Below are 115343 nucleotides of genomic sequence, written 5' to 3' on the forward strand. Positions count from 1 at the left end.
GGCTAAATATAACTTAAATATAATGCAAGAAATGGCCCGTAATTAAAACCGATTGCTGTTCAGACAGGAAAAAACTTCCCGATAAAAATCGGGGTGCGACTGCCAGGTTTGTCCGGTTACTATATTTCCGTCACGAATTGCTTCTTGAGTTGAATACGTGCCACCTCCCATTTCAATTTCGGTCCGAATATGTTCATAAGCGGTGAGGTTCCGGTTGTTGGCTAATCCGGCTGTAACCAGAATCTGGATCCCGTGGCAAATTGCGAAGACCCACTTGCCCTGCCTGTCAAACTCCCGTACTACTTCCAGTAACCCGGCATGGTTGCGCAGGTATTCGGGGGCGCGGCCGCCCAGCAGCAGAATGGCGTCGTAATCACTCACTACTACCTCTTCAATTGTGAGGTCAGAAGCTAGACAATAGCCCGGCCGCTCCACATAAGTATCCCAGCCTAATTCAAAATCGTGCATGACGAGGTTAAGCCGGCGTTTGCTCGGGGCAGCTATCAATGCGATATCGCCTTCTTCCTGGAAACGGTGAACGGCATAAAGGGTTTCATAACTTTCGCCACCGTCTCCGGTAACGATCAAAATTTTGCGATCCATGGTATTAAAATTAAACTTTGGGTTAGCTTGTCCACTTAACATTCTTAAACACCAAAAGCCAAAACCAAGCGCATACTACCTTGATCAGGGATGGAAAAACCAATCCTGTCGCCCCAGCGTGAGACGATACCGGTTTAAATTATTTAGGCGGAGCTAGGGTGTTCCTGACAGAACTTGTCTTTACTATTGAAAGCATCAATCAATCAGGACATTGAATCAGAAACAAACTGAGCTAACAACCGCTTCGGGCAGCATACCAATTGAAGCTTCGGTGACGATCGGTGAGATTCCCGCATCCGATTGCACGCAGGATAAGGAGTACTTTATCCGGCAGGCTTTTCACGTCAACGCGCTTACTGGTTATGAACTGCTTTTCCGGCAATACTACGGCTCACTATGCAGCCACGCGGCCAGGTACGTTTATACCCGGGAGGTTGCCGAGGATCTGGTCTCAGAAGTGTTTTATACTTTTTGGAAAAATCAGGCGTATCTGCAGATCAATACATCCTTTCGGGCTTATCTGTTTGCTTCCGTCCGGTATAAGGCGCTTAATTATCTGAAATGGGAGTTTTTCAAAGAAGATCATTTTGAGTTACAGGAGGATGGAGAAACGGGCGGAACACCTGAGCCGGACCAGATCCTTGAATACGATGAACTCTATATGTACATAGAAAAGATCGCCGCCTCACTGCCGCCGCAATGTCGCAAGGTATTTCTGCTCAACCGGTTTGAAGGGAAATCCTACGCTGAAATTGCGAAAGCAATGGGCGTATCCGTGAAGGCGATAGAGGGTCACATGAGCAAGGCGCTGGCCGTATTCCGCAAGGCGCTTACCGCTTACCGAATGCCGGGGAAGTGAGGTTTGGAGCAGACAGAGTTAGCCATTTAACAAGAGAATCAACAGAAATTGAAATGGAATTTATAATTACAAAAGAGATCATGTTCAACTATTTTTCGGGACATGCTTCGGCGTTGCAAAAGAAATTGATTGCAGAGAGCCTGGCAGATCCAAAAAATCTCGAAATCTATTATGCATATCTCGAAGAATGGGAAAAATGTCAGCCGCAATTTCTGCCTGACCTTCCAGCCGCATTCACTAAAAATCTTGAACGTATACACAGTACCGAACAGCAGCCGCGCCGGCTTCGGAAGGGTGCCGCAATCCACCCGCTGCACGTTTTAACCAGTTTATTAGCGATTAGAGTAGCTGCCTGTATATTGGTACTCGGACTGACAGGCTACTTTTTCCGCGATCACATCATTTACGAAAACTATGAAACCGCATACGGCGAGTTGCGCTCATTTACACTTTCTGACAGCAGCAGCGTAGTTCTCAATTCCAACAGTACCCTGCGCGTGCCCAGGTTCACCTTCGCCGTTTGGTCAAGAGAAGTCCGTCTTTCAGGAGAGGCAGAGTTTCATGTAAGAAGGCGCGGTGATAAGCTCCGTTTCGTAGTGCATACACCTGGCAATAATACAGTTACGGTATTGGGAACCGAGTTTTCAGTATACAGCAGGAATAACAAGACGGACGTAACATTAAATAAAGGAAAAGTAGAACTGGCATCGGTAAACTCACCCGAACCAACTGTCATGAAGCCTGGTGAAAAGGGCAGTTTCGCACCCGACGGAAGTATTCATATCCACGCACTTTCTCCCGGAGAACTTTCCAGTCAGACAGCCTGGAAGGAGCAGCGTTTTGCATTCAACCACACTACACTTACAGAAATCGCAGTGCAGATCCGTGATGTTTTCGGAACAGATATCCGGATTAACGACCCTTCGCTGGCGAGCAGGCAGCTCACAGGAACTTTCAAAGCTCAGACGGCCGATGACCTTCTGGAAGTCCTTAAAGAAATGCTTGGTATTGAAGTGATTAAAGTTAAAAAGCAAGTGCATCTTATTCCTAAACCCACAAACACCAATTAAACCCATGTCCATTACTAAACCTTTCTTGCTACATGAGACAAAAATTTAGGTTTATCAGCATTTGGTCCGCGGCTGTATTTCTTTCCCTTTCCATTGAGGTCTCAGCGCAGATCCTGGCATTGTCTCCACAGCACAAAGTGAGCCAGGAAAGAACCGAAACACAGGTAAAACAGGTACGCGAGGTAATTCTGCAATTGAAGGAGCTTTACAAAGCAGATATTCTTTTTGAGGAAAAACTCCTGGAAGGACTGGAAGCGAGGGGAATGACGGTGAAACCAAAAAGTACGCTTGAAGAGAACCTCAGGCAGTTGCTCACACCCGTCGGGCTCAGACACAGAAAAGTAAAAGGAAATTCATTTGTAATCCTGCCGGCGAGCACAAATGCGGCAGGTACGCCGGAAGTAACACCCAATCAAAGAAAAGGACCCGATCACAGCAATCTGAAAACACTTGGCAGTGAAGTGCCGCGCGTGATGATAGCGCCGCAACAGGCTGAAATTGTGGTGAAAGGCAGAGTGACGGACTCCGAAAAGAACGAAGCGTTACCCGGCGTGAGTGTGCTGCTCAAAGGTTCCACAGCCGGCGTGATTACGGATGAAAAAGGTGAATTTGAGATTAAGGTAGCAGATACTTCGGCGGTACTTGTTTTCAGCTTTATCGGATTTACCTCCCGGGAAACGTCGGTTGGTACCAAAAGTTTTGTGTCGATGGTATTGCAGCCGGCACTCAATTCACTGGAAGAGCTGGTGGTAGTGGGTTATGGAACGCAGAAAAAAGTAAACCTTACCGGCTCCGTAGCCACGATGGACGCGAAGCAGCTGTCTGTCGTTCCGTCAGGCAACGTAGGTAACCTGCTTGCCGGGAACCTGCCGGGGCTGATATCCGTACAGCGCAGCGGCGAACCCGGAAAAGATGATCCTACTTTGTCGATCCGTGGATTCGGGAATGCACTTGTGGTGGTTGACGGTATCGTCGGCAGGGATTTTTACCGGCTCGATCCGAATGAAATCGAGAGTATCACCATATTAAAAGATGCTGCGTCTGCGTCTGTATACGGCGTGAGCGGCGGGAATGGTGTAATACTTGTAACAACCAAAAAGGGCGTTTCGGGTAAGCCTGAGCTGAGTTATTCGATGAATTATTCGGTGCAGCACGTGACCAAGTATCCAAGACTGGTCAACTCCGAAGAATTTGCAACACTGAAAAATGAGGCAGCCGTAAATATCGGAGGCACACCGGTTTATAGTCAGGCTGATGTGCAGAAATTCCGCGACGGCAGTGACCCGATCAATTTTCCAAACTATAACTATTACGATTTATATGTAAGGGACTATACGCCGGTTGTACAGCAAAACCTAAGTGTGAGAGGAGGAAGCGACAAGATCAAATATTTCTTTTTGCTGGGCGGGCACCAAGCTACTGCCATGTGGGGCGAGGGTGACCAGACTTACAAAAAATACAATTTCAGGTCGAATGTAGAGGCGCAGATCAACGACAACCTGAAAGTGTCCGTGGATATCGGCGCAAGGAGCGAAACGCGGAACGACCTCGTGCAGGACGCGTACTTAATGGCTTCCTGGCTGCAATACTCGTGGCCGATCGTGAACCCAAAAACGCCCGACGGGAAGATTTCCAACAACAATTACGGACTTTCGGGATACCTGGAACCTGAATTATCAGGATATGCCAGAAACCGGCGGAATGCATTGCAGGGTAACCTGGCTATCGATTACAAAATCCCTTTCATTGACGGTTTAAATGCCCGGTTCCTAGCGGCTTACGATTTGCTCTATGACGATTCCAAGCACTGGCAAAAGCAGATCAAGCACCACGTTTGGGACCCTGCCACAGGAACGTCTCGCGTAGTAGGCGGGCGTGACAGTAATTTTCTTGTACTGGGAAAAGGCGAGAATTCATCAAGCCGGATCCAGGCTTCGCTCAATTACAACAAGCTCATCGCTAATCACCATAATGTAGGTGCGCTGCTTCTTTACGAGGAAAATGAGATCAAAGGAACGAGCATTTCAGCCAGAAGGGATAATTACGTAGTGCCGATCGATCAACTGTTCGCCGGCCCGCTCCTTGGCCAAACCAACTCGGGAACTGCGATGGACGACGGGAGACAAAGCCTCGTGGGCAGATTCAGCTACGATTTCGATGGCAAATATCTCCTCGAATACAGCTTTCGGTACGACGGATCACCGCGCTTTCCGGTGGAGAGACGCTGGGGACTCTTCTCGGGAGTTTCGGCAGGATGGAGGTTGTCGGAAGAGAAATTCATTTCTGATCGCCTTCCTTTTCTCGGAAACCTGAAACTGCGCGGTTCGTACGGAGAATCAGGGAATGACAATACCGGCGCCTTCCAATACCTGGCGGGTTATAATTATCCTTCGCAAACCTACATTATGGGCGGCAATGAAGTGTCAAGCGGATTGGTTGATGCAGGTGTGCCCAATCCCAACATTACCTGGGAGCGTACGAGTATGTTTAATGCAGGAATTGATTTTGGCCTGAAAAATCACCTGCTGGACGTTGAATTCGATATTTTCAGACGTCAGCGTAAAGGTATGCTGGGCACCAGGGCATTGCAGCTGCCAAGTACTTTTGGCGCCGGACTGCCTGCCGAGAACCTGAATGCAGACCAGACTTCCGGGATGGAGCTTGTGGTAAGTCATTCCAACAAGATCAGTCAGGTGAAATTCAATATCTCGGGAAATGTGTCTTTCTCGAAATCGAAATGGACGGATTACGAACAGGGAGAATTTCCCTCGCAGGATGCCTACTGGCGGAACAGCGTGCAGGGCAGGTGGAAAAACAGGTTCTGGGGATTGAAAGCGGTCGGGCAGTTTCAGTCGGAAGAAGAAATTCTCAGCTCGCCCGTTCAGGATGCACTTGGTAACTCGACACTGCTTCCCGGAGATATTAAATACCAGGATTTCAACAACGACGGCGTGATCAACGACTACGATGGGCAGCCGCTGGGGCGTGGCGAGATTCCGGAGATCATGTACGGACTGAACCTCAATGCATCCTGGAAGAAATTCTCAGTGACCATGAACTGGCAGGGCGGAGCCAATTTTGTCATGCAAATGCAGCATTTCCTGATCCAGCCTTTTGCCAACGATATGAGTACCTACGCATACTTTATGGACCGGTGGCACCGGGCGGATATTACCAACCCGGATTCGGAGTGGATTCCCGGCCGCTACCCGGCGATCCGTAATAATGGTACGAACAACAACAACCGGTTTTCTTCTTTTTGGTTAAAAGATGCCTCTTACATTCGTTTGAAAGCATTGAATATCAACTATACTGTTGACCTGCCGCAATTGAAACGCATCGGAGTGAAATCGTTGACAGCTTTTCTCAGCGGACAAAACCTGGTCACTTTTTCAGGACTCGAATACATGGACCCGGAAACGCCTACCGGCAGAAATTCGGTTTACCCGCTGCAAAAAACGTACAACCTGGGTTTTAACATCACTTTTTAATTGACTAAGATGAAGAGCAAAATATTACTTTCATTTATGCTGCTGGCCTTTATGGGTTGCGTCGATGATGTGCTCGACCGCAAGCCGCTGAACCTGGTGTCAGACGCGGATGTGTGGCAGTCAACCCAGCTGGTCGATCTTTACCTGGTTGCGCTTTACGACAACATTCCAACGGGCATGGTAAGAGGCGGCGCTACCTTTGAATTCCATTATACCGACGAAGCTTCCCACCCTTACGCAGGTTCTATATTCGTATCCGATTACGGCATTCAGGCGCTGGCGCTGAACACGACGATGTACTCCTGGATCAGAAAGGCCAATTATTTTCTGGAAATGATCCCTACGAGCGCACTTACAGCTGAGGAAATCGCTACGCGGACTGCCGAGTGTCGGTTTATCCGCGCTTACTACTATTTTGATCTGGTCAAAAAATACGGCGGCATGCCGATTATTACCGAGGTGCAAAGCTTTGACAGCGATATAGAAGCACTGAAGGTTTCGCGCAACACCGAAAAGGAAGTGTATGATTACATACTCGCGGAACTGGACGCGGCAGCGGCGGGATTGCCAGAAGGCTGGGACGCGACCAACTCTAACAGAGCCACCAAATGGTCGGCACTGGCGCTCAAATCTCGCTCGATGCTTTACGCCGCGTCGATCGCTAAGTATGGTGCGGTTCAGCTCAACGGGTTGATAGGTATTCCGGCAGACCAGCCCCAGCAATATTACCAGCATTCATTGAGTGCTTCCAAAGCGATTATCGATGGAAAGAAATACTCGCTTTACGCAAAAAGCTACGATCCGGAAACTGGATCCGGCGACCCGGCGGCTAACTATGAAAGCATTTTTACGGATGAAAACAACGTGGAAGTAATCTTTCAAAAAGCATACAGTGATCCTAACAAAACGCATTTGTATGATACTTACGTGCTGCCGCATAGCTTCAAGCCGGCCTGCTGCGGAAGTGTGGGTTCGGTGACGCTGGAAATGGTGGAATCTTACGAGAATATCGATGGTACACCCGGAAAGCTTGACTATGAGAATAAGGTTTTTGAAACGCCAGATGCGCTTTTTGAGAAAAAAGACCCTAGGTTCAAAGCGACTGTTTCAAGGTCTGAATCTCCGTTCATCGGCAGGAATATCCAAATATACCGTGGGATTGTGGGACCGAACGGAACTGTGTACGATGCGCCGGGAGCTGATTTTCCATTAGATCCGAGCCGCAAGCAGGTCGGACTGGACGGACCTGCGCCACTTGGCGACGTTGGGAAAACAGGATTTTATCTGCGTAAATACATCAATACAAAAGGAGGGATCGTACCGGACGGACGCTCAGCTCAAAACTACGTTGATTTCAGATATGCGGAGATCCTGCTGAACCTGGCAGAGGCCAATTTTGAGGCAAATCTGGACAAAGCCGCTGCATTGAATGCAATCAACCAGATACGTTCCCGGGCAGGTATTGCCAAGCTGACCACCGCGCAGCTGACGCTCGAAAAAGTGCGTAACGAGAGAAAGATTGAGCTGGCATTTGAAGACAAACGGTTCTGGGATATGAGAAGATGGCGCATCGGAACCAGCCTTTTCCGCAATACCCAGATGCACGGATTGTGGCCCTACCTGCAATACAAGGATGGAAATTACAAGTACACATTCAGGAAGCAGTCGGGAGCGCCGATCGATAATGGCTACACGCGGCTGTTCCAGGAGCGCGACTATTACAGCGACTTATCCGCCTACATCCGCTCCAATGCCAACATTCGCAATAATCCCGGATGGTAAGACCCAGGATGGTAATCAAAAACGACAACCTTATGAAACGATCTGTAAGCATTTTCATGGTAGCCGCATTGCTTTCCGGCTGCTCCATTGATAATTACGAAAAACCTTCCCTGCAACTGACGGGGAAGATCATCGATTCGGAAAGCAAAGAACTGGTGGAATCAGGCGGTATCAATGCAGGTACCGTTGTGAAAACCTATGAAGGAAGTTCGGAGCAGCCGCTGATGCTGACCACTTTCCCGGACGGAAATTTTGTGAACAGCAAAATGTTCCCGGCGGAGTACCGGCTGGTGGCGGAGGGACCTTTTACACTCGTCCGCGCAGAGCAACCGGTTTCGCTTTCCAAAAATGAAAATGTGGATATTGAAGTGATGCCAAATATGCGGGTAAAAAGCACGCTGGTCAATTCGTCGGCGACCTCTGCGACAGTGAAGATCTCGTACCAGAAAGTGAACGCGCAGCAGAAAGCCGCGGCGCTGGGCATTACATGGAGTACTTCTCCAAATCCCAATATGCTCGTCTTCCCGCACGGAAAAACGATTCTGGATGATGTTTCAGCCGATAAAATTCCTGATTCGGGCGAGCGTACCTATCAGCTCACGGGCCTGAGCCCCAAAACGACCTATTACATCAGGGCGGCTGCGCGGACGGTTAACCCCGGTAACTACTACAATTACAGCCCGCAGCTGGTGCTGAAAACCGAGTAACAAAGACTTATTATTTTTTTCTTAATAAAACAGATATTAACAATGGACCAGAATATTGACAGAAGGGAATTTATACAAAGCGCGTCGCTCGCGACACTGGGCGCTGCGGTCAGTTTTCCAACGTTCTCGATCGGAAAAACGGCGGACGATTCCAAGCCTGCATTACTGGGTGGCAGTAAAGCGCATCCCGGCCCGTTCGCGGCCTGGCCGATCGCCGACAACACTGAGAAAACCGCTATTTTACAAACATTGGACAGCAAAAATTGGGGCCGGCTTGGCGGTAACAGCGTGGTCGATAAGTTTGAACAGGAATACAGCAAGCTATTCGGCGCAAAGCACGCACTCGGCGTTTCAAGCGGAACAAGCGCGCTGCAAACCATGCTGGGCGCATTGGATATCGGCCCCGGCGACGAGGTAATTATCCCGGTGTACACATTCATTGCCACTTACAATGTGGTGACACTCAACTACGCATTGCCGATCCTGGTCGATACTGATCCTGAAAGCTTTCAGATCGATCCCTCGAAAATTACACCTGCGATCACGAAGCAAACGAAGCTGATCATGCCGGTGCACATCGGTGGCTCTCCGGCCGACCTGGATACCATTATTCCAATGGCGGAAAAGGCGGGGATACCTGTGATCGAAGATGCATGCCAGGCGCATTTGGCAGAATGGAAGGGCAAAAAAGTGGGTAACCTGGGTCTCGGCGGTGCATTCAGTTTTCAGGCTACCAAAAACCTCAACTCCGGCGAAGGTGGCGCTATCATTACAAACAATGAAAAGTTTGCCCAGACCTGCTACGATTTTCACAACCAGGGACAAGGTGAAAAATCGACGGGTTTCCTGCCGGGTTCGTCTGGTACGCGTGGTACAAACCTGCGCCTGACTGAGTTTCAAGGAAATTTGTTGCGTGCGCAAATGTCGCGGGTGGTGGAACAGACTGAAACGCGCTGGAAGAATGCGGCTTACCTTACCAGCCTTTTGAACGAAATAAAGGGAATAACACCCGCGAAACTATATAAAGGAGTTACCAAGAGCGCATTCCACCTTTATATGTTCAGGTATAATAAAGAAGGTTTTGCCGGTTTAAGTCGTGAAAAATTCCTGAAAGCGCTTGATGCAGAAGGGGTTCCGTGCGCAGTAGGTTATGGTCAAATGAATAAGAACTCGTATGTGACAGGATTGGCGAGCAACCGGCATTACCTGAAAGTGTACGGAGAAAAAACCATGAAAGACTGGCTGGAAAGAAACCAGTGTCCGCAAAACGATTATCTGACCAACAACGAATCAGTCTGGTTTTTCCAGAATATGTTGCTGGGTACCAAAAAAGATATGGAGCAGATCGCCTATGCGATTAAAAGAATTCAAAAATACGCGCCGCAGCTGGCCAAAGCATGATAACGAATATGACTAGAATTACAGAAAGTGATTCCCGGCACGATCACCTCGAACAAAAGAGCATTGAAGAAATTACCGCGCTGATCAACCAGGAGGATAAAACGGTGGCCGAGGCGATTGAAGTAGCATTGCCCGCTATACAAAACCTGATCGCAGCCATTGTACAGAAGATTGAAACGGGCGGTCGCTTGTTTTACGTCGGTGCAGGCAGCGGCGGCCGACTTTCCGTATTGGACGTGATCGAGCTGCCCACCACTTACGGTATTGAAAAGGGCGTTTTTAATGCAATCCTGGCAGGCGGAATCCCCAGACTTGCGGATGCGCTCGAAGAAAAAGAAGACGATCCCGAAGCCGGCTGGAATGCACTTCTTGAAGCGGAAGTAAATGCAAATGACATCGTCGTGGGCATATCGGCCAGTGGCAGCACGCCCTTTGTGCTCGGCGCATTGCGGCAATGCATGGCGGCGGGCATCACAACTGGCTGCATTGTAAGCAACCCTGGTTCGGAAATAGCCAGCTACGCCGATTTTCCAGTGGAAGTAATTACCGGCCCTGAGTTCATCACGGGCAGCACGCGCATGAAATGCGGGACTGCGCAGAAAATGATCTTTGATATGATCAGCACAACCACCATGATCCGGCTGGGAAGGGTGAAGGGAAATAAGATGGTAAATGTGAAGCTGATCAACGACAAGATCGTGGACCGCGCTGTAAAAATGCTGATGCGGATGGGGAATATCTCAGACTATACCGAAGCGAAGGAATTGCTGGTGAGCCGGGGAAGCGTGAGCAGTGCAATGGATTTTTTGGAAACAAAATAGAAAATGATGCGGAGTCTGACAAGATTGTTTTTGATGGTATTGCTCGGAGGTTGTGAGTTGGTAAATGCCCAGCAGGTGTACCAGGTAGGTGTTGCCAGTGAAAGTATGGAACCGGGAGAAGAGTCTTTCTCCGTCGCACTTTCAGGCTACGCCGGCCCGTGGGCGGGGCGGTTTGCATTCACCTGGCTTCCAAAGGGATTAAAAAGCAGCAACCCTGCAATTGCCAGGTCAATCCCCAAAGCTGGTAAAGGCTCTGTGCAAACTGCGGTTGTCGGTAAAGTAACTTACAAGCTGGACAGCAAAGGGAATATAACCGCCGGAAAGTCCGGGGCCAGCCTTCCTGCATTACCCGGAATCACAGGTTTTGTCGTCAAAAACAACTACATGTACGCCGCTGCGGGAAGCGACACGCTATACCGGCTGCACCTAGCCAATCCGGAAAGGGGCTGGATGCGGGCAGCTTATTCCAACGGACAGATCCCGCGTGTAGTGCCGAAAGAGATTTTCGTGTCGCAGGATAAATTATATGCATTGACTGAAACCGATTCGCTTTTTGAAGCCGCTGTGATCCATGGTAAAAAGCCAGAACAGCTGTTTGCAAGGGCGCTTGCATTGAAAAGCGACCAAAGTCAGGTGCTGCTGATGTGCCTGGACCTTTGCGGGTTTGATGGTAGTTTTATCAATGAAATTAAAAAAGATATTGCCAAAAAGCACCGGTTACCCGAGGAAGCGATCCTGATCAATGCGTCGCACACGCACTTTGCGCCGGGCACGCAAAAATGGCTGACCTGGGCTCCGCATAACCGGTACCCCGACGAGGCTTACATGAACAAAGTAGTGCGTCCTGCGATGCTGAAAGCGGCTGACCGTGCATTGGCCTCTTCGGCGCCTTCATACGTAAAAGTGGGGCGGGGCACAACCGCCATCGGCCGCAACAGGAGTAACGGTGATATGGCCACACCTTATGATAACGCTGTGGACGTGCTAACCGCCGAACGGACGGACGGAAGCGAAAAAACGGTCATGGTATTGAGCGGCTGCCACCCGGTGGCTGGTACAGCCGGGATCAAACATTTCACGGTAAGCAGCAACTATCCGGGATTTATGAGAAATGCACTCGAAGAAGCTGGAAAGATCAAAACCACGGCGCTTTTTATGCAAGGTTGCGCGGGTGATATCAACCCGGTAGACGAACCTGAAATTACAGGCGCAAAGCTTGCTGCCGACGCATTAAAAGTGATGGACAGCAATATGAAGCCGCTTTCGGGGCCGGTTACCTTTCACATGGACAGTGTGCTGGCTGAAACTACGCCGTGGAGCAAGGAGAAGCTGGTCGAATTCCGGGAGACTAACCAGAAGCTGGGTGCGCAAATGGAACCGGAGCGGAATGTAGCCTGGGCCGATCTGATGCTCAGTCACCTCGAACAAAATACAATGCCCAAATCAATGCCGGTCTATATCCAGACGATCAACATAGGAGAGTGGAAACTGATCGGGCTTTCCCGCGAAGTGGTGACGGAATATGGTTTGGCGATTAAAAAGCTGTGGCCCGATAAGCTGGTTTCCGTAGCTGGGTATTGCAATGATGTATCCAGTTACCTGCCCGTGGAGCGGCATATTAAAACGCGGGTGTATGAGGGCGAAGGATCTTGTTTCTGGTACGGACTTCCGTCTGTATTTCCATTGGATATTCTGGATCGCGTGGTGAACCGGATCTCTACTAAAAATTATTAAGGTATGCGCCCACTGGTTATTATCGGCTTTTTATTCTTCGTATTCGGTTTTGTGACCTGGATGAATTCCGTGCTGGTACCATACCTGCAAATCGCCTGCGAGCTCAATCATTTTCAGTCGCAGCTGGTCGGCTTTGCTTTCTATATCAGCTATTTCGTGATGGCGGTACCGTCGGGAATGCTTTTGAAGAAAACTGGTTTTAAAAATGGAATGGCGCTGGGTTTGGCTGTTATGGCGGTTGGCTCGCTGGTTTTCATTCCGGCGGCTCTGGCAAGAACATTTGAGCTTTTCCTGATCGGATTGTTTATCCAGGGAACAGGTCTGGCTATTTTACAAACAGCTTCCAATCCTTACGTTACCGTTCTGGGGCCGATGGAAAGTGCGGCGCAGCGGATCAGTCTGATGGGGATCTGCAATGGCGTCGCGGGCATACTCGGGCCGCTCGCACTGGGCTTTGTGCTTCTTGACAATACACAGGAACAAATTGATGCGATCGCATTGCTGTCAGTTGTGGAACGCGCGCAGGAACTGGATGCGCTGGCACTTAAAGTGATCAATCCATACATTGTCATTACGATCGTTCTCGTTGCACTTGCTGTTTTTATGCAAAAATCAACACTACCCGAACTGGACGGAGAAGCCATTGACCCGGAAGTTTCGAAAGATAAAAAGCCTGCGGGGATCTGGTCTCACGCGCACCTGCTCCTGGGGGTTGTTACGTTATTTTTTTACACAGGCGTGGAGGTGATCGCGGGCAATACGATTATCGGTTATGCGTCTTTCAAAGGCGTGGATATGGCGAGCGCGCGGTTTTTTACCTCATTCACACTCACTTCCATGCTGGCGGGCTATCTGATCGGAATTTTCACTATTCCGCGGTTTATCAGCCAGCGCACCGCACTCACAAGCTCTGCGGTATTGGGAATTGCTTTTGCGCTGGCGGCGATTTTTACCGAAGGCAGTACGTCTGTTTTCTTCATTGCTTTTCTGGGTTTCGCCAATGCGCTCGTTTTCCCGTCGATCTGGCCGCTTGCCCTGGACGGACTTGGTGCATTGCTCAATCTGGGCTCGGCTTTGTTGGTGATGGCGATCGCGGGCGGGGCGGTAATCCCCCTGATTTACGGTTACTATGCCGATCACCACGATCCGCAGTCTGCCTATTGGCTGCTGGTGCCGTGCTATTTATTTATTCTTTATTACTCCCTGTCGGGTTACAAAGCCGGCAAGCGGGAGCAAACGTTTAATGCCTGATTGCTATGAAATTGATTGCGGATAGTGGCTCAACCAAAACAGATTGGTGCCTGATCAGTGCGGGTCAGGAAGTCTGTAAGTTTGTTACAGAGGGATATAATCCATTTTTTGTTGATTCAAAATACATCTTTGATTCTCTTGGAAATAGCATTCCTCAGTTTATAGATACGTCAAAAATCAGCGACGTGGTATTCTACGGTGCAGGTTGTCAGGACGAGAAAAAAGTACTGGTAACCAACGCGCTCGAACAATTTTTTCGGGGAGCAGCATTACAGGTGGAGGTGGACCTGCTTGCAGCAGCCCGCGGCTTGCTTCATAGAAACGCCGGCTTTGTAGCGATCCTCGGTACCGGCACCAATACCTGTACGTACGACGGTGTGCAGATAGATCAGCAAATTGAATCACTAGGTTTTTTAATGGGGGACGAAGGAAGCGGCTCTTACATGGGCAGAAAGATATTGTCGGACTATATTCGGGGCCGCATGCCCGAAGCCGCCCAAAAGCTTTTTTATCAGGAATACAAAAAAACACCGGCCGTAATCATGGACGAAGTATATAGTACTCCGTTACCGAACCGGTACTGTGCTAACTATGTGTTATTTCTGAATCACCCCGAGATGGACAAAGCCTACTCGGAAGGTGTGATCCGGGATAGTTTCCATGATTTTTTTGAAAATCTCGTCAGTGCATATCCTGACTTTCGCACTTTAATTTTCAATTGCGTGGGTTCGGTCGGGTACTATTATGCAGATACGCTCAGGGAAACGGCAGATGCATTTGGAATGCAAACCGGCGCAATTGTACCTAATTTAATTGATCACTTAGTCGCTTACCACCTTCACGACAACTAACTAAAACCAAAGACACCCATGAAACGCTTTCCGGAAATACTGGCGGTAATGCTGCCGGTAATCTATATATGCTATATCAATTTTATAGCCGTGGAACCCAGGCAGCGGCCTGCCGAGCTGGTTGCCGATCCCGATTCGTACTTTGCTTGTTTTGTCAGGGATAGGAAGGTGATGCGCACGCTACGAATTCTGGTCGACCAGCCTGTGGCAAATGTAAATTTCCCCTTTAACCCATTCAATCCCAGCGGATATCCTGCGGGCAGGGTGTACTTGCAGTTGAGTACGGAGGATCAGGAGGGCGCTATAATCACGAGGACTATCGCCTTTTATGCGGATTCAACCAACAATGCGGCCCATATTGTAAAGATGACCAAGCCGCTGCAAAGTATCGATCTGACTGTCGGCTTCCAACTGGACAGCGCGCAGTTTGATTTGCTGGTCAGCTACCTTTCTTCACTCGAAAACAGGGGAAGTATGCAGGCTGACCGAACAGGGGCGGGTATTTGTGTGGACATTCTGCATACCCTGAACGTCAAACTGCCGCCCGGCGATCTGCGTAGCTTCTGGTACGACAGCACGCCGCCGGGTTCCGGGCAAATTGTAGCTTCTTCCAAAATCAGTCCCTATTCGCTGGGAAAAGTATTCAAGAAATTTGACCAAACAGAAATGCCGGTCAATAGGAATGACGGCTTCATAAAAAGGCCGGAAGAAGGCGAATGCAGCATGGAAAAGGCAATTTGAATAAACACTAAACCAAATATATATTATATGAAACTTTCATCATTGCTGGCCGCTGCGACTGTGGCAGTCGTTTTATCGTGTACCTCCAAACCAGAGTCGGATTCTGAAGATGACCAGGATTCTGTATCAATTGAATCGTCGGGGGCGGGAGAGGAGTTAGTCTTGTTTGACGGGGCTTCGCTGTCGGGCTGGCACGTATTCAACCAGCCTGGTAAGGAGGTGAAAAACTGGATTGTGCAGGACAGCGCATTGGTTTGTCTGGGCGCTGCCAAAGATGCGCACGGGGGAGATCTGGTATATGATGGCACATTCAAGGACTTCGATCTCAGCTGGGAATGGAAGGTGGACAAGGGGAGTAACAGCGGCGTGATGTACCACGTTGTCGAGGATCCGAAATACAAAGCGCCCTACGAAACTGGCCCTGAATATCAGATCATCGACGATATTGGTTTTCCCGAAAAGCTGGAAGATTGGCAAAAAACGGGCGCTGATTATGCGATGAAAATTGCGGGGCCGGAAAAAAAGCTGAAACCCGTTGGCGAATGGAACAGCAGCCGGATTGTGTACGACAATGGAAAAGTCCAGCACTGGCTGAACGGGGCGCTTATTCTTTCTTTTGAGGTAGGCTCAGAGGAATGGAAGAAAGAGCGGAACAGCGGAAAGTGGAATGATTTCCCGGATTATGCGATTGCTGATGAAGGCAAGATCGCACTACAGGATCACGGGAACAAAGCCTATTTTAAGAATATCAGGATCAAGAAGTTGAATTAAACCAGCTTGGCTCGGGGTTCTGATCTCCGGATCAGAACCTCCGACGAATAAGCAGGGATCCATCACTTTTCTTGTTTGATTGCTGCTGGTTTCATGGGGCCAGTGAGCAAAAAATTGACAGCCATAGTTGCCATTGCACGTGTACCTACCACTAGTGCCTTTTCATCAACGAAAAATTTAGGATTGTGATTCGGAGCGGCCTGAGCGGGATCTTCACCCTCTGGCGTAATACCCAGAAAAATATAAAGGCCCGGTACTTCTTTGGCAAAATATGAGAAATCCTCAGATGCGCCCTGGAGTGTTCCCGGAACCACCCCCGCTTCGGCTACCCTTTTCAGTACCGACAACATTTGGCTCGCCAGCATAGGGTCGTTTGTTGTGACATCGTACATCGGCGTAATGGTAACACGGGCTTTGGCATATGTGCCTTCGGCAATATGCTCTGCAGCCTGCTTAATATCCGCGTGCAGCTGCTTGCGCACGTCAGCGTCGTAGGTGCGGATCGTCCCAACCATTTTCACGGTATCCGGTATAACATTCTGACTTGACCCTCCGTGGATCATGCCAACCGAAACGACTGCCGGAGAGGTTGTCAAATCGGTCCGGCGGCTAACTACGGTTTGTAAGCCCGTAATCACTAGGGCAGAAGCCACGACAGGATCAATCGTGTTCCAGGGCATCCCTCCATGACCCTGTTGGCCGCTTACAGAGATATTCAGGACGTCGCTGCTCGCGGCGGCTGGTCCTGGTTTGTAATCTATCTGTCCTGACTTGCCAGGATGAACGTGCAACCCAAAAACAGCTTCCGGTTTGTTTTTGGCGAACAAGCCATCTTCCAGCATCCGCTTGGCTCCCCAACTCTTACCGCTACCAGGCTCGACGAGGCTTGATCCTTCTTCGGCAGGTTGGAAAATGAACATGACTGAGCCAGGTAAATCGCTTTTCAAGCTGGTGAGTACTTCGGCGGCGGCCATCAACATGGCTGTGTGGGTATCGTGTCCGCAGGCATGCATCAGAGGCACAGTTACACCCTTCTGCTGCTGAGTGGCTTTTGAGGCAAATGGTAATCCGGATGGCTCTTGAATGGGCAAGGCGTCCATGTCCGCGCGCAGGGCAACCAAGCGGCCCGGCTTATCCCCTTTGAGAATGCCCACGACGCCCGTCCCACCTACTGCTGTCTGCACCTGAATGCCAAGAGTACGCAGGTGATCTGCTACCAGATTGGCTGTTCGTTGTTCCTGATCACCCAGTTCCGGGTTGCGATGGATGTCCTGCCGCCAAGCTATTAATTTGGCTTCTACGGCATTAGATTGTTGCTTTATCTTAGTTTCTAGCGCGGCCAGCATTGATGAAACGCCCTTGGTTGCCGGTGCTGGCGCCTGGCCATTTGCAGCAATTGATAAGGAAATAATTGCCAAGACGGCAATAAAGATTACGGGAAAATATTGACTGCGATTTTTCACTGTAAGTTTTCTGTGTTGAGAAAATCCGTGCACCGACCTATATTGCAATAAGTTAAGCATCAGCTTATTTGAATGCAAATTGTTCCGTAAAAGAATTAAAAGTGCCGGAAGCTGATCCAGTGCCTTTTCTGGGTCAGTAAACAGATGGATGCTGGCATCTCTATTCGGATTTGAGGACTTTCTGGACTTTATAAGAGAAACACCAGTGAGTTAAAATTGCTATTGCGTCAGTTCAGAGATGAATTTTGGAACTGCTGGTTCACCTTTGAAGAATGCCCCTTTCTTACCTTTGGTAATTGCCCAGCGGTGGATCCATGAGATACCGCTCTTCCCGATATATTGATCTTCCGTGAGGTAACAAGGATCTTCCAGCGCTTTTTGAATCGTGACAAACTGATAACCATCCGCTTCCAGTCTTGAAAGCAACTGGCCAAGTGCTTTGCTATTGAGCAGGTTGGCATGCATGAGCAGAATGTGCGGAATGGGCCTGTGAAACAGCGAGTCGGCCTGGGATTCGTAGTAATGGACATAATCCATCATATAGTTAACGTATGTCTTCGATATCGAATCGGCCAGGAGCTGATTTTTGCTGCCCATTGCCTTGTCAAAGGCAGCGGCAAAAATGTATTCTTCGTTATCGACCGTTACCGGAGCCTGGATGTATTTGTGTTTGGCCAGTATCATTTCCAGCGAATCCCGTTTCGAAACTGTATTTCCTCTGTGTAGATAAGGGTGCCGGAAATATTTGAGTTCAGCGCCTTCTTTTTGGAGAAAACTCCGAAGCAGTGTATCGCCACCAAGCACATCCGCTTCATAGGCGGCTGCCGAAATATCGTTGATGCCTAAATGTCCAAAAGTATGGTTACCGAGTGAATGGCCACCTTCCAGCCATTTCCTTAGCAACCCGTATTGAGCGGGAATAACTTTTCCGTCCTTGATAAGTTTCTCCCCGATGACATACCCCGTCGCCTGGACTTTGTGTTGTTTCAAATGACCCAAAAGCTGATCTGTCAGCTCCGCTCTCAATGCATCGGTATTCATGGTCCTGCTAATTGTTGGCAAGTCGTCAATGGTGATGGCGATTTGTTTTTGAGCGAAGACTTGTTCGGCCGAAGATTGAAGAATAATGACTAACAGCAGGATATGCAATTTCATGGGGAGGTCAGGTTTGTTATTCAAAAAGTCTCGCAAAATGGTTCTCCAAATGGCTTCGCATGGCATTCCTCAATTGCTCGGAGTTTCCGGTTTCTATAATGTCAACAAGGCCTTTATGTGAGACAAAGCTCGCGTTTGCCGGATATTTGCGCAGCAACCCACTTTTGTGCACATAATCAAACACGGGCAATAGCATCCGCTGGAATTTTTTCATAGTCTCATTGCGCGTAATTTCATAGAGCTTGCCATGAAATGCAATTTCATGTTCGATCTGAAAAAGCATCCGGTCCGCAGCTGACGGCTCGTTTTCGACCAGCACATTTAATGCCGCAATGTCCTCCGGTGTAACACGCTCCATAATAAAATCCGCCATCCCGATTTCAAGGGATAAACGCATCTCGAAAATCTCCTTCAACGTATTGTCATCCAGGATCTTTGGATTCATGCTTTTTTCAAGGATCGACACCAGGTCGGGGCTGGTAATCACGGCCCCGCGGTGTTTTTTGGATTCCACCAAACCCATCAGGCGCAGGCGTAACATTGCTTCCCGAACCACCGTCCGGCTCACCCCAAGCGACTGCGCGAGTTCCAGTTCTTTTGGAATGGAGTCGCCCACTTTGAAATTCTTTTCTATAAATAATGCGATCAGGTTACTCTCAACCTTGTCCACCAGGGAGCTCGTGTCAATCGTCTTAATACTCTGAAAAATGTCGTCCATTGAAGCGTATTGCGTATTATGTCAGACAAAAGTGGTGGTTTTCTTCCAATCTGCAAGTGATTTTTTTATTATCAATTTAACATCATAAAAAATAATTTTCACAAGATCCTTGGAATCACCACCGTAATCGATTTACCTTTATTATGTCATACATAATACATATTCTTAAACTTTAATCTTCATGAAATTCAACATTACGCGCTTAAAAGTGCTGCTATGCTTCGCCGGAATGCTTCTTGCGTTGGGCTTGCATGCGCAGTCGACCAGGTTGCTCACCGGGAAGGTGATTTCCGAGGATGACAAGCAGCCGCTTCCTCACGTCACTGTTTTGCTCAAAGGAAAAAGCATTGCCACGGAAACTTCGGTGGACGGGGACTATTCTATTCAGGTAAGCGGTGATGACGTGATACAATTCAGAATGGTGGGTTACGTGATCCAGGAAGTGCCGGTGGGTGCTTCCCAAACGCTGGATATTTTTCTAAAACCGGATGTTTCTTCATTGAATGAAGTCGTGGTAACCGGTTACGGTTCAGCCAGTCGAACCAAAATCACCTCGTCCATTGCCAAGCTGGATTCCAAAGTTCTGGAAACGGGAATGCGCTCGAATCCGGCACAGGCATTGGCAGGAACCATCGCAGGCGTAAGGGTTGCGACTTCAACGGGCCGCCCGGGTTCGGTTGCCAGCATTACATTGCGTGGCGGGACCAATTTCGATGGCAGCGGAAGTCCGCTCATCGTGGTCGATGGGCAGGTTCGCGGTTCATTAAGCGACATTAACCCGGACGATATCGAAAGTATGGAAGTGTTGAAAGATGCTTCTGCCACAGCCATTTACGGGGCACGTGCGAGCAACGGTGTGGTTTTGATCACTTCCAAAAGAGGAAAAGCCGGCTCCTCATCCATTACATTCAAATCCAAAACCGGGATCAATTTTCTGAATGTTCCTTATGATTATCTTAATGCAGAGGACTACATTAAATGGACGCGGATGGGCGTGGTAGAAGCCATTAAAAATGGCGTGACAACTTCCTCATTGCTAAGCGGCGTTGGTCCGCGCGGAACAGGAAACTTATATAAAGATGCCAACGGAGCCATTCTGGACGGAAACTACGATTCCCGCGCCATATGGAGCACCATGCGCCTCACCGACCAGAACCGCGAATTGCTCAGTGCAAATGATGGCTGGAAAACGATGAAAGATCCCATCAAAACCAATGAAGCAGGAGCCTACGATCCGAACGGCACGAATGCAGATCTGATTTATAAAGACTTCAACTACGGCGAATATGCATTCAAATCGCCCGCGATCTCACAGGATTATAACATTGGGATGAATGGCGGAAATGAAAAAGGCGGTTACTATGCGAATTTGGGCTATTATAATGAAGACGGGTTGTCGCTCGGCACATTTTACCGTCGGTTAACCTTTACATTAAATGGTGATTATAAGATCAAAAGCTGGCTGAAATCCGAAAGCAGCCTTGCTTTTGCAAGAGCCAACTGGCGCGACCAATCCCTGCAAAACGGGGAAGCGAATTACTGGGGAAGGATGCTTTCGGCGCCGCCAACTATGCGCGGGACGAATGCGAACGGCGAGTTGATCCTGGGCCGGGACGCCAGCGATGGTAATCCAAGCCTGAACATTGATAAGTATAAAAGAAGAAATCAGTCGGACAAATTCACGCTCGGGCAGGCATTCAAAGTCGATTTCAGCGATGATTTGTTTCTGCGGATCGGCGGGATTTTAATGTATGACGAAGCCGAAAGTGAATCTTTCAACCGCGATTACCGGATTGGGATTATGAACCCGGCGAATCCGAATACAGGCTGGAACCGCGACAGGGCATCATCGGCTGGTTTCGACCGTACTATTCGCCAGACTTACAATGCCATTTTAAACTACAAAAAATCTTTTGGCAAGAATTACATCGACGCCATGGCCGGATTTGAATATTACGATGAAGCCACCCGTGGTTTCAGTGCGGCAGGACGCCTGGCACCCACGGACAACTTCCAGGACCTGGGCTTAACGATCAATGACGCAAACACGCGCAGCGTTGATTCCTACCATACGCAGGAGCGCATTATCTCCGGTTTTGCAAGGTTGAACTACGATTACGACGGCAAATATCTGGCCTCGTTTACAGTAAGGCGTGACGGATATTCCCGACTCATCGGCAACAACCAATTTGGTACTTTTCCTGCATTCTCGGCTGGCTGGCTCGTGCATAAGGAGCAATTTATGGCTGCTACGCAGCAGTGGCTTTCTTTCCTGAAACTCCGCGCGAGTTATGGCAAGAACGGGAACATTGGCATTGGCACAAACAACGGGATAGGCGTTTACGAGCTGCAAGGCTCATATGGTTCGCAAATTCCTTACAACGGCAGCATTGGATTTTTGCAAACCGGCGTAGCCAATCCAAATCTGAAATGGGAAAAGAGCAACACGGTGGAAGCTGGCGTGGAAACGGGATTTTTCAATAACCGTATCACCACCAACATTGCCGTCTACAACCGCGTAACTACGGACAAGATCGCCAGCGTATTGTTGCCAACCTCAGCTGGTGTGGCCAGCGTTCGCACCAACAACGGAAGCATGCGGAATCGCGGGGTGGAATTGGAAGGTGTTTTCAAAGCAGTGCAAAAGCAGGATTTTACGGTGCAGATCGGGGCTAATGCAGCCTGGAACAAGAATATGGTTTTGAAACTGCCATTTAACGGCAATGAAAATAACCGGCAGGGCGGACAGCGCATTTATGATCCAAGATCAGGCAATGTCGTTTGGGCGGGCGGCTTGCAGGAAGGGCAGGAGCCAGGTGAAGTCTTTGGTTATGTGAGTGACGGCATCATCCGCACGGGAGAAGATCTGGACAAATACAATAAGATAGACATCGCTGCCGGCGAAGTGCAATATGGCGCATCCGCCGGAAAACGGGTTGCCAGCAACGCATTGATCAATTCCAAAAACCTGAACAGGGCCACTTACATTTCAACCCAGCTGGGCGATATGATGTGGAAAGACCTCGATCAAAACGACACCATCGACACGCGTGATATGGTTTCACTCGGAAGGACTATCCCGAGATGGACGGGCGGTTTCAATACCCAGATCCGCTGGAAAAATCTTTCGCTTTTCGCCCGGATGGATTTCGCCTTGGGACACAAACAAATGGACTTCCAGCAAATGTGGTCACTGGGCAGTTTTCAGGGAGAATTCAATGCAACCGAATTGGTAAAAGACACCTGGACGCCGGAAAACCCGAATGCGAAATATCCGCGCTACACCTGGGCAGATCAGCTGAATTCCAAGAATTTCGACCGGCCGAGCAGCATGTTCTGGGTGAATTCGTCATACCTCGCAATCCGTGAGATTTCACTGAGCTACACCGTTCCTTCTTCACTTTTGCAGCGTGCAAAAATTGCGGGATTAACATTTACGGCCACCGGCCAGAACCTGGGCTATATCACCAACAAAATGCTGAGCCTGCCAGAACGCACCGGCTCGCAAAACAGCGCTTATACTATTCCTACAACCCTTATTCTTGGAGCCAACTTCACTTTTTGACATGATGAAAAAGATCAGAACTTACATTTGTTGGGCACTGCTTTCGGTGCTGGGCAGCTCCTGCCAGGATGCGCTCGAACTTGCGCCGCAGGATTATTTTGGCGATAGCAACTTTTGGCAGAACGAATCGCAGGTTAGTAATTTCATGTTGGGTTTGCACAAGCAATTCCGGGATAACCAGTTCCAGTTTCTGCGCCTGGGTGAATTACGCGGCGGTACTTATAGCACTGTCGACCGTCAAGCGACTTCTCTGAACGAGCTTCCGGTGATCGAGCAGCGTTTGGAAGAAACATCTTCCGGAGTAAGCAACTGGGCAGGGTTTTACGGGCCGATTTTGCAGCTTAACCTATTTATCCAAAAAGTAGAAGCAATCTCTTTCCTGCCTGAAACGCGCAAAAGCTATCTTTTAGGACAAGCTTATGCGATGCGTGCTTACTATTATTTCCACTTACTGCGGACTTATGGTGGCGTGCCGCTGGTGCTCGAAGCGGATGTTTTGAACGGAACTACGGATGCAGTGCAATTACGAAAAGCGCGTGCAGCTGAGGCCGATGTGCTGGCGGCGATCAAGGCTGATGTGAACAAATCAATCTCACTTTTCGGCGCGCAAGCTGCGGCTACGGATAAAAGTCAATGGTCGCCGAATGCGGCTTTGATGCTCAAAGGAGAAGTTTTACTATGGTCGGCCAAGGTGTATCATGCAACAGCCGATCTCGCGGAAGCCAAAACTGCTTTGAATGCGGTGACGGGCAGTGCGTTACTCCCCAATTTTGCCAACGTTTTTGCCTATAATCAGAAAAACAACAGTGAGATCATTTTTGCGATCCGCTTCCGGGTAGGTGAGGCTGAAATGGGTAATGTGGCGGCTTACACTTATTCCACATTTAACTTCAACGGGCTGCATTACAAGGATTCAACGGTCAGCGCGGGAGTCGGCAATTTTCTGGTTGATCCTTTGACATTAGCCGCGCCTAATTCCATGCAGGTGATCCAGCGCTATGCGTACACTTTTGAGCTGTTCCAATCTTACGATGTGGCCGACACGCGACGGAATGCTACATTTTATGATTTTTATAAAGTCAACACGGACGTGAAGCCTTTTGTAACAACCATTAAAAACACTGCGCTGGTGAAATTCCTGGGAATCATTGATGCCAACAAACGCTACTTTTCGGACGACTGGCCGGTGTATCGGGAGGCTGACCGATTGCTGATGCTCGCTGAGATCACCAATGCAGAAGGCGGCGATCCAACTGCATTTATTCAGCCCGTGCGCGACCGCGCTTTTGCGCCTGCCAAGGATCCGAAACCATTTAAAAACGCCGGAAAAGATGCCAATGAACTGGCGATTTTTGAAGAGCGTACGAAGGAATTTGTACACGAAGGAAAACGCTGGTACGACCTCCGCAGGATGAAGTATGGCGCTGAACCACTTATATTTAAGACTACAAGCCATCCTTACGGCCTGCTCGACAAAACCACGCAAGCTTACCGGATTCTATGGCCGATTGAGGCTAACATCTGGACCAATGATCCGCTGGTGGCGCAAACGCCGGGCTACCAAACCGCAAAACCAAATTAAGCATCAGATTATCAACATTATATTATGAATTTACATTTGAAAGGCCTCATTGCCGCTCCGTTTACACCCATGCACGCCGACGGCAGCCTTAACCTGGATCTGATCCCGGCGTATTATCAATTTTTGAAACAAAATGGCGTAACCGGCGCATTCATTTGCGGCTCTACGGGTGAAGGCGTCTCGCTGACAGTTTCGGAGAAAAAGCAGGTGGCCGAGGCGTGGGCAGGTTGTGCAAAAGCGGATCAGGATTTTACCATTATGCCTTTGCTGGGCGGGACCTGCATTGCAGATTGCATTGAATTGGCAAAACATGCTGAGCAGATCGGTTTGGATGCGGTTTCATTCACGAGTCCGTTTTATTTCAAACCGGCTAATGTGGAAATGCTGGCCGAATGCATCATCGCCGTTGCCGAAACGGTGCCGCAAATGCCTTTCTATTATTACCACATTCCGGTGCTCACCGGCGTAGGTTTCCCAATGTTTGATCTGCTGAAAGCCATCGACGGGCGGCTTCCAAACTTTGCCGGGATCAAGTATACGCACGAGGATTTCATGGATTTTCAATCATGCCTGAATTTCCGGAATGGCAAATACGATATGCTTTGGGGCCGCGATGAAAACATGCTTTCTGCCCTGGCTGTCGGTGCGAAGGGTGCGGTCGGCAGCACATTCAACTATGCGGCGCCGCTTTATTATGAATTAATAGAAGCTTTTGAACAGAACGATATTGTTAAAGCAGGCACATTACAGCAGAAATCAATTGATATGATCCGTTTGCTGGGCAAATATGGTGGAATTTCGGTCGGTAAGGCTTATATGAAGGTGGTGGGGATGGATTGTGGTAAATTTCGCTTACCCGTAAAAAATATGAGCGACGCGCAGTTTGAAGCATTCCAATCGGATGTGGCTGCGCTGGATTTCGATTCGTTTAAATCAGGTCAGCTTATGACCAAAAACACTCATTAATGCAGCTCCGAACCGCTTTTTTCTGTCTTCTTTTTTGCTTACAAATTATGTGGTCACCTACGCTGCGCGCCCAGGATCAGAAGGCGAATGAAATCGTCTGGTCGGAACTTGCCAACCTGCCTGCTCCCGCAAAGGACGAAAAACAGCTGGGCGTTGCCGGAGCATTCACAGGCGTCCATAACGGCGTATTGATCGTCGCGGGCGGAGCCAATTTCCCCAATGGGATGCCGTGGGAAGGTGGCAAAAAAGTGTATCGGGATGAAGTTTATGTTTTGCAAAAAAAGCAGGACAGTTACGAATGGATTACACCAAAGAAGCCTCGCTTGCATGTAAAAATAGCATATGGGGCGAGTGTTTCCGTGGCGGATGGGATTGTTTTTCTGGGTGGAGAGCTGGAAAATGGTGTGACTAATAAGGCTTTTATGATGCAATGGAATGCTGCAAAAAATGAAATCATTTCTAAACCCTTACCGGATATGCCGGTTGCGCTGGCCAATGCCGGCGCGACCAGCATTGGTAACACGATATATGTGGCGGGAGGCGAAAACAATGGCAAGCCGTCCAACCATTTTTTTGCATTGAATCTTTCGGACGCCGCACCGAAATGGGAGATTTTACCTGCATTGCCGGTTGCTATGTCGCATTCGGTGGTGGTTTCACAGCATAATGGAAAGCATGCGCAGGTGTATGTGCTTGGCGGCAGAAGCGCGACGGCGAGCGGGGTCAGTGATCTGCACAGCAGCAATTTTAGTTATGATCCGGCTAAAAAATCCTGGCAAAAACTCGGCGATATCAGCGATGGAAAGCAGGTTACCACGTGGTCTGCCGGAACGGGCGTGGCCAGTGGCGCTTCCTACATTCTGCTGATCGGCGGCGATAAAGGCAATGTGTTTCACCAGATCGAAACATTCAATGCACAAATTGCGCAAGCCGGAACAGCGGAATTGAAACAAAAGCTGCAAGCGGAAAAAGTCGCATTGCTGACTTCCCACGAAGGTTTTAGCAAAGACATTTACTTATACAACACCATTACCAATGCCTGGACAACCGTGGGCGAGCTGCCGGGAGCCGCACAGGTGACGACCACGGCGGTAAAATGGAACAACGACATTATCATTCCCAGCGGAGAGATCCGCCCTGGAACCCGCACGCCCGTGATCACGAAAGGCAGCATTCAGCACAAGCCATTCTTTTCGTGGATCGACTCGGCTGTTTTGGGGATTTGCTTTTTATTAATGACGGCCGGACGGTTTTTATTCACCGGCAAAACCAGCAACACAGACGATTATTTCAAAGGCGGCGAGCGCATTCCCCAATGGGCTGCCGGCATCAGCATTTTTGGTGCAAAGCTCAGCGCCATCACATTCATGGGCATTCCGGCCAAGACTTACGGCACGGATTGGACTTACTTTTTCCTGCTCATGACGATCATTATGGTGATGCCGCTGGTCGCCAAATTCTTTATTCCGTTCTACCGGCGGCTGCACGTCACATCGGCCTACGAATATCTGGGCAAACGCTTCAATTATGGCTCGCGCGTCATGGCCTCGGCGCTTTACGTGTTGCTGCAAATCGGGCGGATGGGCATTGTGGTGCTGCTGCCAAGCATTGCGCTGACGCTGGTAACGGGCATAGACATCAACATTTGCATCATTATGATCGGTGCGATCAGTATTTTCTTCACGGTCAAAGGCGGCATTGAGGCGGTGATCTGGGTGGAAGTGATCCAGGTTCTGATCCTGGCCACGGGCGCATTGTTCTGCCTGTTTTATCTTCCATTTCACATTACCGACTGGGATGCAGGCATCAATGCCATTAATCATGCTGATAAATTAAAGGTTTTCGACTTCCGTTTCGATTTCACCGAACCGACGTTCTGGGTGGTGGTCATCGGCGGGTTAGCGATCAATTTGCTTACCTATGGCACCGATCAAACTACGGTGCAGCGCTATCTGACGACGAAATCCGAGAAGGAATCGATCAAAAGTTTGAAACTCGGCGCGTGGCTGACATTGCCTTCCACATTGGTCTTTTTCTCGATCGGCACGTTGCTCTTTTTGTTTTTCCGCGAGCATCCGCAGGAGGTTAATATGGCTTTGAATGATCAGGACAATATTTTTCCTTGGTATATCGTAAGCCAGCTTCCTGCCGGTTTGTCTGGGCTGCTCATCGCAGGCATTTTTGCTGCGGCTATGAGCAGCACCGAGGCCAGCATGAACTCCACCGCCACATTATTGACGACGGATTTTTACCAAAAATTCAAACCCGGCGTTACGCCAAAACAAACGCTGTTCTTTGCCCGAACCACCACATTACTGCTCGGCATTTTCGTCACCTGCATCGCGTTGTATATGGCGCATAAGGGTGTTTCTTCGCTCTGGGATAAGTTTAACACCATTCTCGGCCTGTTTACCGGCTGCATTGGTGGCGCATTTATCCTGGGGATTTTCACCAAAAAAGCCAGCGGAAACGGCGTGATGATCGGGATGGGCATCAGCTGTTTTACGCAGATCCTCATACAGCATTATACCAACATTCACTTGCTGATGTACGCATTTACCGGACTGGTTAGCTGCGTGGTTTTCGGTTACATTTTTAGTTTGATCATGCCCGCCGAGCGCGATTTGAAAGGCTTAACCATGTACGAATGATGATTCGGATAGTAAAATATATCATTGTTCTACTGCTCAGTATTGGTTATACCAGTGCGCAAAATTCGGCCGTCTCTGAATTAAAACTGGCTCCCGTTTTTTTAGATCATATGGTTTTGCAAAGGAACAAACCCATTAAAATTTTCGGAAAGGCAGCCAATGGTGTTCAGGTCCAGGTAAGTTTTCAGGATAAAACATTGGCTGCAAAATCGGATGAATCGGGTAAATGGCAGGTTATTTTTCCTGTTTCCCAAGCGGGCGGTCCTTATGCCGTTACTGTTTCGGCAAACAATCAGAAAATCAAATTAACCGACGTGATGATCGGCGATGTGTGGCTGTGTTCCGGTCAGTCCAACATGGATTTTCCCTTGCGGGCTTCGAAAACAGGTCCGGATGAGTTGAAGGCAGGCGCATGCGATGCCCGGATCCGTGTATTGCATCGGGCTGGAATAGTTTCTACCTATAATGTGGCTTGGGATTCTGTTACACTGACCAAGATCAACCGCAACGAATATTTTACAGGACAATGGGAAGCGCTGAGTGTCCAATCCGCAGCTTCCTTTTCAGCAGTGGGTTATTATTTTGGGAAAAAAATAGCTGCCGACCAAAACGTCCCCGTTGGCCTTATTCAGGTTGCAGTCGGTGGTTCCCCAACAGAATCCTGGGTAGATGCAAAACGACTGGAGCAAGAGCCAGATCTCACAGAAATCGTAAAGGATTATACGCATTCCAAATATGTGATGGAATGGTGCCGGGAGCGAATCGGGCAGAATCTCGTGAACGCAACAGATTCAAAACAGTTGCACCCGTTTCAGCCGGGATACAATTTCCAGGCTGGAATTTTACCCCTTACTGAGCTTCCCATTGCCGGCGTAATCTGGTATCAGGGAGAAAGCAATGCCCATAACGTGGATGGGCACGCGCGTATTTTTGAAACACTCGTAAGTGACTGGCGACGAAAATGGGGTTATCCGTTTCCTTTCTATTATGTGCAGTTATCCAGCATTGAAAGACCCAATTGGCCCGAATTCAGGGATTCGCAACGAAAGCTTTTGAACAAAATGCCCAATTCGGGTATGGCAGTAAGTCTCGATCTGGGCGATTCCCTGGATGTGCATCCCACACAAAAGAAGGAAGTTGGCGAGCGGCTCGCATTGCTTGCACTTCGGGATACATATAAAAAGAATGTCGTAGCCGAAGGGCCGGTTGCGGAAAAAGCAATATTCAAACACGGCGAGATCAGGATTCGGTTTTCAAATGGGAAAGGTGTTTTTCCAAAACAAAAAAGCCTTTTGACCAAAAACAACGCACGGCTGACGGGCTTCGAATTGCTGACGGAAAACGGGAAACGAATGTCTGTAAATGCGAGAATTTCAGGCAATGAAGTCGTGATCGGCGTTCTGGCTGGTGCGCGGATCAGCACCGTTTTGTACGCATATCAGCCCTTTACGCGGGCTAATCTTTATAATGAGGCGGGATTGCCTGCTTCGACTTTTTCAATAGCAGTAAAATAAAAAGCAATGCATTACACAAAAGCAGAACTGCAAAACCTGGGAGATTTTTACAAAAATCAGCTCTTGAACGACACGCTGCCGTTTTGGTTTCCGAGGTCGCTGGATGAGGAGTTTGGCGGATATCTTTTAATGCGCGATCACGACGGCACATTGCTCGATGATGACAAGGCCGTTTGGATACAAGGCCGCACGGCATGGTTGCTGGCGACATTGTACAACACCGTGGAGCCCAGACAAGCATGGCTGGAAGGAGCCAAATCAGGAATTAATTTTTTGAATAAACATTGTTTTGACACCGACGGGCGCATGTTTTTCCACATGACACGCGCCGGGGAGCCCATCCGCAAACGCCGTTATTTCTTTTCGGAAACATTCGCCGTGCTTGCCAATGCGGCTTATGCAAAAGCGAGCGGGGACCAGGAAGCCGCGGAAAAGGCGCGCTATTTATTCGGTAAATGCATGGAGTACGCAACCACGCCCGTACTGCTCGAACCCAAGTTCACTTCCACCAGACCTGCCAAGGGAATCGGTGTGCCGATGATCCTGATGAACACCGCCCAGCAACTGCGCGAAACCATCGGCGACCCGCGTTGCGATGCATTGATCGACGGGTTTATCAAGGAAATTGAAAGTGATTTTGTCAAAGACGACATTCAATGTGTGATGGAGCAAGTCGCCCCCGACGGCAGCATTATCGACCACATCGACGGCCGCACGCTCAATCCGGGCCATGCGATAGAGGGTGCATGGTTTATTTTACACGAGGCCAAATACCGGAACAATGACCCGCACCTGATCGCGCTCGGCTGCAAAATGCTCGATTATATGTGGGAACGCGGCTGGGACAAGGAATTTGGCGGGATATTCTATTTCCGGGATGTGTATGGCAAGCCGGTGCAGGAATACTGGCAGGATATGAAATTCTGGTGGCCGCATAATGAAGTAATTATTGCCACGCTGCTGGCTTATACGCTTACCCAGGACAAGAAATACGCGAAAATGCACACGATGGTGCACGATTGGGCCTACACCCACTTTCACGATCAGGAAAATGGGGAATGGTTTGGTTACCTGCACCGCGACGGAAGTGTGGCGCAAACAGCCAAAGGCAACTTGTTCAAAGGCCCGTTCCATTTGCCGAGGCAGGAGTGGTATTGCGCGCAGCTGATGCAGGAGCTGGTCGGTGACGGAGCGGAGAATAACATTTTTGAAATTGAAAAACAGAACGCTTGAACATGAAAATCATAAAACTAACCCTCATCGCATTACTGATTTGCCAGCTCGCCGTTCAGGCGCAGACGCCCGTTTTTGTTTCCGGCGCAGAAGGTTATAAATCTTTTCGTATTCCCGCCATTGTGCGCGCACCGAATGGTGATCTGCTCGCATTTGCAGAGGGTAGGGTGGCCGGAAGCGGGGATTTTGGCGATATTGATATTGTCATGAAACGCAGCAAAGACAAAGGCAAAACGTGGTCTGCATCACAAGTGGTGGCGGGCTACGACAAGCTGCAAGCCGGAAATCCGGCTCCGGTGTTCGACCTGAGCGATCCGGCATTTCCGAAGGGGCGGTTGTTTTTGTTTTTTAACACAGGAAATAACCACGAAGGCGAAGTGCGCAAAGGCAAAGGACTGCGTGAGGTTTGGTATAAAACATCAACCGATGCGGGCGCAACCTGGGCCGAACCTGTCACCATTACGACACAAGTTCACAAACCGAAAATGCCGGACGTGAATGCGGCTTACAATTTCAGCGAAGATTGGAGAAGTTACGCGAACACGCCGGGGCACGGCATGCAAATGACGGAAGGGCAATTTAAAGGCAGGATCTACATTGCAGCCAACCACTCTGCCGGCGACCCAAAACCAAAAGGTGCGGATTACCAGGCACACGGTTTTTACAGCGATGATCATGGCAAAACATTCAAACTAAGCGAAACGATATCGATCGAAGGTTCCAATGAATCCACGGCCGCCGAAATTTCGGGAGGCAGGGTCATGTTCAATGCGAGAAACCAGAAGGGCGATGTTCGCGCGCGGATCGTGGCGGTCAGCAGCGATGGCGGAGTGAAATGGGACACCACTTATTTTGACCATAACCTGCCCGATCCCGTTTGCGAAGGAAGCATTCTGACCATTGGTAAAAACAAAAAACACAACATTCTCGCATTCTCCAACGCAGCCGACACCAAAGAACGCGACAACCTCACATTAAGGATCAGCTTCGACGACGGTAAAACATGGAAGCAAAGTTACGTGGTCGACAAGCGCAAAAACGGCGAAAAGGATTATACAGCTTATTCCGATCTGGTGCAGACCGGCAAGAAAACAGTGGGTGTTTTGTATGAATTTGATGGTTATAAATCGATTGTGTTTAAGGAAATGAGTTGGAAGGATTAGCGTTATTGGCTGTTGCGACAATGGAGGTAATTGTTTGCTTGCATATGTCTCCTTGCTGATTGACATAATGATCAGATTGACTGAGCAAATCAAGGATTTATGATGGAGGCAGTCAATGCTTATGCCTGATCGCACAATTAAGGTAATCCCGTTGAACAATTTCAAATCGATGGCATAACTTTTTAGTCTTAGCCAACTATCTATATTTAATAAAACACTATATCGAAATGGGAATAAAGACAGGACCCAAAAAAGTTGCTAAGTCGACGGAAGAGCCAGACAAGCGTCAACGGGACAATAAGGAATCTCCAGGCAATACGCCTTCCTTGAAACCGCACAAGCATAAAAAAGGCGATTAGCTTTTTTTACAGCTTGAAAATTATCGCACGTAGCTATCGTTAGGCTAGGGTCATTCCTAGCCTTTTTTGTTCGCCCTGGCAGCAGTTCCAGATGCGAGTCGGTTTGTTTCAGCCTCAACTTAGAGTGAATTATGATGATCTCCTGCGTACCGGTGCAGTGTCGCGGAGAATATTCTGACTATTTATACTAAAAAGCCCTGCTCAGGTGGAAGCAATCATGCAGAAGCGGTTACAGGGGCTAACGGAGGAGCTCGATGTTTTATCAAATGACATGTATATCACATCGTCAAATGATCAGGCTCATACCATGGTACATGTGGAGATGGTTGATTTGCATTCAAAACCAAAAAAATCAGAATGGAACTTCAACCGAAAACACAGACATTGCTAGCTCTCTGGAAAGAAGCAAGGACACGTTTCTCAAACCAATTAATAAACCTTCAATCACAGGACCTGATCCGAAAATTACCTCTCACGCAAAATAGCGTGGGCTTCCTGATCCGGCATATTGGAGATGTGGAACTGTTATTTGCTAAAAACATCTTTGGCAGCAAACTCACAGTAAGCGCGAAAACATTGATCGCCCAGCACGATACAGGAGAATGGACCGATCTTCCCAGCCTGCTTGCCTATGTGTCTTATTCGGCAAAAGCGTTGGAGAATGCTATTAGTCTGCAAAGTGATCAGGATTGGGATACTGAGATTGTAACCAAGGAGTTTGGGGTGAAAACAAAAGCGGAATCGCTCGGCAGGATCATATCTCATACTGCACATCACGGTGGGCAACTGGCCATTATCCTCAAATATGCAGACGGCGTGAAATAGCGGCCCGGCATTTCAATTGATGTCAATTACCTGCTCGCTGCAAAATTGCGATTTACCTTGCGACCAGATCAGTTGTGCCAGCCACTGGCCTTTTTCTAAAATCTTGGTTGGAATGGAATGAACTGGTTTGCTGGTCGGATTGACTTTGAACGAGATATTCTCAAGGCTTGTAGAAGATTTTGAGAATACAATTCTAATGTTACCTGGACGCCTGGTGGAAGGTTCTTAATCAGGCATCGGCAATTTATACTTGATCGCATTGGAAAGAATGGCCCCTTCCTCTGGCCTTGGGTGTGTTTAGATACTCATTACGATAATGTACATGGTTTTTTGCAAAACGCTGTGGTATCAGTGTTTCGATTCGTTTGCCTATCAGATCCATATCGGCATAGCCAAAAAGCTCCTTGGCTTTCGGGTTTACCATGATTATCTCACCTGATTTTTTAACGACTACAATGCCTTCTGTTGCATGTTTGAATAGGGCATCTAGCATCTCAATATGTCGTGAAATTGCCTTGGTTTGTATTAAAATATCACTAAACATAGACAATATAGGTTAAGGAGGTGACTTAGACAAGCGATTAACAAAAGCATCACAATGCCATCGAGGGTGCAGCGAAACATTTTTTACCTTTTGTTGCGGCCCTCGTAAAGGGCTATCCATTCCAAGACGGAAATCTTTGACTTTAATTCAGATAGCAGCTTGTATTCTGTCGGCAGGAAGCGCATCAATAAATTGGTTTAGGGAAATAGCCATTTTAAGCGATAGCAGGTTAGATCTAAAAATAAATCAATATGACATTATTTGCTAGGTACAGGAAAATTTATGCCTCTGACGCCGAGTACGTCCAGACAGCTTCCGGGCAATGGTTGACAACGTTTTCCGCAATGCTGCCCAGCATGAGATGTGTCAAACCGGTATGTCCGTGCGTAGACATGGCTACGATTGAGAATTCGAGTTGCCGCGCAAATCTGATAATTCCTTCTTCCTCTGTTTTGGCTTGCTTGACCACTGCCAGGTAGTTCTCTAATTCGTAAAACCGCGCAAAGTTTGTCAATGCCATTTTCAGTTCCTGGTCCTTCTGCTTCGATTCCGGGGTTTTGACATGTAGCAAATAAAGCCTCGCATTAAAAAAACCTTGCAATGCTTTCACTTTTTCGATCAACCCGCTCTTATTCAATTCGATGGTAGTAGGGAAAATTATGTTTTTGATTTGATCAACTTTCTGATTCTTGTGAACGGCGAAAACCGGGACAGGGGAGCTTCGGACAATCTTCTCCGTATTTGAGCCTACCAAAATTTCGCTAAGCCCGCTGGTACCGTTTGTTGCCATCACCACAAGATCAGCATGCTGCTTGTGAATGGACTTTAAAATAGCATGATTGAACAGACCTTGTTCAATAGCCAGTTTCACAGGAATATTCCCGGTATCTACCTTTTGCCTAAGTTCATCAAAATCCGCAGCGGCCTGTCGTTTCAGTTCAGCGAGAATAGACATGGAATCAACATAATATGGATTTGTTTCAAGGGTCTCAATGTAGTTCGGAGTCAGGTTAATGACATGTAAAACGGTCACTTCTCCTTGGCTTAGAGTCGCAATTTCAATAGCAAATCGAAGCGCCTGCTCAGAGGCCTTCGAAAAGTCACAGGGAACCAGAATGTTTTTCATGGGACGAAGTTTTTGGTTAGTTACAGTGCTAGTTCATTTCCATTTAAAATAAAGGAATTGAGGACTTTAATACCTTGATAAGGCTTAACTCAGTTTATGATTTTGGTCACTCAGCGCGATAATTCCCTCCGTTTCCAAAACTTGTAAATCTCAAACCAGTTAACGGATATAAACCCAACCAGAATACTGAGTAAAGTCTGAACGATGTTGGGAGCGTCGAGCTTAAACAAGGCGCTCAATGTGGGTGTAAAAAAGATGAGCATGCAAAGCGAAACCGATATGGTTAAGACCCATCCAACCAGGTCATTTTTGTATTTCAACGTCGAAAAAATTGATTTTTGAAATGAGCGGTTGGCCAGTGTCAGAAAGAAATTAGCGGAAATGAGACAGATGAAAACCAGCGATCTGGTCATCGGCTCACCGGAGCCAGTCATTAACGCATACCAGTAAACGCCGAACAAACCCGCCGTAATGACCAGGCCCTGGATGATGCTGAGCAGCAATTCATTTGTACTAAACAAGCTGCTGGTGAAAGGGCGGGGCGGCTGCGATAAAGCATCTTTGTCGGCAGGCTCATTTTCGTAAACGATCGAGCATGTAGGTCCCATAATCAGTTCAAAAAAGATGACGTGTACGGGAGTGAAAATCTCTGCATACTTCCATCCTAGAAGCAATGGTACAAATACGGTCAGGATAATGGGTATGTGAATGGAAATGATGTACCGGATCGCTTTTTTCAGGTTGGTATAAATTCTTCTTCCGGCCGCAATGGCGTCCACCATTCCGGACAAATCATCATTTTGCAGAATGAGTGCAGACGCTTGTTTGGCAATTTCGCTTCCCTTCTTGCCCATGGCTATGCCAATGTGAGCCGCTTTGAGCGCGGGGCCATCGTTTACGCCATCGCCGATCATCGCTACAATTTCGCCATTGGCTTTCAGTGCATTGATGACCCGAAGTTTTGCCTCGGGAAACATACGCGCAAAAATCCGGGTATCTGTTACTGTTTTTCTCAGGTCCTGATCATCCTGTCCGAGAAGGTTCTGCCCAAGCAGGACATTCTCAGCGCCAGGAAACCCGACTTGCGATGCAATGTTCTGGGTTGTGGCGGCATTGTCGCCAGTAATGATCTTGATCTGTATGCTAGCGGAGCAGGCTACCAAGAGAATGACGAAGGTCATATCGTTTCAGAAGCATGGTCAGTCGGATGTTTTTCTGTTGGCCAATAGCTTTGCCGTATATCGGCTGCCGTAAAACTGACTAATGTCAGTCAGAAGAGTAGGCAAGGTCATCGGAAAGAGCTATATATCAGGATAATTTGGCAGGAAATTGACTCACCTTACTACTCCTGCGCATGAAAAAAATATTAGTACCCTGCGATTTTTCAACAGCTGGCAGACAGGCGGTTGGGTTTGCCAGAGAGATTGCACAAGGGAGTCACGGAGAAGTGAAAATTCTTCATGTTATTGAAGCCCGATATCTATACGGGAACGGTATGGCCGACCAGCCTTACTTGCTCACCGATCCCTCGCTTGCGGTCGCTGAGCTGATGGAGGATGCCGAGAAAGAATTTGAAAAAATGAAATTAGCGTTAGGTGAGACAAGTGTGCCGATCAGTTTATCTGTAGAAACAGGTCCTTTGATTGAAACAGTCATCAATGTAGCTGATCGTGAAAATGTCGACATGATCGCCATGTCCACTATGGGCGCACAAGGTTTCAAAGAATTCTTTGTCGGATCCAGTGCCGAGAAGACCGTGCGTCGCTCTCCAATTCCCGTATTTGTGACCCACCAAATGCAACATTTGAGGGATGTACAGGATATTATCGTACCTACATCAATGAACTTGACGGAAAATGAATTTTTGACACAGGTCAAGACCCTGCAAGCACGCTTCGATGCAATTCTGCACGTGCTTTACATCAATAATTATCCAATGAGCTTGGTCCATGATGAGGAGGCAACAGTCAGCCTGCGGAGCTACGCCAACTTCTAGCGTTTCGGCCGATGTAGCCAACCACGCGCATTTGCTTACCTGGACCTGCGTGCAGCAATCTCTGACATCCAGCTTGATAAAGGCAAAATGACCGGGCTAGATGCCCGGTCAGCCTTAGGTATGTGCTATAAAAAGTGGACTATCCAATTTTTCCATCAGCACATCTGCCATACTTTGACGAAACCACCGCGACACCAGATTACGCTGATAAGCGCCTAATACAACCAGCGGTGGTCGCTCACTTTCTTTTAAATATCTCACAATTTCCTGTTCGGCAGCACCATGCAGCACACGATAGCTGGCATTTTGAAAGTGCCTTCTGGAAAACTCCTTCATAAGGCGGTTGTCCGGCACGTGCAGGTTCTCATCCTGTGGTTTAACGGTTAGTATCTCGACCGGAAGCATTTTCATGAATGGTAGCAAATAACTGAACATCTTGATGGCAAACATGGATGAAGGCTGTCCATCGTATAAGAGTACAATCTTATCAACTAGCTCGAAATCTTCCGGTACCACCAGCACCGGGCACTGGATATCGCCCAATAGATCTCGAAGAAAGCCGGTGGGCGGTATTTGCGGAGAAGGCGATAGCGTTTCATTTTTGCCAATGATCAAAAGATCGGCATAAACCGTTTCGTGCAATAATTCCGGCAATGCAAAATTCCGGTCGTGGTGGATGTTAAATTCAATGTCGGCCTTTTGGCAAAGCGCGGTAAATTTCTCAACCGATTCTGCCCGTGAAACAAGGTCTTCCTCATTGAGCTTGCGGAGTTGCTGCTCCCAGGGTTCCAGGCGTGGTGCCAGTTCATAAACGGAATAGCTATGATAGCTAAAATCTTCTAAGAACACCCCGACCAGATGGGATTGGGTTTCACGTGCAATCTGAATGGCAAATTGTACCGTGCTTTCCGCGTATTTGAGTCCGTCGATGGCGGCAATGATCTTTTTCATAAGGTTTCTGGTTTAATGGTGAGCAAAAAAGAATGGTAAGTCCAGGTTTTCAAGCAATGAATCGGCTGTGCTCGGCGATAGCAGCGTACACCTCGGCAGAGTTGGTGATATCCTGGGGACGCTGGAAACAACAACCATTCCATCTTTGATCAATGAAGCGGCATGGTTTGCATTTGTAATCTTTGAGATCAAAGCCGTATTGGCGATCCGTGATAAGTCCTGTTTCATGATTCTACTTTAATGCGTGAGCTGCGATCCGCGCCCAAGGGGAGTCAATGGCGATGTAGGTATTCACAGCGGAAGCCCCGATAAAAATTATAAAAAAAGCTGCCCTGGTAAATCCAGGATGCTTTTTAGCAGTCCAGATTAGGGTTATGGCAACCAGATTGCTGGCAGCATATGCAGCCCAGAATGCGAGCGGTGATATTCCGTATGTTTCCATGGTTTATCAGATGAAAGTGATAGGTTTACCGGCAATAGACAAATATGGCATCTGCTTCCACTCAGTGCGTAGGTGATGACAACCGGGACGGTGTGAGGTAACAGATAAGGGAGCGCATAGTTAACTATTGATTCTGTATCAAAGTAACCGTATGCAAGCCTCGAATAGGCTGACGATGAATAGGTGACGATATGATTTACGTCAGCTTTCACTGGTTATGAAAAATGAATATCCCGGCTAAGCGGGTTGTAAAGACACTTTGAAACAAGATCCCTGACCTATTTCACTGTCGACCTGGATATATCCGCCCAAGGCTTCAATCTGAAACTTTGTAATAAATAACCCTACACCTCTGGCATCTGGATTTCCATTAAATGTTTTGTACATTCCAAATAGGTCCTTGCCGTGTTTTTGCAGGTCAATTCCAATACCGTTATCCTTAATGCGAAATTGTAGGTGGGTGTCGGTGCAAACCGTGTCAATATTGATTTTCGGAGCCCTGACCGGATGTCGGTATTTCAGAGCATTGCTAAGAAGATTTAAAATAATGCTTTCCAGATAGGCCGGATGTGCCAGGACGTGCAGCCCCGGGTCAACATTCGTCAATACCGAGGCATTCAATGATTTAATTTGCAGGCTTAAAGAATTTATCGTCGTTGAAAGGTGTGCGAGCAAATTGCAGGGCTGATATTTGTCTTTATCATAGTTTTGAATTTTGACCATATCCGATAAATGTTCGACCATGGATGAAAATCCTGTAGAGAGGTCTTTGAGCATCTCAATCAGTGCCGTTTCTTCTACTTTATCTTCGGCAAGATCGTATAACGTGACGAGGGACCGAAGATTACCTGCATATGAGCGGAGATCATGGGCGACGACATTTGAAAAATTTGCAAGACGTTTATTTTGCTGATTGATTACATCGTTGGACTTTGCCAGCTCTTGTTGCAGCAATTTAACATCATTGATGTCAGCTACATGCACAAAGAACCCAAGTGTTTGTCCATCTACTATGTCCGGATAATAATTGGCAAGTGTGTATCTGCTCTTGCCGTTCGGAAGCGTAATCTCCCGCTCAAAGGTTTGGGCATTTCCGCAGAGAACCCCCTGGATGTATGGTAGATTTTTTTCATAAAGTGGGCCTAGCAGCTGTGGAAGCGTAATTTTGTCGATCATATCTTCACTTTTCTTGCCAAACCATTCCAGGTAAGATGCGTTTGCATATCTGCAAACTAAATCCTTATCCCAGTAGGCGATCATAGCGGATATGTGATCCACCACAGACTGGACTAACAATGCTGTTTTCATAAAAAGTAATGTTGGTTCATGCTGCTAGATCTCTTCAACAAAATGCAGCACCAAAATAGTGAAAGGACATGTAATTTCTTATTTGAAAATGCTTGCCAAATTATGTCTTAATAATCTCTTTTCTATTTGAAGCGAAGTATATTACGATTGAACAAAGGAATTAATAACTAAAACGACCCAATCTGATGAAGATCCTGTTTTTTTCTGCTAAGCCTTATGATAAGCAGTTTTTTAACCTGTATAATGAAGATTATGGCTTAGAGATAGAGTATCTTGAAACCCATCTCGGCCCACACATTGTAAACGCAGTTCAGGACCAGGAAGCGGTTTGTGTCTTTGTGAATGATAAGGTGAATGCGGAAGTAATTTCGGTTTTAGCCGAAAAAGGCGTTAAAGTGATTGCGCTGCGCTGTGCCGGCTTTAATAATGTCGATCTTGATGCAGCACGGTCACACGGCATCCGAGTTTGCCGCGTTCCTGAATACTCGCCTCAGGCTGTCGCCGAACATACGGTAGCGATGCTTTTGACCCTGAACCGGAAAACACATAAAGCCTATAACCGGGTACGTGAGCAGGACTTTTCATTGAATGGGTTAATGGGCTTTAACCTGTATGGGAAAACGGTTGGCGTAATTGGGACCGGTAAAATTGGAAGCGCTTTCTGCCGTATTATGCTGGGCTTTGGCTGCAAAGTTATGGCCCACGATTTGTACCCAAATAAAGAGCTTGAAAACTCCGGCGTCGTGTATGCCACATTGCATGATGTGCTGACAAATAGTGATATCATCTCACTGCACTGCCCCCTTAATGAGGATACCCATTATATGATCAATGAAAAGACGATAGCCACCATGAGAACCGGCGTCGCTTTGATCAACACCAGCCGTGGCGGGCTGATTAATACTGCTGACATAATAGAAGCGCTGAAAAGCAAGCAGGTAGCTTATTTGGGCATTGATGTTTACGAACAGGAAGAAAAGCTGTTTTTCCGGAATCTTTCGGGAAGCATCATAGACGATGATGTGATCCAGCGCCTGATTAGTTTTCCCAATGTTTTGGTCACCGCGCATCAGGCATTTTTTACGCAAGAAGCACTTTCCGAAATAGCGCAGATTACCTTGAAAAGCATCAATGAACTTGCTTCCGGGCAGACGCCAGAGAATAATTCTGTTGTTTTGGTATAAACGGGCTGTCGATCATCTAACATAACATTTTCATGAATATTTACATTTTGCTGGCTCACCCTGATAAAAATAGTTTTAATGGGCGGCTTGCTGACGCTTATGAGCAGGAAATGTTACTGGCCGGGCATCAGGTGCGCAGGCAGAATATAGGTGAAATGCAGTTTGACCCGATTTTGTGGAAAGGCTACTCCGTCATTCAGCAACTTGAACCTGTAAAGGTTACTCGTATTGGCAGGGTCAAACATTTGTATGAAGAAAAGCGCAGTAAGATTATCAAGGATATAGCCACAAACTAGTCTCTGCGTTTGGGGCTTAATGCGAGCGGATCACGGTTATCGTTCCTACGGGTGAAGGAGAGGTTAATTACGGTGATTATTTAAGTAAAATGTCTTTAATAACGACATAATAACACCGCCGTCGGGGGGATTTACGTAGGGATTTCGGATAAATGGAAGCTGGTCAGATAAAGAAGTCATTTCATTTTGGGTCAAAGTCTTGTAACCCATCTGCCAGTCTGGAAACGACCTTTCACCAATTTTTCCACCGTATAATCTGGTTACCTGACTGTGTCGGGGATCGCTTGAAATGACACTATAAAGATTACTTACCGTCGACTCGTCTCCCTCAAGCACTTGTATGATGCTGCCGTTGCAATACAGCAATACACCTGTAATGCCCAGTTTGCGGTTCTTTTGCTGACTTTTATTTAACAATTCATCTAGTTCATCAGCAGAAAGCAAGTCGGAAGAACTAATGTAGACAACGCAGAATTCCATCGATAGTTTGGGTTGTTGTACCGTCAATAAAGTTGATGTCACTTGTGGTTTCATGACTAAAATCATGCCACTGGAAAGTTTGCGCGAGTGGCGATCGGGTGCATCCTGTCGCAACCACTTTTTATAGCCGTTTTCGCATTCTCCAACATGCTGGCATACAATTTACACGGGCGCTGCACCAATTTGCCTTGAACAATGCGATACAAAAAAAGACTGAATGCCTTTCTGATCACCCCGCTTTTGGGCGTCATATTGATAATCCTCGCACAGGCCCCTGTTATGGCGCAGCTGCCGCCGATGCCGGAGGATACTGCAAAGCCAGCTCGACCCGTGTATCCGCCCGATTCGCTCGGCCGACGTACACCACGCGGTACCATCGACGGTTTCCTGAAAGCCAGCTACGAAAACGATTACCGGAAAGCGGCCTTGTACGTCCGCCGCGACCCGGCGCTCAAAAAGCGCCAGAACACCCTGGCGCAGGCAAAAGCATTGCAGGCGCTGCTGGAAGTGAATGGCCGGATCTACCCGTATTCCTGGATCAGCAATGAGCCGGAAGGAAAAACCGACGATAACCTCGGCCCAAACCTGGACAGGATTGGTGCCGTCACAATTGAAAATGAATCCTTTGACCTGATCCTCGAAAGCTTCAAAGACAAGCAAGGCAATCCAATCTGGCTGTTTTCGACACAAACCATAGAGCGCATTCCACTCAATGTGAGTGATATCGAGACGAGTACGCTGATCAGTGACATTTCGCCTGCCTTCATGCAAAAAAACAAATGGGGAGGCGCGCCAGTATCACACTGGGTTGCTTCGATCATCCTGCTGATCTTTGCTTATCTGATGGCGTTTGGGCTGGCCAGGCTCGTTATTTTCTTATTGCCAAAATTTTACAAAAAAGCAGGTGAAGATCCGCATGCAGGCGTGATCCGGGCTTTTTCTCTGCCTGTCCAGTTATACCTTTCAACCTGGTTATTTATGTTCCTGAGCCGGGAGGCGGGTATTTCGCTCGTAGTTCGGCAACGGTTCGGAAACCTCAATCTCATCGTTGGGGTAGTGGCGGTAATGCTGCTCATCTGGCAGTTAATCGATGTAATTGGCGGGGTAACAGAACACCGCCTTAAAAAGCATCGCAATCAGGCAGCAGTGTCGGCGATCCTTTTTTTTAGAAGAGCTATAAAAACCGCATTAGTCGTTGTGGGTGTGATTATGATCCTGGATACGCTCGGTTTTGATGTAACAACCGGTATTGCCGCGCTCGGGATAGGTGGTATTGCGCTGGCGCTCGGCACCCAGAAAACCGTTGAAAACTTTGTCGGCAGCGTGACGATTATCGCGGATCAGCCTGTTCGGGTCGGTGATTTTTGCAAGATAGGCGACATTTCCGGAACCATTGAGCGCATCGGAATGCGCGCTACGCAGGTCCGTACAAATGACCGGACCGTTGTTACAATTCCCAATGGAGAACTTTCATCGTTGAAAATTGAAAACTATGCGCATCGCGAACGCCTGTGGTTTCACCCCATCTTCAATCTGCGGCTTGAAACCACACCGGACCAGATCCGTCAGCTGATCCAGGATCTGCGAAGGGTATTGCTTACCCACCCGCGGGTTAATCCCTCGCCTGCCCGTGTCAGGTTTGTAGAAATAGGGCCTGGCGGCCTTCAAATCGAGGTATATGCTTACGTTGACACAGCGGACTTCGATGTTTTTCTTGAAATACAGGAAGAGCTGCTCTTGAAAATGATGGAAGTGATCACCAGCAGCGGTACGAGCCTGATGCTTCCTTCTCAAACGGTTTATTATGCCAAAGATCACGGTCTACCCCAGCAGGAAAGCCCGATCATTCCCCCGCAATGAGGTGGCGGTCGTTAGTTATTTTTATACGTTCTCTTGTTAACCTGTTGCAGCCAGAAATACCCTAAAATTCCGGAGGTTACCGAGGCAGTTAATATTGAGAACTTGGCTTCCGATAAGATCAGCTCTTCGCCAGCGAAAGAAAGCAAGGCGATGAATATCGACATGGTAAAGCCGATACCTCCAAGCATGCCTACACCAATGATGTGCATCCAGGAAGCATGCTTTGGCATTTTACCGATCCCAAGTTTAACGGCAATCCATGAAAACAGGGTAATGCCAAAAGGCTTGCCAATTACAAGCCCCGCGATGATACCCAGGCCTAGCACCGTGGTCAGTCCTTGCAGCATTCCAGGCTCGAATTCAATATTTGTATTGGCAAGTGCAAAGATCGGCATAATGACAAAGTTGACCGGGTTGACCAATATATGTTCAAGCTTTTCGAGAGGTGACTCGGTTGCATCCGGAGTGGTAGGTAGCGCAAAGGCTGTCAGCACACCAGCGATGGTAGCATGGACTCCTGAGTGATGGATAAAATACCAGATGAAAAGACCCGGGATCAGATATGCTGCAAGACTTTTGACTTTAAGTTTGTTGAGAAGCAACAAGAAAATAAATATTCCAAACGCATATAAAAGGTAAGTGTAGTGAATGTCGGTTGAATAGAAGATAGCAATCACCAGGATTGCCATCAAATCATCAACAATTGCCAACGCTGAAAGGAATATTTTCAAGGAAGATGGTGCGCGCTTTCCGAGCATGGAAATGATGGCGATGGCAAAAGCAATATCTGTCGCCATAGGTATGCCCCAGCCGCTGGCGGTCGGGGTGCCTGAATTAAACCAGAAATAAATCGACGCAGGGGCCAGAACGCCCCCGATAGCGGCCAGGATCGGCAGTGATGCTTTCTTGAAAGATGAAAGTTCACCTTCCACCATTTCCCGCTTGATTTCAAGGCCCACCAGAAGAAAGAAAACGGCCATTAATCCGTCATTGATCCAGAGCAGGACGGGGTAGCGCAGGTGAACACCAGCCATATCAGCGCCAATTTCCGTAGCGAGTAGTGCCTCAAAGCCTGGTCCTGCGCTTGAATTTGCAATGATCAGCGAAATCATCACACAAATGATCAAGATGATCCCGCCCGTTGAACTGGACTGGAAGAATTTCTTAAACGAATTCAGGTTAATTAGATTTGCCATGGGGTAAAACTAATAACTAACATTTAAACTACTTCCAAAAGCCTGGTCTAAATGCGAGAACTAAAAAACACGTCTACTCCGAACTGATCGATTGTACCGGATTAACCATGGCGGCTTTTACACTCTGAAAACAAATGGTGATTAACGCAGTTGTCAATGCCAGCAGGCCGGCCAGCAGGAAAGTCCACCATTGAATCTCCACTTTGTAGGCGAAATCTTTCAGCCAGTGATCCATTACAACCCAGGCGATGGGCGAAGCGATGACGATCGCGATCACAAAAAGTTTCATGAAATCTTTGGAAAGCAATGTTGTAATGTTCAGAACCGTCGCTCCAAGTACTTTTCGAATGCCAATCTCTTTGGTTCGCTGTTCAGTAGTAAAGGAGGTTAATCCCAATAATCCCAGGCATGAGATCACAATTGCTATCCCTGCAAAAAAGTTAAATAGCTGACTGGTTTTCTCCTCGGTACGGTAGAGTGCATTGTAATCGGCATCCAGAAAAGCGTACTCAAATGGGTAACCCGGAATGTATTGCTTCCATAACCGTTCTGCTTTGGCCAAAGCAACTGGCGCAAGTTGTGCCGTCGTGTGCACATGAACGCGGTAATTTTGGTTAGGGTGACTATATATAACGAGCGGCATAATGGGTTCGCGGATGGAGGTGATATTGAAATCTTTCACAACACCGATGATCACCCCTTCTGTACCGTCCAGTTTGAATCTCTTGCCAATTGGGTCTCTGATACCAGTCTGTTTTACAGCTGTTTCATTTAAAATAATGGAGGTTGAATCTGTCTTGTCGCCTCTGAAGTTCCTGCCGGCAATTAGTCTTAATTTAAAATTCGGGATAAAATCCTGATCTACGCTTATCTGCGCCATGATGATCGTCCGGTCCCTGGCTTTCCCGTCCCAATCAGTCGACACAGTGCCAGTCAGCACATTGACGGGTGTATCTGTGGCAGTGCTTACGGCCAGAATACTTGACTCACCTTTGAGTGCTTGCTTGAACTGCGGTGTGAAATTTCGTCCAACAAATGTGAAGGTATGTTCTCGGTCAAACCCCGGATCACGGTCTCTGATAAAGCGCATTTGACTGCCAATGACAAATGTACCCACAATGAGCATGGTTGCCAGCGTAAACTGCGCTACCACCAATGATTTGCGAAGCAGCGCTCCACCGGCCTTGCTGGAACGTCCCTTTAAGGCCTGGATCGGATTATATCCGGAGATCAGAAACGCGGGGTAAAGCCCTGCCAGAACAAAACAGAATGCCAGTGCGCCTATCAGAATCTGCCACGTTTGCAGATCGAAAAGTGAAAAGTGACCCGATTCGCCGGTAATACTGACATAAAACGGAATGATCCCTTGCAGCAGCCCGACGGACAGGAACAGCGACAGGCTCAATGTCAGTAGTGATTCCACCAGTAGCTGCATGGCCAGTTGTCGCGAGCCCGCGCCTACTACTTTTCGAATGCCAATTTCCTTTGACCGTCTGGTGGCCCGTGCGGTGGTAAGGTTCACATAGTTAATACAGCCGATACTGAGCAAAAGTAAGGCAACAGCTCCCATCATGCCTACCTGCTTACTGGCTGATTCATTTCCTTCCACCGGATATAGGTGGATTTCAGAAAGCGGCTGTAAGAGAAAGTCCGAAGGGTTAGTTGCGTCTCGGTGTGCCCTGCCCTGTATGTCGGTCAGTTTTCCTTCAACTTTCGTCGGAACTGTATTCGCACCCAGCTTTACATATGTGGTAAAACTATAATCATCCCAGTTGTCATCAACTGAGCGGCGGCCTCCTTTCTGCGGATCAAGACTTTTCAAGACGGCGAGATTGACATACATATCGCGTCTGAATGATGAATTGTAGGGAGCATCTTTCAAAACCGCACTCACTGTGAAAGTGGCGTTGCTTTCAACATTGACAAACGATTTGCCAATCGCATTGGCAGTGCCAAAGAACTTGTGAGCCAGTTTTTCGGACAATACCACAGAATTAGGCGCAGAAAAAAGCGCATTCTTATTACCAAAGATCACCTTGAAGCCATCGAATATCTCTATAAAATTAGCGTCTGTATAAGCAAGATTTCCCTTTTCAGTAAACGTCTGGTTGTTAACCCTGAATGTTGCCGAAGGATAATCTCCGATGCGGACGGCATTCTTTATTTCGGGCACTTCCCTAAGAGCCGACACTGCGATCGGTCCCGGTGTCGATGTAGATGTATACTCATCTTCACCTTTGCCAAAATGAGTATTGATCTGGTAAATCCGGTCGGTATGTGTGTGGAAGCGATCGAAGCTGAGCTCATTCCGGACCCACCAGAACAAGAGCAAACTAACAGCCAGCACTACGGCAAGGCCTCCGATGTTCAGCGCCGTATACCAGCCGCCCGCACGCAAATTGCGAACCGCGACATTTAAATAATTTCGGATCATGAGTTATGGATACTAAGTGTTTATAAGTATTACCAACTCATTAGAAGTAGTGTTGCAGCATCACCAATTTTGAGGGCCGATTTTTTGTCTCAAATACCCCTTCTATATGTTCAAAATGGCCGCAGTAATGGGTTTGAAGTTCGCTATTTTTGCTGCTGTCCAAAATCGAATCAAAACATCTGGCAAGTATGAGAAAGATAATCGCCGCTATCAATATGACGCTCGACGGTTTTTGCGATCACACCGCAGTCTCGCCCGACGAAGCAGTGCACGCTCACTATGGTGAACTCCTTAAAAATGCCGATACTGCATTGTATGGCAGGAAAACGTATTTGCTTATGGAGTTTTGGAAAGGCTTGGCAGAACAGCCCAGTGGAGAAAAATCGATGGATGATTTTGCAATGAATATGGATGCTATTCCGAAAGTTGTATTTTCCCGCACCTTGCAAAGCGTAGATTGGAAAAGCGCAAGGGTTGCTACCCGCAGCCTCGAAGCGGAGACGCTGGCACTCCGGGAAGAAGATGGCGGTAACATTTTGGTATGCAGCCGCAGCCTGATCGTTGCGCTAATCAACCAGGGCCTTGTGGATGAATTTCAGCTGATGGTCCACCCGGTGGTGGCGCGAAAAGGTTTGCCTTTATTTGACGAACTCGCAGACGGAGTCGTTTTGAAATTAACAAAGACGCAAACCTTTGCCAGTGGTGCTATATTGCTTTACTATGCTCCATCGAAGCAGCAATAGCTTAACCGAACGCATGTGTTCAGCGGATAATAATCGCTCTTCCATCGCTCAGGTGTACGACCTGTTCTATATGGCGCCGAAGCATTTCTTACATTGTGCTAAGATAGAGATTCTGGTAATTTTTTGATCACCTGCGTTCTGTGAACCAATCCCCAATCAATCATGGAATCAATCACATTGGCAATGTCTTTTCCAGACTTTGTTAACCTGTACTCAATCAGCACCGGCGTCTGATTGTACACCTTGCGCTCGACAATGCTGTTCATTTCAAGCTCCTTCAATTCCTTTGATAACATGCGGGGAGTTATCTTTTCAGTGCTGTCCAGCAGGTCTTTAAACCGGCTTACACCACGGAGTAGCGCTGCGATGATAGGAAGTTTCCATTTGCCGCTGACGACGTTTAATGTATCTGTCAAAGCCAGAATGTAAGTCCGTGGACATTGCGGGCCTTTATCACTTCCAATGAAATCTTTAAAGTCACTCATATCAGCTATTTATGATGTTCAGTATACAAAAATATACTGATATTTTATGATAACAAACTATACTAAATATAGTGGTAGCGGTAATTTTGTCTATCAAAAAACAAAAAATAACATGATACTAGTTACGGGTGCAACAGGGCAGTTTGGCGGGAAAGCCATTGACCATTTATTGAAAAAAGGAATCGAACCATCCCGGATTTCGACGTTGGTGAGAGACGCAGCAAAGTCACAGGCAATTCAGGAAAAGGGTATTGAAATAAGAGTTGGAGACTATGCAGATTACGATTCACTGGTCCGGGCTTTTAACGGCGTAGATAAACTATTACTGGTGTCGAGTAATGACCGCCAGGCTTTCGAAAACAGGACAGCGCACCATTTGAACGTCATTAAAGCTGCAAAAGAGGCTGGCGTCAAGCACATTGTGTATACTTCATTTGTAAGAAAACCGGGTTTTGAAAATTCTGCCATTGCTGCTTTTCAAAATTCGCATGTCGAGTCGGAGGCTTATTTAATAAATAGCGGCATTGATTATACGATCCTGCAAAATGGTATTTATCTGGAAATGATTCCCGTCTTCGCGGAGGAAAAGGTTGCAGAGACAGGCACTATTGTGTTCCCGGCCCAGAATGGCAAAGCCAGTTATGTGCTTCTGAAGGAGTTAGCAGAAGCCGCAGCGCACATCCTGGCTACGGGTGGTCACCAAAACAAGCTGTACCAGTTGACAAATACCGATTCGGTCTCTTTCTTCGATATAGCGGGTGAGCTATCCAGGGCCATCGGAAAAGAAGTATCCTACCAATCCCCACCGGTGGAAGAGTTTGAATCAATGCTTAAAAGCTTCGGTGTGCCGGCTCAATATATCGGGATGTTCACCACGTGGGCTACGGCATTAGCACAAGATACAATGGATGTAGATGATCCTACCTTGGAAGGGTTTTTGGGTAGAAAACCAACCACATTGAAGCAGTTTATAGAACATATTTACGCGAAGATTGACATTTTGCCCTCAAAAGCTTTTACCAATTTATAGCTACCTTTGTTTTTTACAAACATCCAGTTATGCGTAAAACTTCTTTCGAAGATCTATGTTACCATCTTTCCAGCGGCTGTTCGACCGATCTTAGCGCGCTGTTGCCCGAAGGGATCCAACAGGAGGTAGGTCATTTCAATGTATTCGATTTGACAGATATTATGCAGGAAGCGCGGGAGAAAACAACAATTTCCTGCGCTTCCCGTGCATTTTATAAGATAAGTTTTCTCACGGGCCGCTCGCTGGCTGAATACCCGGACAGGGCGGTCGAGATCTCGCGGCCGACATTAATTTTTACGACACCTAAAAGTCCATACTACTGGTCTCCAATGGGTCGGCAAACCGGACAGTTCTGTGTGTTTACAGCTGAATTCTTCCATCCTGCTATGAGCGGCGTAATACTGGACGAATTGCCCATTTTCAAGTCGCCGGAACATCCCGTGTATGCACTTTCCGATTCTGACATCGAGCGTGTACAAGGCATTTTTGACAACATGAAGGCTGAAATCAGCTCTAACTATGCTTACAAATATGACTTGCTCCGTGCCTATACGCTCGAACTGATCCACCTTGGTCAGAAGCTGCAGTCTACCGTCATGCTCCATCCTAATCACAGCGCATCAGCACGAACTACATCCTTGTTTTTAGAGCTCCTCGAAAGACAATTTCCATTGGAAAGCCCGCAGCAAAAAGTGGCGCTGCGCACAGCGAAACAGTATGCTGACCACCTGGCCGTGCACATCAACCATTTAAACAAAGTACTAAAAGACACCACAGGCCTAACAACGACCGAACTTATTGCCGGCAGAATCCTTCAGGAAGCGCGGGCATTGTTAAGGCTCACTGATTGGAGTATAGCCGAAATAGCGGATAGTCTTGGCTTCTCAGATTTCGCGCACTTTGCCAAATTCTTTAAGAATGAAACTTCCTTGTCTCCGGGAGCCTTTCGTAGTCAGGCAAAAAGTTTGAATTATACATAAAATTGATTGGCTGGAACTAACCGGCACCTCGTCATTCGGCAGACTTTTGTAGTGTTTTTAATCTCTACAAAAAAAGTCTCATGACAACTCAAAAAATCGCATTAGTTACCGGCGGAAGCCGCGGAATTGGTAAAGAAATAGCAGTAAAACTGGCACAAAAGGGAATTGACGTCTTGCTTACATATAATAGCAATGTGGCTGAGGCAGAGAACACCGTGGACGCGATTACATCTCTTGGAAGAAAGTCCGTAGCCTTACAACTCAACGCTGCCGATACCAGCGGGTTTGATGATTTTTTTCTGAAAGCAAACTCGGCATTAGAAACGGTTTTTGGCACGGATCGTTTCGATTTCCTGATCAACAATGCGGGGACCAGTCTTACGGGATCTGTTTCAGAAACTACTGAGGCGCAGTTTGATGAGATGATGAACATTCATCTAAAAGGTGTTTATTTTCTGACTCAGAAGGCACTGGGCTATCTTCAAGATGGAGGACGCATCATCAACATTTCTTCCGCTGTGTCTCGCGTGAGCTTTCAGGGCGTTTCGGCTTACGGAATCATGAAGGGAGCAGTTGATGTGTATACCAGGTTTCTGGCGCTTGAATTAGGCGTGCGTGGCATTACAGCCAACGTAGTTGCCCCGGGGGCCATTTTTGGTGGCGGAGCAATGGAGGATACACCAGAAATTCGGGCTCATATAGCAGGCGCAACTGCATTGGGACGGGTCGGTTTGCCAGACGATGTCGGTGGGGTAGTAGCATTCCTTTGCAGCGAAGACGCCAAGTGGGTCAATGGCCAGCGGATTGAACTGACCGGCGGAATGAATCTGTAAATTCAATTTTAAAAGCAGCAATAGCGTATATTGTTTATCGTTAATTGCGATATACAATATACGCTATTGCTGCTGGTGGGACTTTGGGAAGTTATTGATCCTACGCAAACTTTATTAAAACCCCATTTTTAAGCCAACCGAAGCATAAGGGGAAACAGCGAAATAGTAATCATTATTACCAGCAAACATCCCTTTTAAAGTCCGGTCGCTATAAGAGGCAGGCCGGTAGAGATTCAGCCCGACCATTGCGGACATGGACAGGCCCGTTTTACCCAATTTGACTTCCGGACGAAAGCCGGTCACAATGTATTGGTGAGAGAATATCTTATCCTTGCCGTCCTTTTCGAGCAGCGCCATTTGCCCGTTCATTTCGAAAGCGAGCGCCAGCTTAACCTGTTTATTGAATCCATAAGTCGCCGAAATATCCAGCCCGTCGATCAGCTCGGCTTTGAGGTCGAAGTTACCCTCGCGTTTCCAGTTCAGGTAAACGGCCGGAAATAACATTGGATAGCCCAGGGAACTGTTTACGGCTAACCCCCCGCCAATCGCCAGGTTGGGTTTCAAGTGGCGGATAAAGACGACGCCTGCACTGCCAAGCACATTTTTGAACCTGATTTTGGACAGGTTTGCAGACGGGGTAAACACGCCAACACCCACACTTGCCCGCATAGACCATCTGTCATTCAACGGCCGCAAATGGAAAATACCTACTTGAAGGTTCATGATTTTTGAAACCATTTCGTCCTCGAAATTTTTGTTGTTTAACGACGCATATGCCCCGCTAAGGCCAACTCCCCAAACGGTCGGGCGGTTATTTTCATTCATTTTGGAGGACAGCGGCATATTAAATGCTCCCTGATAAATGATGGAGGAACCTGTGCCGTCACCGATTCTTTCCTTTGGTTTATCTCTATTGGGAAGAAACCAGTAGCCCGAATTCCCAATGAACTCTGTCTTAAAAGTTACTTGCTGTGCTTCTGCTTTTTTAAATAATAGTGCTACTAATAATGTAGCCACTAATAATGCTCGTTTCATGGTTTCGACCTCGTATTTGACGTTTACATTCGTTTTGATTCCTCAAAAGAACGGCGAATCGCCTAGCACAGAAACCGATAAACCATGGAGTTTAGAATCGGCAGGTTAAAATGCAGCCGCAGGGAAATGGAATTATTGAAGGACCCCATCCATCCATTTCAAAAAGTCCGGAACCCGCACGCGGCTGACCAGCACTTCGTGAGGGCAAGGGGGTGAAAAAGTAAGTTGCAAACGGGTATTGAAGTATTTTGCAACATTTGCGATGGCTTTTACATTGCCAATGCAATTGCGGGAAACCCGGAAAAACAATCCGTTGTCGAGTTGCTGCTCCAACTGGTCCAATGTGTAATTGATAATATGCCTTTTATTTTCGAATGTGTGCAGGAAAACCACGCCGTCTTCGCTGTAAAAGTGGGCGATATCGTGGGTTTCTATATAATGGTAATTTTCACCTTTTGATATCAGGAAGCGATTTTTAAGTTTAGTAAACAGGACTTGTTCAAAATCCTTCGAAACCGGTTTATACGAATTGCTGTGAAAGATATTTTCAAATTTAATAAGTGCCGATTCCAATTCTTTCTCGTCAAAAGGCTTTAAAAGATAATCGATGCTGTTAAACTTAAAGGCTTTAATCGCATGCTCGTCGTAAGCAGTGGTAAAAATAACGGGCGTGGTAACTTCAACATGATTGAATATTTCAAAGCAGTTTCCGTCAGCAAGCCGAATGTCCATCAGGATTAAATCGACGGTGTTGAATTTCAGGAATGCGATGGTATCAATAACTGTTTTGGTCCGCTTTTCAAATTGGTAATGAGGGCGTAACTGGGTCATCATGCGTTTTAATTCTTCATACGCAAACCGCTCATCTTCGACTATCAGGTAATTCATGGCTCGATGTAAGGGATTTTGACAATAAACAGACTGCCGGTGTGCTGGACGATCACTTTTTTGGCGTATAATTCATATTGCTTCGAAAGATATTTCAGTCCGATCCCGCCTTTGTCTGTATCACTTGTGGGTTGTATGCTGTTTTCGAGGGTAATATATTCACTGCCAATGGTCAGGCGGATATGCAAAGGCGATTCTTCGGTCGCAACATTATGCTTGAATGCATTCTCTAAAAGCAGCTGCAATGTGAGTGGAATGATTTTACTTTCCTGGCGTGCAGCCGATTTTTCAACGATAAAATAGAAAGAATCTTCAAACCGCATCCGCATCAGAAAAAGGTATGAATCAAGTGCGTCCAGTTCCTCGGCAACGGTGACCTGAGGCTGGCGGTTGAGTGAAAGCACGTACCGGTACGTTTTTGAAAGTGCCTTGGTGAATTTATTGGCGTTTTCGGGATTGATATAAATTAAAGACGAAAGGACATTTAATGAATTAAAAAGGAAATGCGGATTGATCTGGGACTTTAATGTTTCATGCTCAAATAACAGCGCTTCACGTTGTGCCTTTTCCGATTCCGCAATCGCTTTTTGTTCAGACTGAAAATAATGGATCAGTTCAAAAACAAGTAGGATAGGGGTGTTGGTAAGCATGGCCAATGCAAATTTTGTCAGGAAGGAAGGCATTCCTTCCTGCGACACCAGCAATACATTGTAAATCAGGAAATCGAATACCGACAGCAGTATAAAGCAAATGGCGATCAGTCCTGTAAGCTCGGCGATGATCCGGTAAATGATATTCTTTGGATATGGTAAATGCTTATTCAACAATAGCAACAACTGGTAGTCTGCCACACACATTGCAAACACCACAATGTAATGTGCTGATAATTGGATATGAAAATTCTTCCATAAATCATCTTCCATCACAATGTTGCTCAAAAGCATTTGGCACAATGCATAGAGCAGCGACGAAAAGAAGAAGATCAGCCAGCGTTTTATATTAAGTCTTTCTGTGCGAATCATGATAAGGGTTTAAGCGAATCAAGCCCAAAAAGTAAAGTTTTACCGCGGGATTGATAGCAAACTACCCCGATATTCTGATGAAGTTCATTTTTCGGGCTATGAATTGCACCACTCCAAAGCTGTGTATGCCACATTGTTTTTTTGCATGCGCAAATTGAAACAGGCGGTTACCTTATTCATGCCCGGGGAAAGAATGCGGCTTACCATTTGTATTTACCGACAAAACCGAAACAAGTTGTCATAGAACAAATTTTACCGCTAACTAAGTTTATTCCTACTTTTTCTTGGATATCGTTAATATTGGGCTAAGATAATATTCCAAGCCTAACTTACTGACCTCTATGAAAAAATGTACTTTCCCTCGCTTGCACTTCCTCTCGATTACAATCAGCTGCTTGTTGAGTAGCGTGTAGCCGGTTCCTGGCCGGTTTTCAATATAATTCCCACACACTCTTCTATACATCGATCCCGGCTGGTAATCAGCCGGGATCGATGGCGTACATCCATTTTTCATCCTTTAACCTATTTCTACATGGCAGAACCATTTCTATCTGAAATCCGAATGGTGAGTTTCAATTTCCCTCCAAAAGGCTGGGCAAATGCCAGCGGGCAATTTCTCCCTATCAATCAAAACCAGGCATTGTTCGCTTTGCTGGGTACTACTTATGGCGGTAATGGACAGACAACTTTTGCATTACCTAACTTCCAGGGAAAGGTGCCCATTCACGTGGGAAACGGGTTTAATCTCGGGCAAACAGGCGGCGAAATAAGTCACACGCTTACGCCGAACGAACTACCACAGCATAGCCACCTATTGCAGGCGCGCGACACGGGCGATGCAAGTAACAATGTGATCGACCCTACCGGAAATTCGTTTTCAAACTCCCAACCTAGTAACCTGTATTCAAACGCGATCAACGACAATCTGCTGTCCCTTCGACCGGGCACAGTATCATCTGTCGGGGGAAGTCAGCCTCACAATAACATGCAGCCTTATTCGGTGCTCAATTTCGTCATAGCGCTGCAGGGAATTTTCCCCAGCCAGAATTAATCCCCCGGTGTTCCAGTCGATCACATCAAACACGTAAAATACATGGCACAACCATATGTTGGCGAAATAAGAATATTTGCGGGCAATTTTGCGCCTGCCGGATGGGAATTTTGCGAAGGTCAATTATTGCCGATCTCCGAAAACGAAACCCTCTTTCAATTAATAGGCACTTCGTACGGAGGCGACGGCGAGTCTACATTTGCCCTTCCTGACATGCAGGGCCGTTTGCCGGTCCACATGGGCAATAACCAGGGTACCAGCTATATCATCGCGGAAAAGGCAGGTACTGAGCAAGAAACGCTCACAAGTAACCAGATTCCCAACCATACGCACAATTTCCAGGTGACTAGCGACATTGGGAACATCCCCAGTCCGAGCGGCTCAATCATCGGCGTGTCCACCAAAGCGAAAATCTTCTTTGCGGATCCGCCTGTGGTAAATTTTAACGCCAATGATATCGGACCTGCCGGCGGAAGCCAGCCACACAGCAATTTTCAACCGTACCTGTGTCTCAATTTTATCATTTCTCTCTTCGGGATATTCCCGTCTCCGACCTGAAATCTGGCAAGAAAGGTGATGTATAAAAATTTAACAACAAGAAAATATCATGGATCCATTCGTAGCTGAAGTAAGAATATTCCCATTCAATTTTGCGCCCAAGGGCTGGGCTTTTTGTAATGGTCAATTAATGCCGATTTCTCAAAATACCGCACTGTTCTCGTTGCTAGGCACAACCTACGGCGGCGATGGCAAGTCGACATTTGCATTGCCTGACCTGCAAGGCGCGGCGCCTATGCATCCCGGGCAGGGAGCTGGCTTGTCGCTGCACGATCTTGGGGAAATGTCGGGAAGCACATCCGTAACATTACTCCAATCTGAAATGCCGCTTCACAATCACCAGTTGCGGGCTGCCAGCGACGTTTCAGAAACCGCTACCCCCAGCAGCACGACCACGTTTGGCAAGGCAGACGAAGGTAGCGTATATGTAGGAGGTACTCCAACCAGCCCAATGGCACTTAACTCCCTGCAAGTGACGGGCGGATCTCTGCCGCATAATAATATGCAGCCTTATCTTACCTGCTACTTCAATATCGCTTTGCAAGGCGTATTCCCGCCAAGACCATAATTGACAACCACCTGATTCCCGATTTTTTATAGTTACCATTATGAAGTTGAGTTTTACCCGCACCGATCTCCAAGTCAGGCCTATAAGCGCCAATGATAGGGCATTCCTGCTCGATACCTACGCAAGTACACGTGCGGAAGAACTGGAAAGGGTCCCGGATTGGACCGACCTGATGAAACGGGAATTTTTGACGGGGCAATTCAACGCCCAGCATGATTACTATCAAAAAAACTATGTCGGGGGCAATTTCTGGGTGATTGAAGACAAAGGAAACAATATAGGGAGGCTCTACCTCCACGAAAACTACCAGGATAAGGGTATGCGGATCATTGACATTACGATTTCTCCATTATACCGGAACCGCGGCATAGGCGAATCAATCCTGAAAGACCTGATGAACAGGGCCGCCCAACTCGGACGGCCGCTGAGCATTCATGTTGAAACTTTCAATCCTGCCAAGAATCTGTATACCCGCCTGGGATTCAAAACGGTAAGTGAAACAAACGGAGTTTATCATTTAATGGAATGGAAGCATACGACCTAAGTACCATAACGGCTGATCATTTCAGCAAATACATGAACCAGGCGTTCGACGTCTATTTTGCTGAAACACAAATAGTACCCTCCACTTTAACGAGAGTTACCCGGCTCAGCAGCTACACGCCACTTGAACGCGGGCCCTTTTCGCTGGAACTCCAGACGAGCGGAGATCACGCTCCCCGCCCCCAGGGAATTTACAAGATCGCACATCCAGATATCGGGAACATAGAAGTGTTCCTGGTGCCGGTCGGGACCGATGTAAAAGGGATGAGGTATGAGGCTGTATTTTCCTGAAACTGAACTAAAACAAAAGGCTACATCAAACAAACTAGCTGCATGAAAAATTTTTACCTATATCTTACAGGGCTGGTGCTATTCGCTTCCGGCATCGAAATGGTCGACCGGCTCGGTACTGACAGCACCCGAAAAGAGCAATTCGCACTGACACAGAACGACCGCGTGCGCGCCGAAAAATCAGCTTCGGTCAAAGTTCCCTACGCAAGATCCCGTGCCGCAAAGAAAGGATCAACATTGATGCTTGTGCCCGGCATTTCGGCTACCAATACTTATGTGATTTCGAACGATACCGGCCTCAGCGGAGGCTCAGCAGGTGACGAAATTACCTACACGGTCACGATTAGCAATGGCGGCACGGATGCTACCGGGGTAGTATTTTCAGAAACGCTCGACCCAAACACCACCCTGGTGCCGGGTTCAGTAACCGTAAGCCCGATCGCTGTCAACGACTCATACAATACGATCGGTAACGTTGGGCTCAGCATCCCGGCAGGTAGCGGTTTGCTAAGCAATGATGTCAGTCCCAACGGAACTTCCCTGACTATTACCAGCTCCGCGACGGTTGCCACTGCCCAGGGCGGCAGCATCACACTCGATCAGAATACCGGTGCATTCACTTATGACGCACCAGCGGGCTACATAGGAGCAGATACATTCGACTATACCATCGGAAATAACTCAGGTACCACATCCACCGCTACCGCGACGATCACTTCGACCGGCGCTGTCTGGTTCATCAAGGCCGACGCGCCGGCAGGCGGAACAGGAACGCTATCCAAGCCATTCAACTCCCTGAACGCATTTCAGAGTATCAATAACAACGCAGGCATAAACGCCAAAGCCGGGCATCTTGTTTTTCTTTATACCGGAAGTTACGACGGCAGTGTGACGTTGCTGGCCAGCCAGAAGCTGATCGGCCAGGGGGCGGGGGAGACAATACTTGCCCTAGGCCCATTCGCTACACCAAGCGGTGACAACCTCCTGCCAGCTACCGGCGGAACACGCCCGACCGTTACTTCTTCCGGCACCGCAGTCACACTCGGAGCGGCTAACACAATCAGGGGTTTCGACATCGGCAATACTACCGGAGCCAAACTTGCAGGCGCATTCACGGGTACACTGACTATCCGGGAAATGGCTCTTAGCGGAAGCGGACGTGCGCTGGCAGTATCAGGAGGCACTTTTGATGCGCAGTTTTCAGAAGTTTCTTCGAGCTCTACTGCGTCAGGCGAGTCGGTCACGATAGAAGCCGGCAGTGGTTCTGTCACGATCGCGACAGGAACTCTCAACGCTGTTAATTCGGGGGCTATCAGGATTTCCGGAACCTCACTGGCTCTTAACGTCAATTTCGTTTCGGTTTCAAGCGCAGGCGCGTCAAAAGGTATCTCTGTGTCGGGTACAACAGGTACTTTCCAGATTACCGGTAACGGGACGACAGACGGATCGGGCGGTGTGATACAGAATATCACCAGCCGTGGCATGGAGTTCATCTCGGCAGCCGGGATCACGATTAAGAATGTGAATATGCTTAACGCCAATACCACAGATGGGACCTTGCCCGTAGCCCTCGACAATTCAAATGCCAACGCAGCAATTCATGCAAATTCGGTAGCGGGATTGTCGCTGGATAATGTGGAGATCACCGGCACGGTTTCGCAAGAAGGTATTAACCTGAGAGGGGTAAGTAATTTTAATTTTACCAATGGAACAATAGCAAATGGCGGTACATTAGGCACAAGCGAAGAAGGTTGTATCTATGCCATCAATACGAGCGGCACCTGCACGATCACCAATTCTGCATTTGCCAATCCGGGTGGACGTGCTGTGTATTTTGACAATACGAATACCAACCTTTCCAAACTTACCGTTTCAGCCTCGTCTTTCGATAATGCGGACAATGGTTCGGGTCTTCAAATGTATGCCCGCGGAAGTTCAACGATGAACCTTCGGGTTGTCAGCAATTCTCAGTTTACCAGATGCCGTACGGCGGGTATAGAAGCTTATGCAACCGACAACGCCGTGATCCAGGCTGACGTGCTGAACTGTACTGTTAACCCGATTGACAACGTGGGAACCGGGATAGATATCGCCAGTTCAGGCAGTGCAACTGCAAAATTTAATGTAAGTAACAATACGGTATCTACGTGGAACGGACCGGCACTGAACTTCTTCACGACCGGCAACGGCTACCTGGAAGGAAATGTTACTGGCAATAATGTGTCAAAAACCGCCCAGGCAGGTTCCGGGATCCGCGTGAGCAACAACACGCCAAGCGCGCGCTCAACCGTACTGATCAGGGACAATATCATTAATAACTGGTCCACCGGGAATGGTATTGCGGTAGAAGCAACATCATCTACGAACACATTGAGCAACGTTACTATTGATAATAACACCATAGCGATGACGGGTGTCGACGCGTCTTACGGGATCGACGTGCTTACTGCCGGCGGCGGCTCGAACAATGCAAAGATTTGCGCCAACATCATTAATAACGATGTGACCATTTCGCCTGTCGTTAACTATGCAGCGAGAGCCCGGTCAGGCGTAACCGGCTCAACCGAAATCCGCTTGCAGGGAACAGGAACTACCTTTACGGAAACCTGGAACAACGGAGGTAATACGCCTGGCGCCGGACCGGTAAACCAGAGCGGTGACGGACCATTTACAATCGGCGCAGGCGTAACCTGCGCGACACCTAATGTGCCTCCGCTAAACGCACGCCTGGGCGCTGAGGAAATAGAAGTATCGCAAACCGCACCGGCAGAAAATCCTTCTGCGCCATTGCGGCAGACCGCTGTAAACGGAGCAGTCACGGAGCCTGTCGCGCAAACAGCACCTGCCGCTACGGCAAGTCCTGCCCGTTTGGACGGTACACAAGCCGGTGAGACGATCACAATCAATGGCAGCGGCAGCGGTTTCAATATCCCGGCTGGCAAAAATGTGATCATCGTGTTCAAGGCTACTATCAATGACGACATTCCGGCAGCCGCCTGCGAAGTATCGACCCAGGGTACTGTTTCAGGAAGCAATTTTGACAATGTACTGACCGACGATCCGGCCGTAGCCGGGACAAATAACCCGACCGTTACACCGGTAGTATCGGTACCTGTGATCACTTTCTGCCCTGGCGACCAGACGGTATCACCCGACGGAGGTACCTGTACATCTACGCAAACACTGGCGGCAACCGCAGATGCCTGTCCGGCCGCGACCATTACATATAGTGTGGATGGAAATCCGATTACGTTCCCGTACGCATTCCCGGCAGGTGCTACTACCGTGCTTGTAACAGCTTCGAATGGCATCGGAACAGCTCCTACTTGCTCATTCACAGTGACTGTCACTCCTACGCCGGCGCCACCTGTTACGGATGAGCCTGATGACCAGACCATTTGTGCGGGTTCAGGTACTTCATTCACAGTAGCGTCTTCTCAGACCGATGTAACTTACCAATGGCAGAAAAAACCCTTCGGAGGTGCATTTGCGGATATTACGGTTGGGTCAAATGCAACTGCTGACGATGCGACGCTGACACTTACCAATGTACCGGTTGAGGATAACCAGTCAGAATACCGCTGCATTGTTTCAAATCCATGCAACAGTACCACCTCCGCCGCTGCGATCCTGACAGTCAATGAGATCACAGGCTCTTCTTTAACCGGAACAACGAGTGTTAACCAGGGAGAAGCTGCGCCGTTAGTAACCTTCGGAGCAACGGGTGGTACACTGCCTTACACATTTATTTACACGGTGAACGGAGGCAGCAATCTGACCGTTTCGACGACGGGTATTCAGACAACTGTAACAGTAAGCCAGCCGACGAATGTAATCGGTGAATTTACGTATGAACTTGTGAGTGTAACAGATGCACAATCCTGTTCGCTGACGCCTCCTTCTGCGCAGACCGCAGTTGTAACCGTCGCATCAAACCTTTCCGCCACGATATCCGGCACTACAACGGCATGCCAGAACACAACCGCGCCGGTGATCACGTTTACAGCTGTCAACGGAATCGGGCCGTTCACATTTACCTACAACATTGATGGAGGATCCGATCAGACCATATCTACAACCGGTGTCAACACGACGGTCACGGTAGCTGCGCCTACCACAACTACGGGTTCGTTTGTTTACACGCTGACGAATGTCAGTGGCGCAGGCGACGCTTCCGCATCCGTTGCAGGACAAACTGCTACGATCACAGTGGACGTGGCACCGACGATAGCGCTCACCGGTGACGAGTACGCATGCATGAGCGACCGGAATACCTATACGGTTTTCTTCACGGCGTCGGCGGGAGCAGTAGTTACTTCTGACAAAGGTGTCGTCAGCGGCAACACGGTCACCGGCATTCCAACCGGTGAGACGGCGATACTTACTGCTACGTTCGGCGGTTGCTCAACTACGCTTAACGTTTTCAAAGACTGTAATTTACCGGTAACTCTGATCGGCTTCGCAGGCTCCAAAATCGAAAACAAAGCTGTTCTGCAATGGAAAACTGCGGAAGAAACCAATAGCGACCGGTTCGATATTCAACGGAGTAGTGATGGTAAAAACTGGCAGATCGTCGGCACGGAAAAATCGCACGGTGAAAGTTACGCAGTGAGATCCTATGCATTTGTCGACCAGGAACCTGAGGAAGGAGACAATTTTTACCGCCTTAAAATGATAGATCTGGATAAGACTTTTGCTTACAGCCAGGTGATCAAAGTGCGTTTCGCTAGCGAGGTTTTGAAGTCAGAATTTTATCCAAATCCGGTTGCCGATGTGCTGACGCTTTCAAGTACAAAGTGGAAGCTGGTCAAATCGGTCGAAATTTACAATATGACCGGAACCTCAGTCTATCGTTCAGCTAAAACGGTATCGAAAACCATATCGGTGAGAGATCTGCCTGTCGGCATGTATATTCTGAATATAACCCACTCGAATGGCGAGACGGCAAATCGCAAGCTGCTGATCAACAGGTAATAAGCTGAACGTGATATTTGAGTAGCTGGCGAGTTAATCAGGCTGCTCACCAAAAAGCGAAGGCCCTTTCTCTACTATGTAATGCGAGGGCCTTTTCTTTATTACAATCACGACAGTTTTCCAGGTTGTTTGCGGAAGATGGCCGGCGACGTTCCGATCGATTTGCTGAACAGCCGGATGAAGTATTTATGATCTTCGTAGCCCAGTTGGAATGCGATTTCCTTCACACTTTTCGATGTGTACATTAACAGGCGCTGCGCTTCACGTAAAATCTCCTGCCTGATGAGCCAGGTGGAGGAAAACCCGGTGATAGACTTTACCGTATCGTTCAGATAGCTTACCGTAATGTTCATTTGCGAAGCATAATCGGCAGGTTTCTTTAATGCATGGAAATGCGCTCTGACGAGCAGATTAAAAACTTTGACAATTTCGACACTCCGTAACGATACCGCCTGGATACGCTCGTTTTCCTGAAATTGAAATATATTGACCGTTTTGTAAAAAAGCGCATTCAGCAAAGCCCGTACCAGTTGCTGCTCAAACTGAGCCGATTTGTTGTCGTTCACCGCCGCAGATATTAGCTGGAAAATATGTGCAAACCATTGCTTATCAGTCTCGTTGAGGCGAATAATGGCGATATTGGCCAGCGAATGTTCAATTACCATTCGTGCATTTTGGTCAATGTATTTGGCGTCAAAAGCAATCGCCCAGCCTTTTACATTTTTAGCCCTCCTGAAATCATGTACCTGCCCCGGACAGGATAATACCAGCGCAGGCTCGTCCATTTCTACATCATGAAAGTCTATTGCGCCGCTCACAAAGCCACTTTCCAGCAAAAAGCAAAAATAATGGTCATGACGATGCGGGCCGCCGAGGTGACTGGCCATGTCGCCAATATGCTCGTCCCCGGAGACATACGTAATTTCAATGCCTGTTAAGTCCTGCTGTAAATGCCTGATTTGAATATCCTGATTTGCCATTTTTTAAGACCAGAACCCGTGACCATATACCTTGGCATGCACCCTGGGGTTCGATTTCAGTTTTCTTTTCAGCGCTTTCATCATGGGAATGTTTCCTGCAATATAAATGGAATTATAATCCGCCAGCGCTTTGCGGCTATACCATTGTTCCAGCATATCAGCTCCTTCATTTTGAGAATTTTTAAGAAACTCAAATTCAGGATTTACCTCTGTAAATGCATCTGGTATTTCCTGCCCGCCGTGCACCAGTACGCCCACTTCCATGGGATGTTCACTTTGATCCGTCAATTGTTTTAATGCCAGAAAATGCCCCAGCGCACTGGCATCCGCCAGACCTAATATTCGCCCTTTCGCCGAGGGTAGCGAAGCTGCATGCGCTGCACCAAATAGGACCGGGTCGCCCGGCTTCAATGCTCGCACCCAGCGGCTTCCGGCGCCGTCATGTCCGCCGTCGATCAGCAGGGTGCAAATGTTCAGTTCTGAATTCCAGCTTACAGGCGTATAATCCCGGTATTCCAGCTCGTCGACCTTGCATTTGAGCCGTTTGATAGAGTCCCAGCCTTCCATATTGATGTGTGGAATATGCAGCTCCACTTCGTACAGCGTGCCGGGTTGCCACTTTCGGATGGAAGTCACAGTTCCACTGCTCAACATTCGCTCCATTAACCCGGATGCTGCTTTTTTAAATATATTGACCATTTTACCTTTCTCTTTTCAACAAAGGTATGGGGGTTAAAAAGGGTATTTGTCCAACAAAAGGCGGAGATAGGTGGACGAATGGCATTAAGTTATTGCTCGGATGCCATTCCCTGGCTGTGTCTTCGCTTCCTGAGCTTGTATTCAGTAGGAAGTATATTAAACTTAGCCTTAAACGATTTCGCAAAATAATTAGGTGCCGTAAAGCCAGTCATGTAGGAGATCTGGGAAATACTTAAATCGCTGTTTTCAAGCAGTAAGGCAGCTTTTTCCAATTTAATGGAGCGTATAAACTCGATAGGCGTCTGTCCGCTCATTTCCAGGACTTTGCTGTATAATGTTCCCCGGCTCATGCCTACGTGCTTGCTCAGATTCTCGACGCTCAGCTGCGATGTGTGCAGGTTTTCTTCAATGTAAGAAAGCATATCTTTCAGCAACTTTTCCTGGCTCGATTCCATTTGCGGCGCATTGCCCGCAACCTGTATTTGTCTGGAATAAACGCCTTTTAACAGCCGGTTGAGCAGGATCAGGTTGTTAATCTTCGTATTTAGAATGTCGAAATTGAATGGTTTGGTCAAATAATCATTCGCGCCTGAGCTGAGGCCTTCGAGTTGTTGCTGCTCGCCGGTGCTGGCGGTTAGTAGAATGATCGGAATGTGCTTCGTGCGCTTGTCCGACTTAATTTTCTGACTTAACGCAATGCCGTCCATTTCAGGCATGGCCACGTCGCTCACGATCAGTTCCGGGTGATGGCTGAGCGTTTTCTGCCAGCCTTCTTTCCCATTGCTGGCTTCGATAACATGGTAAAACGGCGCCAGACTTTCTTTTAGATAATGTCTGAATTCATCATTATCCTCAATGATCAGCACATTCGAAGGATCTTCCGGGTGAGCCTTTTCCAGCTTATTAAATGTATTTTCCGCTTCACCGGGACGCATTTTTGGAGCTGCGGCGGGCTGCTCGACAGCAGGAAGAAGCTCGTCCGCAATAGGCAGCTCCACCGTAAATGTGCTCCCCGCGCCGGGCTGACTGGCCACATTGATCCTTCCCTGATGCAGCTGCACAAATTCCCGCACAATGGATAAGCCAATGCCGCTTCCCTGGTTCAACACCGTCAGGTCCGTATCGCTTTGGAAAAACCGGTCGAAAATTTTGTCGTGTTGATCCTCCGCAATGCCAATTCCGTTATCGGCAATGTTGATTAGCAGCCAGTGCTTTCCCTCGGCATCCGTTTGCAGCTGCACTTGCAAAGCCACTTCGCCGCCTTTTGAAGTGAATTTAAATGCATTAGAAAGCAAATTGAATAAAACGCGTTCGAGTTTATCGGCATCAAAATCCATGTCCAGCTTATCCAGTGCACTTTCAATTTTAAACTGAATTCCCTTTCGAATCGAAAGATCGCTGAACTGCTCGCAGGTGTCTTTGATAAATAGGATAATGTCGCGCCGTTTCAAATCCAGCTTTACTTCCTGCTCCTGCATATTTTTGAAATCCAGCAGCTGATCCACGAGGTTAAGCAATCGTTTTGCATTGCGTTTAATTGCATTAACGGGCGGATGCAACTCGGTGGATTTGGTCTTGACGAGCAGATTATCTACCGGCGCCAGAATGAGCGAGATCGGCGTCCTGAACTCGTGACTCAAATTGGTCAGAAACTTGATTTTCATCCGGTCCAATTCCAGTGCCCGTTCCACTTCGGCGCGTTGCTGCTGCTCCTTAAACTGCCTTTGCAGCTTCTGAATGCCGCGCCGCCTCATCCAGTAAACAATCGCAAATGGCGTGAGAATGTAAAAAATGTATGCGTAGATGGTCAGGTAAAATGGCGGTTTGACGATCACTGACACCGATTTGGGCGGACTCCAGTTCATACCATCTCCACTGGCCTGCACTTCAAAAACATACTCGCCCGGGCTTAGATTGGTATAACTCGCAAAGTTCGTAAGCCCCGTCTCGTTCCATTCGGATTGCATTCCGACCAGCCGGTGGCGGTAATGCATTTGTTTGGGATTGGTATAATCCAGCGCCGCAAAACCGATTGAAAAATTCTGTTTGTAATCTAGGCTGATGGTTTTGGCAACAGCAATGTCCGCGTCAATAAAATTCGAATCGGCCGGTGTAATGCTGCGGTTACCGATTTTCAAGTCCTTTAAAATGATCGGCGGAATGCGTTTGCTGTTGGGCAGGCTGCGTGTGTCGATGTAATTAAATCCTGCAATACCGCCAAAAAAGAGCGTGTTATCGCTGGCGCATATGCCCGAGCCGAGCACGAATGTCCGGTCCTGAATGCCATTATAGGAGGTGTAATTAATGAATTTTTTATTTTTTACATCAAAATAGCTGATTCCCTGGTTCGTACTCACCCAAATCCGCCCCTGCGCATCTTCCAGCACTTTATTGACAATGTTACTGGCTAATCCTTCCTTCGCTCCATAAGTAATAAATTTCTTCGAACGCGGATCATACAAAGCCAAACCTTCACCCGACGTGCCCGCCCAGATGTTACCTTTGCTATCTTCCAAAAGCGAAAAAACAATGTTGCTGGCCAGATCACTGGTTTGCCTGTCGAGCAGCATTGATTTTTGGGTTATTGGATCAAAAACGGCAATGCCGGTCCCGTGCGAAGCAATCCAGAGCTTTCCTTTACGATCCAGCAGCAAATCCCGGATATAACCGTTCAACGGAATGCTACGCTGGGTAACCGGAATGCCCGGATCGTACATTCTCCTGAATGTTTTGCTCGCCGGATCGTATAAATGAACCCCGCCGCCATTGGTGCCCACCCATAACTTGCCCGACTGATCTTTTTCCAAGCAAAAAATGTCGTTATTACTCAGGCTGGTGGAGTCTTTCCCTCTTAGAAACTGCGTATAACCGCCTGTTTTGGGATTAAATTGAAATAACCCGTCCTGAAATGTCCCGATCCAGAGCTCGTTGCTGGCAGTGAGTTCCAATGTTAAAATGGCAAGTCCCGAGGCAGCGTTCTTGTTTTTGGGGTTAATAGGGAATTTTCTAAAAAGATTGGTCTGGCGGTTGTACAAATTCAGCCCGCCACCGTCCGTTCCCACAAACAGCTCGCCCGATCCGGTTTCAGCAAATGCCGTGACAAACGGGCCGCTCAAACCATAGGGATCATTTACATCAGAACGCTTTAACCCAAAAATGGCCAGGTTCTTATCATATTTATTGACACCACCTTTATAAGTCCCCAGCCAGCAAATGCCCTCATTATCAAACAGAATACTGCGCACCGATTTATTGCTCAGACTAAATTGTGTCCGCGCATCCGGGCCGTAACGCGTGATGATCCCCGTGCGCGTGTCGAGCATATTAAGGCCCGCATCCGTGCATATCCAGAGGCGGTGCGCATTCTCCCAGGTGACCGCAAAGACCATATTCGTGCTCAGGGAACTCTTGTTATCAGGCTCGTATTTGAAATGTTTGATGATCTGGCCGTTTGCATTCAGCTTGAACACACCACTAAATGTGCCTGCCCAAATATTGCCTTCCGGGTCCTCGACAATGGATTTCACAGTGCGCGCTCCGACTTCATCCGGCAATGATTGCAAATAATTAATGTATTCTTCGCTTTTGTCCGACGGGTCAATTTTGTATAAACCAGTTCGTGTTCCCACCCAAGCCCTTTTCTTACTATCAACGGCAATGCTCAGGATCATTCCTTTGGAAATCTGATCGGGCATGTTGGCGACTGAGGTAAATGTGCGGATCTGATAGGTTTCCGGGTTTACCTGGATGAGACCCGCCGTTGTTCCCACCCAAAGTTTACCCGACGCATCACTTGCAATGCTGATGACACTGTGCGGCGACGGAATGCTTACGAATGCATCTTTCCGCCGGTCATATAAGTGCAGCCCGCCTTCGATTGTCCCGACCCAGATCCGCCCTTTTTGATCTTGGTGCAAGCAAGAAATGTCACTCGATTTGAGCGATGTCGAATCCTTTTTATCATGGCGGTACACCATCACATCCGTGCCGTCAAACCGGTTCAAGCCGTCGTCGGTCCCAAACCACATTAATCCATAGCGATCTTTCAGGATGGCGGTCACCGTGTTGGACGATAATCCATCGGTCGAAGTCAGCGAAGTGAATTTTGGTTCGGCAGGCTGAGCCCACGCCCCAGTCGTTGCTGCCAAACAGGCAACAATCAGGCAGAGCAAACGGAATGTGAGCAGAATTTTTAAGCGCATTGATATCGGTGGGTTAAAAACGGAGCCCGGGTCGAAAGTTATCTCAAAAATGCAAGTTTGTCCTCGAATCAGGCATTTTTTTGACCCATTTGAACAATTGTATCCTTAATATGAACAAATGTGCTCACAGCAGGCTGTCCCGCTGCGCTACTTTTGTCGACAATAAATCAAATAATATCTGGAAAAAGTGATGCAGTATTTAAGCTGATCAAAAGCCAAAGTTATAGCCAAATCAAGTATTGTCAAATTGACACTTTCACAACAACACCGATTAAGCCACATGATTCAATCTAATTTAAACATCAAATCATACACAAAATGCATGAACGTTTATTAACCAATAAAACGCTGGCCAGAATGCTCGGACTTTCTGGTCTTCCGATCCTGCTGCTCGGAGGCGCTTCGATGGATGCGGTTGCCAGCAGCGCAGCATGGGCCGATTACGGCACCAGACACAGGTCAGCACCAGCGGCTGACATTGAAGTTTCAGGAAAAGTAACCGGCCCCGACGGCGAAGCACTGCCGGGTGTAAGTGTGCTCGTAAAATCCACGACCAGAGGAACCAGCGCAGATCAGGACGGGAATTTCAAAATTTCGGTTCAGGATGCAAATGCAGTTCTGGTGTTCTCACTCGTGGGTTACGCGCCGAAAGAAGTGGTCGTGGGCACGCAGCAGATTATCAATGTAACCTTAGCGGTTGACAACAAGACGCTGGAAGAAGTGGTCGTAGTCGGTTACGGCGTTCAGCGGAAGCGCGATGTTACGGGTTCGGTGGTTTCGGTCAGTGAAAGCACATTAAAAGAAGTGCCCGCGCCGAACCTGGTGAATCAGCTGAAAGGCCGCGCGGCTGGCGTTTCGATTATCAGTAACGGAAGCACGCCCGGCTCGCAAGGACAGATCAGGATTCGTGGAAACCGCACATTGACAACCAGTTCGGGGTCAAGTGACGGTCTGGACGGTCCGCTTGTGGTGGTAGACGGAATTCCGTTTGGTGGCTTGAATGACATTAACCCGGATGATATTTTGAGTCTGGAAGTTTTGAAAGATGCCTCTGCAACAGCCATTTATGGTTCTCGCGGAGCGGGCGGTGTGATCCTGGTAACAACCAAAAGAGGAAAGATTGGCAATCCCGTTTTCAGCTACGACGGCTATCACGGACAAACGCAGGTGATGGGCAAATTCAATGTCATGAATGGCCAGGAATATGCGCAGTTCAAAGCCGATGCAGCCAAATACAACCGCACAGCGCCGGGCACATCGGGCTATTTATTAACCCAAAAAGAGCAGGAAGCACTTGATAACGGCGTTTCCACAGATTGGCAGGATCTGATTTACAAGCCGGGTTTTATGACCAATCACCAATTGGGCTTGCAAGGCGGCGTTGAAAACACGCAATACTCGCTGGGTTTGGGTTATTTTAATGAAACCGGGATCATTCCAAACCAAAGTTTCCAGCGTTACAACCTGCGCGCAACCATTGACCAGAAGATCGGTAAAAACATCAAAATCGGGCTAAATACATTAAATACGCTGACTTACACCAATACGCCGGGTGGCGGAGGAGTGCCGGGCGGCCTTGTGCGGTTGACTCCATTGGCCTCGCCTTATAATGCAGACGGAACGGTGAATACTTTCCCCGCGGAAGGTTCTATCGATGCAGCCATCGTGAGTCCGTTGACGATTATGTCCAAAAAAGAATCGGCTTTGGGACGCACGCGGGCGATACGGACATTCAACAGCCTTTATGCGGAGGTTAATATTTTGCCGGGATTGAAATACCGTTTCAATGCTGGTCTCAATTTCAGCCAGTCCAACCTGAATAATTACAATGGCCCGCTGACCTATTTCAATACGGCCACCACGCAGGCCGGTTCCACAGCCGAGATCAGCAACACGGAGTATTGGGATGTGAACTTGCAGCATTTGCTTTATTTCGATAAAACATTTGCAGACAAGCACAAATTTGGTTTCACGGCGCTTTACGAATACACCAAAAACCACTCGCTGGGAAGCCGGTTTACGGTAACAGGTGTGCCGGCAGATTATATTAAAACGTCCAACTTCTCACTCGCCGCTGGCCAGCCAGTCGCACCGTCGGATTTTGGTAACTCATTTTCGGAAACCGGCTTGCTGTCCTACATGGGAAGGCTTAATTATAGCTTTGCCGACAAATATTTGCTGACGTTGACATTGCGTCGCGATGGTTCTTCAACATTATCCCCGGCTAACCAATACTTCAATTATCCGGCGATCGGCTTAGGCTGGAATGTGGTGGAAGAAGGTTTCATGAAATCGGCTCCATTCGTTTCAAACCTCAAACTGCGCGGTGGATGGGGGATTTCCGGAAACCGCAATGTGGGCGCTTACTCGACTTTGGGCGCATTATCTGCGGGTTATTACAACTTCGGATTAGGCACAGCCGGCCAACAACTTGCTTACACGGTGACCAGCCTGCCTTCCAGCGATTTGAGCTGGCAATCGACCGCGCAAGTGGACATTGGAATTGATTTTGGTTTGTTCAATAACCGCATTACAGGTTCGGTGGACTGGTATCATCAAAAAACCAAGGACATTCTGTTATCCGTGCCGCTGCCGCCAAGCAATGGTGCAGGTTCTACTTTGAAGAATTTGGGTAGAACAGAAGGTAAAGGATTGGAAGTAGCTGCCACTTTTGAGATAGTAAGAAAACCGAAAGGCTTCAATTGGAGTATTGACGCGACTTATTTCTTTAACCGCGAAAAAATCACGCAGCTGACCACACCGGAAGAAAAGTCCAACCTGGGCGCGGGATGGTTTGTAGGGCAGCCACTTTCCGTGATTTTCGATTACAAAAAATTAGGAATCTGGCAGACTGCTGACGCCGAAAACGGAACATTGGCGAAGCAAACTTCACCGGTTCAATTTGCAGGACAAATCCGTGTGGAAGATTTGAATGGAGATAACAAGATCGACGCAAACGACCGCCAGATCCTGGGCAATTTCCAGCCTAAATGGGAGGGAGGATTGACGAGCCGTTTCAGTTTCAGAAACTTTGACGCTTCTATCGTGACCTACGCGAGAATGGGTATGAAAGTGCTGGTGCCATACTTGACGGGTAACTCCACAGGTTCAGGCGGTTTTGCATTTTTTAATCAAGGCCGTGTAAATCAGGTGAAAACAGATTACTGGACAGAAACCAATCCAACCAACGCATTCCCTGCTCCTGATGCCGGCGGCGCTGTGGCTAACTTTGGTTCCACATTGGGTTACTACGACGGCTCCTTTATCAAATGCCGAAGCATCAACCTCGGTTATACTTTCGAAAGTGATTTGATTAAAAAAATTGGTGCGACCTCTGCAAGAATCTATGTTAACCTGACCAATCCGTTCATTATTTACTCACCATTGGTGAAAGACGATCTGGCTGTTGATCCCGAAGGAAACAGCTATGCAACGGGGCAGTCTACACTGAACCCGCAAGGCGCCAGCGACCGCGGCGCGCCGGAGCGCCAGATCTCGGTAAACCTGAACTCCCCGCCGGTAAAACAATTCACTGTGGGCGTAAACCTTAAATTCTAATCCGACTATGAAATCCATAAAAAATCTGATCACAGCAGCCTTAATCGCTTCACTCAGTACGGGTTGCGAAAAAGTGCTCGAAGAACATCCACAATCCCAGATCGTTCCAACTTACTTCAACAGCCCGGCAGGTGTGCTGGGCGGAATCGCCGGAGTTTACAATGACATCCGGGGCCAATGGGGAACCGAGGGCTTTACTGTTGAAATGCAGGCCGGAACGGATGAATTCATTCAGGGTGTAAATGGCGGAGGAGGTCCGGCTTACACTTATAATGGTCTCAATAGCAGCAACTTCGGAGCGGCATGGGGGATTGCATTTCAGGACATTAATACATTGAATGGTGTGCTCCAATATGGCGCAACGATTGATTTGCCGGAAGCCACGCGGAAGCAATATCTGGCGCAGGCCAAGTTTTTGAGAGCATTCTGGTACTTCTATCTGGTGCAAACCTGGGGCGATGTTCCGCTTCATACTGAGTTTGTTACCGTGCCTTCGCAGGCAGCATCACGCCAGCCAGCAGCGGATGTTTACGAGCTTATAATTAAAGACTTAACCGAAGCGGCGGCCGATTTGCCTAATCAACCAACAGCTCCGTTCCTGGGCAAGGCGGCAACCAAACCCGTGGCGCAACTGCTTCTCGCAAAAGCATATTTGACGCGCGGCTGGCTGAATAATACAGCTTCTGATTTCACTCAGGCAGCAGCCATTTGCGACGATATAATTGCAAAAAAGGCGGATTATGGCCTCGACTTATGGCAGGATTATGGAGACGCATTTGTGCCCGCAAACGATTATGGCAAAGAAACGATGTTCGTAAGTGACCACGTGCTGGATCCCAAATATGGTTACTATCAGGTTGGCGGACAGTCTGGGGGAGGCGCGGCGCAAAACCTGACGCCATGGTTTACCAACTGGAACTACCCGAACAACAGCGGCATTAACTCGATCAAAAATGCAGCCGGTGCTTTTGTCCATAGTGGAACTTCCGGTATGCTTCGTGACTCGTATTATGGCCGTCCCTATGTGCGGATGCGTCCTAATTCCGATAAAATTGCAACGGGGCCACGGGCAGGCAAAAATTATTTCCTGGATCAGGCATTTACCAACCGCGATGTGGATTCGCGTTATAACAATTCATTTTACACGGTTTATATTTCAAATACTGCCGTAAAAAATGAGGCGAATGCAACGAATAACCTTCGCGGAATTTCTTATACAACCGTTCCTGGCGTGGATACTGCCGTTTGGTTGCCGGATTATGAGGTGCCGGGTGCGCCGCAATTTGTAGGCACTCGTCCGTTCAAAGGCATTGTAGTGCCGCCAAGTCTTTGGAATAACAGCATTTTTCCCGCTTTGAAAAAATTCATGGACCCAAGCCGTGGTGCTAATTTCAACGATCCTTCGACCCGTCCTGTGGTTCTGTATCGCTTTTCGGATGTGTATATGACGGGTGCTGAGGCCTATTTTAAAGCAGGTAATAACGCAAAAGCCGCTGCATTGATCAATGTAGTTCGTCAACGCGCAGCATTCAAAAAAACCAATTCAAGCGCAGAAAACGCAGCCGCGGCAACAGCCCTGACGATCACACCAGCGCAAGTAACGCTTGATTTTATCCTCGACGAACGCAGCCGTGAATTCTTCGGAGAATGGCAGCGCTGGCATGACCTAGTTCGGACGCGCTCGCTTGTTCGCCGCGTGCAGGAATGGAATCAGGAAGCTGCTACTTACGTGAAAGATTTCAATATGCTGCGTCCTATTCCACAAACTCAGATTGACAGGGTAGTAGAAGGACCGAAATTCCCTCAAAATTCTGGATATTGATAAAAAAACCAAATGATGATAAACCGCAGCTTGCTATTAAATATATCGGCGTCCATGGTGGCGTTAGGTTTAAGTGTTCAAAATGGTGTTTGTCAGGTTACCAATGTAAAACCATTGGTAACCGACCTATACACCGCTGACCCGTCGGCGCACGTCTTCAACGGGAAAATTTACATTTATCCATCCCACGACATTGAGGCCGACGTGCCGCAGGATGACGAAGGCGGACACTTTCAAATGCGCGATTACCACGTTTATTCCATGGATAAGATCGGTGGCAAAGTTACCGATCACGGCGTGGCGCTGGATGTAAAAGATGTACCCTGGGCTGATAAGCAAATGTGGGCACCCGACGCGGCATTCAAAAACGGTACTTACTTTCTTTATTTTCCCGTAAAAGATAAAGAGGGCATTTTCCGGATGGGTGTTGCCACCAGCAAGTCGCCAACCGGCCCGTTCAAAGCTGAACCTCAGCCTATGAAAGGAAGTTACAGCATTGATCCGGCCGTTTTTACGGATACAGATGGAAAAAGCTATATGTATCTGGGAGGCATTTGGGGAGGTCAGTTGCAACGCTGGCATACAGGTACTTACAATAAATCTTTAATGACAGATCTGGGCAAAGGACATGAAAACGAACCTGCGCTAAGTGCCAAAGTGGCGGTAATGAGCGATGATATGCTGTCTTTCGGCGAGCCTTTGAAAGATGTGCAGATCCTGGATGAAAACGGCAAGCCGATCCTGGCATCTGACACCAAACGCCGCTTTTTTGAAGGTGCCTGGATGCACAAGTACAATGGCAAATATTACTTCTCCTATTCAACCGGCGACACGCATTTGCTATGCTACGCCGAGGGAACTACACCTTACGGGCCATTTACTTACAAAGGTGTCATTATGAATCCGGTTGAAGGCTGGACAACACATCATTCTATCGTCGAAGTGCAGGGTAAGTGGTACATTTTCTATCATGATGCTGCGCTTTCGGGAAAGACTCATTTGCGCAATGTGAAAGTGAGGGAATTGCTCCGGGATAGCAACGGCAATATCAAAACGATTAATCCTTAAAAGTAATCGCGTTACAGGAGGACATAGGTTTGCTGTAACGCGATTATCTTGCCTTTAATCAAGAAATAATTTTGTTTTTTCTGAAATACCTCATACCATTGTGTTTATTAAAGTGTCACGTTGACACATTAATAAACTTTCAGTTTTACATTTCATTATGAGGAAATTTTTTTACCTGTTATTTCTGGCGGTCACAATTACGAGCTACGCGCAAACGCCGAGGGTGCAAAAGCTATGGTATAACCAGCCTTCCGGCAAAGTTTGGGAAAATGCATTGCCCGTCGGAAACGGCAGGCTCGGCGGGATGGTGTATGGCAATGTGGTGAATGAAACGATTCAGCTCAATGAACATACATTATGGTCGGGCGGACCAAATCGGAATGATAATCCCGAAGCATTGGCCGCATTGCCGGAAATCAGGAAATTGATTTTTGACGGAAAACAAAAAGAAGCCGAGAAGCTGGCCAACAAAGCCATCATTACCAAAAAATCACACGGACAAATGTTCCAACCGCTGGGCGACCTGCGGCTGACATTTCCAGGCCACGACAGTTATACTAATTATTACAGAGAGCTCGACATTGAACGCGCAGTTGCCAAAACCACTTACGAGGTCGATGGCGTCAACTACACCCGCGAAGTCCTGGCCTCGTTCCCGGACCGCGTAATCGTAATCCGGCTTACTGCCGACAAGCCAGGTAAGCTTGCATTTGGTGCTTCCTATGCCTTGTTGCACAAAACCAAATCAATCAAAACAACCGCCTCAAAAGACCTCACCATTGCCGGAACAACGCAAGATCACGAGGGTGTAAAAGGGCAGGTTCGCTTCAAAGGCATTACCAGAATCCAAACGGAAGGCGGCAATGTTACTGCCAATGACACCGCATTGAATGTGAGCGGAGCCAATGCAGCGACCATTTACATTTCCATTGCGACCAATTTCAAAAATTATAATGATGTAAGCGGCGATGAAAATGCGCTTGCGGCTTCGTATCTGGATAAGGCAGCTTCGAAATCATACGCAGCCATTCTAAACCCGCACATTGTAGCTTATAAAAAGTATTTCAAGCGTGTAAAATTTGATCTTGGCGCAACCGACCTGGGAAAACTACCAACGGACGAAAGGCTCAAAAACTTCCGCAACGTTAATGATCCCGAACTGGTTACGCTTTACTATCAATATGGTCGTTACCTGCTGATTTCCAGTTCGCAACCGGGTGGTCAGCCTGCGAATTTGCAAGGCATTTGGAACAACAAAATGATGCCGCCCTGGGACAGCAAATACACCATTAACATTAATGCGCAGATGAATTACTGGCCGGCAGAGCGGACAAACCTGAGCGAGCTGCATGAGCCTTTTTTGAAAATGGTGGAAGAACTTTCTGAGACAGGAAAGGAAACGGCCAAAACCATGTACGGCGCAAGAGGCTGGATGGCGCATCACAATACGGACATCTGGCGCGCAACCGGCGCGATCGACGGTGCATTCTGGGGCATGTGGATCGCGGGCGGCGGCTGGACGAGCCAGCACTTGTGGCAGCATTATCTCTATCACGGCGACAAAGCCTATCTGGCTAAAATCTATCCGATCCTGAAAGGCGCAGCCACATTTTATGCCGATTTTTTAGTAGAACATCCCAAATATAAATGGCTCGTCGTAAACCCGGGAAGCTCTCCGGAAAACGCCCCGGCAGCACACGAAGGCTCCTCACTGGACGCCGGAACGACAATGGATAACCAGATCGCATTCGACGTTTTCAGCAGCACCATCCGCGCAGCAGAGATCCTGAAAAAGGACGATGCATTCACCGATTCGCTGCGCCAGATGCGTAAACGCCTGCCGCCTATGCATGTAGGCCAGCACGGACAATTGCAGGAATGGCTCGACGATGTGGATGATCCAAACGACCACCACCGCCATGTTTCACATTTGTACGGCTTGTTCCCTTCTGACCAAATCTCAGCTTACCGCACGCCCGAACTGTTTTCCGCCGCCCGCACTACATTGCTGCACCGCGGAGACGTTTCGACGGGTTGGAGCATGGGCTGGAAAGTAAACTGGTGGGCCAGGTTGCAGGACGGAAACCATGCATTTGCATTGATTAAAAGCCAGCTTTCGCCATTAGGAACCTCCAAAGAAGGCGGTGGCACTTACAACAACCTCTTTGACGCACACCCGCCATTCCAGATTGACGGTAACTTCGGCTGCACGTCGGGAATCACCGAAATGCTGATGCAAAGCGCGGACGGTTCGGTGCATTTGCTGCCCGCATTACCGGACGTGTGGCAAGCTGGAAATATCGGCGGATTGCTCGCGCAGGGTGGTTTTGAGGTGGTAAATATGGAGTGGAAATCGGGTAAGCTCACGAAGGTGGAGGTGAAATCCAAGATCGGTGGAAATCTAAGATTACGCGCGCCTAACTCATTGAAGCTGGGAAGTGGAAAGTCGTTAAGCGAAGCGTCTGGACAAAATTCCAATGCTTTTTATCAGGTCGAACAAGTGGCTAGCGCGGTACTTTCTCCCAAAGCAAACCTGGGTGTACCAAGCGTTAAACAAACTTTCCTTTACGACATTCCGACACAAGCCGGTAAGGTTTATGTTTTTGTAAATCAATAACTAATGATCAAATATTTTATCTCCGCAACGCTGGTTGCTGTGCTTTGTATAGGACAACTCGTGTCGGCTCAAACCACACTGGTCAATCCGATTTTAACAGGCTTTTATCCTGATCCCAGCGTAGTGCAGGTTGGCACGGACTATTATCTGGTCAACTCGACATTCTCCTATTTTCCCGGTATCCCGGTTTTTCACAGCAAGGATTTAAAGAACTGGAAGCAGATCGGCAATGTGATCGACCGCGCTTCACAGATGGATTTTATGGGTGAGAAACTGACAAGAGGACTTTTTGCACCTGCAATCAGCTATCATAAGGGCACATTTTATGTGACTTGCACGGACATTGACCATGATGGAAACTTCGTAGTTACTTCCAAAAATCCGGCCGGCCCATGGAGTAACCCGATCCGCATTCCGCAAGCACGCGGCATTGATCCGTCGCTGTTTTTTGACGATGATAACAAAGCTTACATCATCTATAACAGCGATGCCCCGGATAGAAAACCATTGTATTCCGGCCACAGAACGATCCGGATTTATGAATTGGATCCGCTCACATTGAAGGTTATCGGAGAAGAAAAGCAGCTCGTCAACGGAGGCGTGGATCTGAGCAAAAAGCCTGTTTGGATTGAAGCGCCGCATATTATGAAGCGTAATGGCTGGTATTATCTCTATGCAGCCGAAGGCGGAACCTCCGTCAACCATACAGAAGTTGTTTTCCGCAGCAAATCGGTTTGGGGGCCATTTGTTCCTTATGAAAACAACCCAATTTTAACGCAGAAAGGACTGCCTGATGACCGCAAAGATCCGATCACGTCAGCCGGTCACGCACAATTTGTGGATGGTCCTGATGGAAAAACGTACGCGATTTTCCTGGCTGTGAGACCTTATGAAGGCAATTATTACAACACAGGCCGCGAAACATTCATCGCGCCGGTGGAATGGCAAAACGATTGGCCGGTGATTAATCCACCTACCAAAAATGTTGATTATCAATATCAAGTAAGCTACAAGGAAGTAAAACAAAAAGACGCGCTTCCGCAGGCTGGCAATTTTGAATATACATTAACATTCGAAAACAAGCTTGATCCTGCGTTGCTTTTCATGCGGACGATTGACAGCAGCTCCTTTGTCTTGTCCAAGCAGAACGGCCTGACAATGAAGCTGAAACCCGAAACCATTATGGAATTGGGCAATCCTTCGTTCATCGGAAAGCGCCAGCAGCATTTATACTGCACCGCCGAAACGGAGCTAAATTTTTCTCCCAAAACAGAAAAGGAAAGAGCCGGCCTGACCATTTTTCAGGACGAATCGCATTTTTACTTTTTGAGCAAATCCATTAAAAGCGGAAAGCACGTGTTGCAGCTTTTTAAGAGTGCGGCGGGAGGTAAGGAAATGGAATTGATGTCGGAAAAGTCCGTTTCGGACGATTCCACGCCGGTTAAGTTGCGCATTGTGGCAGAAGGCGATACTTACAGTTTTTATTTTTCCAAAGGCGCTGCCTGGGAATTGCTCAAAGACAAAGTTGACGCCAAATTCCTGAGTACCGAAGTTGCAGGTGGCTTTATAGGCTGTTTGTTCGGCATGTACGCCACTTCATCCGGTGAGCAAACCAGCAATTCCGCTTCATTTAAATATCTCAAATACAGCGGCAATGACCCAATTTTTAAGACAATCAAATAACCTATGAAAATGTCCACCATTAAGAATCTGTTCATAATCAGTGCGCTCCTGTTTGGTAGCGTTGTTCACGCGCAATCCAATTTCAAAAGCAAATCCATCGGCGTTGGCGTGGTGGTGTCGGACATGCAGCGTTCGCTTGATTTTTATGTCAAAGGAATTGGCATGGTCAAAACTGGCAACTTCACGATCAATGCGGAATTTGGGAAAAGAGGCGGGTTAACAGGCGGTGAAGCTGTTGAAGTTAACATTCTGAAACTCGAAAATGGCCCGGAAGGCACGGATTGGAAGCTGATGAGTTTCGGCAAAAAGGCGAACCATTCCAAATCGAAGTTCATCCAGGACGATACAGGCCCGCAGTATATTACTATTCAGGTTAAATCCTTAAAACCAATCATCGACAGGCTGAAAGAACAAAACGTGACTTTCCTGGGAAGCACGCCCACACCGCTGACAAAAGACTCGCATTTCGTTCTGGTCCAGGATCCCGACGGCACATTCGTGGAGCTGATCGGCGCACTTGAATAGGGAAGGCGGTTCCTCGCTTTGAGCAGACGGTCAATATGGGTCTCAGGTGCTTTGTAAGTTAATTTAATGATACGATTATGCTTAGAAATTGTCTTGTTTTGATGCTGTCTGCCTGTGTCTCCCTGAATGTCCTGGCTCAAAAACCGAAACCGATACGCGTTTTGATCGTGGATGGGTTCAGTAACCATGATTGGAAACAAACCACGGCGGTAACCAAATGGATACTGGAAGAAAGTGGGCGTTTTCTGGTGGAGGTTAGTACAGTTCCTGCGGATAGTTTGGAACGAAGTGCATGGAACCCCGATTTCACCAAGTATGCATTGATTGTTCAAAATACCAACAACATTCAAAACCCCAATCTGCGCTGGCCAACTCATGCCGAAAAGCAATTGGAAGAATATGTCAGGAACGGCGGTGGTTTATACATTCTGCATTCAGCGAACAATGCATTTTCCCATTGGAAAGAATACGATAAAATGATCGGACTGGGTTGGCGGCAGGCTTCCGAAGGATATGCTTTGGAGGTTGATGAGGCCAAAAAAATTACCCGGATCGCACCAAATGAAGGAAAAGGGACCGGCCATGGCGACAGGTTCAATGCATTGATTCAGGTTCTGACACCTCATCCGATTAATAATGGATATCCCAAAAAGTGGCAGACAGCCAACACGGAAGTTTACTATTTTCCCCGCGGACCAGCAGAAAACATCAGCGTGCTTTCATGCGCTTTCGATAGTACGAGTACGAAAAGGACCTGGCCGGTGGAATGGGTTGTGAAATATGGCAAAGGCCGGGTTTACAATTCAAGTTTGGGGCATCTTTGGAAAGGAGAAAGTTACCCGCCAGCTTATCGCTGCATGGGTTATCAGACCTCAGTTATCAGGGCGGCAGAGTGGCTGGCGACAGGCAAAGTGACGTTTCCGGTTCCTGCCAATTTCCCAACAGCCGCTAGTCAGAGCCTGCGTTCCGAAGACTCTTTCCAAATGCCCTAGTGTAGCAAAAACGATCTATTAGTACAGAACCAATATCTTTCTTAAACCATGAAAAGACTTTTTCCCATTGCAATATGCCTCGCACTACTCGCTTTCGTAGGTCAGGCGCAGGAGATTTTGAAAGAAATGCCCAAAGGTTACGACACAGCGCAGGCGGGTGTTGCAGCAGGGAAGATTGATTCGGTCCAGTATGATTCTAAAACCGTTGGGAACAAGCGTAAGGCGCTGGTTTATACGCCTCCCGGTTTCAATAAAAAGAAAAAATATCCTGTCCTTTATCTGCTGCATGGCATTGGCGGGGACGAAAAGGAGTGGCTGAAAGGCGGCAATCCGCAGCTGATCCTGGATAATTTGTATGCCGAAAAGAAAATAGAACCGATGATCGTGGTTATGCCGAATGGCCGGGCCATGAAAGACGATAGGGCGACGGGCAACATTATGGCGCCTGATAAGGTGGCCGCTTTCGCTACATTTGAACAAGATCTGCTCAAAGATCTGATCCCTTTTGTGGAAAGTAAATATCCGGTTTTAAAAGACCGTGAGCACCGTGCGATTGCTGGACTTTCGATGGGCGGCGGGCAGTCGCTGAACTTTGGTTTGGGAAATCTGGACCAATTTGCTTGGGTAGGCGGGTTTTCTTCCGCTCCCAATACGAAAGCGCCTGCTGAGCTAATGCCGAATCCGGAGGATGCCAAAAAGAAATTGAAACTGCTTTTCCTTTCGTGCGGCGACGAGGATAGGCTGATTACATTCAGCAAACGCACGCATGATTATTTGTTTGAAAACAATGTCCCGCACGTCTTTTACATTGAACCCGGCGTGCATGATTTCAAGGTTTGGAAAAATGGTTTGTACATGTTTTCGCAGTTTTTATTCAAACCGGTCGATGTTCCTTCATTGACGAAATACACCATTCTGGGATCACCTGCGGCAACCAACATCCGCAATGTAAAATATCCGCAGATCCTGCCGGATAATCGGGTTGTGTTCCGCACCAAAGCGCCCAATGCACAAAAAGTGCAGATCGATCTGGGTAAAAAGTATGATATGGTAAAGGACACGGCGGGCATATGGTCGGTAACAACGGACTCCATTGGCGAAGGCTTTCATTATTATTCGCTGCTGATCGACGGTGTTGCATTAGCGGATCCTGCCAGTGAATCCTTTTATGGCATGGGACGCATGGCGAGCGGCATTGAAATCCCTTTCCGAAACGGAGGCTATTATGCCATGAAGGACGTGCCGCACGGGGATATCCGTGTCAATAAATACTTGTCCAAAGCCAGCAATTCCTGGCGCGAAATGTATGTGTACACGCCTCCCGGCTACGACCAATCCACTGAAAAATATCCGGTTCTTTACCTGTTGCACGGCGGCGGCGAAGATCAGCGGGGCTGGGCCACGCAAGGGAAAACCAATTTGATCCTCGATAACCTCATTGCGGAAGGAAAAGCCAAGCCTATGATCGTAGTAATGATGGATGGAAACCTTGGCAGTCCGATGGGGCCGGGCAGCATGACCACTGCGGGTGACGGATTCCTCAAACTTTTTGAGAATGAATTGAAACAAGGCGCTGTCCCATTCGTCGAAAGCACTTTCCGCGTACAAGCTGACGCAGCTCACCGTGCACTGGCTGGCTTGTCGATGGGGGGCATACAAACGTTATATGCAGGTGTCAAAAACACCGATATGTTTTCGTCCCTGGGCGTTTTCAGTTCCGGCTGGTTTGCCAATAACGACGCATTATCCGGTCCGCATTATGCATTTGCCAAAGACAATGTGCAGGCGATCAACGGCAATCTGAAAAACTTCTGGATCTCCATGGGCGGCGAGCAGGATATTGCTTACAAAAACTGCAAAATCATGCTCTCTAAATATGACGAACTCGGCATCAAATACCAGTATAGCGAATATCCCGGCGGTCACACCTGGCCAGTCTGGCGCCACGATCTGCATGGGTTTTCGCAGGTGTTGTTTAAGTAAAAAGTCATTGGGTTAAAAGGTCATTAGGTCAAAAGGTCATTAGGTCATTGGTTGTTTAAACATTCACTCATTCACTCATTCACTCATTCAAAATTCATCAACATGCCCATTCACTCATCATCAATCTGGTTAAAAACACTCGCCATCTCCACGGCATTGTTTTCATCCCAAAGTCTTCTGGCTCAGAAGTCGCTCAAAGAAGCCTACAAGGATTATTTCCCAATCGGAGTGGCCGTTTCGCCGAGAAGCGTAGCCGGGCCGGAAGCGGAGCTGATCAAGCAGCAGTTCAATAGCATTACACCTGAAAACGCGATGAAAATGGGACCGATCCATCCCGAAAAGGATCGCTACAACTGGAAAGATGTGGATGCAATTGTTGCATTTGGAGAAACAAACGGCATTAAGGTGCGCGGCCATACGCTTTGCTGGCATAACCAGACGCCCAAATGGTTCTTCACGGATTCAACCGGCGCGCAAGTTTCTCGTGATGAACTGTTATCGCGTTTGAAACAGCACATTACTGATGTGATGACGCACTACAAAGGCAAGATTTACGCCTGGGACGTTGTCAACGAAGCCGTTCCGGACACTGGAAAAGGCATTTACCGCGAATCCAAATTTTACCAGATCATAGGTGAAGATTACATTCAAAAAGCATTCGAATATGCGCATGCCGCAGATCCGGACGCCAAGCTTTTTTACAATGATTATAACACGGAAAGCACTGTAAAAAGGGAGAAAATTTATCAGTTGGTCAAAAAATTAAAGGAGAAAAATGTCCCGATCCACGGGGTAGGGTTGCAGGCGCATTGGTCTATTTTCGAACCGACCCAGGCGGAGTTGGAAAAGTCAATCACACAGTTTGCCAGCCTGGGACTGGCTGTCCAGATCACGGAGCTGGATGTTTCGGTTCATCCCAAAGAGCATGAACGCAGACAAAGAAAAGCAGGCGATGAAAACAGTGTTTTCACACCTGAAATGGAGCAGAAGCAAGCCGCCCATTATAAGATGATTTTCGACACGTTCCGCAAACACAAAGGCACCATAACAGGCGTCACCTTTTGGAATGTTTCAGATAAAACGACCTGGCTGGATAATTTCCCGGTTCCCGGCCGTAAAGATTATCCGTTGCTTTTTGATCAGAATTTCAAGCCTAAGAAGGCTTTCGAAGGTGTCGTGAATTTTTAAAAGCTTGATTCTATTACCCGTCCTGCTAATGCACATTGTGAAGTTTTTACTGTTACTGATCTTCATCTCCGGCCAAACATTTGCTCAGATCCGGCTGCCCAAGCTGATCTCGGATAACATGGTTTTGCAGCGCGACCAGCCGGTCACGGTTTGGGGCTGGGCCACGCCGAAGGAAAAGGTGACGGTAACATTCAAAAACAAGAGTCAGAGCGCGGTGACTGGCGCGGATGGCACATGGAAAATCCAGCTACCTGCACAGCCTGCCGGGACAGGTCTTGAAATGATCTTCAAGGGCAAAAACCGGCTAACCGTTAAGAATATCGCTTTCGGTGACGTGTGGCTTTGCAACGGACAGAGCAATATGGTGATCAACATGGAGCGCGTGAAAGAACGTTATCCCGATGACATCGCGACTGCCAATTATCCCGATATCCGTAACTTTTTTATCCCCACATTAACCGATCTCAACGGTCCGCAGCAGGATTTTCCAAATGCCGAATGGAAGTCGGCAAATCCCAAAGACGTGCTTGGCATTGGAGCAGTTTCGTACTTTTTCGCAAGGGACCTTTACGACCAATACAAAGTGCCGATTGGCATCATCAACAGCTCGGTAGGAGGCACGCCGATTGAAGCGTGGATCAGTGAAGGAGGTTATAAGGACTTTGCTGACATTCAAAAGGTTATCATTCAAAACAAAGACACTTCCTATGTAAAAGCAAGGAAGCTGGAAGACATTAAAAATGCGCCTCCGAAACAGCAGTCAACCGATCTGGGACTAACCGAACATTGGGAAAGCGATTCCTACCCGCCCAAAGGCTGGCGGAACTTCAACATTCCTGGTTATTGGGAAGATCAGGGGCTGAAAGATCTGAATGGTGTGGTGTGGTTTCGCAGGGAATTTGAAGTGCCCGAAAGCTGGATCGGCAAGCCGGTAAAGTTGTATATGGGACGCATTGTGGATGCGGATGAAATGTTTGTCAACGGAAAAAGCATTGGCAGGGTAACTTACCAGTATCCGCCCCGGCGTTATGAAATTCCGGCAGGTTTGTTGAAGGCGGGCAAAAATACATTTGTGATCCGGGTGACGAATTCGATGGGAAAGGGCGGTTTTGTGCCGGATAAGCCTTATTTCATGACGGCCAATGATCAGCAGGTTGATCTGAAAGGAACGTGGCAATATAAGGTCGGACAGGTTTTTGAAAGGGCGAAAATGGCAGATCGTAAGCAAACTCCGTTTGTCGCGCAAAACCAGCCTACCGCACTTTACAATGCGATGATCGCACCGGTGCTGGCCATGAAATTGAAAGGTTTCATTTGGTATCAAGGGGAGACGAATGTTGGAGATCCCGAACCATACAATGCCCTTTTACGCGCACTGATCAACGACCGGCGCAGACTTTGGAATGATCAGGATTTGCCATTTCTGGTCGTGCAGCTTCCTAATTTTGAAGACATTGATTTCACGCCGGCGGAAAGCAATATGGCATTGCTTCGCGAAGCGCAGAACAGAGCATTAACATTAAAAAACACGGCTGTAACAGTCACGCTCGATTTGGGAGAATGGAATGACATCCACCCGCTGAATAAGAAGGAAATCGGAAGAAGACTGGCGCTGTCTGCCAGAAATCTAGCCTATGGAAACAAAAATGTGGTTTACAGCGGCCCGACGATGAAATCGCAAAGCATTTCGGGCGATAAAATCATCCTAACTTTCGATCATGTTGCGGATGGGATTAAATCAGCCGATGCAGAACCATTGCGCTGGTTTGCCCTTGCGGGTGATGACAAGAAATTTGTTTGGGCCGATGCCAAAATCATTGGAAAAGATCAGATTGAACTGAGCAGCGAAAAGATAAAAACACCCAGATACATCCGCTATGCCTGGCAGGATAACCCGGAAGGAATCAACTTTTGCAATTCGGTAAATCTTCCGGCATCGCCATTCCGGACTGACGGCGAACAACTGGATGAAACCAAACCCTGGAAAGGGAAAAAATGTGCAGTCGTATTGACTTATGACGACGCCTTAAATGTCCATCTGGATAATGTTATTCCAGCGCTTGATTCGCTCAGTTTGAAGGGATCATTTTACCTGACCGCTTCCTCGGACGCTGCCCGTAACCGGATCAAAGACTGGCGTGCCGCCGCTGCTAATGGGCACGAACTGGGCAACCACACGCTTTACCACCCGTGCGACGCAACGCAATCTGGCATGAGCTGGGTCAAGCCGGAGTACGATCTCAGCAAATACAGCATGGGCCGGATCCAGGATGAGATCCGGATGTGCAATGCATTTTTGAAGTCGATCGATGGTCTTGATAAGCGCACATTCGCCTTCACTTGCGGACATAAAAAGGTGACGGAAGGGGAATTTATACAAACACTTTCTAACGAATTTATAGCTGCACGAGCTGTCAGGCACGAAATGCACGCATTTGAAGAACAGAAGCTGATGGATATTGACTGCTATTCGATGGTGGAACAATCAGGAAAGGAAATGATCGAGCTGGTAAAGCAGGCGCAGGAGAGCGGGAAGATGCTTGTTTTTCTGTTTCACGGCGTGGGCGGAGAGCATGCATTGAATGTTTCCAACCAGGCACACAGCGAGTTACTGCATTATCTGAAAGAAAATGAAAAAGAAATTTATGTGGATACCATGCGTAATGTCGCAGAGCATATTCAACTTTTGAAAAAATAATTTTAGTAAAACCCGACCATGATGAAAAGCCGTTTTATCACATTTCTTGGCTGCCTGTTGATTGGCTTCAAATTGTTCGCTGCTGATCCGTCGGGCGCCGAAGCGTCGGGCGCCGAAGCGTTAGCTTCTGATGGAGATGATGGATATCGGTTATGGCTTAAATATGAGGCGGTTAAGAACGCTTCTGTGAGATCGGAATATTCAAAATATGCAGCATTTATTGGTCAGCCGGTGGCGGGTGAAATTATGCAGAGTGCGACTCAGGAACTGCAAATGGGATTGGGTAAGCTGCTGGGTAAATCTGTGAATGTCACCGAATCGTTCGCCGGGAAATCGGGCGGAATAGCTTTCAAAATTGAAACAAATGCGGACACTACGCAGCGGGTGGAAGGTTATCAGATCCAATTGTCGGGGGGCAACATTATTGTAAGCTCCAAATCTCAGCAAGGCATTCTTTACGGAACATTTGCCCTATTGAGGCACATGCAGATGCAGCTTCCGATCAAGGGATTAAACCTTGCCAGCAGCCCGAAAGTGCGTTATCGGATGCTGAATCATTGGGATAACCCGGATGGGACCATTGAGCGGGGTTATGCAGGACAATCGCTTTGGAAATGGTACGAACTGCCTGAGCGTGTAGACCCGCGTTATGCGGATTATGCGCGGGCCAATGCGTCGCTGGGAATTAACGGAACGGTCCTGAACAATGTGAACGCCAGCGCCAGATTCATGTCTCAGGAATACATTGTGAAGGTTGCTGCGGTAGCCAATGTGATGCGTAAATATGGGATAAAAACTTACTTATCCGTTTATTTTGCTGCGCCAAAAACCTTAGGCGGGCTCAAAACCTCCGACCCGCTCGACCCGCAGGTGCGTGCCTGGTGGAAAGAAAAAGTCGCGCAGATCTATAAAGAGATTCCTGATTTCGGCGGATTTTTGGTAAAAGCAAATTCAGAAGGAGAGCCTGGGCCTCAGGATTATGGTCGCACGCATGCGGACGGTGCCAACATGCTGGCCGAAGCATTCCAACCTTATGAAGGGATCGTGGTCTGGCGGGCGTTTGTTTACAAAGCCGATCCCAATGCGGATCGCTTCAAAGCCGCTTACGAGGAATTTGTGCCGCTTGACGGCAAATTTGATCCGAAAGTGATCGTGCAGGTTAAGAATGGCCCGATTGATTTTCAGCCCCGCGAGCCGTTTTCTCCACTTTTTGGAAATATGCCAAAAACGCCCCTGGGGATGGAATTTCAGATCACCCAGGAATATCTGGGATTTGCCACCCACGCCGTTTACGAAGCACCTATTTTTAAAGAATGCCTGGATTCGGATACTTATGTAAATGGTGCTGGATCGACGGTCGCTAAGGTTGTCGATGGAAGTCTGCATAACTATTCGCGCACACTCATGGCAGGCGTGGCCAATACGGGTAACAGCCGGAACTGGACCGGACATCCGCTTGCGCAGGCCAACTGGTATGCATTCGGACGATTGAGCTGGGACCATCAGCTGAGTTCGGAGCAGATCGCGCGTGAATGGATTGCATTGACTTTGACCCAAAATCAAAAAGCAAGTGGGCACATTACTGCATTAATGTTGCGATCAAGAGAAATTTACGTCGATTATAACACGCCGATTGGCCTTTCCCGGCCATGGATGGGCGTTCACTTCGCACCCGAACCCTGGCAAAACAAGGGTTCACGGCCCGACTGGACTGCCGTATACTATCACCGCGCCGATTCTATCGGGCTTGGCTTTGACCGGACAGCTTCGGGAAGCAATGCACTGGCTCAGTATCGCCCGGAAGTGCAGCAACAATGGAACAATCCCGACCAGACACCTTTGCCTTATTTGCTCTGGTTCCACCATGTACGCTGGGACAAAAAACTAAATACAGGACGAACATTATGGGAGGAACTTTGCACCCGATTTTACACCGGCGCGGATTCCGTCCTGTGGATGCAGCAGCAATGGGACCTGGCCAAGCCGGGTCTTGATCCGCAAGTTTATGCTGATGTGGCAGACCGGTTGAAAGTTCAGCGGCGGGAGGCTATCTGGTGGCGCGATGCCTGGGTTTTGTACTTGCAAACATTTGCCAAACAACCTGTTCCCGCAGGTTTTGAACCGCCTAAGCAAACTTTGGAAGAGGTAAAAAAGTCTGTGAACGTGTACCTGATCAGGTAAATTGACCTCTGCTCAAAGAATAATAAATAATCGTAAAAAAATAATATTTTTATTAAGTGTAGCCTTGACAGATAATTAAAAGAGTTTATATTTGTATATAGGATCTATCTGGTGAAAAATTGGATAAATTCAGCGTTCCTTATTCCGCGTGCTGTTCTTTCTTTTGTTCCTTTCAGGGAAAATTTTGTGCTGTTTAACAAGTGTCATCTTAACATTTAAGTCGAATCTATGAAAAATCGATTACAAACTTTTCCCTGTTTCAAGGGTACATGGTTAAGCGGGTCTGTGATTTTGCTACTACTGTCTTTTCAGGTCGTATGGGCCGGAGGATTTGCAGATCAACAGGTTGCAGGTAAGGTTACTGCCGACAACGGCGAGGCTTTACCAGGAGTGAATGTTACTTTGAAAGGCAGTAGTGTAGGAACCACCACAGATACGAAAGGGGAGTTCTCACTCAGCGTGCCTTCACCAAGCAGCGTGCTGGTATTCAGCTTTATAGGTTATGCCAAGCAGGAAGTTGAGGTAGGTACCAAAACCCGGATAGATATCCGGCTTACCGCCGAAGACCAGGCTTTGGAAGAGATGGTGGTAATCGGATATGGATCCCAAAAGAAATCATCGCTAACCGGAGCGGTATCTTCGGTTTCACCCAAAGAACTGACTGCATTGCCGGTCGTAAGTGCCGAGCAGGCTTTACAGGGCCGGGTGCCCGGTGTTCGCGTGGTCAATAACGGTAGTCCGGGGCAAACGCCGGTTGTACGTATAAGGGGGATCGGTTCCATTAATTACGCTTCCGGGCCGCTCTATGTGATCGACGGAATTCCCGCAGGTGACCTGAATAACCTCGATCCGAAAGATATTGAATCGCTGGAAGTTTTAAAGGATGCAAGTTCCGCCGCGATCTACGGTTCAAGGGCTTCCAACGGGGTGATCATTATCACGACCAAAAAAGGGTCAAAAGACGGAAAGCTGCATGTAAACCTGGATACTTATGTAGGTACGCAATCGGCTTGGAAAAAGCTGGATGTGCTCAATACAGACCAATATATTCAATATGCGACGGCACTGTTGGGTAATGCAGGCATTGCAATGCCAGGCCGGTTGACAGATCTGAATCAGCCTATTTATGCGGGAGCGACGCAGACTTTTGCGCAAACCAATACCAACTGGCAGGACGTGATGTTCCGCAACGCGCCGATCCAGCAGCATCAGATCTCCGTTTCCGGCGGCAATGCTGTTTCCCGGTTTTTTACCTCTGCGGGCTATTTTGATCAGGAAGGAATATTGATAGGTACCAATTACAAACGCGCGAATGTGCGTCTCAATTCGGATCACCAGGTAGCTAAATTTCTGAATATCGGGCAGACTTTAACCGTATCTTATGACAGATCGCGCGGCGAACAGGGATTCGGAGGAGGCCGTACCGCGGTGATGCAAATGATCCGGAATCTGCCTTACTGGCCTGTTAATGACCCGACAAAACCCGGCGGTTACAGCTCGCCGACCGCTGCCGATGGAAGTGACCCCGACAATCCCGTCCGCATTGCATTGATGGACGTAACCCGCAACCAGCGCCTCAAATTGCTCGGCTCTATTTTTGCAGAAGTGCGATTGACCAGCTTTTTAAAATACCGGTTCAGTTTTGGTGCAGATATCGTTTCTGCGAACACGGTCAATCAGTTTCCTATTTATAATGATGGTTTTAAATCGCGTACACAATACGAGATCCAGGACAACCGCACGAGCTTTTTCTCTCCGGTGCTGACTAACCAGCTGACATTTGAAAAGAATTTTGGCAAACATTTACTGAATGTAACGGCGATCGTGGACAAGCAAACTTTCCGCACCAGTACACTGAACGGATCGGGATACCGCCCGAATAATGACATCGACGAATTGCAGGGCGCTTCCAATCCAAATGCTACGAGTACATTAGATGAAAGTTCGCTGCTCTCGTATGTGGGTCGTTTGAATTATGAATATGCAGGAAAATATCTGCTGAGCGGCTCCATTCGCCGCGACGGTTCTTCCCGTTTTGCACCGGGCAACAAATGGGGTACATTCCCGTCTCTTTCACTGGGCTGGCGTATCAGCGAGGAGGAATTCCTGAAATCAGTTCCGCAGATCTCCGAACTGAAAATCCGCGCGAGTTACGGACAAACCGGTTTTAATGGTATCGGTAGCTATGCCTGGCAGGCGCTTGTGTCGGCTGATAACAGTAATTATGTTTTTGGTGGAAATAAGGTGCTGGGTTCATATTTCAGTTCACTTGCTAATACGCAGCTGAAATGGGAAAGTACTACAATGACGAACCTTGGTGTAGACCTGGCTTTGTTCAATAACAGCGTCACGTTCACTGCGGAAACTTATCAGCGTAATACAGACGGACTATTGTTGCAGGTTCCGATCCCGAATTCGGTGGGCTATTCTACCTCTCCTTTGTCAAACATTGGAAGTATGAAAAACTGGGGTTATGAATTTCAGTTGGGTTACAGCAAGAACGACGGTGATTTTAAATGGAATGCTTCTGCAAACCTGGACATTACCAGAAACAAAGTGCTGAGCCTTGCGTCTGAAAGTGCGACACTTTTCTCAGGTGCTAATGCAGACTTTGGGGGCGGCGACATTACAAAAACCGAAGCAGGACATCCGATTCAGTCATTTTTTGGATATCAGGTTGATGGCATTTTCCAGAACGCGGGCGAGATCAATGCTGCCAATTCGCTGGATGGAGATGACAAAACCAAGTACCAGGACGCGGCTGCACCGGGGGATATCCGGTTCAAAGATCGGGATGGCGACGGCAAGATCACGCCTGCCGACCGGACTTATCTGGGCAGCTTCATTCCAAAGTTCAGCTACGGGGCGAATTTGGGAGGGAATTATAAAAACTTCGATTTTACATTGTATCTGCAAGGTGTTCAGGGTAATAAAATTTACAATGGAACGAAGGTGATCGAGCAGGGAATGCTGCGGTTATTCAATGCAGGAACGGAGGTTCTGAATGCATGGACACCAACCAACACGGATACCGATGTGCCAAGAGCGATCAGTGGCGACCCGAACAACAACAGTCGTACGAGTGATCGTTTTGTGGAAAACGGCTCCTATATGCGGATCAAAAATATCAGCATCGGCTATGCAGTACCGACGAAAGTACTATCTGCATTGACAAATGAATTCATTACGAAAGCGAGGATTTACGTTTCCGCAACGAACCTGCTGACTTTCACAAAGTACTCAGGATTGGACCCTGAAATTGGGGTGAACGGATCTTCTACCGATACCGCAACACAGCTGATCAACGGGATCGATTACGGCATGTACCCGCAGCCGAGAACTTTGCAGGTAGGATTGAGCGTAGGATTTTGACATTGAAACTTTTAAAGGAATTGAAATGAAAAAGAGACTGATTATCCTATATGTTTTTCTATTTGGCATAGTGTTCGCCTGTAACGACGATGTCCTTGAAAAAACCAACCCAAACGGTGTGACCGTGGAAGGTTACTATAAAAACGGGGCTGAGCTGAACAGCGGCGTGACAAGTGTGTATTCCATGCTGAAATCGAACAACCTGGTAGCCCGGGAGTGGTTTTTCCTGCACGATCTTCGCAGCGACGATGTGGCGGCGGGTGGCGGCCAGCTCGAAACGCCGCGTAATCAATTGCTGCTCGGGACGCACGACGCTGTCAATTCGGTTTTAGGTACTGTGTGGCTTGCCTATTACCGGCTGATCCACCGAGCCAATGCAGTGGTGGACAACTCGGAAAAAGTGACGGACATTTCGGCCGCAGAAAAAGGCAGACTGCTGGGAGAAGCGCGTTTTTTGAGGGCTTATTCGTATTACGAGCTGGTTAGTATGTGGGGCGGGGTGCCACTTTACAAGAACTATGTACTGACTGTCGACGGTAGCTTGCCACGCGCTCCGGCGGAGGAAGTTTATGCCTACATCATCTCCGAATTGCAAGCGATCCAGGCGGACCTGCCGGCAACTTACGATGCGGCAAACCAGGGCAGGGCTACAAAAGGAGCAGCTCAGATGCTTTTAGCAAGGGTTTTTATGCAAAAAGGAGATTATGCCAGTGCGAAAACGGAGTTGCTGAAAGTTTACAATTCTAATGTATATGCGCTGGTTGATAACTATAATGACAACTTCCTGGAAGAAACAGAGTTTAATAAAGAGTCTATTTTTGAGGTAAATTTCTTCCCTTCCGGAGGTGTATACAACTGGGATGGTGATGGAAACGGCGCTACTGCCGGTACAGAAACGGTACGTACCCAGGAATATTCGGCAATAGGGTGGCGTAATGTGATCCCTTCGAATAGTTTGCTTTCAGAATTTGAAAAAACGACGAAAGGCGACGTAAAAACAGATCCTCGTTACGACGACTCTTTCTATTTCACAGGAGAGAAATATAACAAGGGCGCCAATACACTGACCGACGGCCAGCAAAATGGAAATGCATCGGTAGTGGACGGTGTGACGCAAAAAGTGAGCTGGCAAAAATATTCGCTCATGTATAAAATGAACGAATCTTTCCTGACGGGCGGTATTAACCAGCGCATCATGCGATTTGCCGAAACGATCCTGGCACTTGCAGAAGTGGAAAACGAACTGGGTAATACAGCCGAAGCCGTGAAATATCTGAATATGACCCGCGCGCGCAAAAGCGTAAGTATGCCGCCTTACCCGACAGCCAAATTCCCTGTTTCTAATAAAGACCAGGTGTTTGCAGCCATCGTCCACGAGAAACGTGTGGAGCACAGCGGTGAGCAGATCCGTAACAGGGATATTGTGAGATGGAGAAAATTGGCCAAGCAGAAAGCGGAACCATTGGCTTATTTCCAGGCTAACAAACATGAATTACTGCCTATTCCGCAGCAGGAAGTTGATAATAATGCGAAAATTGAGCCGGGAGATCAGAATCCTGGATATTAATGAAAGTAAGGTTGTTACCTTAACTTGTCCCCTTGAGCGGAGTTCGCCTGTCACCCTGAGCGCAGCCGAAGGGAGGACCGGGACGCCTTTGCGTCCTGCACCTCCCCTTCGGCTACGCTCAGGGTGACAAAGTAAGTTACCATTTAAGTTGTTATGCAAAAACGTTTCCTAGCAAGCTACATCTTCCTCTTTCTCCTCATCTTCTCCTGCAAAAAGCAGCAGGAAGCCCTCTTTACCTCCCACAAATCTTCCGAAACCGGAATCAGGTTTTCCAATACATTAACTCCCAACGACTCTATTAATCCCTTCACATTTACTAATTTTTACAATGGCGGCGGAGTAGGGATTGGGGATGTGAACAATGATGGTAAGCCGGACATTTTCTTTGGAGGAAATCAGGTGAGCTGCCGGTTGTATCTGAGCAAAATTGATACACTATCTAAAAAATGGGCATTTGAAGATATTACGGAGGCCGCTGGCGTGAAAACGAATCGCTGGTGCACGGGAATTTCTATGGTGGATATTAATCAGGATGGATTGCTGGATATTTATGTTTCTGTCGCAAAACATATCAAGATGCCTGCCGCAGATACCGAAAATCTGCTTTTTGTAAATCAGGGTTCTGGGGAAGGTAAGGTGCCCGTTTTTAAGGAAATGGCCAAAGTTTATGGATTGAATGATGCTTCATTCACGGTTCAAACTGCCTTTTTTGATGTTGATCTCGACGGCGATCTGGATGCATTTATGATGAATTCCGCGCCCGATCTTCAAAACCCCAATTACCTCCGCAAGACTTACCACGACGGCTCGTATCCCAGTACCGGCAAGTTGTTTCGCAATGAAGGGACAGGTGAAAATGGTATTCCTGTTTTTACCAATATTTCAAAAGAAGCCGGTGTGAGATATGAGGGGCTTGGGCTTGGACTGGCCGTAAGTGACTTGAATAAAGACGGTTATCCAGATATTTACTGTTCAAACGACTTCATCAGCAGTGACATATTTTATCTGAATAGTGGTGCTAAAAATGCAGGAATGCCCGGCTTCAACAATGTGATCCGCGAAGCGACTGCGCATACGAGTCTGTACGGAATGGGGCTGGATATTGCTGATATTAATAACGACACTTACCCCGATATTTTCCAGCTGGATATGCTTCCGGAAGATAATTTCCGACAGAAGAAAATGCTTGCCGGCCAGGATTACGACCGCAAGGAAATGAGTATTTCGGACCAGTACGGTTACCAGTTGCAGTATATGCGCAATATGTTGCAGCTGCATCAGGGAGCTGCCGATCCGGGTGGCGTACCGATGTTTAGTGAGATTGGTTTGTTGTCCGGCATTGCCAAAACGGATTGGAGCTGGGCGCCGCTGATCGCAGATTTTGATAATGATGGACAGAAGGATATTTTCATCACAAACGGTTACCGCCGCGACGTAACAGATCGTGATTTTATTCAGTTTAAAGAAGATTTTTCAAATTTTGGCACCAATAATTTCAAGCAACAGAATGCATTGGAGCTGATCGAAAAAGTGCCAGAGGTGCAAATCGCCAATTACGCCTATAAAAACGCCGGTAACCTTACCTTTTCAAATACCTCCAAGGATTGGGGACTGGACGAACTTTCGTATTCCAATGGCGCTGCCTATGCAGATCTGGACGGAGACGGGGACCTCGATCTGGTGGTAAACAATATTGATTCAGGGCCATTTATATATCAAAACAACAGTCGCGAAAAAGGGACATCGAACTTTCTGACCGTTACATTTAAAGGTGAAAAGGGAAACCTGTCGGGAATCGGCAGCAAGGTTACGATCTGGACGGGCAAGACGAAGCAATATGCTGAGTTAAGTGTGGTAAGGGGGTTTCAGTCTTCGGTGGATCCGCTGCTGCATTTCGGGATTGGGAACGGAGCATTCATTGATAGTTTGGAAGTGGTGTGGCCGGGCGGAAAATCACAAAAGCTATTCAAGATTGCTGCGAATAAACGCTTGATCCTGAACCAGAAAGATGCATTATATTCCGAAAAACTTGCGCCAGCTAGGCCGAAGCCACAACCGTACTTTACCGACATTTCCAAAGAACTGAACACTGATTTTCAGCATATGGAAAGCAATTTTATAGATTTTAAACAAACTGCTACCATGCACAAAATGCTGTCCAGAAGCGGTTTTGCAATTGCGTCGGGCGATGTGAATGGAGATGGTTTGGAAGATATTTTTGCGGGTGGAAGTTACAGGGGAGGTAAGCCGACAATTTTTTTGCAAATGGCATCGGGCCGGTTCGAAAAGCGTGTTGTTTCCCACGATTCTTTACACGAAAATGCAGCTGCTGTGTTTCTGGACGTGGACAAGGATGGAGACCTCGATCTGCTGGTTTCGAACGGAGGAAACGAGCTTCCTGTCACGGAAACGGCTTTTTACGGCTTACAATTGTATCTGAATGATAGTAAGGGAAATTTTACGCCGGCCCCCCAAACTGCCTTTCCGGCGATTTCGGTGAGCAGTTCCTGCATGGTGACCAACGATTTTGACAAAGACGGCGACCTGGATATTTTCATAGGTGGTCGCAGTATTCCGGGGAAATATCCGCTTCCTGCGAGCAGTTATCTGCTGCGGAACGACTCAAAAAATGGCCAGCCGTATTTTACGGATATTACTTCCAAATTTTGTCCCGAACTCGCAAATATCGGCATGGTTTGCAGCGCATTATGGGCTGATATCAATCAGGATGGATTTGACGATCTTGTGCTTGCAGGCGAGTGGATGCCTATCCGGATTTTTGAAAACAAAAAGGGAAAATCACTGCAATCTCAAAAAGCAACAAACGGATTAAACCAGTTTACGGGCTGGTGGAACAGCCTGGCAGCCGGAGATTTCGACCACGATGGAGATATTGATTTTATCGCCGGAAATGAAGGTTTGAATACATTTTACCGCGCTTCGGAAAAAGAACCTATCAAAATTGTAGCAAAAGATTTCAACGGCGATGGGACTTTTGACCCGCTAATGGGCTATTTCATCCAGGGTAAGCGGTATCCGAGTGTTCCGCGCGATGCATTGAACCAGCAGGTCATCCAGTTTCGCCGCAAATTTCCGCATTACGCAGATTATGCACAGGTCACTTTTGACGATTTGCTTTCGGCCGATGAAATGAAAGATGCATATTCCGCAGAAGTGACTTATCTGCAAAGCGCTTACATTGAAAACACCGGTCAAGGGAATTTTGAAATACACGCATTACCCATCGAAGCCCAGAAATCGCCGGTTTTTGGGATTGTTACAGCTGATGTGAATGCGGACGGGTACGAAGATGTGATTTTGACGGGCAATTTTTATCCCAACGAAGTGAATATGGGCAGACAGGATGCGTCAACCGGGCTGCTTTTGCTGGGAAATGGAAATGGGCGATTCACAGCAACGGATTGTGCTAAAAGCGGATTGATAATTAAAGGCGATGCCAGGAACAGTATTTTTATAAAGGGCGCTGATCAGAAACGGCTGCTAGTCACTGCTATCAATTCAGGCACGATGCACGTCAGCAGGTTGAACGAGAATAAACCCAAATAAGTAGATTTAAATACCTTGTATGTTCAAAAGCAAGAGGGCGCTCCAGATCGTGATTGCTATTTTGGCAGCTGCCCCGCTGGTGTCCGGAATATTGGGATTAGCGGGTATCTACAATCCACTCTTTTCTGAGACGCTTCCGGCGGATTTGGTTTTGGATAGTAACCTGCGGTTCCTGAATGCTGTGTCTGTCGCAGTTGCAATAGCTTTCTATTGTATCCTACCGGTTATTGAAAAGGAGACTTTCGCGTGCAGGGTGATTTGCAGCGCAATATTATTGGGCGGGCTTGCCAGGTTAATATCGATCTATGAATTGGGTATACCGCCTTTTTTTATCAGCGCCTCGTTGATCCTGGAACTCCTTTCGCCAATCCTGATTATGTACTGGCAGCGGCGGATCGCTGTGCGGGTAATACGCGATAAGAATTGATTTTTTAATTTCAGACAAAAAAATAACCCCAACATTTCGCAGCCGGGGTTATTCTCAAACTTATACTTCGGATTAATTCGGATCGGAAGTACTTTTTTTATCTTTCCGTTTCTTCTTCGATTTGCTGTCCGACATATCAGACTTTGATGCGTTGCCTGAGCTCTCATTCAGGTTACTTTTTGTCGCATCCGTTTCGTTGGCAGGGACCGGGCTGCCTGTGGTACCTGTTGCCTGCGGCCATGCGGATGTTCCGTTTGCGCTGTTACCCTGGGTTTGGGTGCCGGAGGTATTGCTTGTTTTGTTACTGTTATTATCCGCGGCCCGGGTTTGCGACTGGGGTGTGATAGCACCTGTTGTACCTGTTGCCTGCGGCCACGCCGAAGTTCCACCCGCGCTGCTTCCCTGCGACTGAGTCGAGTTTCCGCTGGTTCCCTGCGTACCGTTACTTTCGGGAATTGCCGAGTTGGTATTGCCCTGACTCGCGGGCTGCTGTCCCGTAGGATTTATAGCGTTGTTGGTAGTCTTAGTATTCTGCGTTCCTGAGTTCGAATTATCCTGGGTTCCGCTGTTGCTCTGCGTCGCCGGAATATCCTGACTACCAGTGCGCTGTCCCGTAGGATTGATTGCATTGTTGGTAGTGCTGTTATTTTGTGATCCGGAAGTGGAGCTACCCTGCTGGGTTGTGGTATTTGATCCCTGTTTCGGCATATTTTGATTGGTGGTACTTTGTGCATAAAGCGTTCCGCCTGCAATAAGCATCAATGCGGCGATACCTGTTGTTATTTTTTTCATGGTATGGTTAATGTTGATGAATGTAGTTCATTTAGCAATTTCCGTTCCAGAACCGATTTCCTCAGGCGCGTTTCATTGTATGTATCAAACCAATTCCCCGCCTCACCTCACAGAGTTTCGCATAGCCGCAGAGCGGCTCCCTGTTTCTAGAAATAGGTTTCACATTTATTGCATAGCCCCGGCGGGGCTTCCTGTTTCTAGAAAGGCACCGGAGTTCATTGAAAGGCCCCAGCGGGACCTCCGCGAATTAGCCATCAATAAGGAACAGGAGGCCCCGCCGGGGCCAAATATTTATTATCAATTGTCTTTTCTAGAGACAGAGAGCTCCTCCGGAGCTCATGTATCGAACCAATTCCCCGCCTTACAACATTTGGCATTGCCGCAGAGCGGCTCCATGTTTCTAGGAATAGGTTTCACATTTATTGCATAGCCCCGGCGGGGCTTCCTGTTTCTAGAAAGGCACCGGAGTTCATTGAAAGGCCCCAGCAGGACCTCCGCGAATTAGCAATCAATAAGGGACAGGAGGCCCCGCCGGGGCCAAATAATTACTATCGATTGTTTTTCCTAGAAACAGACAGCTCCTCCGGAGCTCATTTATCAAATCAATTCCCCGCCCAACCTCACAGAGTTTCGCATCGCCGCAGAGCGGCTCCCTGTTTCTAGAAATAGGTTTCACATTTATTGCACAGCCGCAGAGCGGCTCCCTGTTTCTAGAAAGGCACCGGAGTTCATTGAAAGGTCCCAGCGGGGCTTCCTGTGAATTGCAATCAATAAGGGACAGGAGGCCCCGCCGGGGCCAAATATTTACTATCGATTGTCTTTTCTAGAAACAGACAGCTCCTCCGGAGCTCATTTATCAAATCAATTCCCCGCCCAACCTCACAGAGTTTCGCATAGCCGCAGAGCGGCTCCCTGTTTCTAGAAATAGGTTTCACACATTTATTGCATAGCCCCAGCGGGGCTTCCTGTTTCTAGAAAGGCACCGGAGTTCATTGGTAAGGCCCCAGCGGGGCCCCTGTGAATTGCAATCAATAAGGAACAGGAGGCCCCGCCGGGGCCAAATAATTACTATCGATTGTCTTTTCTAGAAACAGACAGCTCCTCCGGAGCTCATTCATCAAATCAATTCCCCGCCTAACCTCACAGAGTTTCGCATCGCCGCAGAGCGGCTCCCTGTTTCTAGAAACAGGTTTCACATTTATTGCATAGCCCCGGCGGGGTTCCTGTTCTAGAAAGGCACCGGAGTTCATTGAAAGGCCCCAGCGGGACCTCCGCGAATTAGCAATCAATAAGGGACAGGAGGCCCCGCCGGGGCCAAATATTTACTATCGATTGTCTTTTCTAGAAATAGAGAGCTCCTCCGGAGCTCATGTATCAAACCAATTCCCCTCCTCATCTAACAGAGTTCCGCATAGCCGCAGAGCGGCTCCCTGTTTCTAGAAATAGGTTTCACATTTATTGCATAGCCCCGGCGGGGCTTCCTGTTCTAGAAAGGCACCGGAGTTCATTGAAAGGCCCTAGCAGGACCTCCGCGAATTAGCAATCAATAAGGAACAGGAGGCCCCGCCGGGGCCAAATATTTACTATCGATTGTTTTTTCTAGAAACAGGGAGCTCCTCCGGAGCTCATGTATCAAACCAATTCCCCTCCTCATCTAACAGAGTTCCGCATAGCCGCAGAGCGGCTCCCTGTTTCTAGAAATAGGTTTAACACATTTATTGCATAGCCCCAGCGGGGCTTCCTGTTTCTAGAAAGGCACCGGAGTTCATTGAAAAGCCCCAGCGGGACCTCCGCGAATTAGCAATCAATAAGGAACAGGAGGCCCCGCCGGGGCCAAATAATTACTATCGATTGTTTTTCTAGAAACAGGGAGCTCCTCCGGAGCCTTAGAGTTTGCGGAATCCGCAATCAAAAGCTTCATTCCCCGGATATTTTACAAGCATTTGCATCATTGGGAGATATGTTGGGAACGGGTCGTGGCAGTTACAGAAATCTGAAAATGTATAATGTGAGCGAAATAATGACAATAATGCCCGTAACCCAAACCTTGTCCTTCCAGGGTCGGTGCCGTAGCACATATTTGATTCCGAAAGTCAAAATGACCGCAATAATGAACGTGATGGAATACTGGCTGAAAGTCGTTTCGGTTGTATTCAGCGTCTTAAAGAGAAGAGATCTGGCAATTGAGTCCAGGCTGAAATAGTTTAACATGGTAAGCCAGAAACCCCACTTCTGCTCTTGCTGCTGGGTATGATCCACGTATTTAATGGTTCAGTATCTTAAAATAAAATGAGCTTTTATGGGGAAAGGAATTCACCCGGGATACTTACTGACGGGTCCTATTTCTCGGCCATTACCGGTACAATAACCTCTTTTCCTTTTACACTAAAATTATAAACACCGGCTTTTTCATCCCATTCTTTTACTACCGGCACTATGCGCGTTCTGCGCGGGCTTACTTTGTCTGATGCGTTGTGAATGTGATATGCATAATACAATTGCTTGTCAATCCCTTCAAAAAGATCACCGTGTCCTGATCCGTTCTCACCAACTATCGAGCGATGGATAATAGGGTTACTTTTATTTTTCATCCACGGCCCGTATGGTGAATCGGCTACGGCATAGCCAATCGCATAATCGATGTTCTCAAAATGGTTGGCTGAATAAAACAGGTAATATTTATTTTTTAGTTTGATAACCGTCGGGCCCTCCATGATCGGCGCCGATTTATAATTTGGCGTTGCCTCCCAGGGTTCTGTCTGTTCAAAACATTTTTTCAGGGTTCCGGGCTTTACCTTCCCGGTTTTCATGTCAAACTCGGCTGCATATAAGTAATTACCTTTATCAAAACGCACACAATAGAGATAGTATTTACCATCGGTATCCTTGAAAATATAGGAGTCAATATTCTTCTCAGACCCATCAATAGGCCCGACTTCTTTTTGTCTGTACGGACCCAATAACGCCCTAGACTCAGCCAAAACGGTTTGTTCATCGGCCGTGTAAGTGAGGTAATAAGTGCCTTTATCTTTGAATATCTGCGGCGCCCAGAAACCCTTTGTGCCAAATGTATGGTCGCCTTTGGTCAGGATCATACCAAGCGAATCCTGCGATTTCGCAGGCACCGACCATGTTTTCAGGTCTTTTGATTCTAAAAATGCGAATCCCTGCGGCCCGGCGCCCCCGCCTTTGGACCCGGTGAGGTAGTACCTGCCTCCCTCCACATAAATGGTTACATCCGCAAAGAAAATCTCTTGATTCGACTGAGCCAGCGCCTGCAATGCAGAGAAAAGGAGAAGAGAATAGATAAGGATTGACTTCATTTTTCTTAAATAACCAGTGAAGTAGGCGCGATGCCAAATTTCTTTTTGAAGGAATGTGAAAAGTGCGACAGGCTTTCAAACCCCAGATCAAGATAAATAGCAGAGGGTTTTACATGTTTGGTTTCAATGAGGTGCCTGGCTTCGTTAAGCCGTTTGTCTTGCAGCCAGTGACGGGGCGGGGCACCGAACGTTTTCAAAAAATCGCGCTTGAATGCCGCCAGACTGCGACCGGTAAGCTGCGCGAACTTCTTGATCGGGACATTGAAATGAAAGTTATTGAGCATGAATTTTTCCAGGTCGATCTTACTGGGATCAGAAAAATCGAACAAAAAGTTGCGAAGCCCCGGAAGTGCAAGCAGTAGCAATTTAACCCCTTCCTTCACCTTTAATATACCCATTTCGTCGGTCATGGCCGCCCCGGAGTTTCGGGCGTACGGGACAATGGATTGAAAATATCCCCGCAGGAACTCGTTGGACGGAATCAGCAGATTGGGCGGACCGATATACTTCTGTTCCGCTTCCAGCTTTTCTTCCAGCGCAATCCTGCGCATCAGATCTTCCTGCAGGGATATTACGATTGTTTCATAGTGGCCTCCGCCGGCCGGATCGCCGGTCGCCGGGCCGCCGGCCGCCGGCGTTTTTGTGAGCGTACCGAGCTGGTTTCTGCCGACCAGCAGCATTTCACCCCCGTTCATTGAAATGGTTTGCACAGACGTTTCCAGCGTGAATTGGCCCGAAACCTGCAAAATAAGCGTATGGTGGTTCCAGAAACAGACCTTCTCCCGCCGTTCAGTAGAGAGGTAGGAATAAAAGATCACGCCGGGAAGGATTTCTGCTGGACTTTCCATTTTAACGTTGTAAGTAAGTGCCGCCAAGTATTGCGCCTGCGGCAAAAGTAGTATTTAAGGTATTCATTTCTTCCGGTGTAATTACAATATCCATTGCTGCTGTATTTTCCGGCAAACGCGACCTGCGGCTCATGCTCACCAAAGGCATAATATGCTCGCCCTGGTCCTTCACCCAGGCAATCGCAAGCTGTGTAGGTGTACAACCTTTATCGTGGGCGAGTTGCTTTAATACTTCTACTTTTTGCAGGTTATGGATTAAATTTTCACCTTGAAAACGGGAGAAATGGTCGCGATAATCGTTTTCCGGAAGCGGCGCTTTCAGTTCACCGGTCAGTAAGCCTTCGGCGGTATTGGCGAATGCCACTACACCAATACCTAATTCCCGGGCAGTTGGCAGCAGTTCGCTTTCTATCTGCCGATCGGCCAGCGAATAGCCGATTTCCAGCGCGCTGATCGGGTAAGTACTGTTGGCTTTGCGAAGTTGGTCTGCCGAAATTTCCGATACGCCAATGTAACGAACTTTACCTTCTTTGATCAGGTCGGCGACCGTTCCGATGATATCTTCCACAGGCACACTTTCATCCATTCGACTGGGCTGGTAAAGATCAATTGTTTCAATCCCCAAACGCGTCAGCGAGTAGTTAATAAAATTTTTGATCGCGATAGGGCGCAGGTCCAGTCCCAGCCACTGACCATTGTGAAAGATAGCGCCAAACTTTACACTTATAAAAGCATCATCCCGTCTTCCTTTAATCGCTTTTCCGATCAGCATTTCATTGTGCCCGGCACCGTAAAAGTCTCCGGTGTTCAAAAAATTAATACCGCTGTCCAGCGCTTCATGGATCGTCGCGATACTTTCTGTTTCGTCGGGTGTGGGCCCGCCCCAGATAGAAGACATACGCATACAGCCCAAACCTAGTTTGGACACAAGCGGGCCGTTTTGGCCCAGGTGAATTTTTTTGATGTTTTTCATGATACAAAGGTCATACATCAAACTGCGTCGAGAGTTGCTTCCACGGCTCAAATGTTTTGCCCGTGCGGCTCAGTAAGCGGGCATTCGCGTTCTGTTAAGAGAGGAAATTTAGGAGGTAATCTTCTTATTAATGTCTTATCCTAAGACAATATATTTCTATTTACTACATTGCTTTCCAGAATCGGATTTAACTCTATTTTAGATGAAAACTATCTTTATTACTATGGTGCTCGCGGTGCAGATCATGCACGCTGCTTCGGCCCAATCTAAAAGTGCGGCGTCGCCTCCGCAGGCTAAAACTGCCAACGGAACCGTGGAAGGTGTGCTGGAAGCGTCAGGTGTGCGGGCTTTTAAAGGTATACCTTTTGCGGCTCCACCGGTCGGTGAATTGCGCTGGCGCGAGCCACAACCGGTCAAAAACTGGACAGGCGTACGTAAAACGGTCAAATTTGGTCCGCGGGCAATGCAAAACGCAGTGTTCGGAGATATGGGCTTTCGCTCGGATGGAATGAGTGAGGATTGTTTGTACCTAAATGTATGGACACCTGCAAAGTCGGCGAATGAAAAACTTCCCGTTCTGGTCTATTTCTATGGCGGCGGTTTCATTGCCGGCGACGGTTCCGAAGGAAGGTACGATGGCGAAAGTATGGCCAAAAAAGGCATTGTAAGTCTCACGGTAAACTATCGGCTGGGTGCATTCGGATTTTATGCGTCAGCAGATCTTACCAAGGAATCACCGCACAAAGCATCAGGAAATTACGGCTATCTGGATCAGGCGGCTGCGCTGGCGTGGGTAAAGCAAAATATCGCCGCATTCGGAGGTGATCCCAACAAAGTGACTATTGCCGGAGAATCAGCCGGCTCGCTGTCGGTAAGTGCCCTGATGGCATCGCCGCTTTCCAAAGATCTGTTTGCAGCGGCAATAGGCGAAAGTGGCTCTGTATTGGGCACACTTCCTCCCGTGCCTCTGGCGGAGGCGGAGCAGGCGGGTGCCAAATTCAATGAGCAGGTTGGCAAAAAAACACTGGCAGAAATGCGCGCGATACCCGCCGAAGAATTGCTGAAAGCGACAGCTGGTCCGGGCGTGCCGCGGTTTTCATCTGCGGTAGATGGTTACTTTTTTCCAGAGCCGCCTTTAAAGACATTTCAGGAAGGAAAACAATCGCAGGTGCCGTTACTGGCAGGATGGAATACGGAGGAAATGAACTACCGGATGATCCTGGGTAAAGAAGCGCCGACGCTGGAAAACTACACAAAAGCTGTTCAGAAACTTTATGGGGAACAGGCTGATAAAGTTTTGAAGGAATATGCGGCTACCTCGGACGCAGAGGTGGAGCAAGTGGCAACTGACCTGGCCGGCGACCGTTTTATCGGTTTCGGTACCTGGAAATGGATTGATATCCAGAGCAAAACTGGTGGAGGAAAACCAGTTTACCGCTATCTGTACGGCCGGCCGCGCCCTGCTATGAATGCGGAAGCTGGCAATGTAACAGCGAACCTGGCAGGCGGCGTTTCAAAAAGTACCGATGCTGCCCCAAAAGCGCCACTGCCCAAAGGCGCGGTGCATTCAGCTGAAATTGAGTACGCTATGGGCAATCTCTCATATAATAAAGTGTACGCCTGGACGCCGGAAGACCATCAAGTATCCGCTACCATGCAGGAGTACTTCGCCAATTTTATCAAAACATCAAATCCCAATGGAAAAGGTCTTCCTGAATGGTCACCTGTGAAGCCTGGGGGTGATGCAAAATATATGTACCTGGATGTGGATAGCCGGCTGGAAACCGATAAGCACAAGGGGCGGTATGTGCTGATGGATGCAATGGCTACCAAGAATTGACGGAAACAGACGAATATGTAAGTATCAAAGCATTTTACAGAAAATACTTCTGATACGCCACCGGTAATGTATCAAGTTGTTTAATGCGAACGTCGCGGAAGAAAACCTCCGCGGCTTCGCTTTGCAGCTGGATCTTGCCGCTGGTCATCGGAACCTCTTCGCCGCCGGTTTTAATGTAGCGTGAATTTTTCAAGACCATCACCACGTGGCCGTTCACAATATGCAGACTTTGTCCCTCAAAGCAGATCAGTTCAAGCGTATTCCATTCATTATCAGGCTTTTCGAAATTACCGGAACGCATGCAGAAATAGTCACTTCCTGACTTGAATGTACCAAAAGGCTGACCTTCATCTGCGACGCGGTTCATCACACCTTCGGAAGGAAATGACCGGATATCGATCGCAGAACTGGCCTGGCACCAGAAGTCTCCCATGTGTCCTTCCATAATCTGAAACTCCTGCGAAAGCATCCAGGTACGCCAGTACTCAGCGCCCGCTTCCCCGTTTGAATGGTATAAAATGCCTGAGTCGCGCAGCTTTTGCAACCTGGGTTCGTACTTCTGCTTGCCCCATTTTACCTGCAATTTGAGGTGATAATTTTTGTACGACTGTTTGCTGATCAGGCACCCGTAAATCTCGCCGCTAACGCGCAAAACCGGGCCGCCCGGCTCGTTCAGCACTGAAAAAACCTGACCTTTATCCTTGTTATATCCCACGGGGGCTATTGCTTTACCGGCGGCGTCTACCGGTATTTTTCCATTATAGTTATCTTTGTGTTTATAGCTCAGGTAATTTTCCCATTGACTGAGATCTTTATCCAGAAGAACTTCCCATTCGTCTTTCTCTTGCACAGAAGAAAGGGTGCAAATAGTCGTGAATGCAGCCAGGAGTAAAATTGCTAATCTCATATTCGATTCAGGTTGTAAGTCCGGTAATCTGTTTTTTTACAAAAATAGAAATGAGAAAGCCGGCGCTTTTGTACAAATCCATTATTTGCCGGTAGATTTACATTAACCTCTCTGCCCATGAAAAGATATACACTTCACGAGCCGTTCAGTATTTACCACTTTGAAGCGGATGTGTGGCAGCATTCTGTGCATAAGCACACCTATTTCGAGATCATTTTCATTCTGAATGGAAGCGGGCTGCATCATATCAACGGCCACGCCTACGAATATGTGAGCGGCGACGTTTTCCTGCTGGGACCGGAGGATTTTCACCATTTCGAGATCAGTGAAATCACCGAATTTTGCTTTGTTCGTTTTAACGAAACCGTCGAAAAAGAGCAGCCGGAAGCGGCGTGGCAGCCTATCATCAAAACTTTACTCAGCACCTCTTCGCAAAGCTCCAATTCCATCGTGACCGATAAGCAGGAAAAACAGAAGTTACTGCATTTGCTGGCCGTGCTGGAGGCGGAATGTGCGAATGAAAAGTCTGCTTATTTCGATATGGTGCGGGACAGCATTTTGCGGAGTATGCTGCTTGTACTCGCACGCAATCTTTTCAACCATTCCCCGGCAAGCGAGGCAAAGAAATACTCCGTGGAGGCGATTCTGATGTACGTTCGACAGCACATTTTCGAGCCGGAACGCCTCACTATCGGGCATCTGGCCAGGCAGTTCAATTATGCGCCCGCCTATATCAGCCTCTTTTTCAAACGGCATACCGGCGAGTCGCTCAAACAATATATTATCAGGAGTAAAGTCAGGATCATTGAATCGCGGCTGCTTTACAGTAAACGGTCGCTGACCGAGATCGCAGACGAATTTGGATACACCGATGAAAGCCACCTTTGCAGGCAGTTCCGCAAATACGCAGGTGTTTCGCCTGCCTCGTTCCGCCAGCGCGGGTAGGGTTGCGGTCGATCCTGATCCGCCGGTTCCGGTTGTTGGAAGTTGGTTCGTGAACCGGATTTTAAAAAACTAGTTGGTGACATATTGCCTCTCCATCCGTTTTTGTTAAGTTTATAACTGATACCCTGTCAGGGATATTAGGATCGGAAACAGGCTTTTACCGTGCTGCTATTTGAACTTCTTCTTTTTATTGTGGTCGGAACGTTCGTGTTCATCGTCAGCCTTATCGCTGAATGGATCGAAACGAAATTTCCACCCAGGATCAAGCCGCCCCGGCCCAAACGTCGCCGCGAGATCAAAGCCGATCTGGACTTACTTCACCGGTCTTACCAACTCGGCCTGCTTGATGAAGCCGACTATCTGGATCAGAGTGATGAGCTGATTGACCAGCTGGCGGAGTTGACTTATGGGGAGTAGAGGTAGGAAGGGAGGACGGAGGAAGGGAGGAAGGAGGAAGGGAGGAAAGGGAGGAAGGGAGGATGGAGGATGGAGGAGCTAGTTAGTTTAGTTGTTTTTTGTTGACTACGACATTTTTCATTTTGAAATTCTTGACTGTTTTTTTGTCGTAGTCTGCGTTTTTGGCGGTTATGTTTAGGTTTTCGAAGTTGAAGTTTGATAGTTTATCATAATCGCCGGGGCTTACGTCGAAGAAAACTTCGCATTTCAGGTTAATGTTTTTGAGGCTGATATTGTCGCAATAGGATAGCGGGACGTCTTTTCTTCCTTTTAAATCAAAAAATTGCTTCCAGGGTTTTACGTAGATCAGACTATGTGCATAGCCGTCGATATTTTCGACGCTCACAAACTCATATTTCTGCGGCGTGTCAGGTCGCATTTTGAGCCAGAGTACCCGCATTGCGTTGGTAATGTGACAGTTCCGCATGACGATATTCTTATTATGGATCGCCTCACTGCCGCACGTAAGCGCCGCGTGGCAGAATCCGAAAGTACAGTCTTCGATGATCACATTGGTGTTCGCCCCATTGCCGGCTTGGGTATCTGCATAAGGTCCTTTTCCGCCTTTCAATGCGATCGCATCATCATTTACAGCCAGGTAGCAGCCTTTGATCAGCACATTATTGCACACATCCAGGTCAATTGCGTCGGTACTCGGCGCTTTGATCGGCTCGTGCGGGGCTGTGATTCGTACATTCAGGATCTTGATATTATTGCATTGGTAATAGTGGCTTGTCCAGAAACCTGAATTTTGGAGCGTCACGTCCTGTACCTGCACATCGTTGCTTTTCCAGATAAAAACCAGCCGGGGGCGCGATACTTCCAGATTCGTGCAGTTGGGGTCTTCCTTCCTCCGTTGCCAGAATGCCTTCCAGTAATTAAGGCCATTGCCGTCGATAATCCCTTTTCCCGAGATCGTAAAGCCATTTACACCATAAGCATTTACCAGTGCCGGGAAATAATCCAGCGTTTGTCCCTCCATTCGTGAAGGCATTTTCGGGTAGTCCGCGATCTGGTCGGACCCTTTCAATACCGCGCCTTCCGACAGGTACAAATGTGTTTTGGGCTTGAAAAACAAAGCGCCGCTCAGAAATGTACCTTTTGGAATCACGATCACGCCGCCGCCTTCACTGTGTGCCAGATCAATGATTTTTTGAATAGCGGCAGTTTGTAAAATGCTGCTGTCCGCTGATGCACCGAGTTTCGTAATAACAAATTGTTTGCCCAGATCTTGCAGATCTGTTTTGGAACTATCAGAAAACCAGGCCGGTATTCGGGTTCCGTCGGGAAACGTGGCAGATCTTTCAGTTTGGGAAAATGCGGCATTGGCAATGCAGCAGAGCAATAGCAGGAGCAAACTGTATCTTTTCATGAAAAACGACTGATGGATATCAATCACAATTTGCGATTTTTTTGGTTGAATGCAGCATGTCGAGAATCCGGTTGGCATGCTTTTGCTGTAACTAATTGACAAAGCTACGCGCAGGATTCACTGCGCATTACAACCAAGAGCATGAGCCAAATTGAAGCAAAGGTTTTGTCATTTGAACAAGTCCGGGAGTTGCCCGATTCCTGGTCGGGAGTTGACTACGTTAACCTGCTGATCACCATGGACTACGACAATCCTCAGGAGATCAAAGATGGGGAACTGAAAGAAATGTGCATGATGTCACTCACAGATTTCGAGCCCGAAGAAGCAGCAAAAATTGTACTCGATTACGTAATCGAAGGCCGGCTGACGGAAGGCCAGATCGAAAACTTGTCGCACGAGATATTGACTGAAAAGTTATGGGAAGAATATCCCGAACTGTCCCTGCATCCCGATCTGTTCCGTGCCACGCAGTTACTGTATGAAGCATATAATGGGAAATTTCCCCGCGGAGAAGCGGTTCATTTTCAGCTTAGTATCACCGGTGAAATTGCTGAGTTGGGTGAGCAACCGGAAGCGGCGATTGTCAGGATACTTGCAGCAGGAATGTCCGATCGCAGCCTGATCCACCGTCTATTTACCGATCAGCTCCAAGGCGGCAAATTTGAAGAAGCGAAGGATATCCTCTGGAAGCTGGAAACGATTTCCCGGGATGAAAATTCAGTCACTTACGATATCGTCAGCTCATCTTACTGGCTCGACGAGATCAAATATGCGGGTACTTACCAAGCGGAGGTCATCGCCAGTGCCGCAGAAGAAGACGCGGAATAGGATAAGCAAACCTGGCGGGATCTCCGGAACCCGCCAGATTTTGATATCTCCTAATTATTCCCTCTTAAAAAACTCACCGAAATGCCATAATATCCCGGAAGGATCGTGCAGGAAGCATTCTCTGCCCCAATAATCGGTCTTAATCGGCGTCAATCTCACACCTTCATATTTTCCGGGCAGATCCAGCGCCTGCAAATCAGCATAGTAACGCTCCACATCATCCACTTCGAGGAAGATCATGCTGTTATCTATCCAATCTTTGATATAATAATCCTGCAAATAAAAGGCCAGCTGACCGAGCTTAAACACTGAAAAGTTGTGCTCCAATACAACTTCCTCAAACCCAAGATCCCGGTAAAACCGCCTCGATACCTCAAAATCCTTCGCCCCAATAAACGGCCGCATTGATATGGCGTTGTGTTTCATAGTTTTTTATTTAAATATATCCGGTTTCTAACCGCTAATCTGGTTTTCACAGCCTAATAGTAAACGGGTTCACTACAAAAGTGTCAATTATGGGAGTTTAACGATATTAGTCATAACGATTTTCTATATTTGAACTTAACTTATAAGTGAAGCGTATTCATATTGAGAAATACTCTAAAAATAAAAAACTGTCAATCTATACTGTCAGATATGATGATTGTGTTGAAAATGAGACGGATATATTTTTGGATAAGTACCTTCGTCTGGGCTTTGAAGAAGATGTAATGATGATAAAAAGTTGGCTCAGAAACCTTGAAAATAGGGGGGCCATGGAACATTATTTCAGGCACGAGAAAAGGGCAAACGCGGGGCCGATTGGATTTTCAAAGTTGAGAATTTATTGCATTCGCTGCCATGAGAATCTGATTATCTTGGATGGAGGCGGAGAGAAAAAAGGCCAGAAAACGCAGGATGGAGCAGAAACGAACACAGCTATGGAACTGATGAATGCAGTGGATATCGCGTTTGTGGAAAAAATCAAGGACCGTGACATTGTATATTCTTTCGATAGGATGGATTTGTCAGGTGAACTTTTTGTAGATATAACTTAGCTATGGGTAGACTGGATTCAATAGAAGCTAATAAGTCAATTAGCAGATTTGTTGACAAGAGTTTCGATATTTCAGACAGGATTGTTGAAATCCTTACACGGAAAAAGATAAGCCAGAGGCAGTTTGCAGCAATGTTAGGGAAAAGTGAGTCTGAAGTAAGCAAATGGCTATCGGGCACTCATAATTTCACTATCAAGACTATTGCACATTTGGAGGTAGTGTTGGAAGCAGTTATCATGGCAGTTATGAATGACAGCTTGGAGAGCAATGGAATTGAGTACGAAGATAAGGCACCAATCGCCGATTTTGTTGATTGCGAGAGCTGTTTAGACCATTTGGACGTTCCTTATTTAAGGGCTGAAAATCCGGTTAAATTTGTTGAGTACTCTGTTTCTTGAATCGTCGTGCTGGAAAAGATTGATATAAAGATCATTGACAGTAGCCTGGATAAGCTATATATAGAGAACCCAGTTGCAAAAGATTCCATCGTCTCCTTTCGCTTCAAGGTTGACAAATTTAAAGCTCAAATTGAGACTGGTGAGCATAGATTACTAATGGTAACCAGCCGGGTTGAAATCTTTGCAATCCCTCAGACGCCGACAAATGAGGTGATCAAATTAGAGGCAACCATATCATCAGTTTTTAAGGTCAAAGACATTGACAGCGTGTTGGATTTAGGAGACCATAAAATCCGTAATAAGGATTTGATGTTGAAAATATTCGACTTGGCATATTCCACCGCAAGAGGACTTCTGAGTGCCGCTGGCAGAGGAACAACCTTCCATAGTGCGCTCCTTCCGATAGTAGATCCAACAAGAATGGCATCAGGCTTTGAAGAACTGGTCACGTTAGACTTCAGTTATCTGAAATAATTCCCAACCCAATATTGACTTATCTGAATTTCCTATGCTACGAAAGGGCCCGGCTAGAACGCTGTGTCGCTCTTGTCGTTTAAAAAAGAAGCAAATAGAAACTAATCGAAGAAAAAAGGAAATATATTGAGTGAAAACGAAGTATAGATCGAAGGCAATAGGCTTATGCTGATAATTGGTAAGACTTTTAAAAGTCGGCCGTGTTCAGCATCCTGATGCCAGCAATATCTATTCGTCAGGCAGCGTGCGTGCTGCCTGTTTTTTTACACAAACTATTGAAAAACAATGCATTATTTGTCAAGAATCACAGTCCTGGTTGCATTGCTGATTGGCCAGAAAGCTTTTGCCCAGGAAGCTTATCAGGCTAATTGGCAGTCTTTGGAAAAACATAAGGAAGTACCTGAATGGATGCGCGATGCGAAATTCGGGATTTACTGTCACTGGGGCGTATATGCGGTGCCTGCCTATAACAATGAACACTATATTCAGCACATGCACAACGACAGTCCCGACTATTCGAAGCTGGGTACCTATAAGCGGCATTTAGCGCTTTACGGGCCGCTGGAAAAGTTTGACTACCATGATTTTATTCCGATGTTCAAAGGTGAAAAGTTCGATTCGGAAGAGTGGGCTGATCTTTTCGTAAAAGGCGGCGCGCGTTTCGCAGGGCCGGTAGCAGAACACCACGACGGATTTGCAATGTGGGACAGCGACCTTACCCCGTTCAATGCAAAGGATATGGGGCCAAAGCGCGATGTAGTAGGTGAGTTGGAAAAGTCAATACGGAAACGCGGGATGAAATTTTTCACTTCCCTGCACCACGAACTCAATTATACCAATGTGAAAATGAAGCCCGGCTGGGCTGGTAGCGATCCGAAATATGCTAAACTGTACGGATCGACGATGAAAAAGGAGGAATGGGAGCAAATGTGGATGGACAAATGCAACGAGCTGATCGACAAATACCACCCCGATGTGATTTACCACGACGCCTGGCTTGAACAGGTTCCGACACAAAATATCCAGAAATACCTTGCGCATTATTTTAATGAAGCCGACAAGCGGAATCAGGATGTGATCGTGACTTACAAAGGCGAAGATCTGCCTGCGGGCGTGGGTATGGAGGATCACGAAAATTCGAATCCCGACAAGATCATCGAAAAACCCTGGCTCTGCGATTACTCGATCGGGACCGGGCTATCGTATTCGTGGGGCCACACCGATGGCATGGAAATCAGGCCGGCAAAGGAAATTATCCATACGCTTGTGGAAGTGGTGAGCAAGAATGGCCAAATGCTTTTGAACCTGTCGCCACGCGCCGACGGGACTTTTCCTGAGGAACAGAAAGAGGTAGTTTATAAAGTTGGCCGCTGGATGTGGTCGTTTGGTGAGTCGCTGTACGAAACGCGGCCGTTTTCGGTTTTCGGAGAAACTACCGCGGCAAAACAGCAGGTTTTTTACACACAAAAAGGCAAAACGATTTACGCGATTTTCCTGGAATGGCCGGAAGCGGGCGTGGCAGTTAGTTTGAAGGAATTAAATGCAAAGTCCCTGCCGGGTAAAGTGAAGGCTGTCCATTTGCTAGGTTTAAAAAATCTGGTTAAATGCGAAAGTCAGCTAAACGCAGCGGGACTGAAACTGACAGTGCCGGCGAAAACGCGCGTGCCTTCTGATATTGCTTATGTTTTCAAAATCGAAACTGAATAGTTCATTAATATGCAACTGACTAAAATAATGCGCAACTGTCTGTTCCTGATCACTTTGCTGGTGAGTGCGGGTTTGGGAAACACTGTTGTTGCCAATGAAAACAAACCGGTGAAAGAGGCGATCGAGATCGTTGTAACAGGAGCAAAAAATGACCGCATTGATTTCGGAGTAACCCGCCTGACGAAGGCGTTGAATGCGGCCGGGTATACTGTCAGTTCAGGTAAATTGATTAAAAAAGGTGCTGGAAAACGGCTGATAGTTGGGTTGTTGGATGAAGTGGATATTCAAAAAAATTCTTGCAAAACAGGGCGCTGACAAGCCAGGTAAGGAAGGATATATTTTAAATACAAATGCAAACCAGACCGTGATCGCGGGCGCAGATGCGTCGGGGGCATTGTACGGTTGTCTGGACCTGGCGGAGCGCATTGCGAAATCCGGCAAATTACCTGCGCAGCTTGCTGTGAAAGACCAGCCTGAAATGGTCATGCGGGGCGCGTGTATCGGAATTCAAAAACCGGAATATCTTCCGGGTCGGACAGTTTACGAATATCCCTATACACCCGAAAATTTCCCGTGGCTGTATGATAAGGCATTGTGGATCAAGTATCTGGATATGCTGGTGGACAACCGCATGAATTCCTTGTATCTGTGGAACGGGCACCCTTTTGCGTCTTTGGTAAAACTGAAAGACTACCCTTACGCGTTGGAAGTGGACGAGGAGACTTTTAAGAAGAATGAAGAAATATTTAGCTTCCTAACGAAAGAGGCGGACAAACGGGGTATCTGGGTTATCCAGATGTTTTACAATATCATAGTTTCAAAACCATTTGCCGAAAAACACAATATCAAAACGCAGGACAGAAAACGCCCGATCACGCCGCTGATATCTGATTATACCCGGAAATCGATCGCTGCATTTGTCGAGAAATACCCAAATGTGGGTTTGCTGATCACATTGGGCGAGGCAATGGAAGGCGACGATACGGATGTGGAGTGGTTTACCAAAACCATTATCCCGGGTGTAAAAGACGGGCTGGCTGCATTGAAAACGGATGTCCAGCCGCCAATCGTGCTGAGAGGCCACGACACGAATCCGCAAATGGTAATGAAAGCTGCATTGCCGATCTATAAAAGTTTGTACACGATGAACAAGTACAACGGCGAGGCGCTGACGACCTACCAGCCGCGCGGGCCGTGGGCAAAAATGCACCGGGAAATGAGCGAGCTGGGTTCTATCCATATTGAAAATGTCCACATTCTGGCCAATCTGGAACCTTTCCGCTATGGATCAGCTGATTTTATCCGAAAAAGTGTGCAGGCAATGCACGACGTGCACGGAGCAAACGGACTGCACATTTATCCGGAAGCTTCGTACCGGGACTGGCCCTATTCGGCCGACAATGTAAGCCCGCGCCAGTTGCAGATCGATCGCGATTGGATGTGGTACAAAGCATGGGCGCGTTATGCATGGAACTGCCGGAGAGACCGTACGGAAGAAGTAAAATACTGGTCAGAGGAGCTGGATAAGACATTTGATACCCAAAATCACGGAGGCGATATTCTGGAAGCTTACGAGCAGGCGGGAGAAATTACGCCCAAGTTGCTGCGCCGGTTTGGGATCACAAACGGAAACCGGCAGACGCTCACGCTGGGTATGACAATGAGCCAGCTGGTGAACCCGAAAAAACACCGCGTGTGGCCCGAGCTGTATAATTCGGACGGGCCGGAAGGGGAAACTTTGACTGAGTTTGTTGAGAAAAATTTGAAAGGCGAAAAGCACATTGGCGAGACGCCGGAGCAGGTTATCAAGGAAGTTGTGCAGCACGGACAGTTTTCAGTAGAGGCAATCGATCGCGCGCAGCCTTTTGTCAAGAAAGAAAAAGAGGAATTTCAGCGTATCAGGAACGACATGTATTGCCACCGGGCACTGGCGGATTTTTTCTCAGAAAAGGTGCAGGCGGCGGAGCTGGTTTTGAAATATACCCACTCAAAAAGCATCGCCGATCTGAAAAACGCAGTGCCGCATCTGGAAAAAAGTGTAGCGCATTTTAAGGAGCTGGCAAACCTGACAAAGGATACTTATCTCTACGCGAATAGCATGCAAACTGCCCAGCGCCGCGTTCCTGTGGGTGGAAATGATGGAAAAAACAAAACCTGGGTTGAGCTGTTGCCGTTTTACGAGGAAGAATTAAAGCAATTTAAAAAGCACCTGACTTTGCT

At 47.7% G+C, this 115343-nt stretch carries 89 protein-coding genes (1 of these 89 cut by a window edge); 60 read left to right on the forward strand and 29 right to left on the reverse strand.

Annotation, left to right across the window (positions count from 1 at the left end; genetic code table 11):
* Nucleotides 1-42: 42 nt before the first annotated feature.
* Nucleotides 43-603, reverse strand: a complete 561-nt coding sequence (locus LZG94_RS04790; RefSeq protein ID WP_233790794.1) for a DJ-1/PfpI family protein — start codon at nt 601-603, stop codon at nt 43-45.
* Between the two features lie 211 nt (nt 604-814).
* Here LZG94_RS04790 and LZG94_RS04795 point away from each other — a divergent pair, with 211 nt between their 5' ends.
* The 12 genes from LZG94_RS04795 to LZG94_RS04850 are packed head-to-tail and all read left to right on the forward strand — an operon-like array spanning nt 815 to nt 16082.
* Nucleotides 815-1462: an RNA polymerase sigma-70 factor gene (locus LZG94_RS04795; RefSeq protein ID WP_215235544.1), complete on the forward strand. Its 648-nt coding sequence runs from the start codon at nt 815-817 to the stop codon at nt 1460-1462.
* 53 nt (nt 1463-1515) lie between these two features.
* Nucleotides 1516-2532, forward strand: coding sequence for a FecR family protein (locus LZG94_RS04800; RefSeq protein ID WP_215235543.1), 1017 nt, complete (start codon nt 1516-1518; stop codon nt 2530-2532).
* A 32-nt stretch (nt 2533-2564) separates the two neighbouring features.
* On the forward strand, nt 2565-6023 hold the full coding sequence (locus LZG94_RS04805; RefSeq protein WP_233790795.1) for a TonB-dependent receptor: 3459 nt from the start codon (nt 2565-2567) through the stop codon (nt 6021-6023).
* A 9-nt stretch (nt 6024-6032) separates the two neighbouring features.
* Nucleotides 6033-7805, forward strand: coding sequence for a RagB/SusD family nutrient uptake outer membrane protein (locus tag LZG94_RS04810; protein ID WP_233790796.1), 1773 nt, complete (start codon nt 6033-6035; stop codon nt 7803-7805).
* Nucleotides 7806-7837: 32 nt separating this feature from the next.
* On the forward strand, nt 7838-8512 hold the full coding sequence (locus LZG94_RS04815) for a DUF3823 domain-containing protein (protein WP_233790797.1): 675 nt from the start codon (nt 7838-7840) through the stop codon (nt 8510-8512).
* Between the two features lie 42 nt (nt 8513-8554).
* The gene (locus LZG94_RS04820; RefSeq protein ID WP_215235539.1) at nt 8555-9913 is read left to right on the forward strand and encodes a DegT/DnrJ/EryC1/StrS aminotransferase family protein; all 1359 of its coding nucleotides are present in this window, start codon (nt 8555-8557) and stop codon (nt 9911-9913) included.
* 8 nt (nt 9914-9921) lie between these two features.
* Complete coding sequence (locus LZG94_RS04825; RefSeq protein WP_233790798.1) at nt 9922-10734, forward strand: N-acetylmuramic acid 6-phosphate etherase; 813 nt, start codon at nt 9922-9924, stop codon at nt 10732-10734.
* 3 nt (nt 10735-10737) lie between these two features.
* Nucleotides 10738-12468: a hypothetical protein gene (locus LZG94_RS04830; RefSeq protein ID WP_233790799.1), complete on the forward strand. Its 1731-nt coding sequence runs from the start codon at nt 10738-10740 to the stop codon at nt 12466-12468.
* Nucleotides 12469-12471: 3 nt separating this feature from the next.
* Nucleotides 12472-13719 (forward strand): sugar MFS transporter, encoded by a 1248-nt coding sequence (locus LZG94_RS04835; protein ID WP_233790800.1) that lies wholly within the window; start codon nt 12472-12474, stop codon nt 13717-13719.
* Between the two features lie 5 nt (nt 13720-13724).
* Nucleotides 13725-14570 (forward strand): N-acetylglucosamine kinase, encoded by an 846-nt coding sequence (locus tag LZG94_RS04840; RefSeq protein WP_233790801.1) that lies wholly within the window; start codon nt 13725-13727, stop codon nt 14568-14570.
* An 18-nt stretch (nt 14571-14588) separates the two neighbouring features.
* Nucleotides 14589-15311, forward strand: a complete 723-nt coding sequence (locus tag LZG94_RS04845) for a hypothetical protein (protein WP_233790802.1) — start codon at nt 14589-14591, stop codon at nt 15309-15311.
* A gap of 27 nt (nt 15312-15338) precedes the next feature.
* Nucleotides 15339-16082 carry a DUF1080 domain-containing protein gene (locus LZG94_RS04850; protein WP_233790803.1) on the forward strand — a complete coding sequence of 248 codons (744 nt, stop codon included), beginning with the start codon at nt 15339-15341 and terminating at the stop codon, nt 16080-16082.
* A gap of 62 nt (nt 16083-16144) precedes the next feature.
* Here the strand turns inward: LZG94_RS04850 and LZG94_RS04855 are convergent, their stop codons facing one another.
* The 3 genes from LZG94_RS04855 to LZG94_RS04865 form a co-directional block, all read right to left on the reverse strand.
* A complete protein-coding gene (locus tag LZG94_RS04855) occupies nt 16145-17545 on the reverse strand; it encodes an amidohydrolase (RefSeq protein ID WP_233790804.1) in 1401 nt (466 codons plus the stop codon).
* 219 nt (nt 17546-17764) lie between these two features.
* Nucleotides 17765-18700, reverse strand: a complete 936-nt coding sequence (locus LZG94_RS04860) for a polysaccharide deacetylase family protein (protein ID WP_233790805.1) — start codon at nt 18698-18700, stop codon at nt 17765-17767.
* Between the two features lie 16 nt (nt 18701-18716).
* A complete protein-coding gene (locus LZG94_RS04865; protein WP_233790806.1) occupies nt 18717-19418 on the reverse strand; it encodes a FadR/GntR family transcriptional regulator in 702 nt (233 codons plus the stop codon).
* Between the two features lie 181 nt (nt 19419-19599).
* On the opposite strand from LZG94_RS04865, the gene LZG94_RS04870 reads away from it, so the two are divergent.
* The 9 genes from LZG94_RS04870 (at nt 19600) to LZG94_RS04905 (ending at nt 33276) form a co-directional block, all read left to right on the forward strand.
* Nucleotides 19600-22983, forward strand: a complete 3384-nt coding sequence (locus tag LZG94_RS04870) for a SusC/RagA family TonB-linked outer membrane protein (protein ID WP_233790807.1) — start codon at nt 19600-19602, stop codon at nt 22981-22983.
* Between the two features lies 1 nt (nt 22984).
* A complete protein-coding gene (locus LZG94_RS04875) occupies nt 22985-24565 on the forward strand; it encodes a RagB/SusD family nutrient uptake outer membrane protein (RefSeq protein WP_233790808.1) in 1581 nt (526 codons plus the stop codon).
* Between the two features lie 24 nt (nt 24566-24589).
* Nucleotides 24590-25531: a dihydrodipicolinate synthase family protein gene (locus LZG94_RS04880; RefSeq protein ID WP_233790809.1), complete on the forward strand. Its 942-nt coding sequence runs from the start codon at nt 24590-24592 to the stop codon at nt 25529-25531.
* Between the two features lie 47 nt (nt 25532-25578).
* Nucleotides 25579-28182 (forward strand): sodium:solute symporter family transporter, encoded by a 2604-nt coding sequence (locus tag LZG94_RS04885; RefSeq protein WP_233790810.1) that lies wholly within the window; start codon nt 25579-25581, stop codon nt 28180-28182.
* A complete protein-coding gene (locus LZG94_RS04890; protein ID WP_233790811.1) occupies nt 28179-29696 on the forward strand; it encodes a sialate O-acetylesterase in 1518 nt (505 codons plus the stop codon). Before LZG94_RS04885 ends, LZG94_RS04890 begins: the two co-directional genes overlap by 4 nt.
* 6 nt (nt 29697-29702) lie before the next feature.
* Nucleotides 29703-30929 carry an AGE family epimerase/isomerase gene (locus tag LZG94_RS04895; RefSeq protein ID WP_233790812.1) on the forward strand — a complete coding sequence of 409 codons (1227 nt, stop codon included), beginning with the start codon at nt 29703-29705 and terminating at the stop codon, nt 30927-30929.
* Nucleotides 30930-30931: 2 nt separating this feature from the next.
* A complete protein-coding gene (locus LZG94_RS04900) occupies nt 30932-32092 on the forward strand; it encodes an exo-alpha-sialidase (RefSeq protein WP_233790813.1) in 1161 nt (386 codons plus the stop codon).
* Nucleotides 32093-32319: 227 nt separating this feature from the next.
* Nucleotides 32320-32451 carry a hypothetical protein gene (locus tag LZG94_RS26350; protein ID WP_255700588.1) on the forward strand — a complete coding sequence of 44 codons (132 nt, stop codon included), beginning with the start codon at nt 32320-32322 and terminating at the stop codon, nt 32449-32451.
* 357 nt (nt 32452-32808) lie between these two features.
* Complete coding sequence (locus LZG94_RS04905; protein ID WP_233790814.1) at nt 32809-33276, forward strand: DinB family protein; 468 nt, start codon at nt 32809-32811, stop codon at nt 33274-33276.
* 244 nt (nt 33277-33520) lie between these two features.
* Here the strand turns inward: LZG94_RS04905 and LZG94_RS04910 are convergent, their stop codons facing one another.
* The 3 genes from LZG94_RS04910 to LZG94_RS04920 all read right to left on the reverse strand — a co-directional run bounded on the left by LZG94_RS04910 (nt 33521) and on the right by LZG94_RS04920 (nt 36127).
* The gene (locus LZG94_RS04910; protein WP_233790815.1) at nt 33521-33820 is read right to left on the reverse strand and encodes a PAS domain S-box protein; all 300 of its coding nucleotides are present in this window, start codon (nt 33818-33820) and stop codon (nt 33521-33523) included.
* Nucleotides 33821-34100: 280 nt separating this feature from the next.
* Nucleotides 34101-34946, reverse strand: a complete 846-nt coding sequence (locus LZG94_RS04915) for a universal stress protein (RefSeq protein WP_233790816.1) — start codon at nt 34944-34946, stop codon at nt 34101-34103.
* Between the two features lie 110 nt (nt 34947-35056).
* Nucleotides 35057-36127: a cation-translocating P-type ATPase gene (locus LZG94_RS04920; protein ID WP_233790817.1), complete on the reverse strand. Its 1071-nt coding sequence runs from the start codon at nt 36125-36127 to the stop codon at nt 35057-35059.
* Nucleotides 36128-36300: 173 nt separating this feature from the next.
* Between LZG94_RS04920 and LZG94_RS04925 the strand changes: the two genes are divergently transcribed.
* Nucleotides 36301-36942, forward strand: a complete 642-nt coding sequence (locus LZG94_RS04925) for a universal stress protein (RefSeq protein WP_233790818.1) — start codon at nt 36301-36303, stop codon at nt 36940-36942.
* Between the two features lie 114 nt (nt 36943-37056).
* Here LZG94_RS04925 and LZG94_RS04930 read toward each other — a convergent pair whose 3' ends face one another.
* From LZG94_RS04930 to LZG94_RS04945, 4 genes are all read right to left on the reverse strand, one after another.
* Nucleotides 37057-37893, reverse strand: coding sequence for a universal stress protein (locus tag LZG94_RS04930; RefSeq protein WP_233790819.1), 837 nt, complete (start codon nt 37891-37893; stop codon nt 37057-37059).
* A 12-nt stretch (nt 37894-37905) separates the two neighbouring features.
* Nucleotides 37906-38121, reverse strand: a complete 216-nt coding sequence (locus tag LZG94_RS04935; RefSeq protein WP_233790820.1) for a hypothetical protein — start codon at nt 38119-38121, stop codon at nt 37906-37908.
* Nucleotides 38122-38125: 4 nt separating this feature from the next.
* Nucleotides 38126-38335, reverse strand: a complete 210-nt coding sequence (locus LZG94_RS04940; protein WP_233790821.1) for a hypothetical protein — start codon at nt 38333-38335, stop codon at nt 38126-38128.
* Nucleotides 38336-38572: 237 nt separating this feature from the next.
* Complete coding sequence (locus LZG94_RS04945; RefSeq protein ID WP_233790822.1) at nt 38573-39643, reverse strand: PAS domain-containing sensor histidine kinase; 1071 nt, start codon at nt 39641-39643, stop codon at nt 38573-38575.
* Nucleotides 39644-39828: 185 nt separating this feature from the next.
* On the opposite strand from LZG94_RS04945, the gene LZG94_RS04950 reads away from it, so the two are divergent.
* Nucleotides 39829-40827, forward strand: coding sequence for a 2-hydroxyacid dehydrogenase (locus LZG94_RS04950; RefSeq protein WP_233790823.1), 999 nt, complete (start codon nt 39829-39831; stop codon nt 40825-40827).
* 32 nt (nt 40828-40859) lie between these two features.
* Nucleotides 40860-41123, forward strand: coding sequence for an NAD(P)H-dependent oxidoreductase (locus tag LZG94_RS04955; RefSeq protein ID WP_233790824.1), 264 nt, complete (start codon nt 40860-40862; stop codon nt 41121-41123).
* A 63-nt stretch (nt 41124-41186) separates the two neighbouring features.
* Here the strand turns inward: LZG94_RS04955 and LZG94_RS04960 are convergent, their stop codons facing one another.
* A complete protein-coding gene (locus LZG94_RS04960) occupies nt 41187-41669 on the reverse strand; it encodes a BLUF domain-containing protein (RefSeq protein WP_233790825.1) in 483 nt (160 codons plus the stop codon).
* Nucleotides 41670-41798: 129 nt separating this feature from the next.
* On the opposite strand from LZG94_RS04960, the gene LZG94_RS04965 reads away from it, so the two are divergent.
* Nucleotides 41799-43463 (forward strand): mechanosensitive ion channel family protein, encoded by a 1665-nt coding sequence (locus LZG94_RS04965; protein ID WP_233790826.1) that lies wholly within the window; start codon nt 41799-41801, stop codon nt 43461-43463.
* 11 nt (nt 43464-43474) lie between these two features.
* Here the strand turns inward: LZG94_RS04965 and nhaA are convergent, their stop codons facing one another.
* Nucleotides 43475-44659 carry a Na+/H+ antiporter NhaA gene (gene nhaA, locus LZG94_RS04970; protein WP_233790827.1) on the reverse strand — a complete coding sequence of 395 codons (1185 nt, stop codon included), beginning with the start codon at nt 44657-44659 and terminating at the stop codon, nt 43475-43477.
* A gap of 73 nt (nt 44660-44732) precedes the next feature.
* Nucleotides 44733-47093, reverse strand: a complete 2361-nt coding sequence (locus tag LZG94_RS04975; protein ID WP_233790828.1) for an ABC transporter permease — start codon at nt 47091-47093, stop codon at nt 44733-44735.
* 188 nt (nt 47094-47281) lie between these two features.
* On the opposite strand from LZG94_RS04975, the gene LZG94_RS04980 reads away from it, so the two are divergent.
* On the forward strand, nt 47282-47836 hold the full coding sequence (locus LZG94_RS04980; RefSeq protein WP_233790829.1) for a dihydrofolate reductase family protein: 555 nt from the start codon (nt 47282-47284) through the stop codon (nt 47834-47836).
* A gap of 98 nt (nt 47837-47934) precedes the next feature.
* On the opposite strand, the gene LZG94_RS04985 is transcribed toward LZG94_RS04980, so the two are convergent.
* The gene (locus LZG94_RS04985; RefSeq protein ID WP_233790830.1) at nt 47935-48321 is read right to left on the reverse strand and encodes a helix-turn-helix domain-containing protein; all 387 of its coding nucleotides are present in this window, start codon (nt 48319-48321) and stop codon (nt 47935-47937) included.
* Between the two features lie 112 nt (nt 48322-48433).
* Between LZG94_RS04985 and LZG94_RS04990 the strand changes: the two genes are divergently transcribed.
* The 3 genes from LZG94_RS04990 to LZG94_RS05000 all read left to right on the forward strand — a co-directional run bounded on the left by LZG94_RS04990 (nt 48434) and on the right by LZG94_RS05000 (nt 51164).
* Nucleotides 48434-49351 (forward strand): SDR family oxidoreductase, encoded by a 918-nt coding sequence (locus LZG94_RS04990; protein ID WP_233790831.1) that lies wholly within the window; start codon nt 48434-48436, stop codon nt 49349-49351.
* Nucleotides 49352-49380: 29 nt separating this feature from the next.
* Complete coding sequence (locus LZG94_RS04995) at nt 49381-50331, forward strand: AraC family transcriptional regulator (RefSeq protein WP_233790832.1); 951 nt, start codon at nt 49381-49383, stop codon at nt 50329-50331.
* 80 nt (nt 50332-50411) lie between these two features.
* Nucleotides 50412-51164, forward strand: coding sequence for an SDR family NAD(P)-dependent oxidoreductase (locus LZG94_RS05000; RefSeq protein ID WP_233790833.1), 753 nt, complete (start codon nt 50412-50414; stop codon nt 51162-51164).
* A 114-nt stretch (nt 51165-51278) separates the two neighbouring features.
* Here LZG94_RS05000 and LZG94_RS05005 read toward each other — a convergent pair whose 3' ends face one another.
* The 3 genes from LZG94_RS05005 to LZG94_RS05015 form a co-directional block, all read right to left on the reverse strand.
* Nucleotides 51279-52199: a DUF6268 family outer membrane beta-barrel protein gene (locus LZG94_RS05005; protein ID WP_233790834.1), complete on the reverse strand. Its 921-nt coding sequence runs from the start codon at nt 52197-52199 to the stop codon at nt 51279-51281.
* A 132-nt stretch (nt 52200-52331) separates the two neighbouring features.
* Nucleotides 52332-53087, reverse strand: a complete 756-nt coding sequence (locus LZG94_RS05010; protein ID WP_233790835.1) for a LytTR family DNA-binding domain-containing protein — start codon at nt 53085-53087, stop codon at nt 52332-52334.
* On the reverse strand, nt 53084-54109 hold the full coding sequence (locus tag LZG94_RS05015) for a sensor histidine kinase (RefSeq protein WP_233790836.1): 1026 nt from the start codon (nt 54107-54109) through the stop codon (nt 53084-53086). Before LZG94_RS05015 ends, LZG94_RS05010 begins: the two co-directional genes overlap by 4 nt.
* 532 nt (nt 54110-54641) lie before the next feature.
* On the opposite strand from LZG94_RS05015, the gene LZG94_RS05020 reads away from it, so the two are divergent.
* From LZG94_RS05020 to LZG94_RS05045, 6 genes are read left to right on the forward strand one after another with little or no spacing between them, the layout of a single operon-like run.
* The gene (locus tag LZG94_RS05020; protein ID WP_233790837.1) at nt 54642-55160 is read left to right on the forward strand and encodes a phage tail protein; all 519 of its coding nucleotides are present in this window, start codon (nt 54642-54644) and stop codon (nt 55158-55160) included.
* Nucleotides 55161-55202: 42 nt separating this feature from the next.
* Nucleotides 55203-55718: a phage tail protein gene (locus LZG94_RS05025; RefSeq protein ID WP_233790838.1), complete on the forward strand. Its 516-nt coding sequence runs from the start codon at nt 55203-55205 to the stop codon at nt 55716-55718.
* A gap of 49 nt (nt 55719-55767) precedes the next feature.
* Entirely contained in the window at nt 55768-56286 is a 519-nt protein-coding gene (locus LZG94_RS05030) for a phage tail protein (protein WP_215235506.1), read from the forward strand.
* Nucleotides 56287-56326: 40 nt separating this feature from the next.
* On the forward strand, nt 56327-56830 hold the full coding sequence (locus LZG94_RS05035; RefSeq protein WP_233790839.1) for a GNAT family N-acetyltransferase: 504 nt from the start codon (nt 56327-56329) through the stop codon (nt 56828-56830).
* A complete protein-coding gene (locus LZG94_RS05040) occupies nt 56812-57120 on the forward strand; it encodes a DUF6916 family protein (RefSeq protein ID WP_409013237.1) in 309 nt (102 codons plus the stop codon). Before LZG94_RS05035 ends, LZG94_RS05040 begins: the two co-directional genes overlap by 19 nt.
* Nucleotides 57121-57162: 42 nt before the next feature.
* Nucleotides 57163-62094 (forward strand): Ig-like domain-containing protein, encoded by a 4932-nt coding sequence (locus LZG94_RS05045; protein WP_233790841.1) that lies wholly within the window; start codon nt 57163-57165, stop codon nt 62092-62094.
* A 107-nt stretch (nt 62095-62201) separates the two neighbouring features.
* Here the strand turns inward: LZG94_RS05045 and LZG94_RS05050 are convergent, their stop codons facing one another.
* The 3 genes from LZG94_RS05050 to LZG94_RS05060 all read right to left on the reverse strand — a co-directional run bounded on the left by LZG94_RS05050 (nt 62202) and on the right by LZG94_RS05060 (nt 67975).
* On the reverse strand, nt 62202-63074 hold the full coding sequence (locus tag LZG94_RS05050) for an AraC family transcriptional regulator (protein ID WP_233790842.1): 873 nt from the start codon (nt 63072-63074) through the stop codon (nt 62202-62204).
* Between the two features lie 3 nt (nt 63075-63077).
* Nucleotides 63078-63773 carry a siderophore-interacting protein gene (locus LZG94_RS05055; RefSeq protein ID WP_233790843.1) on the reverse strand — a complete coding sequence of 232 codons (696 nt, stop codon included), beginning with the start codon at nt 63771-63773 and terminating at the stop codon, nt 63078-63080.
* 89 nt (nt 63774-63862) lie between these two features.
* Nucleotides 63863-67975 (reverse strand): hybrid sensor histidine kinase/response regulator transcription factor, encoded by a 4113-nt coding sequence (locus LZG94_RS05060; RefSeq protein WP_233790844.1) that lies wholly within the window; start codon nt 67973-67975, stop codon nt 63863-63865.
* 318 nt (nt 67976-68293) lie between these two features.
* On the opposite strand from LZG94_RS05060, the gene LZG94_RS05065 reads away from it, so the two are divergent.
* The 15 genes from LZG94_RS05065 (at nt 68294) to LZG94_RS05135 (ending at nt 97223) form a co-directional block, all read left to right on the forward strand.
* A complete protein-coding gene (locus tag LZG94_RS05065; RefSeq protein WP_233790845.1) occupies nt 68294-71533 on the forward strand; it encodes a TonB-dependent receptor in 3240 nt (1079 codons plus the stop codon).
* Nucleotides 71534-71540: 7 nt separating this feature from the next.
* Nucleotides 71541-73355, forward strand: a complete 1815-nt coding sequence (locus LZG94_RS05070) for a RagB/SusD family nutrient uptake outer membrane protein (RefSeq protein ID WP_233790846.1) — start codon at nt 71541-71543, stop codon at nt 73353-73355.
* 54 nt (nt 73356-73409) lie between these two features.
* Nucleotides 73410-74423 (forward strand): glycoside hydrolase family 43 protein, encoded by a 1014-nt coding sequence (locus LZG94_RS05075; RefSeq protein ID WP_409013241.1) that lies wholly within the window; start codon nt 73410-73412, stop codon nt 74421-74423.
* 157 nt (nt 74424-74580) lie between these two features.
* Nucleotides 74581-77040: a glycosyl hydrolase family 95 catalytic domain-containing protein gene (locus tag LZG94_RS05080; protein ID WP_233790847.1), complete on the forward strand. Its 2460-nt coding sequence runs from the start codon at nt 74581-74583 to the stop codon at nt 77038-77040.
* A 3-nt stretch (nt 77041-77043) separates the two neighbouring features.
* On the forward strand, nt 77044-78723 hold the full coding sequence (locus LZG94_RS05085; RefSeq protein ID WP_233790848.1) for a glycoside hydrolase family 43 protein: 1680 nt from the start codon (nt 77044-77046) through the stop codon (nt 78721-78723).
* A 9-nt stretch (nt 78724-78732) separates the two neighbouring features.
* Nucleotides 78733-79248: a VOC family protein gene (locus LZG94_RS05090; RefSeq protein ID WP_233790849.1), complete on the forward strand. Its 516-nt coding sequence runs from the start codon at nt 78733-78735 to the stop codon at nt 79246-79248.
* Nucleotides 79249-79325: 77 nt separating this feature from the next.
* Entirely contained in the window at nt 79326-80240 is a 915-nt protein-coding gene (locus LZG94_RS05095) for a ThuA domain-containing protein (protein ID WP_233790850.1), read from the forward strand.
* Between the two features lie 48 nt (nt 80241-80288).
* Complete coding sequence (locus LZG94_RS05100; protein WP_233790851.1) at nt 80289-82223, forward strand: alpha/beta hydrolase-fold protein; 1935 nt, start codon at nt 80289-80291, stop codon at nt 82221-82223.
* Nucleotides 82224-82325: 102 nt separating this feature from the next.
* Nucleotides 82326-83411 (forward strand): endo-1,4-beta-xylanase, encoded by a 1086-nt coding sequence (locus LZG94_RS05105; protein WP_233790852.1) that lies wholly within the window; start codon nt 82326-82328, stop codon nt 83409-83411.
* A 28-nt stretch (nt 83412-83439) separates the two neighbouring features.
* Entirely contained in the window at nt 83440-86109 is a 2670-nt protein-coding gene (locus LZG94_RS05110) for a sialate O-acetylesterase (protein WP_233790853.1), read from the forward strand.
* Nucleotides 86110-86127: 18 nt separating this feature from the next.
* Entirely contained in the window at nt 86128-88290 is a 2163-nt protein-coding gene (locus LZG94_RS05115) for an alpha-glucuronidase family glycosyl hydrolase (RefSeq protein WP_233790854.1), read from the forward strand.
* Nucleotides 88291-88518: 228 nt separating this feature from the next.
* Nucleotides 88519-91662 carry a TonB-dependent receptor gene (locus LZG94_RS05120; RefSeq protein ID WP_233790855.1) on the forward strand — a complete coding sequence of 1048 codons (3144 nt, stop codon included), beginning with the start codon at nt 88519-88521 and terminating at the stop codon, nt 91660-91662.
* Nucleotides 91663-91687: 25 nt separating this feature from the next.
* On the forward strand, nt 91688-93229 hold the full coding sequence (locus LZG94_RS05125; protein ID WP_233790856.1) for a RagB/SusD family nutrient uptake outer membrane protein: 1542 nt from the start codon (nt 91688-91690) through the stop codon (nt 93227-93229).
* A gap of 153 nt (nt 93230-93382) precedes the next feature.
* Nucleotides 93383-96796 (forward strand): VCBS repeat-containing protein, encoded by a 3414-nt coding sequence (locus tag LZG94_RS05130; protein WP_233790857.1) that lies wholly within the window; start codon nt 93383-93385, stop codon nt 96794-96796.
* A gap of 19 nt (nt 96797-96815) precedes the next feature.
* Nucleotides 96816-97223 carry a DUF4345 domain-containing protein gene (locus tag LZG94_RS05135; protein ID WP_233790858.1) on the forward strand — a complete coding sequence of 136 codons (408 nt, stop codon included), beginning with the start codon at nt 96816-96818 and terminating at the stop codon, nt 97221-97223.
* 72 nt (nt 97224-97295) lie between these two features.
* Here the strand turns inward: LZG94_RS05135 and LZG94_RS05140 are convergent, their stop codons facing one another.
* The 5 genes from LZG94_RS05140 to LZG94_RS05160 form a co-directional block, all read right to left on the reverse strand.
* Nucleotides 97296-98015 (reverse strand): hypothetical protein, encoded by a 720-nt coding sequence (locus LZG94_RS05140; RefSeq protein ID WP_233790859.1) that lies wholly within the window; start codon nt 98013-98015, stop codon nt 97296-97298.
* A gap of 1983 nt (nt 98016-99998) precedes the next feature.
* A complete protein-coding gene (locus LZG94_RS05145; RefSeq protein WP_233790860.1) occupies nt 99999-100274 on the reverse strand; it encodes a hypothetical protein in 276 nt (91 codons plus the stop codon).
* An 80-nt stretch (nt 100275-100354) separates the two neighbouring features.
* Complete coding sequence (locus LZG94_RS05150) at nt 100355-101338, reverse strand: glycoside hydrolase family 43 protein (RefSeq protein WP_233790861.1); 984 nt, start codon at nt 101336-101338, stop codon at nt 100355-100357.
* Nucleotides 101339-101343: 5 nt separating this feature from the next.
* Nucleotides 101344-102186 carry an AraC family transcriptional regulator gene (locus tag LZG94_RS05155; RefSeq protein WP_233790862.1) on the reverse strand — a complete coding sequence of 281 codons (843 nt, stop codon included), beginning with the start codon at nt 102184-102186 and terminating at the stop codon, nt 101344-101346.
* 1 nt (nt 102187) lies between these two features.
* On the reverse strand, nt 102188-103159 hold the full coding sequence (locus LZG94_RS05160; protein WP_233790863.1) for an aldo/keto reductase: 972 nt from the start codon (nt 103157-103159) through the stop codon (nt 102188-102190).
* Nucleotides 103160-103361: 202 nt separating this feature from the next.
* Between LZG94_RS05160 and LZG94_RS05165 the strand changes: the two genes are divergently transcribed.
* The gene (locus tag LZG94_RS05165) at nt 103362-104999 is read left to right on the forward strand and encodes a carboxylesterase/lipase family protein (RefSeq protein ID WP_233790864.1); all 1638 of its coding nucleotides are present in this window, start codon (nt 103362-103364) and stop codon (nt 104997-104999) included.
* Nucleotides 105000-105033: 34 nt separating this feature from the next.
* Here the strand turns inward: LZG94_RS05165 and LZG94_RS05170 are convergent, their stop codons facing one another.
* Nucleotides 105034-105906 (reverse strand): DUF1080 domain-containing protein, encoded by an 873-nt coding sequence (locus LZG94_RS05170; RefSeq protein ID WP_233790865.1) that lies wholly within the window; start codon nt 105904-105906, stop codon nt 105034-105036.
* A 117-nt stretch (nt 105907-106023) separates the two neighbouring features.
* On the opposite strand from LZG94_RS05170, the gene LZG94_RS05175 reads away from it, so the two are divergent.
* Nucleotides 106024-106851, forward strand: a complete 828-nt coding sequence (locus tag LZG94_RS05175; protein WP_233790866.1) for an AraC family transcriptional regulator — start codon at nt 106024-106026, stop codon at nt 106849-106851.
* Between the two features lie 162 nt (nt 106852-107013).
* Nucleotides 107014-107268, forward strand: a complete 255-nt coding sequence (locus LZG94_RS05180) for a hypothetical protein (RefSeq protein WP_233790867.1) — start codon at nt 107014-107016, stop codon at nt 107266-107268.
* 82 nt (nt 107269-107350) lie between these two features.
* On the opposite strand, the gene LZG94_RS05185 is transcribed toward LZG94_RS05180, so the two are convergent.
* Nucleotides 107351-108679 (reverse strand): glycoside hydrolase family 28 protein, encoded by a 1329-nt coding sequence (locus tag LZG94_RS05185; protein WP_233790868.1) that lies wholly within the window; start codon nt 108677-108679, stop codon nt 107351-107353.
* A 141-nt stretch (nt 108680-108820) separates the two neighbouring features.
* On the opposite strand from LZG94_RS05185, the gene LZG94_RS05190 reads away from it, so the two are divergent.
* On the forward strand, nt 108821-109507 hold the full coding sequence (locus LZG94_RS05190; protein WP_233790869.1) for a hypothetical protein: 687 nt from the start codon (nt 108821-108823) through the stop codon (nt 109505-109507).
* Between the two features lie 54 nt (nt 109508-109561).
* Here the strand turns inward: LZG94_RS05190 and LZG94_RS05195 are convergent, their stop codons facing one another.
* Complete coding sequence (locus LZG94_RS05195) at nt 109562-109933, reverse strand: VOC family protein (protein WP_233790870.1); 372 nt, start codon at nt 109931-109933, stop codon at nt 109562-109564.
* A 146-nt stretch (nt 109934-110079) separates the two neighbouring features.
* Between LZG94_RS05195 and LZG94_RS05200 the strand changes: the two genes are divergently transcribed.
* The 6 genes from LZG94_RS05200 to LZG94_RS05225 all read left to right on the forward strand — a co-directional run.
* Nucleotides 110080-110544, forward strand: a complete 465-nt coding sequence (locus LZG94_RS05200; RefSeq protein ID WP_233790871.1) for a hypothetical protein — start codon at nt 110080-110082, stop codon at nt 110542-110544.
* Nucleotides 110545-110546: 2 nt separating this feature from the next.
* Nucleotides 110547-110942, forward strand: a complete 396-nt coding sequence (locus LZG94_RS05205) for a helix-turn-helix transcriptional regulator (protein ID WP_233790872.1) — start codon at nt 110547-110549, stop codon at nt 110940-110942.
* 6 nt (nt 110943-110948) lie between these two features.
* Complete coding sequence (locus tag LZG94_RS05210) at nt 110949-111416, forward strand: hypothetical protein (protein ID WP_233790873.1); 468 nt, start codon at nt 110949-110951, stop codon at nt 111414-111416.
* A 294-nt stretch (nt 111417-111710) separates the two neighbouring features.
* Nucleotides 111711-113123 carry an alpha-L-fucosidase gene (locus LZG94_RS05215; protein ID WP_233790874.1) on the forward strand — a complete coding sequence of 471 codons (1413 nt, stop codon included), beginning with the start codon at nt 111711-111713 and terminating at the stop codon, nt 113121-113123.
* 9 nt (nt 113124-113132) lie between these two features.
* Entirely contained in the window at nt 113133-113438 is a 306-nt protein-coding gene (locus LZG94_RS05220) for a hypothetical protein (protein WP_233790875.1), read from the forward strand.
* On the forward strand, nt 113395-115343 hold the 5' portion of the coding sequence (locus LZG94_RS05225; RefSeq protein ID WP_233790876.1) for a hypothetical protein. Its footprint extends 547 nt past the window's final position; only the first 1949 of its 2496 coding nucleotides appear in the window; it begins with the start codon at nt 113395-113397; its stop codon lies off the right edge, out of view. Before LZG94_RS05220 ends, LZG94_RS05225 begins: the two co-directional genes overlap by 44 nt.

This window comes from Dyadobacter sp. CY343 (genome assembly GCF_021390335.1).
Lineage (GTDB): Bacteria > Bacteroidota > Bacteroidia > Cytophagales > Spirosomataceae > Dyadobacter.

Excerpts from the sequence above, each read along its gene's own strand:
- LZG94_RS04790 (WP_233790794.1), bottom strand. The coding sequence starts at position 603 with ATGGATCGCAAAATTTTGATCGTTACCGGAGACGGTGGCGAAAGTTAT.
- LZG94_RS04800 (WP_215235543.1), top strand. The coding sequence starts at position 1,516 with ATGGAATTTATAATTACAAAAGAGATCATGTTCAACTATTTTTCGGGA.
- LZG94_RS04805 (WP_233790795.1), top strand. The coding sequence starts at position 2,565 with ATGAGACAAAAATTTAGGTTTATCAGCATTTGGTCCGCGGCTGTATTT.
- LZG94_RS04810 (WP_233790796.1), top strand. The coding sequence starts at position 6,033 with ATGAAGAGCAAAATATTACTTTCATTTATGCTGCTGGCCTTTATGGGT.
- LZG94_RS04815 (WP_233790797.1), top strand. The coding sequence starts at position 7,838 with ATGAAACGATCTGTAAGCATTTTCATGGTAGCCGCATTGCTTTCCGGC.
- LZG94_RS04820 (WP_215235539.1), top strand. The coding sequence starts at position 8,555 with ATGGACCAGAATATTGACAGAAGGGAATTTATACAAAGCGCGTCGCTC.
- LZG94_RS04825 (WP_233790798.1), top strand. The coding sequence starts at position 9,922 with ATGACTAGAATTACAGAAAGTGATTCCCGGCACGATCACCTCGAACAA.
- LZG94_RS04830 (WP_233790799.1), top strand. The coding sequence starts at position 10,738 with ATGATGCGGAGTCTGACAAGATTGTTTTTGATGGTATTGCTCGGAGGT.
- LZG94_RS04835 (WP_233790800.1), top strand. The coding sequence starts at position 12,472 with ATGCGCCCACTGGTTATTATCGGCTTTTTATTCTTCGTATTCGGTTTT.
- LZG94_RS04840 (WP_233790801.1), top strand. The coding sequence starts at position 13,725 with ATGAAATTGATTGCGGATAGTGGCTCAACCAAAACAGATTGGTGCCTG.
- LZG94_RS04845 (WP_233790802.1), top strand. The coding sequence starts at position 14,589 with ATGAAACGCTTTCCGGAAATACTGGCGGTAATGCTGCCGGTAATCTAT.
- LZG94_RS04850 (WP_233790803.1), top strand. The coding sequence starts at position 15,339 with ATGAAACTTTCATCATTGCTGGCCGCTGCGACTGTGGCAGTCGTTTTA.
- LZG94_RS04860 (WP_233790805.1), bottom strand. The coding sequence starts at position 18,700 with ATGAAATTGCATATCCTGCTGTTAGTCATTATTCTTCAATCTTCGGCC.
- LZG94_RS04865 (WP_233790806.1), bottom strand. The coding sequence starts at position 19,418 with ATGGACGACATTTTTCAGAGTATTAAGACGATTGACACGAGCTCCCTG.
- LZG94_RS04870 (WP_233790807.1), top strand. The coding sequence starts at position 19,600 with ATGAAATTCAACATTACGCGCTTAAAAGTGCTGCTATGCTTCGCCGGA.
- LZG94_RS04875 (WP_233790808.1), top strand. The coding sequence starts at position 22,985 with ATGATGAAAAAGATCAGAACTTACATTTGTTGGGCACTGCTTTCGGTG.
- LZG94_RS04880 (WP_233790809.1), top strand. The coding sequence starts at position 24,590 with ATGAATTTACATTTGAAAGGCCTCATTGCCGCTCCGTTTACACCCATG.
- LZG94_RS04885 (WP_233790810.1), top strand. The coding sequence starts at position 25,579 with ATGTGGTCACCTACGCTGCGCGCCCAGGATCAGAAGGCGAATGAAATC.
- LZG94_RS04890 (WP_233790811.1), top strand. The coding sequence starts at position 28,179 with ATGATGATTCGGATAGTAAAATATATCATTGTTCTACTGCTCAGTATT.
- LZG94_RS04895 (WP_233790812.1), top strand. The coding sequence starts at position 29,703 with ATGCATTACACAAAAGCAGAACTGCAAAACCTGGGAGATTTTTACAAA.
- LZG94_RS04900 (WP_233790813.1), top strand. The coding sequence starts at position 30,932 with ATGAAAATCATAAAACTAACCCTCATCGCATTACTGATTTGCCAGCTC.
- LZG94_RS26350 (WP_255700588.1), top strand. The coding sequence starts at position 32,320 with ATGGGAATAAAGACAGGACCCAAAAAAGTTGCTAAGTCGACGGAAGAG.
- LZG94_RS04905 (WP_233790814.1), top strand. The coding sequence starts at position 32,809 with ATGGAACTTCAACCGAAAACACAGACATTGCTAGCTCTCTGGAAAGAA.
- LZG94_RS04910 (WP_233790815.1), bottom strand. The coding sequence starts at position 33,820 with ATGTTTAGTGATATTTTAATACAAACCAAGGCAATTTCACGACATATT.
- LZG94_RS04915 (WP_233790816.1), bottom strand. The coding sequence starts at position 34,946 with ATGAAAAACATTCTGGTTCCCTGTGACTTTTCGAAGGCCTCTGAGCAG.
- LZG94_RS04920 (WP_233790817.1), bottom strand. The coding sequence starts at position 36,127 with ATGACCTTCGTCATTCTCTTGGTAGCCTGCTCCGCTAGCATACAGATC.
- LZG94_RS04925 (WP_233790818.1), top strand. The coding sequence starts at position 36,301 with ATGAAAAAAATATTAGTACCCTGCGATTTTTCAACAGCTGGCAGACAG.
- LZG94_RS04930 (WP_233790819.1), bottom strand. The coding sequence starts at position 37,893 with ATGAAAAAGATCATTGCCGCCATCGACGGACTCAAATACGCGGAAAGC.
- LZG94_RS04935 (WP_233790820.1), bottom strand. The coding sequence starts at position 38,121 with ATGAAACAGGACTTATCACGGATCGCCAATACGGCTTTGATCTCAAAG.
- LZG94_RS04940 (WP_233790821.1), bottom strand. The coding sequence starts at position 38,335 with ATGGAAACATACGGAATATCACCGCTCGCATTCTGGGCTGCATATGCT.
- LZG94_RS04945 (WP_233790822.1), bottom strand. The coding sequence starts at position 39,643 with ATGAAAACAGCATTGTTAGTCCAGTCTGTGGTGGATCACATATCCGCT.
- LZG94_RS04950 (WP_233790823.1), top strand. The coding sequence starts at position 39,829 with ATGAAGATCCTGTTTTTTTCTGCTAAGCCTTATGATAAGCAGTTTTTT.
- LZG94_RS04955 (WP_233790824.1), top strand. The coding sequence starts at position 40,860 with ATGAATATTTACATTTTGCTGGCTCACCCTGATAAAAATAGTTTTAAT.
- LZG94_RS04960 (WP_233790825.1), bottom strand. The coding sequence starts at position 41,669 with ATGATTTTAGTCATGAAACCACAAGTGACATCAACTTTATTGACGGTA.
- LZG94_RS04965 (WP_233790826.1), top strand. The coding sequence starts at position 41,799 with ATGCGATACAAAAAAAGACTGAATGCCTTTCTGATCACCCCGCTTTTG.
- nhaA (WP_233790827.1), bottom strand. The coding sequence starts at position 44,659 with ATGGCAAATCTAATTAACCTGAATTCGTTTAAGAAATTCTTCCAGTCC.
- LZG94_RS04975 (WP_233790828.1), bottom strand. The coding sequence starts at position 47,093 with ATGATCCGAAATTATTTAAATGTCGCGGTTCGCAATTTGCGTGCGGGC.
- LZG94_RS04980 (WP_233790829.1), top strand. The coding sequence starts at position 47,282 with ATGAGAAAGATAATCGCCGCTATCAATATGACGCTCGACGGTTTTTGC.
- LZG94_RS04985 (WP_233790830.1), bottom strand. The coding sequence starts at position 48,321 with ATGAGTGACTTTAAAGATTTCATTGGAAGTGATAAAGGCCCGCAATGT.
- LZG94_RS04990 (WP_233790831.1), top strand. The coding sequence starts at position 48,434 with ATGATACTAGTTACGGGTGCAACAGGGCAGTTTGGCGGGAAAGCCATT.
- LZG94_RS04995 (WP_233790832.1), top strand. The coding sequence starts at position 49,381 with ATGCGTAAAACTTCTTTCGAAGATCTATGTTACCATCTTTCCAGCGGC.
- LZG94_RS05000 (WP_233790833.1), top strand. The coding sequence starts at position 50,412 with ATGACAACTCAAAAAATCGCATTAGTTACCGGCGGAAGCCGCGGAATT.
- LZG94_RS05005 (WP_233790834.1), bottom strand. The coding sequence starts at position 52,199 with ATGAAACGAGCATTATTAGTGGCTACATTATTAGTAGCACTATTATTT.
- LZG94_RS05010 (WP_233790835.1), bottom strand. The coding sequence starts at position 53,087 with ATGAATTACCTGATAGTCGAAGATGAGCGGTTTGCGTATGAAGAATTA.
- LZG94_RS05015 (WP_233790836.1), bottom strand. The coding sequence starts at position 54,109 with ATGATTCGCACAGAAAGACTTAATATAAAACGCTGGCTGATCTTCTTC.
- LZG94_RS05020 (WP_233790837.1), top strand. The coding sequence starts at position 54,642 with ATGGCAGAACCATTTCTATCTGAAATCCGAATGGTGAGTTTCAATTTC.
- LZG94_RS05025 (WP_233790838.1), top strand. The coding sequence starts at position 55,203 with ATGGCACAACCATATGTTGGCGAAATAAGAATATTTGCGGGCAATTTT.
- LZG94_RS05030 (WP_215235506.1), top strand. The coding sequence starts at position 55,768 with ATGGATCCATTCGTAGCTGAAGTAAGAATATTCCCATTCAATTTTGCG.
- LZG94_RS05035 (WP_233790839.1), top strand. The coding sequence starts at position 56,327 with ATGAAGTTGAGTTTTACCCGCACCGATCTCCAAGTCAGGCCTATAAGC.
- LZG94_RS05040 (WP_409013237.1), top strand. The coding sequence starts at position 56,812 with ATGGAAGCATACGACCTAAGTACCATAACGGCTGATCATTTCAGCAAA.
- LZG94_RS05045 (WP_233790841.1), top strand. The coding sequence starts at position 57,163 with ATGAAAAATTTTTACCTATATCTTACAGGGCTGGTGCTATTCGCTTCC.
- LZG94_RS05050 (WP_233790842.1), bottom strand. The coding sequence starts at position 63,074 with ATGGCAAATCAGGATATTCAAATCAGGCATTTACAGCAGGACTTAACA.
- LZG94_RS05055 (WP_233790843.1), bottom strand. The coding sequence starts at position 63,773 with ATGGTCAATATATTTAAAAAAGCAGCATCCGGGTTAATGGAGCGAATG.
- LZG94_RS05060 (WP_233790844.1), bottom strand. The coding sequence starts at position 67,975 with ATGCGCTTAAAAATTCTGCTCACATTCCGTTTGCTCTGCCTGATTGTT.
- LZG94_RS05065 (WP_233790845.1), top strand. The coding sequence starts at position 68,294 with ATGCATGAACGTTTATTAACCAATAAAACGCTGGCCAGAATGCTCGGA.
- LZG94_RS05070 (WP_233790846.1), top strand. The coding sequence starts at position 71,541 with ATGAAATCCATAAAAAATCTGATCACAGCAGCCTTAATCGCTTCACTC.
- LZG94_RS05075 (WP_409013241.1), top strand. The coding sequence starts at position 73,410 with ATGGTGGCGTTAGGTTTAAGTGTTCAAAATGGTGTTTGTCAGGTTACC.
- LZG94_RS05080 (WP_233790847.1), top strand. The coding sequence starts at position 74,581 with ATGAGGAAATTTTTTTACCTGTTATTTCTGGCGGTCACAATTACGAGC.
- LZG94_RS05085 (WP_233790848.1), top strand. The coding sequence starts at position 77,044 with ATGATCAAATATTTTATCTCCGCAACGCTGGTTGCTGTGCTTTGTATA.
- LZG94_RS05090 (WP_233790849.1), top strand. The coding sequence starts at position 78,733 with ATGTCCACCATTAAGAATCTGTTCATAATCAGTGCGCTCCTGTTTGGT.
- LZG94_RS05095 (WP_233790850.1), top strand. The coding sequence starts at position 79,326 with ATGCTTAGAAATTGTCTTGTTTTGATGCTGTCTGCCTGTGTCTCCCTG.
- LZG94_RS05100 (WP_233790851.1), top strand. The coding sequence starts at position 80,289 with ATGAAAAGACTTTTTCCCATTGCAATATGCCTCGCACTACTCGCTTTC.
- LZG94_RS05105 (WP_233790852.1), top strand. The coding sequence starts at position 82,326 with ATGCCCATTCACTCATCATCAATCTGGTTAAAAACACTCGCCATCTCC.
- LZG94_RS05110 (WP_233790853.1), top strand. The coding sequence starts at position 83,440 with ATGCACATTGTGAAGTTTTTACTGTTACTGATCTTCATCTCCGGCCAA.
- LZG94_RS05115 (WP_233790854.1), top strand. The coding sequence starts at position 86,128 with ATGATGAAAAGCCGTTTTATCACATTTCTTGGCTGCCTGTTGATTGGC.
- LZG94_RS05120 (WP_233790855.1), top strand. The coding sequence starts at position 88,519 with ATGAAAAATCGATTACAAACTTTTCCCTGTTTCAAGGGTACATGGTTA.
- LZG94_RS05125 (WP_233790856.1), top strand. The coding sequence starts at position 91,688 with ATGAAAAAGAGACTGATTATCCTATATGTTTTTCTATTTGGCATAGTG.
- LZG94_RS05130 (WP_233790857.1), top strand. The coding sequence starts at position 93,383 with ATGCAAAAACGTTTCCTAGCAAGCTACATCTTCCTCTTTCTCCTCATC.
- LZG94_RS05135 (WP_233790858.1), top strand. The coding sequence starts at position 96,816 with ATGTTCAAAAGCAAGAGGGCGCTCCAGATCGTGATTGCTATTTTGGCA.
- LZG94_RS05140 (WP_233790859.1), bottom strand. The coding sequence starts at position 98,015 with ATGAAAAAAATAACAACAGGTATCGCCGCATTGATGCTTATTGCAGGC.
- LZG94_RS05150 (WP_233790861.1), bottom strand. The coding sequence starts at position 101,338 with ATGAAGTCAATCCTTATCTATTCTCTTCTCCTTTTCTCTGCATTGCAG.
- LZG94_RS05155 (WP_233790862.1), bottom strand. The coding sequence starts at position 102,186 with ATGGAAAGTCCAGCAGAAATCCTTCCCGGCGTGATCTTTTATTCCTAC.
- LZG94_RS05160 (WP_233790863.1), bottom strand. The coding sequence starts at position 103,159 with ATGAAAAACATCAAAAAAATTCACCTGGGCCAAAACGGCCCGCTTGTG.
- LZG94_RS05165 (WP_233790864.1), top strand. The coding sequence starts at position 103,362 with ATGAAAACTATCTTTATTACTATGGTGCTCGCGGTGCAGATCATGCAC.
- LZG94_RS05170 (WP_233790865.1), bottom strand. The coding sequence starts at position 105,906 with ATGAGATTAGCAATTTTACTCCTGGCTGCATTCACGACTATTTGCACC.
- LZG94_RS05175 (WP_233790866.1), top strand. The coding sequence starts at position 106,024 with ATGAAAAGATATACACTTCACGAGCCGTTCAGTATTTACCACTTTGAA.
- LZG94_RS05185 (WP_233790868.1), bottom strand. The coding sequence starts at position 108,679 with ATGAAAAGATACAGTTTGCTCCTGCTATTGCTCTGCTGCATTGCCAAT.
- LZG94_RS05190 (WP_233790869.1), top strand. The coding sequence starts at position 108,821 with ATGAGCCAAATTGAAGCAAAGGTTTTGTCATTTGAACAAGTCCGGGAG.
- LZG94_RS05195 (WP_233790870.1), bottom strand. The coding sequence starts at position 109,933 with ATGAAACACAACGCCATATCAATGCGGCCGTTTATTGGGGCGAAGGAT.
- LZG94_RS05205 (WP_233790872.1), top strand. The coding sequence starts at position 110,547 with ATGGGTAGACTGGATTCAATAGAAGCTAATAAGTCAATTAGCAGATTT.
- LZG94_RS05220 (WP_233790875.1), top strand. The coding sequence starts at position 113,133 with ATGCAACTGACTAAAATAATGCGCAACTGTCTGTTCCTGATCACTTTG.